115 protein-coding genes and 3 tRNA genes (2 of these 118 cut by a window edge) are annotated in these 112,558 nt (G+C 63.0%); 64 read left to right on the top strand and 54 right to left on the bottom strand.

All coding sequences use genetic code 11. From position 1 onward, the window contains the following. Together rlmN and G405_RS0108075 are read right to left on the bottom strand one after the other, a co-directional pair. Positions 1–423, bottom strand: partial view of a 23S rRNA (adenine(2503)-C(2))-methyltransferase RlmN gene (gene rlmN / locus G405_RS0108080; protein ID WP_040704974.1) — the beginning only. 777 nt of this gene lie to the left of the window's left edge; 423 of the gene's 1,200 nt are visible here — the first part of the coding sequence; its start codon is at positions 421–423; its stop codon lies off the left edge, out of view. Between the two features lie 144 nt (positions 424–567). After that, a complete protein-coding gene (locus tag G405_RS0108075) occupies positions 568–1,362 on the bottom strand; it encodes a sterol desaturase family protein (RefSeq protein WP_022701011.1) in 795 nt (264 codons plus the stop codon). A gap of 94 nt (positions 1,363–1,456) precedes the next feature. Between G405_RS0108075 and G405_RS0108070 the strand changes: the two genes are divergently transcribed. Continuing rightward, positions 1,457–2,326, top strand: coding sequence for a LysR family transcriptional regulator (locus G405_RS0108070; protein WP_022701010.1), 870 nt, complete (start codon positions 1,457–1,459; stop codon positions 2,324–2,326). Here the strand turns inward: G405_RS0108070 and G405_RS0108065 are convergent. Next, complete coding sequence (locus tag G405_RS0108065; protein WP_040705409.1) at positions 2,323–2,832, bottom strand: invasion associated locus B family protein; 510 nt, start codon at positions 2,830–2,832, stop codon at positions 2,323–2,325. The genes G405_RS0108070 and G405_RS0108065 overlap by 4 nt on opposite strands. A 167-nt stretch (positions 2,833–2,999) precedes the next feature. Between G405_RS0108065 and G405_RS0108060 the strand changes: the two genes are divergently transcribed. The 3 genes from G405_RS0108060 to G405_RS0108050 all read left to right on the top strand — a co-directional run bounded on the left by G405_RS0108060 (position 3,000) and on the right by G405_RS0108050 (position 5,714). Further along, positions 3,000–3,581, top strand: a complete 582-nt coding sequence (locus G405_RS0108060; RefSeq protein ID WP_022701008.1) for a sigma-70 family RNA polymerase sigma factor — start codon at positions 3,000–3,002, stop codon at positions 3,579–3,581. Positions 3,582–3,686: 105 nt separating this feature from the next. Continuing rightward, complete coding sequence (locus G405_RS15415; protein WP_022701007.1) at positions 3,687–4,385, top strand: ChrR family anti-sigma-E factor; 699 nt, start codon at positions 3,687–3,689, stop codon at positions 4,383–4,385. Between the two features lie 57 nt (positions 4,386–4,442). Next, positions 4,443–5,714, top strand: a complete 1,272-nt coding sequence (locus tag G405_RS0108050; RefSeq protein WP_022701006.1) for a UbiH/UbiF/VisC/COQ6 family ubiquinone biosynthesis hydroxylase — start codon at positions 4,443–4,445, stop codon at positions 5,712–5,714. 21 nt (positions 5,715–5,735) lie between these two features. Here the strand turns inward: G405_RS0108050 and G405_RS0108045 are convergent, their stop codons facing one another. From G405_RS0108045 to G405_RS0108030, 4 genes are all read right to left on the bottom strand, one after another. Then, positions 5,736–6,257: an RNA methyltransferase gene (locus G405_RS0108045; protein ID WP_022701005.1), complete on the bottom strand. Its 522-nt coding sequence runs from the start codon at positions 6,255–6,257 to the stop codon at positions 5,736–5,738. 106 nt (positions 6,258–6,363) lie between these two features. After that, positions 6,364–6,597, bottom strand: coding sequence for a DUF1150 family protein (locus G405_RS0108040; RefSeq protein ID WP_022701004.1), 234 nt, complete (start codon positions 6,595–6,597; stop codon positions 6,364–6,366). 126 nt (positions 6,598–6,723) lie between these two features. After that, positions 6,724–6,799, bottom strand: a tRNA-Ala gene (locus G405_RS0108035). 125 nt (positions 6,800–6,924) lie between these two features. Beyond that, positions 6,925–7,377: a TIGR02300 family protein gene (locus tag G405_RS0108030; RefSeq protein WP_022701003.1), complete on the bottom strand. Its 453-nt coding sequence runs from the start codon at positions 7,375–7,377 to the stop codon at positions 6,925–6,927. A 118-nt stretch (positions 7,378–7,495) separates the two neighbouring features. Here G405_RS0108030 and aroA point away from each other — a divergent pair, with 118 nt between their 5' ends. From aroA to G405_RS15405, 10 genes are all read left to right on the top strand, one after another. Then, positions 7,496–8,851: a 3-phosphoshikimate 1-carboxyvinyltransferase gene (gene aroA, locus G405_RS0108025; protein ID WP_022701002.1), complete on the top strand. Its 1,356-nt coding sequence runs from the start codon at positions 7,496–7,498 to the stop codon at positions 8,849–8,851. A 330-nt stretch (positions 8,852–9,181) separates the two neighbouring features. Then, the gene (rpsA, locus tag G405_RS0108020) at positions 9,182–10,879 is read left to right on the top strand and encodes a 30S ribosomal protein S1 (protein ID WP_022701001.1); all 1,698 of its coding nucleotides are present in this window, start codon (positions 9,182–9,184) and stop codon (positions 10,877–10,879) included. Positions 10,880–11,028: 149 nt separating this feature from the next. Beyond that, positions 11,029–11,313: an integration host factor subunit beta gene (locus tag G405_RS0108015; protein ID WP_022701000.1), complete on the top strand. Its 285-nt coding sequence runs from the start codon at positions 11,029–11,031 to the stop codon at positions 11,311–11,313. Between the two features lie 76 nt (positions 11,314–11,389). Beyond that, positions 11,390–12,232 (top strand): putative metalloprotease CJM1_0395 family protein, encoded by an 843-nt coding sequence (locus G405_RS15410; RefSeq protein ID WP_022700999.1) that lies wholly within the window; start codon positions 11,390–11,392, stop codon positions 12,230–12,232. Between the two features lie 55 nt (positions 12,233–12,287). Beyond that, entirely contained in the window at positions 12,288–12,938 is a 651-nt protein-coding gene (locus G405_RS0108005) for a phosphoribosylanthranilate isomerase (RefSeq protein ID WP_022700998.1), read from the top strand. Between the two features lie 102 nt (positions 12,939–13,040). Next, positions 13,041–14,252 carry a tryptophan synthase subunit beta gene (gene trpB, locus G405_RS0108000; protein ID WP_022700997.1) on the top strand — a complete coding sequence of 404 codons (1,212 nt, stop codon included), beginning with the start codon at positions 13,041–13,043 and terminating at the stop codon, positions 14,250–14,252. Between the two features lie 4 nt (positions 14,253–14,256). Further along, positions 14,257–15,048 (top strand): tryptophan synthase subunit alpha, encoded by a 792-nt coding sequence (gene trpA / locus G405_RS0107995; protein WP_028284643.1) that lies wholly within the window; start codon positions 14,257–14,259, stop codon positions 15,046–15,048. A 56-nt stretch (positions 15,049–15,104) separates the two neighbouring features. Continuing rightward, on the top strand, positions 15,105–15,983 hold the full coding sequence (locus G405_RS0107990) for an acetyl-CoA carboxylase carboxyltransferase subunit beta (protein ID WP_022700995.1): 879 nt from the start codon (positions 15,105–15,107) through the stop codon (positions 15,981–15,983). A 14-nt stretch (positions 15,984–15,997) separates the two neighbouring features. After that, on the top strand, positions 15,998–17,320 hold the full coding sequence (locus tag G405_RS0107985; protein ID WP_022700994.1) for a bifunctional folylpolyglutamate synthase/dihydrofolate synthase: 1,323 nt from the start codon (positions 15,998–16,000) through the stop codon (positions 17,318–17,320). 103 nt (positions 17,321–17,423) lie between these two features. After that, on the top strand, positions 17,424–17,654 hold the full coding sequence (locus G405_RS15405) for a DUF2061 domain-containing protein (RefSeq protein ID WP_022700993.1): 231 nt from the start codon (positions 17,424–17,426) through the stop codon (positions 17,652–17,654). Here the strand turns inward: G405_RS15405 and G405_RS16955 are convergent. From G405_RS16955 to G405_RS0107965, 3 genes are all read right to left on the bottom strand, one after another. Further along, positions 17,651–18,034, bottom strand: a complete 384-nt coding sequence (locus G405_RS16955) for a thermonuclease family protein (protein WP_169447505.1) — start codon at positions 18,032–18,034, stop codon at positions 17,651–17,653. The genes G405_RS15405 and G405_RS16955 overlap by 4 nt on opposite strands. A gap of 183 nt (positions 18,035–18,217) precedes the next feature. Next, positions 18,218–18,544: a hypothetical protein gene (locus tag G405_RS0107970; protein WP_022700991.1), complete on the bottom strand. Its 327-nt coding sequence runs from the start codon at positions 18,542–18,544 to the stop codon at positions 18,218–18,220. Between the two features lie 51 nt (positions 18,545–18,595). After that, positions 18,596–18,799, bottom strand: coding sequence for a DUF1674 domain-containing protein (locus G405_RS0107965; protein ID WP_022700990.1), 204 nt, complete (start codon positions 18,797–18,799; stop codon positions 18,596–18,598). Positions 18,800–18,875: 76 nt separating this feature from the next. Here G405_RS0107965 and htpX point away from each other — a divergent pair, with 76 nt between their 5' ends. From htpX to G405_RS0107930, 7 genes are all read left to right on the top strand, one after another. After that, the gene (htpX, locus tag G405_RS0107960) at positions 18,876–19,829 is read left to right on the top strand and encodes a zinc metalloprotease HtpX (RefSeq protein ID WP_022700989.1); all 954 of its coding nucleotides are present in this window, start codon (positions 18,876–18,878) and stop codon (positions 19,827–19,829) included. Positions 19,830–19,904: 75 nt separating this feature from the next. Next, on the top strand, positions 19,905–20,237 hold the full coding sequence (locus G405_RS0107955) for a hypothetical protein (protein ID WP_022700988.1): 333 nt from the start codon (positions 19,905–19,907) through the stop codon (positions 20,235–20,237). Further along, positions 20,238–21,698, top strand: coding sequence for a methyl-accepting chemotaxis protein (locus tag G405_RS16505; protein WP_022700987.1), 1,461 nt, complete (start codon positions 20,238–20,240; stop codon positions 21,696–21,698). 124 nt (positions 21,699–21,822) lie between these two features. After that, positions 21,823–22,419 carry a phage tail protein gene (locus G405_RS0107945; protein WP_022700986.1) on the top strand — a complete coding sequence of 199 codons (597 nt, stop codon included), beginning with the start codon at positions 21,823–21,825 and terminating at the stop codon, positions 22,417–22,419. Between the two features lie 81 nt (positions 22,420–22,500). Continuing rightward, complete coding sequence (locus G405_RS16500) at positions 22,501–23,097, top strand: phage tail protein (protein ID WP_022700985.1); 597 nt, start codon at positions 22,501–22,503, stop codon at positions 23,095–23,097. Positions 23,098–23,113: 16 nt separating this feature from the next. Then, positions 23,114–23,392 (top strand): DUF6916 family protein, encoded by a 279-nt coding sequence (locus G405_RS0107935; protein WP_022700984.1) that lies wholly within the window; start codon positions 23,114–23,116, stop codon positions 23,390–23,392. 69 nt (positions 23,393–23,461) lie between these two features. Continuing rightward, positions 23,462–24,031 carry a GNAT family N-acetyltransferase gene (locus tag G405_RS0107930; RefSeq protein WP_022700983.1) on the top strand — a complete coding sequence of 190 codons (570 nt, stop codon included), beginning with the start codon at positions 23,462–23,464 and terminating at the stop codon, positions 24,029–24,031. A gap of 18 nt (positions 24,032–24,049) precedes the next feature. Here the strand turns inward: G405_RS0107930 and G405_RS15385 are convergent, their stop codons facing one another. The 5 genes from G405_RS15385 to G405_RS0107905 form a co-directional block, all read right to left on the bottom strand. Next, positions 24,050–24,541, bottom strand: a complete 492-nt coding sequence (locus G405_RS15385) for a baeRF12 domain-containing protein (RefSeq protein ID WP_022700982.1) — start codon at positions 24,539–24,541, stop codon at positions 24,050–24,052. 84 nt (positions 24,542–24,625) lie between these two features. Beyond that, positions 24,626–25,114 carry a hypothetical protein gene (locus G405_RS0107920; RefSeq protein WP_022700981.1) on the bottom strand — a complete coding sequence of 163 codons (489 nt, stop codon included), beginning with the start codon at positions 25,112–25,114 and terminating at the stop codon, positions 24,626–24,628. An 81-nt stretch (positions 25,115–25,195) separates the two neighbouring features. Then, positions 25,196–26,350, bottom strand: coding sequence for an SO2930 family diheme c-type cytochrome (locus G405_RS0107915; RefSeq protein ID WP_233346010.1), 1,155 nt, complete (start codon positions 26,348–26,350; stop codon positions 25,196–25,198). Then, positions 26,347–27,579, bottom strand: a complete 1,233-nt coding sequence (locus G405_RS0107910; RefSeq protein ID WP_022700979.1) for a parallel beta-helix domain-containing protein — start codon at positions 27,577–27,579, stop codon at positions 26,347–26,349. Before G405_RS0107910 ends, G405_RS0107915 begins: the two co-directional genes overlap by 4 nt. Before the next feature lie 20 nt (positions 27,580–27,599). Next, the gene (locus G405_RS0107905) at positions 27,600–30,023 is read right to left on the bottom strand and encodes a TonB-dependent receptor (protein WP_022700978.1); all 2,424 of its coding nucleotides are present in this window, start codon (positions 30,021–30,023) and stop codon (positions 27,600–27,602) included. Between the two features lie 130 nt (positions 30,024–30,153). On the opposite strand from G405_RS0107905, the gene G405_RS0107900 reads away from it, so the two are divergent. Further along, positions 30,154–30,840: a TetR/AcrR family transcriptional regulator gene (locus tag G405_RS0107900; RefSeq protein WP_156861416.1), complete on the top strand. Its 687-nt coding sequence runs from the start codon at positions 30,154–30,156 to the stop codon at positions 30,838–30,840. Positions 30,841–30,846: 6 nt separating this feature from the next. On the opposite strand, the gene G405_RS0107895 is transcribed toward G405_RS0107900, so the two are convergent. Both G405_RS0107895 and acs read right to left on the bottom strand, forming a co-directional pair. Beyond that, positions 30,847–31,512: a hypothetical protein gene (locus G405_RS0107895; RefSeq protein ID WP_022700976.1), complete on the bottom strand. Its 666-nt coding sequence runs from the start codon at positions 31,510–31,512 to the stop codon at positions 30,847–30,849. A gap of 163 nt (positions 31,513–31,675) precedes the next feature. Continuing rightward, a complete protein-coding gene (gene acs, locus G405_RS0107890; RefSeq protein WP_022700975.1) occupies positions 31,676–33,628 on the bottom strand; it encodes an acetate--CoA ligase in 1,953 nt (650 codons plus the stop codon). 150 nt (positions 33,629–33,778) lie between these two features. Between acs and G405_RS0107885 the strand changes: the two genes are divergently transcribed. Further along, on the top strand, positions 33,779–34,516 hold the full coding sequence (locus G405_RS0107885; protein WP_028284640.1) for a creatininase family protein: 738 nt from the start codon (positions 33,779–33,781) through the stop codon (positions 34,514–34,516). A 15-nt stretch (positions 34,517–34,531) separates the two neighbouring features. On the opposite strand, the gene G405_RS15380 is transcribed toward G405_RS0107885, so the two are convergent. From G405_RS15380 to tsaD, 4 genes are read right to left on the bottom strand one after another with little or no spacing between them, the layout of a single operon-like run. Then, positions 34,532–34,882: a Rieske (2Fe-2S) protein gene (locus G405_RS15380; RefSeq protein ID WP_022700973.1), complete on the bottom strand. Its 351-nt coding sequence runs from the start codon at positions 34,880–34,882 to the stop codon at positions 34,532–34,534. Next, the gene (locus G405_RS0107875) at positions 34,883–35,173 is read right to left on the bottom strand and encodes a YciI family protein (protein WP_022700972.1); all 291 of its coding nucleotides are present in this window, start codon (positions 35,171–35,173) and stop codon (positions 34,883–34,885) included. It lies immediately after the preceding gene. A gap of 14 nt (positions 35,174–35,187) precedes the next feature. Next, entirely contained in the window at positions 35,188–36,189 is a 1,002-nt protein-coding gene (locus G405_RS0107870; RefSeq protein ID WP_022700971.1) for an NAD(P)H-dependent glycerol-3-phosphate dehydrogenase, read from the bottom strand. A gap of 23 nt (positions 36,190–36,212) precedes the next feature. Beyond that, entirely contained in the window at positions 36,213–37,364 is a 1,152-nt protein-coding gene (tsaD, locus tag G405_RS0107865) for a tRNA (adenosine(37)-N6)-threonylcarbamoyltransferase complex transferase subunit TsaD (protein ID WP_051143376.1), read from the bottom strand. 87 nt (positions 37,365–37,451) lie between these two features. On the opposite strand from tsaD, the gene hemC reads away from it, so the two are divergent. The 6 genes from hemC to G405_RS0107835 all read left to right on the top strand — a co-directional run bounded on the left by hemC (position 37,452) and on the right by G405_RS0107835 (position 42,807). Then, positions 37,452–38,414, top strand: a complete 963-nt coding sequence (gene hemC, locus G405_RS0107860; RefSeq protein WP_022700969.1) for a hydroxymethylbilane synthase — start codon at positions 37,452–37,454, stop codon at positions 38,412–38,414. Between the two features lie 2 nt (positions 38,415–38,416). Further along, the gene (locus G405_RS0107855) at positions 38,417–39,142 is read left to right on the top strand and encodes a uroporphyrinogen-III synthase (protein WP_040704970.1); all 726 of its coding nucleotides are present in this window, start codon (positions 38,417–38,419) and stop codon (positions 39,140–39,142) included. 73 nt (positions 39,143–39,215) lie between these two features. Next, entirely contained in the window at positions 39,216–40,481 is a 1,266-nt protein-coding gene (locus G405_RS0107850) for a hypothetical protein (protein WP_022700967.1), read from the top strand. A 3-nt stretch (positions 40,482–40,484) separates the two neighbouring features. After that, on the top strand, positions 40,485–41,948 hold the full coding sequence (locus G405_RS0107845; RefSeq protein WP_022700966.1) for a heme biosynthesis protein HemY: 1,464 nt from the start codon (positions 40,485–40,487) through the stop codon (positions 41,946–41,948). 15 nt (positions 41,949–41,963) lie between these two features. Beyond that, positions 41,964–42,635, top strand: a complete 672-nt coding sequence (gene udk, locus G405_RS0107840) for a uridine kinase (protein ID WP_022700965.1) — start codon at positions 41,964–41,966, stop codon at positions 42,633–42,635. A 96-nt stretch (positions 42,636–42,731) separates the two neighbouring features. Then, positions 42,732–42,807 (top strand) — tRNA-Thr (locus G405_RS0107835). Positions 42,808–43,072: 265 nt separating this feature from the next. Here the strand turns inward: G405_RS0107835 and G405_RS16495 are convergent. After that, the gene (locus G405_RS16495) at positions 43,073–45,127 is read right to left on the bottom strand and encodes a hybrid sensor histidine kinase/response regulator (protein ID WP_022700964.1); all 2,055 of its coding nucleotides are present in this window, start codon (positions 45,125–45,127) and stop codon (positions 43,073–43,075) included. Positions 45,128–45,353: 226 nt separating this feature from the next. On the opposite strand from G405_RS16495, the gene G405_RS0107825 reads away from it, so the two are divergent. The 6 genes from G405_RS0107825 (at position 45,354) to G405_RS0107800 (ending at position 50,891) form a co-directional block, all read left to right on the top strand. After that, positions 45,354–46,115 (top strand): cysteine hydrolase, encoded by a 762-nt coding sequence (locus G405_RS0107825; RefSeq protein ID WP_022700963.1) that lies wholly within the window; start codon positions 45,354–45,356, stop codon positions 46,113–46,115. Positions 46,116–46,236: 121 nt separating this feature from the next. After that, complete coding sequence (locus tag G405_RS0107820; protein WP_022700962.1) at positions 46,237–46,647, top strand: nuclear transport factor 2 family protein; 411 nt, start codon at positions 46,237–46,239, stop codon at positions 46,645–46,647. 31 nt (positions 46,648–46,678) lie between these two features. Beyond that, entirely contained in the window at positions 46,679–47,341 is a 663-nt protein-coding gene (locus G405_RS0107815) for a hypothetical protein (protein ID WP_022700961.1), read from the top strand. Positions 47,342–47,368: 27 nt separating this feature from the next. Beyond that, positions 47,369–48,718 (top strand): dihydrolipoyl dehydrogenase family protein, encoded by a 1,350-nt coding sequence (locus G405_RS0107810; protein WP_022700960.1) that lies wholly within the window; start codon positions 47,369–47,371, stop codon positions 48,716–48,718. A 29-nt stretch (positions 48,719–48,747) separates the two neighbouring features. Next, the gene (locus tag G405_RS0107805) at positions 48,748–50,274 is read left to right on the top strand and encodes a PAS domain-containing sensor histidine kinase (protein WP_022700959.1); all 1,527 of its coding nucleotides are present in this window, start codon (positions 48,748–48,750) and stop codon (positions 50,272–50,274) included. Beyond that, positions 50,271–50,891 carry a response regulator transcription factor gene (locus G405_RS0107800; RefSeq protein WP_022700958.1) on the top strand — a complete coding sequence of 207 codons (621 nt, stop codon included), beginning with the start codon at positions 50,271–50,273 and terminating at the stop codon, positions 50,889–50,891. Before G405_RS0107805 ends, G405_RS0107800 begins: the two co-directional genes overlap by 4 nt. Positions 50,892–50,893: 2 nt before the next feature. Here the strand turns inward: G405_RS0107800 and G405_RS0107795 are convergent, their stop codons facing one another. The 7 genes from G405_RS0107795 to G405_RS0107765 all read right to left on the bottom strand — a co-directional run bounded on the left by G405_RS0107795 (position 50,894) and on the right by G405_RS0107765 (position 55,436). Continuing rightward, complete coding sequence (locus G405_RS0107795; protein WP_022700957.1) at positions 50,894–51,313, bottom strand: DUF1330 domain-containing protein; 420 nt, start codon at positions 51,311–51,313, stop codon at positions 50,894–50,896. Between the two features lie 61 nt (positions 51,314–51,374). Beyond that, positions 51,375–52,130 (bottom strand): SDR family NAD(P)-dependent oxidoreductase, encoded by a 756-nt coding sequence (locus tag G405_RS0107790; protein WP_022700956.1) that lies wholly within the window; start codon positions 52,128–52,130, stop codon positions 51,375–51,377. A 48-nt stretch (positions 52,131–52,178) separates the two neighbouring features. Then, positions 52,179–52,622, bottom strand: a complete 444-nt coding sequence (locus tag G405_RS0107785) for a response regulator (protein ID WP_022700955.1) — start codon at positions 52,620–52,622, stop codon at positions 52,179–52,181. Between the two features lie 50 nt (positions 52,623–52,672). Next, positions 52,673–53,605, bottom strand: a complete 933-nt coding sequence (gene folD / locus G405_RS0107780; RefSeq protein ID WP_022700954.1) for a bifunctional methylenetetrahydrofolate dehydrogenase/methenyltetrahydrofolate cyclohydrolase FolD — start codon at positions 53,603–53,605, stop codon at positions 52,673–52,675. Continuing rightward, entirely contained in the window at positions 53,602–53,955 is a 354-nt protein-coding gene (locus G405_RS0107775) for a DUF167 family protein (protein ID WP_022700953.1), read from the bottom strand. Before G405_RS0107775 ends, folD begins: the two co-directional genes overlap by 4 nt. After that, positions 53,927–54,241, bottom strand: coding sequence for a YggT family protein (locus G405_RS0107770; protein WP_022700952.1), 315 nt, complete (start codon positions 54,239–54,241; stop codon positions 53,927–53,929). Before G405_RS0107770 ends, G405_RS0107775 begins: the two co-directional genes overlap by 29 nt. 88 nt (positions 54,242–54,329) lie before the next feature. After that, a complete protein-coding gene (locus G405_RS0107765; protein WP_084683433.1) occupies positions 54,330–55,436 on the bottom strand; it encodes a sensor histidine kinase in 1,107 nt (368 codons plus the stop codon). A gap of 112 nt (positions 55,437–55,548) precedes the next feature. Between G405_RS0107765 and G405_RS0107760 the strand changes: the two genes are divergently transcribed. After that, a tRNA-Ala gene (locus G405_RS0107760) sits at positions 55,549–55,624 on the top strand. Positions 55,625–55,642: 18 nt separating this feature from the next. Here the strand turns inward: G405_RS0107760 and G405_RS0107755 are convergent. The 4 genes from G405_RS0107755 to G405_RS0107740 all read right to left on the bottom strand — a co-directional run bounded on the left by G405_RS0107755 (position 55,643) and on the right by G405_RS0107740 (position 60,215). Further along, positions 55,643–56,146, bottom strand: coding sequence for an alpha-ketoglutarate-dependent dioxygenase AlkB (locus G405_RS0107755; RefSeq protein WP_233346009.1), 504 nt, complete (start codon positions 56,144–56,146; stop codon positions 55,643–55,645). Positions 56,147–56,213: 67 nt separating this feature from the next. Further along, positions 56,214–56,912, bottom strand: coding sequence for a class I SAM-dependent methyltransferase (locus tag G405_RS16785; protein ID WP_084683432.1), 699 nt, complete (start codon positions 56,910–56,912; stop codon positions 56,214–56,216). Positions 56,913–57,166: 254 nt separating this feature from the next. Beyond that, entirely contained in the window at positions 57,167–59,239 is a 2,073-nt protein-coding gene (locus G405_RS15370; RefSeq protein ID WP_022700948.1) for a [FeFe] hydrogenase, group A, read from the bottom strand. A 157-nt stretch (positions 59,240–59,396) separates the two neighbouring features. Further along, the gene (locus G405_RS0107740) at positions 59,397–60,215 is read right to left on the bottom strand and encodes a MipA/OmpV family protein (RefSeq protein ID WP_022700947.1); all 819 of its coding nucleotides are present in this window, start codon (positions 60,213–60,215) and stop codon (positions 59,397–59,399) included. 102 nt (positions 60,216–60,317) lie between these two features. Here G405_RS0107740 and G405_RS16780 point away from each other — a divergent pair, with 102 nt between their 5' ends. Continuing rightward, the gene (locus G405_RS16780; RefSeq protein WP_022700946.1) at positions 60,318–60,776 is read left to right on the top strand and encodes a hypothetical protein; all 459 of its coding nucleotides are present in this window, start codon (positions 60,318–60,320) and stop codon (positions 60,774–60,776) included. Between the two features lie 17 nt (positions 60,777–60,793). Here the strand turns inward: G405_RS16780 and G405_RS0107730 are convergent, their stop codons facing one another. Continuing rightward, positions 60,794–61,087 carry a 4a-hydroxytetrahydrobiopterin dehydratase gene (locus tag G405_RS0107730; RefSeq protein ID WP_022700945.1) on the bottom strand — a complete coding sequence of 98 codons (294 nt, stop codon included), beginning with the start codon at positions 61,085–61,087 and terminating at the stop codon, positions 60,794–60,796. 135 nt (positions 61,088–61,222) lie between these two features. Between G405_RS0107730 and G405_RS0107725 the strand changes: the two genes are divergently transcribed. Next, positions 61,223–61,495, top strand: coding sequence for a histidine kinase (locus G405_RS0107725; RefSeq protein WP_028284635.1), 273 nt, complete (start codon positions 61,223–61,225; stop codon positions 61,493–61,495). Here G405_RS0107725 and queG read toward each other — a convergent pair. Genes queG through G405_RS0107710 form a run of 3 tightly spaced genes read right to left on the bottom strand, consistent with a single transcriptional unit; the run spans position 61,492 to position 64,302 of the window. Then, complete coding sequence (queG, locus tag G405_RS0107720; protein WP_022700943.1) at positions 61,492–62,610, bottom strand: tRNA epoxyqueuosine(34) reductase QueG; 1,119 nt, start codon at positions 62,608–62,610, stop codon at positions 61,492–61,494. The two genes, G405_RS0107725 and queG, sit on opposite strands and share 4 nt — an antisense overlap. Positions 62,611–62,612: 2 nt before the next feature. Then, a complete protein-coding gene (gene fzlA, locus G405_RS0107715) occupies positions 62,613–63,290 on the bottom strand; it encodes an FtsZ-binding protein FzlA (protein ID WP_022700942.1) in 678 nt (225 codons plus the stop codon). A 31-nt stretch (positions 63,291–63,321) separates the two neighbouring features. Next, positions 63,322–64,302, bottom strand: coding sequence for a cation diffusion facilitator family transporter (locus tag G405_RS0107710; protein WP_022700941.1), 981 nt, complete (start codon positions 64,300–64,302; stop codon positions 63,322–63,324). Between the two features lie 100 nt (positions 64,303–64,402). Between G405_RS0107710 and G405_RS0107705 the strand changes: the two genes are divergently transcribed. Then, positions 64,403–65,203, top strand: coding sequence for an undecaprenyl-diphosphate phosphatase (locus G405_RS0107705; RefSeq protein WP_028284634.1), 801 nt, complete (start codon positions 64,403–64,405; stop codon positions 65,201–65,203). A gap of 3 nt (positions 65,204–65,206) precedes the next feature. Here G405_RS0107705 and G405_RS15365 read toward each other — a convergent pair whose 3' ends face one another. Beyond that, complete coding sequence (locus tag G405_RS15365; RefSeq protein ID WP_022700939.1) at positions 65,207–65,950, bottom strand: LolA family protein; 744 nt, start codon at positions 65,948–65,950, stop codon at positions 65,207–65,209. Positions 65,951–66,098: 148 nt separating this feature from the next. Here G405_RS15365 and G405_RS0107695 point away from each other — a divergent pair, with 148 nt between their 5' ends. The 6 genes from G405_RS0107695 to G405_RS17105 all read left to right on the top strand — a co-directional run bounded on the left by G405_RS0107695 (position 66,099) and on the right by G405_RS17105 (position 69,871). Continuing rightward, positions 66,099–66,887: a thioesterase family protein gene (locus G405_RS0107695; protein ID WP_022700938.1), complete on the top strand. Its 789-nt coding sequence runs from the start codon at positions 66,099–66,101 to the stop codon at positions 66,885–66,887. 33 nt (positions 66,888–66,920) lie between these two features. Beyond that, the gene (locus G405_RS0107690; protein ID WP_233346008.1) at positions 66,921–67,514 is read left to right on the top strand and encodes a DUF2244 domain-containing protein; all 594 of its coding nucleotides are present in this window, start codon (positions 66,921–66,923) and stop codon (positions 67,512–67,514) included. Positions 67,515–67,536: 22 nt separating this feature from the next. Then, entirely contained in the window at positions 67,537–68,409 is an 873-nt protein-coding gene (locus tag G405_RS0107685) for a methylated-DNA--[protein]-cysteine S-methyltransferase (protein ID WP_028284633.1), read from the top strand. Positions 68,410–68,419: 10 nt separating this feature from the next. Then, the gene (locus G405_RS0107680; RefSeq protein WP_022700935.1) at positions 68,420–68,977 is read left to right on the top strand and encodes a hypothetical protein; all 558 of its coding nucleotides are present in this window, start codon (positions 68,420–68,422) and stop codon (positions 68,975–68,977) included. A 20-nt stretch (positions 68,978–68,997) separates the two neighbouring features. After that, positions 68,998–69,462 (top strand): VOC family protein, encoded by a 465-nt coding sequence (locus tag G405_RS0107675; protein ID WP_022700934.1) that lies wholly within the window; start codon positions 68,998–69,000, stop codon positions 69,460–69,462. 103 nt (positions 69,463–69,565) lie between these two features. Beyond that, a complete protein-coding gene (locus G405_RS17105; RefSeq protein ID WP_022700933.1) occupies positions 69,566–69,871 on the top strand; it encodes a hypothetical protein in 306 nt (101 codons plus the stop codon). Between the two features lie 2 nt (positions 69,872–69,873). Here the strand turns inward: G405_RS17105 and G405_RS0107665 are convergent, their stop codons facing one another. From G405_RS0107665 to G405_RS0107635, 6 genes are all read right to left on the bottom strand, one after another. Further along, positions 69,874–70,917, bottom strand: a complete 1,044-nt coding sequence (locus G405_RS0107665) for a hypothetical protein (protein WP_022700932.1) — start codon at positions 70,915–70,917, stop codon at positions 69,874–69,876. After that, positions 70,910–71,728, bottom strand: a complete 819-nt coding sequence (gene dapB / locus G405_RS0107660) for a 4-hydroxy-tetrahydrodipicolinate reductase (RefSeq protein ID WP_022700931.1) — start codon at positions 71,726–71,728, stop codon at positions 70,910–70,912. Before dapB ends, G405_RS0107665 begins: the two co-directional genes overlap by 8 nt. A gap of 75 nt (positions 71,729–71,803) precedes the next feature. Then, a complete protein-coding gene (dnaJ, locus tag G405_RS0107655) occupies positions 71,804–72,991 on the bottom strand; it encodes a molecular chaperone DnaJ (protein ID WP_022700930.1) in 1,188 nt (395 codons plus the stop codon). Positions 72,992–73,082: 91 nt separating this feature from the next. Beyond that, positions 73,083–74,999, bottom strand: coding sequence for a molecular chaperone DnaK (dnaK, locus tag G405_RS0107650; RefSeq protein ID WP_022700929.1), 1,917 nt, complete (start codon positions 74,997–74,999; stop codon positions 73,083–73,085). Between the two features lie 233 nt (positions 75,000–75,232). Continuing rightward, positions 75,233–75,583: a hypothetical protein gene (locus G405_RS0107640; protein ID WP_022700927.1), complete on the bottom strand. Its 351-nt coding sequence runs from the start codon at positions 75,581–75,583 to the stop codon at positions 75,233–75,235. Positions 75,584–75,608: 25 nt separating this feature from the next. After that, a complete protein-coding gene (locus tag G405_RS0107635) occupies positions 75,609–77,108 on the bottom strand; it encodes an FMN-binding glutamate synthase family protein (RefSeq protein ID WP_022700926.1) in 1,500 nt (499 codons plus the stop codon). A 93-nt stretch (positions 77,109–77,201) separates the two neighbouring features. Between G405_RS0107635 and G405_RS0107630 the strand changes: the two genes are divergently transcribed. From G405_RS0107630 to G405_RS0107615, 4 genes are all read left to right on the top strand, one after another. Continuing rightward, a complete protein-coding gene (locus tag G405_RS0107630; RefSeq protein ID WP_028284631.1) occupies positions 77,202–77,819 on the top strand; it encodes an alpha-ketoglutarate-dependent dioxygenase AlkB in 618 nt (205 codons plus the stop codon). Positions 77,820–77,927: 108 nt separating this feature from the next. Continuing rightward, positions 77,928–78,296: a YMGG-like glycine zipper-containing protein gene (locus tag G405_RS0107625; protein WP_022700925.1), complete on the top strand. Its 369-nt coding sequence runs from the start codon at positions 77,928–77,930 to the stop codon at positions 78,294–78,296. 153 nt (positions 78,297–78,449) lie between these two features. Next, positions 78,450–79,175, top strand: coding sequence for a hypothetical protein (locus G405_RS0107620; RefSeq protein WP_156861412.1), 726 nt, complete (start codon positions 78,450–78,452; stop codon positions 79,173–79,175). A gap of 203 nt (positions 79,176–79,378) precedes the next feature. Beyond that, on the top strand, positions 79,379–80,740 hold the full coding sequence (locus G405_RS0107615; protein WP_022700923.1) for a serine hydrolase domain-containing protein: 1,362 nt from the start codon (positions 79,379–79,381) through the stop codon (positions 80,738–80,740). A gap of 8 nt (positions 80,741–80,748) precedes the next feature. On the opposite strand, the gene grpE is transcribed toward G405_RS0107615, so the two are convergent. Together grpE and hrcA are read right to left on the bottom strand one after the other, a co-directional pair. Then, entirely contained in the window at positions 80,749–81,369 is a 621-nt protein-coding gene (grpE, locus tag G405_RS15355) for a nucleotide exchange factor GrpE (protein ID WP_022700922.1), read from the bottom strand. A gap of 62 nt (positions 81,370–81,431) precedes the next feature. Next, positions 81,432–82,499, bottom strand: coding sequence for a heat-inducible transcriptional repressor HrcA (gene hrcA, locus G405_RS0107605; protein WP_022700921.1), 1,068 nt, complete (start codon positions 82,497–82,499; stop codon positions 81,432–81,434). 129 nt (positions 82,500–82,628) lie between these two features. On the opposite strand from hrcA, the gene rph reads away from it, so the two are divergent. Continuing rightward, entirely contained in the window at positions 82,629–83,345 is a 717-nt protein-coding gene (gene rph, locus G405_RS0107600; RefSeq protein WP_022700920.1) for a ribonuclease PH, read from the top strand. A 42-nt stretch (positions 83,346–83,387) separates the two neighbouring features. On the opposite strand, the gene G405_RS0107595 is transcribed toward rph, so the two are convergent. Further along, positions 83,388–83,606, bottom strand: coding sequence for a helix-turn-helix domain-containing protein (locus tag G405_RS0107595; protein ID WP_022700919.1), 219 nt, complete (start codon positions 83,604–83,606; stop codon positions 83,388–83,390). Between the two features lie 16 nt (positions 83,607–83,622). Next, a complete protein-coding gene (locus tag G405_RS0107590) occupies positions 83,623–84,174 on the bottom strand; it encodes a DUF2975 domain-containing protein (protein WP_022700918.1) in 552 nt (183 codons plus the stop codon). Between the two features lie 438 nt (positions 84,175–84,612). On the opposite strand from G405_RS0107590, the gene rdgB reads away from it, so the two are divergent. Both rdgB and hemW read left to right on the top strand, forming a co-directional pair. Continuing rightward, the gene (rdgB, locus tag G405_RS0107580; protein WP_022700916.1) at positions 84,613–85,218 is read left to right on the top strand and encodes an RdgB/HAM1 family non-canonical purine NTP pyrophosphatase; all 606 of its coding nucleotides are present in this window, start codon (positions 84,613–84,615) and stop codon (positions 85,216–85,218) included. Continuing rightward, positions 85,215–86,375: a radical SAM family heme chaperone HemW gene (gene hemW, locus G405_RS0107575; RefSeq protein ID WP_022700915.1), complete on the top strand. Its 1,161-nt coding sequence runs from the start codon at positions 85,215–85,217 to the stop codon at positions 86,373–86,375. The genes rdgB and hemW overlap by 4 nt, the downstream gene beginning before the upstream one ends. Here the strand turns inward: hemW and G405_RS0107570 are convergent. Then, entirely contained in the window at positions 86,372–87,841 is a 1,470-nt protein-coding gene (locus G405_RS0107570) for a penicillin-binding protein activator (protein ID WP_022700914.1), read from the bottom strand. The two genes, hemW and G405_RS0107570, sit on opposite strands and share 4 nt — an antisense overlap. A gap of 111 nt (positions 87,842–87,952) precedes the next feature. On the opposite strand from G405_RS0107570, the gene G405_RS0107565 reads away from it, so the two are divergent. From G405_RS0107565 to G405_RS0107545, 5 genes are all read left to right on the top strand, one after another. Next, positions 87,953–88,339, top strand: a complete 387-nt coding sequence (locus tag G405_RS0107565; RefSeq protein ID WP_028284630.1) for a YraN family protein — start codon at positions 87,953–87,955, stop codon at positions 88,337–88,339. A gap of 97 nt (positions 88,340–88,436) precedes the next feature. Beyond that, on the top strand, positions 88,437–89,045 hold the full coding sequence (locus G405_RS15350) for a BON domain-containing protein (RefSeq protein ID WP_022700912.1): 609 nt from the start codon (positions 88,437–88,439) through the stop codon (positions 89,043–89,045). A gap of 201 nt (positions 89,046–89,246) precedes the next feature. After that, positions 89,247–90,800 (top strand): YifB family Mg chelatase-like AAA ATPase, encoded by a 1,554-nt coding sequence (locus tag G405_RS0107555; RefSeq protein ID WP_022700911.1) that lies wholly within the window; start codon positions 89,247–89,249, stop codon positions 90,798–90,800. Positions 90,801–90,823: 23 nt separating this feature from the next. Then, on the top strand, positions 90,824–92,668 hold the full coding sequence (locus tag G405_RS0107550; RefSeq protein ID WP_022700910.1) for a response regulator: 1,845 nt from the start codon (positions 90,824–90,826) through the stop codon (positions 92,666–92,668). A gap of 19 nt (positions 92,669–92,687) precedes the next feature. Continuing rightward, complete coding sequence (locus tag G405_RS0107545; RefSeq protein WP_022700909.1) at positions 92,688–94,052, top strand: AmpG family muropeptide MFS transporter; 1,365 nt, start codon at positions 92,688–92,690, stop codon at positions 94,050–94,052. Here G405_RS0107545 and G405_RS15345 read toward each other — a convergent pair whose 3' ends face one another. Further along, positions 94,053–96,341, bottom strand: a complete 2,289-nt coding sequence (locus G405_RS15345) for an NADP-dependent malic enzyme (protein WP_022700908.1) — start codon at positions 96,339–96,341, stop codon at positions 94,053–94,055. It abuts the gene before it with no gap. Positions 96,342–96,462: 121 nt separating this feature from the next. On the opposite strand from G405_RS15345, the gene mutS reads away from it, so the two are divergent. From mutS to G405_RS15340, 5 genes are all read left to right on the top strand, one after another. After that, complete coding sequence (mutS, locus tag G405_RS0107535; protein ID WP_022700907.1) at positions 96,463–99,156, top strand: DNA mismatch repair protein MutS; 2,694 nt, start codon at positions 96,463–96,465, stop codon at positions 99,154–99,156. A gap of 32 nt (positions 99,157–99,188) precedes the next feature. After that, positions 99,189–102,005 carry a [protein-PII] uridylyltransferase gene (locus G405_RS0107530; protein ID WP_022700906.1) on the top strand — a complete coding sequence of 939 codons (2,817 nt, stop codon included), beginning with the start codon at positions 99,189–99,191 and terminating at the stop codon, positions 102,003–102,005. A 3-nt stretch (positions 102,006–102,008) separates the two neighbouring features. Further along, a complete protein-coding gene (gene murJ / locus G405_RS0107525; RefSeq protein WP_022700905.1) occupies positions 102,009–103,619 on the top strand; it encodes a murein biosynthesis integral membrane protein MurJ in 1,611 nt (536 codons plus the stop codon). Between the two features lie 64 nt (positions 103,620–103,683). Then, positions 103,684–104,727, top strand: coding sequence for a tryptophan--tRNA ligase (gene trpS / locus G405_RS0107520; protein ID WP_022700904.1), 1,044 nt, complete (start codon positions 103,684–103,686; stop codon positions 104,725–104,727). 107 nt (positions 104,728–104,834) lie between these two features. Further along, entirely contained in the window at positions 104,835–105,386 is a 552-nt protein-coding gene (locus G405_RS15340; RefSeq protein ID WP_022700903.1) for a copper chaperone PCu(A)C, read from the top strand. Between the two features lie 77 nt (positions 105,387–105,463). On the opposite strand, the gene lepA is transcribed toward G405_RS15340, so the two are convergent. Beyond that, the gene (gene lepA, locus G405_RS0107510) at positions 105,464–107,272 is read right to left on the bottom strand and encodes a translation elongation factor 4 (RefSeq protein WP_022700902.1); all 1,809 of its coding nucleotides are present in this window, start codon (positions 107,270–107,272) and stop codon (positions 105,464–105,466) included. A 163-nt stretch (positions 107,273–107,435) separates the two neighbouring features. Here lepA and G405_RS0107505 point away from each other — a divergent pair, with 163 nt between their 5' ends. Next, the gene (locus G405_RS0107505) at positions 107,436–108,068 is read left to right on the top strand and encodes a DUF1134 domain-containing protein (protein ID WP_028284628.1); all 633 of its coding nucleotides are present in this window, start codon (positions 107,436–107,438) and stop codon (positions 108,066–108,068) included. A 103-nt stretch (positions 108,069–108,171) separates the two neighbouring features. Further along, positions 108,172–109,506: a hypothetical protein gene (locus tag G405_RS0107500; RefSeq protein WP_022700900.1), complete on the top strand. Its 1,335-nt coding sequence runs from the start codon at positions 108,172–108,174 to the stop codon at positions 109,504–109,506. Between the two features lie 28 nt (positions 109,507–109,534). Here the strand turns inward: G405_RS0107500 and ftsY are convergent, their stop codons facing one another. From ftsY to dapF, 3 genes are all read right to left on the bottom strand, one after another. Further along, on the bottom strand, positions 109,535–110,848 hold the full coding sequence (ftsY, locus tag G405_RS0107495) for a signal recognition particle-docking protein FtsY (protein ID WP_022700899.1): 1,314 nt from the start codon (positions 110,846–110,848) through the stop codon (positions 109,535–109,537). Further along, complete coding sequence (gene mtaB / locus G405_RS0107490; RefSeq protein WP_051143339.1) at positions 110,845–112,158, bottom strand: tRNA (N(6)-L-threonylcarbamoyladenosine(37)-C(2))-methylthiotransferase MtaB; 1,314 nt, start codon at positions 112,156–112,158, stop codon at positions 110,845–110,847. The genes ftsY and mtaB overlap by 4 nt, the downstream gene beginning before the upstream one ends. A gap of 69 nt (positions 112,159–112,227) precedes the next feature. Further along, positions 112,228–112,558 carry the final stretch of a diaminopimelate epimerase gene (dapF, locus tag G405_RS0107485; RefSeq protein WP_022700897.1) on the bottom strand. Its footprint extends 476 nt past the window's final position, so the window shows 331 of its 807 coding nt (coding positions 477–807); the start codon falls outside the window, past its right edge — the gene reads right to left on this strand; the stop codon is at positions 112,228–112,230.

Genomic DNA, 112,558 nt, shown 5'->3' with positions numbered 1-112,558 from the left:
GGTGCAATTGAGCGTGCAGCCCACCTGAGAGGACACGCACAACGCGCCCGAACGGCCAACACCGGGGATGAAGACGGTCTCCACCTCGATCCCGCTTTCCAGCTTGATGAGGTATTTGCGCGTGCCGTCCACGCTGACCTGGCGTTCGGTGATTTCGGGACGGGCCAGCGTGAACTTCGCCTTGAGCGCCTCGCGCAAGGCCTTGGACACATTGGTCATCTCATCGAAATCGGTGACGCCGTAATGATAGATCCAGCGCCAGAGCTGCTCGGCGCGCATCTTGGCCTTTTTCTCATCCACCAGATCATGCGCGATCAGCACGTCGCGCAATTGCGCGCGGGTCAGACCGGCGAGCGGAACCGGGCCGGACATCTCTGGCCGGTTGGAAAAAGACAGGTCGAGAGTTTTCAAAGGTGCGTTCATAGCGCCGTCGTATACTGGAAAACTGAACAAACTTCGAGAGGCGAGAACGCATGGCGGGCTTGCGCCTGCAGACACGCTTGTTTGTTCGCTGTCCCGAGCCAGGCTCATCCGGACCGATTGTCAGCGTCAGCCGCCGTCTCGCGGCTATTTGCGCACCAGCGGCCAGAGCAGCTCTCGCCCGGCGCTGACCGGCTCCATCCCCTCTATGCCGTAGGTCTCCGGATAGCGGCGGGTGATCTTCGCGGTGCCGAACAGAACGTCCCAGAAAAACAGCAGATTGCCGTAATTGCCTTTGTAATGGGTGACGCCGTCCTCTTTGTGCAGGCCATGATGAGCGCTGTGGGTGGCGGGCGTCGAGATGGTCCGTTCCAGAACCCACATGACCGGCGCCAGCAGCGGGATCCGGTAGAGCGCCGCATCCCAGCGCCAGGATGAATGCGCGCCGAAGATCACCGTCATCTTGACCACCAGATACACCGCATAGACCGGGTAGAACCCCAGATGCACCAGCACGGCGGCGATCCACAGCCCCGGCATGAACAGGTAATAGAAGAGATTGTTGCGATAGGCGGTGCGGATCGACAGATAAGCGCCTGAATGATGCGCCCGATGCAGATTGTAGAGCACGGGGAAGGTGTGGCTGGCGCGATGCCACCAGTATTGGGTCATGTCATCGCCGACGAGCAAGATCGCCACCATCAGATACCAGGGCAGGAACGCCAGCGCGTCTTTCGAGCCGGGCCGGATCGCTTCCACCAGCATGGGCGCCACAGCGAAGATCAGCGGCACGGTGACCAACACGATGGTGAGCGAGGACAAAACCTCGATGATCACATCCCGGCGGGAGCCGCGTTCTTTCTGCAGGAATCGTCCTGTCACCGCTTCCAGCACAATGAAGCCGGCGAAAATTGCGGGTACGAGGATTTTTTCATTGATCATGGCGAACGCCTCCCGGACAGACCCTCGCCGGTTCGAATCATAACTTCCAATACAAATTTTGCATTCTTCCATAACTAATGCTTATGCTTGTAGCATGCTCAGCCTGCGCACCGCCCGCCTGTTTCTCGTCGCCGCCGACGCCGGCACGCTGACCGCAGCCGCGGAGCGCCTGCATGTGAGCCAACCTGCCGCCAGCAAGGCGCTGGCCCAGCTGGAGACCGATCTGGGCGGCGCCTTGTTTGACCGCGCCGGGCGCAAGCTGATCCTGACCGCGCTGGGCGAGGCGCTTTTGCCCCGTGCGCGATCGCTGATCCAGCAGGCTGCAGACCTGAAGGCTGAGGCCGAACGCTGGCGCGCTGGAGAAGACGGCGTGCTGAGCTTGGGGGCTGGGCCGAGCGTCACCTACCGCCTGCTGCCCGAGGCGGTGGCCCGTTTTTATCGCGCCGGGCGTACGGTTCAGCTGACCGTCCGCGCGGGCGCGGCGGGGATGCTGGTCGATCAGGTGCGCCGCGGCGCGCTGGACCTGGTCGCCGCGGATATGGGCGACGCCGTCCTGGATCCGGACCTGGTGGTGCATCCCTTGCCAGAGGAGAGCGTGACGGCGCTGGTGCGCCCCGACCACCCGGCCCTCAAGGGTGAGGCGTATGACCGGTTTCCGCTGGCCACGGCCACGCCGCCCGAACGCCTCAGCCGCCAGCCTCTGCCCTGGGGGCGGCCGCGTCCGGGTCTCGTGTGTGATGATTACACCGTTCTGGCGCTGGCGTGTTCAGCGTCAGACCATATCCTCGCTGCGCCGCGCTCGGTTGTGGACCGGCTGACGGCCGAACACGGCCTGGTCCAGCTGACAGCCTCATCACCGGATCTGGTGGTGCGGCCCGCTCTGATTTATCGCGCCAACGCGCCGCACAGCGCCGCCCGCCAGCTTCTGTTTGAGTGTTTCGAAGCCGTCGCGCGACAGGCCTAGCCGCACAGATCGTCCACTTGCTCCAGCGCCGCAGTCACCCCCAAAAGTGAAAACGTATAGGCGGTGGCGGTGCCGCGAGCGCTGGTGGCCTCGACCCGCATATCAGAGCCCCGTCGCATCGCGCGCACAAGCTGGCTCTCCTCGCCCGGCTCTTCCAGAAACCCTTCCTGCTCGGAAACGAACATCTCAAACCGGTCCGAACCCACTCGCACGCGCGGCGGGCTGTCAGGACGCAGGGCGTACCCGGCCAGGAAGCTGGGCTGGTTCTCCGCGGCGCCGCTGCGCCAGCTCGCCACCAGGAAGAACACCTCGCCATGGTCCACATTGGCGGGCAAAGCCTCTTGCGGGCGGCTGAGCGCATAACAGACCTGACCCTCGGCCGAACCGCGCGTGAACACGCGCCAGTCGCGATGCGCGCCCTGAAACTCAGGTTCTGACGCCTCCTGCGCTTGCACAGGCGACAGTGCGGCGATGGTCAGACACAGGCTGGCAAATAGAACGCGCATGGGGATTTCCATTCAGATATGAGCGGTTTGACGCAAGCAAGATCGGCTGGCGCCGGTCTGTATTCCCGTTTAAAGCGGTCTGAGACGGCGGTTTCAAGGCATGATCTGGCTTGATCGTCATGTGTGCGGATGTGAGAGTGATCTGCAACGAGCTTCAAGGGTGAAACTTGCCTGACGCCCCTTTTTCCACTGGCGCAAAGCCGGATCGTGCGACCCTGAACTCGCTTGTGCTGGCCACCGCACAACGTGATCGGCAGGCGTTCGCGGCGCTGTTCAATTTCTATGCGCCGCGGGTCAAAGCCTATCTGCTGCGCCTGAACGCCCATGACAGCCTGGCTGAAGAGCTGGCGCAAGAGATCATGCTGACGGTCTGGCGCAAGGCCGAACAGTTCGATCCCGATCAGGCCTCCGCCTCCACCTGGATTTTCCGCATCGCGCGCAATCGGCGCATCGACGCGGCGCGCCAGGCCAACAAGCCCGCGCTTGACGGTGAGGATCCCAGCCTTCGCCCGCCGGACATCCAGCCCCCCGACGACGCCGTTCATGAAAATGATCGCGATGACCGGGTGCGTGAAGCCATGCTAGACTTGCCCGACGAACAGGTGGCGCTGCTGCGTCTGGCGTTTTTTGACGGCTTGTCTCACCGCGACATCGCCGATCAGCTCGGCATGCCGCTAGGCACTGTTAAATCAAGGCTCAGGCTGGCTTTCGACAAGCTCAGGCGGGTGCTTGATTCTGAAACCTTGTAAGAAATAATGCACGCATCCGTACTAAAAAACGCCCTGTCACTTGACGTCAGACTGAACTGATCAATATCCGCCACGCTGTACCAGACGCCGACTTAGAAGAAGACCATGACCAACCATCCGCTGGGTGACGAGATTTACGCCGCTTACGCTTCGGGCGCCCTTTCGGGTCCGATGCGCTTGCTGCTGGACGCGCAATCGGCTGTGAACGCCGAGGTCGCACGCGCCCGTCAAACGGTCGAGGCCGCCGCCGGCGTCCTGCTGGAAAGCGAAGCGCCCGCCGAAATGGCGCCGAATGCTCTGGCGACCCTGTTTGACATCATCGACACCGAAGAAGCGGGTCTGGGCGAAGCCGGTCCGGCGCGTTTCAACGCCCGCACCGGGTCTGAAACCTCACGCAACGCCGCCCAGAAGGCCGGCCAGGCGATTGATGAACTGCTGGATCTGCCGGGCTCCGTCCGCGATCTGGCGCTGGAAGCTGGCGGCTGGTCTTTCGCCGGCCCCGGCGTCCGCACCATGCCGCTGATGACCGAAGACGGCGCGAAAGCCGAGCTGATCCGCATCGAACCGGGTCGCGGCGTCCCCCATCACGGCCATGACGGCACGGAATTCACGCTCGTTCTGTCCGGCGGTTTCTCGGACGGGCGCGGCAGCTATGCCCCCGGCGATGTGTGTATGGCCAATCCCGACACGATCCACAAACCGATCGCCGACGAAGGCGAGGTCTGTATCGTGCTCGCTGTCACCGACGGCCCGCTCGCCTTTACCGGCGCCCTGGGCTGGATTCAGCGCGCACTGAGCCGCTAAGCGCCCTGCGGCGCCGCGCCGCTTTCTTTCGGCGGGGGCGTTGTTATCTTAACGTCCATGAGCAAACCGATCTTTTCTGGCGATGTGGTGATTTCCGGCGGCGGGCTCGCCGGTCTGACCCTGGCGCTGGCCCTGCATAAAGCCGGGCTGGCAGTGGCGGTCATTGATGCGATGGCGCTGTCTGAGCACGTAACGCCGGAGCATGACGGGCGCGCCTCGGCGCTGGCTTACACCTCCTATCGCATGCTGAACGCGGTCGGCGCCGGCCAGCATCTGAAAGACCATGTCCAGCCTATTGAAGACATCTTGGTCGTGGATGGCCGTCCCTATGACGGGCTCAAGCGCGGCGGCCCCGGCCCTGACCAGCTGCATTTTGACCGTCGCGAAATCTCACCCGAGGATGACGGCGAAGCTCTGGGCTATATGGCCGAGAACCGCTGGACGCGCGTGGCGCTCGCCAAAGCCGCCGAAGAGGCTGGTCTCACCGTGTTTGCGCCCGCCCGCGCCAGTCATATGGAGCCGGACGTCACTCCGGGACGCAATCGCCTGGTGTTGGAAAGCGGCGAGGTGCTCGAAGCGCCCCTCATTGTCGGCTGTGACGGCAAGTTTTCCGGTCTGCGCGCTCAGGCGGGCGTGCGAACCACAGATTACGCCTACAATCAAAAGGCTGTGGTGCTGACCGTCGAGCACGAACACAGCCATGAGGGTGTGGCGTATGAATGCTTCATGCCCACAGGCCCGTTCGCCATCCTGCCGCTGCCGGGCAATCGCTCGAGCCTGGTCTGGTGTGAAAAGCCAAAGGCGGCGGACGCCCTGAAAGACATGGATGACGCGGGCTTCCAGGAAGCGCTGGAGGCGCGCTTTGGCGATTTCCTCGGCTGGGTGAAACCCGCCAGCCCGCGCTGGACCTATCCGCTGACGCTGAAATTCGCGGAACGCTTCACCGATGACCGGCTGGCGCTGGTGGGCGACGCCGCCCGCGGCATTCACCCCATCGCCGGACAAGGCTTTAATCTGGGCATCCGCGATGCGGCGGTTCTGGCCGATGTGCTGGTGGACGCCAAGCGCGCCGGGCTTGATCTGGGCGCCCCTGCGACCTTGCAGCGCTATGAGCGCTGGCGGCGAACGGATTCTGTCGCGGTCGGGCTGGGCGCGCACCTGTTCACCTGGCTGTTCTCCAATGATCACAGCACGATAAGGGCTGCCCGAGGGCTGGGTCTGTCCATCGTGGATCAGATCCCCGTCGCCCGACGCTTTTTCATGCGTACGGCAGGTGGCGAAGTGGGCGATCTGCCGGCGCTGCTGCGCGGCGACAGCCTGCACCTCTAGACGCCATCAAACCCTGAGCGGTCAGGTGCGTTTCTTCGGCGCGCCCCAGATGTGCTGCTTGTCTTCCATCGGGCCGCCCGGCATGACCGGGCGCTCCGGGTAACCGCCCAGGCATAGCGTGCGATCATACAGCGCAATGGCCGCGGCCACGGACAGATTCACGCAGAATTTGGTGGGGATTTTCACCACATGCGAGCATCGCTCGAGCATGGCGGGGCTGAGATCGCCACGTTCCTTGCCCAGGACATAGGCGGCCATGCGCGGATGGCGGAAGCTTGGCAGCTCCACCGCGTCATCAGTCAGCTCCACACCAACGATCTGGCAACCGCGCGGCAGCGCCATGTCATCCACGCTCTCCCAGTCGTAATAGGGCAGGTTCTGGGTGGTCTTGGCGGTGTCGGTCTGAAACATCTCGCGCGCGCGGTTGGCCGCGCCCACGGTGAACACGAAGCTGCCGCCAAAGGCGTGTGCGGTGCGCATGACTGCGCCCAGATTGCGCGCCTTGGAGATTCCCTCAACGCCGACTGCGAAATAGCCTCTCATGAAAAAGGGTTTAGCCGCGACCTCTTGCGGAGGCAAACCGCTCTTTACACACAAAAACGCCCCCTGCACGAGCAGAGGGCGTTCTGTTCAAAAGATAGACCGAGCCTTAGTGAACGCTGACCGGTTCCGCGCCATGATCACGGGCCGCCGCAAAGGCCGCCTCGCGGTCAGAGAACACCGCCATGCGCTGGCCGTTCTCATCGTGAATGGCGTACAGCGTGGCGTCAGAGTCCAGTTTGACCCCGGCGTTCGCCGCTTGCTCCATGACTTCAGACGCGTCGATCGTGCGTACATACACCGTCGGCGTCGTATCCAGTGTCAGATCTGTTTCCATGTCCATCCAACGCCTCATGCATTGTTATCTTGGACAATGACATGGGTTTTCTTGTCAAAACGTTCAAGGCGTGCGTCTGCGCTGCAATCGCGACAAAGAAAAACCCCCGCGCAGAGCGCAGGGGTTCTTTTTTGGTGGAGCCAGACGGAATCGAACCGACGACCTCTTGCATGCCATGCAAGCGCTCTCCCAACTGAGCTATGGCCCCGAAACGCTTTGCGAAGCGGGCGGGATTGGGGCCCCGCCGTTTCGAGAGCGCGGACGTTATCCGCGCCTTTCACTGCAATCAAGCCTGTTTTCAGCACTTGTCGCAGTCAATGGCAGTGACCCGGATCAGACGTCGTCGTCATCCTTGAGTGCGATGTCGTCATCCAGATCATCGTCGTCATCGCCGAGGAGAACGCTGTCGTCGTCATCATCATCCAGGTCAGCTTCGTCATCGGAGAAGCCGTCCAGATCATCATCGGCGGGCGCGGCTCGCTTGGCGACCGGCGCTTCGTCCTCATCCTCATCGCCACCCAGATCAATGGGCTCTTCATCGAGCTCAGGCGCGTCGTCATCTTCCTCTTCATCAGAGGAATCATCCGTTTCCGCCTCAGCCTCTTTCTCTTCTTCCGGTTCGGGCTTGGGAGCCTTCTTCGTCAGGGTTGCGGAGACTTCCTCGTAGTAGGAAAGCGGATATTCCATGCCCGTGAACGGCGACACAATCGGGTCTTTGTTCAGGTCGTAGAATTTTTTTCCGGTTTCCGGACAAACGCGCTTGGTGCCAAGTTCAGCTTTCGCCACGAGTCCAAATCCTTTCACAGAGAAGGGCGATCAAATCGGCGCGCCAGTTGCCATGTTCTGGAGCGGCTGTCAAAACCCGATTGAAGCCTTCCCACATCTGCACACCTGCGGAGTCCGCATGACACACGCCACGCCTTCCCCGTCCTCGACCGCAAACGGGCCAAAAACCGCCCGGCCTGTCAATGCCCTGAAAGGACGTCTTCAGGCGGCCGCGGACAAGTCATGCTCGCATCGCGCACTGATATTTTCTGCGCTGGCGGACGGAGAAAGTCGAATTGAGGGCCTTCTGGAGAGCGAGGACGTGCTGGCGACCGCCGGCGCCGTCGCCGCCCTGGGCGCAACGGTCGAGCGTGAAGGGCCCGGCGCCTGGCGCGTTATCGGGCAAGGCCGCTGGACCAGCCCGGCCCAACCTCTGGATCTGGGCAATTCGGGCACAGGCGTGCGCTTGCTGATGGGCGCTGCGAGCCGGTTCGAGCTCAAGGCGGAGTTTGTCGGCGATGAAAGCCTGTCCTCGCGCCCGATGGCGCGGGTGCTTGATCCGCTGGCGCGCATGGGCGTCAAAAGCCAGTCCAGCGATGGCGGCCGCTTGCCGGTGACCCTGCGCGGCTCAAATCATCTCGATCCGATTGACTACACGCCGCCCGTCGCCTCCGCCCAGGTGAAAAGCGCCATTCTTCTGGCGGGGCTGGGCGCGCAAGGCGAAACAATCGTGCGCGAGCCGCGCGCCACCCGCGATCACACGGAAATCATGGCGCCTGTCTATGGCGCGGACCTCAGCGTGGAGCGTGAGGGGGAGGGGCTGATTGCGCGCGTGCGCGGCGGCAAGACGCTGACCCCGGCGAACGTCTCCATCCCCGGCGACCCGTCATCCGCCGCCTTCCCCCTGGCCGCCGCCCTCGTCACGTCAGGCAGCGAGGTCACGATCACCGGCGTCATGACCAACCCCGCACGCTTCGGCCTGTACCAGGTGCTCAAGATGATGGGCGCCGACATCCATTTGACCCCGGCGGGCGAGCGCTGCGGCGAGCAGCTTGTGGACATCACGGTGAAATCGGGCGCGCTGAAAGGCGTGGAGGTTCCCGCCGCCCTCGCCCCGTCCATGATCGACGAATACCCCATCCTGTCCGTCATCGCCGCCTTTGCGGACGGCGTGACGGTGATGAAGGGGCTGGAGGAATTACGCGCCAAGGAGAGTGATCGCCTTGCGGCCAGCGCCGCCCTGCTGGAAACCAATGGCGTCAAGGTCGAGCTGGGCGAGGACAGCCTTGTCGTTCATGGCTGCGGCAGAGACGGCGTTCCGGGTGGCGGAAGCGTTAAAACCCATCATGATCATCGCCTTGCCATGAGCGCCCTGATCATGGGCTGCGGCGCGCAAGCGCCGGTGAGCGTCGATGATGTGAGCATGATCGCCACCAGCTATCCGGACTTTTTCGATCACATGGCCGTTCTGGGCGCTGAGATCGGCGCCGATTGAGTCAGCTTCAAAGGGCTGCACGCCTTGCCCTGACAGCGAATTTGCGGTAAGTCCGCGCGCGATTGTCTTGCTGCGCTCACCCTGCGTCAGCAAGCCGGTCGTTCGCCGGGCGGGCGATGTTCCGCGGCCAGGCGTGCGCATCCTTCATGTTTGTCGGTTCAGACCCACGGCACGATGTGCGCCGCCCTGTCGTTTCGCTCCGCTCATTTTGAAAGCGTATTCCGGCCGTTCGCGGCTGCTTTGGAGATTTCCAGCCGCTGCGCGCGGCAAGACCGCCGGAACCAACCGGCCGGCCGGAAACGACGATAACCCCTGGAGCCATCCTCTAATATGTCTGACACCCAAACCTCGGCCCCGAGCCGCGATGATTTCGCGTCAATGCTGGAAGCGAGCCTTGCTGGCCGCGACCTGATGGAAGGCGCTGTCGTGCGCGGCACCGTCACCGCCGTGCTGCACGACACCGTCGTCATCGACGTCGGTCTGAAAACCGAAGGCCGCGTGGCCCTGCGCGAATTCACCGGTCCCGGCTCGGAAGCGCCGAAACTGGGCGAACAGGTCGACATCTACCTTGAGCGCATCGAAAACGCGCTCGGTGAAGCTGTCCTGTCGCGCGACAAAGCCCGTCGCGAAGAAGCCTGGGACCGTCTGGAGAAGACGTTCGAATCCAAAGAGCCGGTCAACGGCGCCATCGTGGGCCGCGTCAAGGGCGGCTTCACCGTGGATCTGGGCGGCGCTTCGGCCTTCCTGCCGGGCTCTCAGGTGGACATCCGTCCGGTGCGCGACGTCGCGCCTCTGATGAACAAGGAACAGCCGTTCGCGATCCTGAAAATGGACCGTCCGCGCGGCAATATCGTGGTGTCACGCCGCGCTGTTCTGGAAGAATCCCGCGCCGAGCAGCGTGCCGAGCTCGTCGGTCAGCTGGCCGAAGGCGAAGTGCGCGAAGGCGTCGTCAAGAACATCACCGATTACGGTGCGTTCGTGGATCTGGGCGGCATTGACGGCCTGCTGCACGTCACCGACATGAGCTGGTCGCGTGTGGGCCATCCGAGCGAAGTGGTCGAAGTCGGTCAGACCGTTCAGGTGCAGATCATCAAGATCAACAAAGACACCCAGCGCATCTCGCTCGGCATGAAGCAGCTGCAGTCCGACCCGTGGGACGGCGTGGCGCTGAAATACCCGAACGGCGCTGTGTTCAAAGGCCGCGTGACGAACATCGCCGAATACGGCGCGTTCGTGGAGCTGGAGCCGGGCGTCGAAGGCCTGGTGCACGTCTCCGAGATGAGCTGGACCAAGAAGAACGTCCATCCGGGCAAAATCGTCTCCACCTCCCAGGAAGTGGACGTGATGGTGCTCGACGTGGATCCGGACAAGCGCCGCGTTTCTCTGGGCATCAAGCAGACCCAGCGCAATCCGTGGGAAGTGTTCGCGGAAGCGCACCCGGTCGGCTCTGAAGTCGAAGGCGAAGTCAAGAACATCACCGAATTCGGTCTGTTCATCGGCGTCGACGACGAAATCGACGGCATGGTTCACCTGTCCGATCTCGACTGGGATCGTTCGGGCGAAGACGCCATCCAGGACTATAAGAAAGGCGACTCCGTGCGCGCCAAGGTTCTGGACGTGGATGTCGAGAAAGAACGTGTCTCCCTGGGCGTCAAGCAGCTCGGCGGCGACCCGATGGACGAAGGCGGCTTCAAGCGCGGCGAGACCGTGACCTGCACCGTCACCGAAATCACCACCGGCGGCGTGGAAGTCAGCCTGGGCCCGGACAACCTGGTCAAGGCGTTCATCCGCAAGTCCGACATCTCGCGCGATCGCGCCGAGCAACGTCCCGAGCGCTTTGCGGTCGGCGACAAGGTCGACGCACGCGTCACCAATATCGACAAGGCGTCTCGCCGCGTTTCCGTGTCCATCAAGGCGCTGGAAATGGCGGAAGAGAAAGAAGCCGTCGAACAGTACGGGTCTTCTGACTCCGGCGCGTCTCTGGGCGATATCCTGGGCGCCGCACTGAAAGGTCAGGACGAGGACTAGTCCTCTGACCGGCTGAACCTCCCCGTCTGAGGGAGCTGGAACCCCCAATGCCCTGCATTGGGGGTTCTTTTTTGCCTGCAACCCCGGCTTGCCGATTGACGGCGCTCTCGTGGTGTTCCTACACTGATGGTCTGCAAGGGGACTGCACCATGATCAAATCCGAACTCATCGAGAAGCTCGCCGAAGACAATCCGCACCTCTACCAGAAGGATCTGGAGCGGGTGGTCAACACGGTGCTGGAAGAGATCACCCAAGCGCTTGAGCGCGGCGATCGTGTGGAATTGCGCGGCTTTGGCGCCTTTTCCGTCCGCAATCGCCCGCCGCGCCAGGGTCGCAACCCGCGGACAGGCGACCCGGTGTCGGTGAAGGAAAAGCACGTGCCGTTCTTCAAGACCGGAAAAGAGCTGCGCGAACGCGTGGACGGCAAGGCCTAAGCCTTAACCCGCATTACCAAAGCTTTAAGGGTTGTCCTTCATTCTCTCCGGCAGGTTGTATCTGTCGGGATGATCCATGGCGCTTTCGCCCGTTAGTCTGGGCAGCGCTGATCCGGCTTTCATGGCCGGGCCGGGCGCTGCCTTCCCAACGCGTGAGCTGACCGCTCAAGCGAACCGGCTGACTCCATCTTCTGATCGCTCCGCCGCTGCAACCTCAACCCGCACGGCGATCAATGACCCGGTCTCCCTGTCCGCCGCCGCGCAGAAGCTCAGCGACCCGGCGTCAGTCGCGCCGCAAGCCAGCAGCGCCAAGGCCTCTCAGCCCGGCGAACAGCTTTCGGACGCCGAGCAAAAACAGGTCGCCGAGCTGAAAAAGCGCGACCGCGAAGTGCGTCAGCACGAACAGGCGCACCAGGCGGCGGGCGGGCAATACGCCAGCGCGCCGTCTTACAGCTTCCAGCAAGGCCCGGACGGCAAGCAATACGCGGTCGGCGGCGAGGTGCAGATCGACGCCAGCCCCATTCCCGGCGATCCCGCCGCCACCATTGAGAAAATGCGCGTGGTCAAGGCCGCCGCCCTGGCGCCGGCTGAACCCTCAGGTCAGGACCGCAAGGTGGCCGCCGCTGCTGACGCCGCCGCCCAACAAGCCCGCGCCGAACAGGCGGCTCAGGACCGCGAAGAGCGCGAAGCGGTCGCGCGCGGGGACGCGCCGTCCGATCCAACACAGCCTTCGACAGGCCCGCAATCGCCAGATAGCCAAAGTCCGTTCGCAGAGCCAGGCGCCGAACAGGCGGAGGCGCAAGCCGCGCCGTTCGGGTTCAGCGGCGCCCAGCCCGCCCAGATCAACCAGGCCAATGGCGCCTATGCCGCTGCGACGCGCGCGCAATCCATCAGCCAGCTTGTGGGGATGGTCGCCTAACCGCCATACACAGTCCTGACTTGGCGGGGCGAGACTTCAGCGCTACATCCGGCGCATGACACAGACGCGCTCCCCCCTGATCAAGATTTGCGGCCTCAATTCCGCCAACGCGGTGGACGCCGCAGTCAACGCCGGCGCGGATTATCTGGGCTTCATTCATTTTCCCAAAAGCCCGCGCCACCTCTCGCTGGAGCAAATGGGCGCGCTCGCCGCACGAAAAGGCGACGCCAAGTCTGTCGCCGTCCTGGTGGATCCCGATGAAATGCTGATGGGCGAAGTACTGCGCCATATGCGGCCCGACTTTATCCAGCTTCATGGGGGGGAAAGCCCGATGCGGTGCCTCGATGCGCGCCATTACGCCGAAATCGGCGTGTGGAAGGCCTTGGGCGTCTCCACGTCAGACGACCTTCGAAAAGCGCTGACCTACAAAGACCATGTGGACGGCTTCGTATTTGACGCCAAGCCGCCCAAGGACGCGGACCGGCCCGGCGGGCTCGGGCAAGCGTGGGACTATGGCGTTCTCAAGGATTTTGACCCCGGCCAGCCCTGGCTGCTGGCGGGCGGACTGACGGTTGAGACCGTCCCCGACGCCATCTGCCAATCCGGCGCGCCGGGCGTGGATGTCGTGTCAGGCGTCGAAGCCGAGCCGGGCGTCAAAAGTCTAGACAAAATCAAGGCGTTCATCACTGCAGTCAAAGCGCGCTGACGCCTTGCGCCGCCTTGCTTTACCGGCTTCTCTGAGGCTGACCTTTAGAACCTGTCAGGGCTGCGCGTCTCGCAGCTCTGAGCGTCGTGAAAGACCGCTGTCATGACCCAACCCAACGCCTTCTCCCAACAGCCTGATGCTGAGGGCCGTTTCGGACAGTTTGGCGGCCGCTATGTGGCCGAGACTCTGATGCCGAACATTCTGGCGCTGCAGGAAGCGTATGAGCACTACAAGACCGACCCTGATTTCATCGCCGAGTTTGACGAGTTCAGCCGTGATTTCATCGGTCGTCCCAGCCCGCTCTATTTCGCCGAGCGTCTGACTGAAGAGTTTGGCGGGGCGAAGATCTGGTTCAAGCGCGACGAGCTCAACCATACCGGCGCGCACAAGATCAATAACTGCCTGGGTCAGGTGCTGCTGGCGAAACGCATGGGCAAGACCCGCATCATCGCTGAAACCGGCGCCGGTCAGCACGGCGTGGCGACCGCCACCGTGGCGGCCCGCTTTGGCCTGCCGTGTGAAGTGTTCATGGGCGCGACCGATGTGAAGCGCCAGAAGCCGAATGTCTTCCGCATGAATTTGCTGGGCGCGAAAATCCACGCCGTCACCTCGGGACGCGGCACGCTGAAAGACGCCATGAACGAGGCGCTGCGCGACTGGGTGACCTATCCCGATGAGACCTTCTACGTCATCGGCACAGTAGCGGGTCCCCACCCCTATCCGGCCATGGTGCGTGATTTTCAGTCCGTCATTGGCCGTGAAGCGCGCGAACAGATGCTCGACCGCATCGGACGCCTGCCCGACGCAGCGGTCGCCTGCATTGGCGGCGGCTCAAACGCGATGGGCTTGTTCCATCCCTTCCTGGAAGATGAAAGCGTCCGCCTGATCGGCGTCGAAGCTGCGGGCAAGGGCCTTGATACGCCCGATCACGCCGCCAGCCTTAACGGCGGTCGTCCCGGCATCCTCCATGGCAACAAGACCTACCTTTTGCAGGATGCTGACGGTCAGATCACCGAGGGCCATTCGATTTCTGCGGGTCTTGATTACCCAGGTATCGGCCCAGAGCACGCCTTCCTACATGACGTGGGACGGGCGGAATACCGATCGGCCACCGATGCCGAGGCGCTTGAGATGTTCCAGCTCTGCTCACAGAAAGAGGGCATTATTCCCGCCCTTGAACCCGCCCACGCCCTCGCGCGCGTGCGCGATCTCGCGAAAGAACTGGGCAAGGACGGCGTCATCTTGATGAATATGTGCGGCCGCGGCGACAAGGATGTCTTCTCCGTCGCCGATGCGCTCGGTGTGGAGCTTTAAGATCATGACCCGCCTCGCCCCCACCTTCGCCGCTTTGAAATCAGACAACCGCGCCGGGTTTGTCGCCTATGTCATGGCGGGTGATCCCGATGCGAACACGACGCTTGAGATGATGAAAGGCCTCGCCGATAAGGGCGCGGACGTTATCGAGCTGGGCGTGCCTTTCACCGATCCCATGGCGGACGGGCCGACCATCCAGCGCGCCGCGATCCGCGCGCTGGAAGGCGGCATGACACTTCGCGGCGTGCTTGGCATCGTCAAACGCTTCCGCGAAACCCATGCCGACACGCCTGTCGTGCTCATGGGCTACGCCAATCCGTTCTTCTCTTACGGCTACGCCCAATTCGCGACGGACGCCGCGGCGGCGGGCGCGGACGGGGTGATCTGCGTGGACATTCCGCCTGAGGAAGACACCGAGTTTCGCGGCGCCCTGGACGCCAACGGCCTCTCCTTTGTGCGCCTGGCCGCCCCCACCACCGACGACAAGCGCCTGCCGCAAGTGGTCGCGCACACGTCCGGATTTGTTTATTACGTATCCACAACGGGCGTGACCGGCGCTGGATCGGGCGCGACCGGGGATATTTCGGCGGCTGTGGCGCGGGTGCGCGCCGCGTCGGGTTTGCCGGTGGCTGTGGGCTTTGGCGTCAAGACGCCCGAGCGCGCCGCCGATATCGGCAAGGTTGCGGACGCGGTCGTGGTCGGTTCGGCGATTGTCGAGGAACTGGCGCAAAACGGCGTGGACCAGGCCTTGCATCTCGCCGGAACCCTGGCGGACGCCGCCCATTCCGCACGTTAGCGGGGCACATGTTCGGCCCGGTGCGATACAAAGTGTTTGAAGAGGTGTGACGCGATATGAGCTGGCTTCAGAAACTGACCCCGCCGGGCGTCCAGAAGATGTTTGAAAAACGCGACACCCCGGAAAATCTCTGGGTGAAGTGTCCGATTTCGGGCGAGATGGTCTTCAACAAGGACCTGGAAGCCTCCCAGCACGTCACCCCCGCCGGCCACCATATGCGCATCGGCCCGGCCCTGCGCTTCAAATACACGTTTGACGGCGATTACACCGAGGTGGACCTGCCTGAGGTCGCCAAGGACCCGCTGAAGTTCAAGGACGACAAGCCCTATACCAGCCGCCTCGCCGCCGCCCGCAAGAAGACCGGGCGCGAGGACGCGATGGCGATCGGCGTCGGCTCGATCAAGTCCATTGAAACCACGGTTCTGGTTCAGGACTTCTCCTTCATGGGCGGGTCTCTGGGCATGGGCGCAGGCGAGGGCTTCCTCAAGGCCTGCGAAACCGCCGTCGAGCGCCGCACCCCGCTGGTGGTGTTCACCGCCGCAGGCGGCGCGCGCATGCAGGAAGGCGCGCTGTCGCTGATGCAGATGCCGCGCACCACGCTGGGCGTTCAAATGCTCAAAGACGCCAAGCTGCCCTATCTCGTGGTCCTGACTGACCCGACCACGGGCGGCGTCACCGCGTCTTACGCCATGCTGGGCGATGTGCAGATCGCGGAACCGGGCGCCCTGATCGGCTTCGCCGGTCCGCGCGTGATCGAGCAGACCATTCGCGAGAAACTGCCCGAAGGCTTCCAGCGGGCGGAATACCTTCTGGACAAGGGCATGGTGGACAAGGTCGTGCATCGTCATGAGCTGCGCACTGTGCTGGGCAATCTGATGCGGACCCTCCTGAAACGTCCCGCCGCCGCGGACAACACCCCGGCGCGAACTGAATAAGCGGAGAGAGCATTTTGGCGACCGCTGAAACCATTGAGGCGGCGCTGCAACGCCTCTCGCGCCTGCATCCCAAGAAAATCGACCTGTCGCTGGGCCGGATTGAACGCCTGCTTGATGCGCTGGGCCGCCCGCAGGATCGTCTGCCGCCCGTCATCCATGTGGCCGGAACCAATGGCAAAGGGTCGACCTGCGCCTTTCTGAAGGCGATTTCAGAGGCCGCCGGCGAGCGCTGCCATGTCTACACCTCACCGCATCTGGTGCGCTTTAACGAGCGGATCGTGCTGGCGGGCGAGATCGTCGATGACGCCCGGCTTGAAGACGCGTTTGCGCGCTGCGAGGCCGCCAATGGCGATCATGAGATCACTTTTTTCGAAATCACCACGGCGGCGGCCTTCTTGCTGTTTTCCGAAACGCCCGCCGAACGCCTAATCCTTGAGACCGGCCTTGGGGGCCGGGTGGACGCCACAAACGTGCTGGCCAAACCCCAATGCACGGTGATCACCCCGGTCAGCCTCGATCATCAGGACTTTCTGGGCGACACGATCTCAGACATCGCCGCCGAGAAAGCCGGGATCATCAAGCCAGGCGTGACGGTGATCGTCGGACCTCAAACGCCTGACGCCGAGGCTGTGATCCGCCGGGCCGCCGAGCGCCTCAAGGCCCCGCTCTCGATCTGGGAACAGGATTTCCGCGCTTACACCGAACATGGACGACTGGTGTTTGAGGCTGAAGACGAGCTGTGGGATCTCAACCCGCCCAGCCTCGCCGGGTCGCACCAGATCATCAATGCGGGCGTCGCCGCCGCCACGGCGCGCGCCTGCGGCTACAGCCCTGAAGCGGTCAGCACAGGGCTTGAAACCGCGCGCTGGCCCGCGCGCCTGCAGCGACTGACCGAGGGTCAGCTGGCCGAGATCGTGTCTGAGGGCGAAGGCGCGCTCTGGCTTGATGGCGGGCATAATCTCTCGGCCGCGGAATCTCTCGCCTCCAGCCTGGGGGAGATGGAAGCCGGGCGCGAGCGTCCGCTGGTGCTGATCTGCGCCTTCTCCAAAAACAAGGACGCGACCGGCTTTCTGGCGTATTTCGAAGGCCTCGCCGCCCGCGTCATCGCCATAGATTTCCAGGGCGGGCGCGACGGCGCGCAGAGCCCCGGCGCTGTGGCGGAGGCCGCTCGCACTGCGGGTCTTCCCGCCCAGACCGCGTCTGACCTCACCGAAGCGGTGCGCGACGCCATCAGCGATTATCCCGGCGCGCGCGTGGTGATCTGCGGCTCGCTCTATCTCGCCGGTCAGGTGCTGGCCCTCAGCGAGGGCGGATCGGTGCAGTCTACGCCAGGATAGTCATAGAACTTTTCGATCCATAGGATCAGAAGCATTCATATGACAAATGGAATCCGACTTCCTATCCTCCTTCTTGCGAATAGTTCGCATAAGGAAGCCCGTGATGACCGAGATCCTGCAATCCATTCCCCGCACCCCCCTGCCGTTTGACCTGCCTGTGCGGGCGCTCAAACCGGTGACCTATGGCGTCATGCACCTGATCGTCGCGATCAGCGTGGCCTATGCGTTGACACAAAACTGGAAAGCGGCGCTGGCGATCGGCCTGATCGAACCAGCGGTGCAAACATTTGCCTACGCGTTTCACGAACGCGCCTGGAGCCGGTCAGGCGTCTAGCGCGGGCGCGATTGCACTGGCCCACTCGTCGGGGCCGAGCTGCACCAGGGGCCGTCTTCGCCATAGGGCACGGCCAAATCCGCCGCCAGCAAGGCGTCCGACAATCCCGCAGGCTCTGCCCCCGTCGGCGCCTGTGCGCGCAGGTCGGCAATCACCCGGCCAGCGAAACTGCCCAAACGCACATTATGCAAGCTGATGTCCGGATGAGCGACCAGCCAGGCGCGCGTAAAGGCGGTCGCCTCATGACCCGCCGTGCGTTCGGCCTCGCACTCCGGTCGTCGGGTCTCTGGCGTATCAACGCCATCCAGCCGGACTCGCGTCTCCACGATATGCCCCGGCCAGATATGTGCGCGCACAGCGATCGTGTCGCCATCGATCACCTCGACCACATCCGCAGCGACTGGCCCGGCGATGCGATCTGCCCCTGAAGGTGTATTGATGCGTACATGCTCGCAGTAAGGGCGATAAATCCGATCATATCGCCATTATAGGAAAATTATCTGAGTCGGAAAAGCGACACTGCCGCCTTCGGTGAGAGCAGCCCCTCAAACACTCAGGGCGCTCTAGTACGCGCGGCGCTCGGTCCAGTGATGGCGGTGATGGGTGCGCACTACGATGATCCGGGACGGAGCTTGCTCGACGCCGCCGGTCAGCGGACCATAAAAGAACCCTGCGTCCAGCCGGATCGGGTCACCGGCTTTCACACGATCAACGGCGTCATCAGGCGCTGTCACGGCGCGCGTCTGACGCCCATAGGCTGAAGACTGATAGGTGTAAGCGCGCTCATGATGTTCCTGAACGACGCGGGTATGAACGCGCGCCTCCTCGGGTCCGCCCAGCAAGGGCGCGGAATCGCTGACGATCAGGGCGAGGGCGAGAAGACAGCTCATTGTCTCAATATAGCACACAGGGCGCAGCGATGAAGCGGCCAGATCGGCGCCTCAGAAATCGTAGGTGATGCCTTTTTTCTCCCAATCGCCAAAGCGGGTGGGTTCAGGGCCCTTGGGTCCGCCAAGTTCTTTGGCGCGTTCGGCCTCCGCCTCCGCCTCGCGGCGACGCTCCTCGGCTTCGGCCAGGGCGCGTTTGGCCGCCTCGCTCAACGGCTTGCGGGGGGCCTCTTCTTCAGGCGTTTCTGCATCGCTCATCTCTTGCAGTCCTTCTTGTCTACGCCCAATTACCTAAGTCGCGGGGGCCGCTCCGCCAAGACAGGTGACGCCATCAATGACCGCTAACACGCTTCGCACTTTCGTTCTGCTCGCCGCGCTGAGCGCCTTGTTCATGGGCGTGGGGTATCTGATCGGCGGGGCGGCCGGCGCAATGATCGCTCTGGTGCTGGCCGGCGCGATGAATGTGTTCGCCTATTGGAATGCGGACAAGATGGTGCTGCGGATGCATGGCGCGCGCGAGATCACGCCTGATGAACGCGATCCGGTCCTGCGCCAGTTCGCGTCTGATACGGTGGGCATGGCCGATCGCGCCGGCCTGCCCTATCCCCGCGTTTATGTGATCGACTCCGATCAACCCAACGCGTTCGCAACAGGGCGAGACCCGCAAAACGCGGCGGTCGCGGCGACGACGGGCTTACTGGCGACGCTGAACCGGCAGGAAGTGATGGGCGTCATGGCCCATGAGCTGGCTCATGTGCGCAATCGCGACACCCTGACCATGACCGTCACTGCGACGCTGGCGGGCGCCATCGGTTTTCTGGCCAATTTCGCGCTGTTTTTCGGCGGCGGTCGTGACCGTGGCGGCTTTATCGGTGCGCTCGCTCTGGCGATCCTGGCGCCCATGGCGGCAGGCCTCGTGCAAATGGCGATTTCGCGAGCGCGTGAATATGACGCAGACAAGGGCGGCGCCGAGATTTGCGGCGATCCGCTCTGGCTGGCCTCGGCGCTTGAGAAGATCGAACGCGGAGCGCGTCAGACCATGAATGTGGCCGCCGAGCGCAACCCGGCCACCGCCCATATGTTCATCATCAACCCCTTGAACGGACAGGGCGCTGACAACCTGTTCTCAACCCACCCGGCCACGGCGAATCGCATCTCGCGGCTGCGCCGGATGGGCGGCGCGGCGCCGCGCTCCACCAGCGGCCCCTGGGGTGATTTCGGCGCCTGGAGCGACGCGGGAACAGACAAACCCTCTTCTGGCGGGAAGTATGGCGGTCCCTGGGGTTGAATCGGACAAGTCCTCAACCAGTGCTTAATAAAATTGGCGCAAGCCTGAATGAAATCATTCAGGGAATCCGTCCATATGGCGAAACGCCTGCCTCAAATCTGTCTGGGCCTGATGGTCGCGCTGATCACGACTGTACCTGTGACTGGCGCCATTATGGACGCCCCGGATCAAGGCCAGGCTGCTGTCTTCCTGGATCCGCGCCTGAGCCGGGCTGAACAGCTGCTGCGCATCGCGGACGCGGGCGCTGAACTGGTTCGATTCGGCGCAGCGCCCGGCGCCCTGATTGTCAATATCACCGATACGTCCAGCCCCGAGGCGCTCCGCGCCGCAGGGGCGTGGATCATTGCAGATCCGATCATTCTTGGCGGATGTTCCGTCAGCGGATCTCAAACTGGGGGACTGACCTAAATGACTCGTCTTGAAGCTCTGCAATCAAAGGCGATGATGGCGCTCGTCGGCATTCAGGTCGCCGCCATTCCGATCTATCTGGGCACAGCGTTATTCATGGATATGGGCAAGGCGTTGTTCGGCGCAATCTTGCTCTCCCTGATCGCTGGCCTCTCCGCCTTCGTCTGGAAAACGACCCCGCGTGAAACGTCCAGCCGCATGGTGGTAGGAGCGGGCATGGTCGGCCTGCCCGCGGCACTCACCTATTTGATGGGCGGAGAAGCGTGGCAGATTGACATGCACATGACCTTCTTTGCTGCGCTGGCGATGGTCACCTTGCTATGCGACTGGCGCGCGCTGGTCGCCGCCGCCGGCGTCACCGCCGTGCACCACCTTGGTCTGAATTTCATCCTGCCGTCCGCGCTTTTCCCCGGCGGCGGCGACGTGCTGCGCGTCATCTTTCACGCGGTCGTAGTGGTGGGTGAAACCGCCGTTCTGATCTGGCTGGCGCACGCCGTGTCGAAAGCGCTCACCGACGCCGACCAGGCCATCACCGAAGCTGAGGCCGCCAATATCCAGGCTCGTCAACTGTTCGAAGCGGACAAGGAACGCCAGGCGCAAAGCGAGCAATCGCGCGAAAATATTTCGCGCGTCGCCAACACGTTTGAGCAGACTGTCGGCCATGTTCTCGATCGCCTGCAGACCGCCTCAGGTGAGTTGAGCGAACTGGCAGGGCAATTGCGCACCGATTCAGGCGCCACGGCGAGCAGCGCCGGTTCCGCGTCAGATCAGGCCCACCAGACCAGCGGGCATGTGGAAGCTGTGGCGTCAGCCGCCCAGGAGCTGGCCGCGTCCATTGCAGAAGTGACGCGCACCCTTGAAACCTCTGATGAGATTTCTGTCCGCGCCGAGTCTGAAGCGGGTCGGGCGGACGGCTCGATGCAGGAGCTGCATACCGCCGCACGCGAAATCGAAGACATCGCCAAGCTGGTGAGCGACATCGCCGAGCAGACCAATCTGTTGGCGCTGAACGCCACCATTGAAGCGGCCCGCGCCGGTGAAGCGGGCAAGGGCTTTGCGGTCGTGGCCAGCGAAGTGAAGGAACTGGCTGACCAGACTGGCAAGGCCACCGAGGACATCCACAAAAAGATCAACGCCATGCGCAGCGCGGCGGAATCGGCCAGCTCTGCGCTCAACCAGATTGGTTCGACCATCGGCGATATCCGCGACGCCTCTTCCAGTGCGCGAGACGCGTTCAGCCAGCAAGCCAGCGCCACTGACGAGATCGCGCGACTGGCGGCGGACGCCGCCCAGTCCACCGGACGGGTCAGCGATGAGGTCACAGCCGTGTCCGGAGCCGCTGAGCGCGCCAACCAGGCGGCGGGTCAGTTTGATGAGGCTGCGGAAGGTTTGCGGTCTGCGGCCCAGCACTTGTCAGAAGAGCTTGGCAAGTTCCGCACGGATCTCGATTCAGCGGCCTGATCCAGACCCGATCGGGACACCCTTATGAATAGATGCAGTGTTGAAAAAATCCCCAAATAAGGGAATTTTTAGTTGCAGTGAGGCGTCCGTCTGTCACTCTCCCTAAATTAAAAGGGAGGGACGTATGGACGCCTACATTTCAATGATCACCCCGTTCGGATGCAATTTCATCATCCGCAATTGGGGCGCCTGCGCCGGCGGCATTATCGCCATCAGTCAGAATAACGCGTTGTTTTCACTGATCAGTGATTTCTATGGTGGCGATGCGCGCACGACTTTTGGCCTGCCGGACTTGCGCGGGCGCGCGCCTGTAAATTTCGGGACCGGCCCCGGCTTGAATCCTGTCAGTCTCGGGCAAAGGGGTGGTCTGGAATATACAAGCATCGGCACTGTTAATCTGCCGCCGCACAATCACGCATTCAACGCTACGGGCGCTACGGGTGGCGCTGTGACCACCTTGCCTGTTTCGGCAGATCCTGCGTTCAGCACCGACCCGAACGGCAACTATCTGGGCATGACCACCTCAAGCACCCGGATTTACGCCACCACACTCTCTTCACCCCCTGGTGAGATGGGTCCGATCGATATCCCGCCCCAGTCTGTTTCCGTGTCCGGCACCACGTTCAATACCGGACTCGGAGACGATCTTTATGTGCGGTCCCCGTATCAGGGCGTGAACTTCCAGATTTGCATGTTTGGCATCTACCCCTCGCGCAGCTAGCGCTCACCCGTTCCGTCAGCCTTTCTGACGGGGCTCAATAGCGCCTGACAGCAAGGCGAACTCCTGTGAAGGGAGACTTCCATGAACACATTCATTTCGATGATCTCGGCGTTCGGCTGCGGGTTCATCATCCGCAACTGGGGCTATTGCGGCGGCGGCCTGCTCGCAATCGCACAAAACTCCACACTCTATTCGCTGATCGGCACACAGTTTGGCGGTAATGGCCAAGTCTCTTTCGGGCTCCCGGATCTCAGAGGGCGCGAGCCCGTCAATCACGGCTCGGCGCCGCCGCTGAATCCAGTCTTCATGGGACAAAGGGGCGGGATTGAAGACACCCAACTGACTCAACTGGACATGCCCCCTCACGCCCATAGCTTCCAAGCAACCGGGCAGACGACAGGCGTTTCAACGACGATGCCTGTCTCCAGCGACCCTGCCTTCGGCACGTCGCCTGACAACGCCTATCTGGGCGTTACGTCATCGAGCTCCCGGATCTACGCAACGACCATGTCCGACCCAGCCGGAACAATGGGCCCCATTTCCGTCCCTCCCCAGCAATTTAATGTGAACAACATCACGGGGACGACTGGCGATGGAGATCCGCTCTATGTCCGCTCGCCCTATCAGGGCGTGAACTTCCAGATCTGCATGTACGGCCTCTATCCGTCGCGCAGCTAATCAAGAAAGACCTGATATGACCACGATCGAAAAGCTGACAGCAGACATTTTCAAACCGCTTGTGGGTGAAACCTTTGACATGGAAGGCCGCAGCCTGACGCTGAAGACCGTCTCCGAAGGCAAGGCGCCGACGCCGTCCCTGCCGACGCCGTTCACGCTGGAATTCAGCGGACCGGAAGACTTCCACCCCATGAGCGCTTATGCGCTGAGCCATGATGCGATCGGCTCGCACGATCTGCTGATCCATAGGGTCGGACCAAGCGACGAACCGCTGTTCCAAATCATCTTCGGTTAAGTCGGTGCATTACGGGGATTGCGCCGGACCATGGCGCAATCCCAACGCCCTGAGCTACACAGGATTCCCATGTCTGCGCCCCAAACCTCACGACCGGATGTCAATCCGCTCGACATTCACTTGCGCCCCGCTCAGGCCCGGGACGAAGCCTTTTTACGCCAGGTGCATGATGCGGGCCGGGCCTGGGAGTTTGAAATGTTGCGCGGGCAGGTGGACGACCATTTGCTCGCAACCGTCTACAAACAGCAATACGGCGCGCAACATGACGCCTATTTCAACGCCTTCACGCTGGCCAAATACGCTGTGATCGAATGGTGCAGCGCCCCGGTCGGGCGCGTATACGCCGACTTTCGTGATCACGAAATCCGTCTGCTCGACATCAACGTCCTGCCCGCCTATCGCGGTCGCGGGATTGGTGAAATCGTCATTCGCGGGCTCTGCGGCGCCGCTTCTCAACAACGCGTGCCGCTGACCTTGCAAGTCAATCCGCTCAACCCGGCGCGTGCGCTTTACGTCAGGCTGGGCTTCATCTCTCAGGGGCTCGCCGGCGAGGGGTCTCCCGGCGCCGGGGCCTTTATCGAAATGGCCTGGCGCGACCCGCTGACGACGCCTGATCAGGCTGAAGCCAGCCCAGGCTGACGCTTTGCGTCGGGCTGCTCAATCGGGAAACAGGATCGCGCCGACCCGCTCGGCGATCACAGAACTGGATTCGCGGACCACATCCTTGGGCTCTTGCGCGATAATCCGATCGGTCAGCGCCGGCTCCATCACGGGACGAGCGACACCCAATGCGCGCGGCGCAGCCAGAATGATCAGCTCCCCAAAACGCTCCGCCTCAGCCTCAGCGTTTAAATGACGAATAAAGTCACTGACGAACTCGGTCTCGGCGAGATCATGGGCGTTGGCATGCTCGACGCTGGACGCGCCGACCGCCACGCCCTTTGGCAGCCCGGCTCCGCCGCTGCGCCCGGCGCCGTCCGCGAGACGTCCCGGCGCGTCACTGACCTGATCGCGGTCTGGCGGATTGTCGATCTCAAACTCTGCCCGCAACGCCAACTCTGGCGCCGTGCGAGGGCCGGTGTTTTCAAAGATCATCGCCTTGCCGCCATCGAAAGCGGCCACCCAGAGCGGCTCTTTGTGCAAAGGCATCTGTGTATCCTCCCTGTCAGGATGGGAATACCAGTGTATCGAAAGCAGGCCTCTCGCCCAGCGGGCGAAAAGTCGCGGGGCCGATCAGCTGGATGAAGCAACCGGCGCAAACGTCTGAAGGCAAGCGTCTGAGAGACGCCAGCCGTCTGGCCCGTCCTGATACCGGCAGGCGATATGATCAAGTCCCGGCCGACCGCGCTCCAGCCCCTCAAGGTCAGGATTCTGCAAGGCCTGGAACCGCGCTTGCGGGAACACATAGCTGATCCGCTCGCCATTGCTTTCAGGCCCGTCCACAACGCAGAGCGGCGGCTGCATCAGCACGGTGCGCACGGCGGCATCGCCCATGCGAACGCCGAAAATCTGCGCTTCCACGCGAGGGTCGAGAGACCGCACCCGATCCGCCCCAGGGCCTTGCGCCATCATTTGCGCCAGACGCGCTTCGTCATGAGCGACCAGGGCGCCGAAGACGGCCCGTTCACTCATCTCCGCCGGGCGACACACCGGTTCGGAGGTGGCGCAGGCGGTCAGGGCGAGGCCGGACGCGGCGCACAGGACAAGCGAACGGATGATCATGGGCGGCTCCGGAGCAGGCGGTGAAACTTCAGCCACTCTGCCCAATGCCGCCTCGCCCGCCAAGCCCTAAACCCTGAGCGCTTAGCTACAACCGCCGCTCATCGCGTCAATCCAGGCCGCGATAAGCGCAACGCCTTCGTCATGGCTGAGGGCGCGGCCGAGCTCGGGCATCATCACATCAGACTGCACGCTCGCCAGACGATAGGAGAGGATGGAGTCCTCTGAGGATCCCGGCACGATGTCATAGCGCCGGTCGCCCGTGCCGCGTCCCGCCGCGATCGGCAATTTGCAAATGCCAAGATGCGGTCCCACGGGTTCAGACGCCTCCAGATACAGACCGGACGTATCGCCCGGTCCCGTCCGGGAATGGCAATGGGCGCAATTGATGTCGAGATAGGCGCGGGCTGCGTCATCCAGCGCGACGCCCGCCAGCGGCAATTCGCCGTTCCACGACGCATTGCGCGGCGCGTCTTCTGACGCCGGCGCATCCGCCAGCAAGCCCAGCTCGGACCAATGGTCGATCTGGTTCGCCACACCGTCAAAATACTCAAAATCGGTGTTCATATGCCGCGCTCGAGGTCCGATGGGACGCGCGCCGACGCCGTCAGTGGTATCGGTCTCATGGCACCCTGCGCACTGGTTCACATTCGGCACCAGATAGCCCAGAGCCTGCTCGCCCGCCTCAGACACCAGGGTCAGGTCGACAAACGCCCCGGCGCGCGACAGGCGCGCCTCGGTCTGCTCGTCATTCCAGACATAGGGCAAAGTCTCCCAGCCCGTCTCCCGATGCACCAGCACCCGGGTCTCGATCAGGCGCACGGCGTCCAGATCCAGCTGGCGATCCGTATAATGCGCCATGCCTGATTCCGCCTTGAGAACACGGTCAAATCCGCCTGCCGCGCGCGGATAGTAAAAGGTCTTGGTGATGACTGTGCCCACGGGGAAGTCAAACGCGACGTCCGGATCATATCCGGCCGGGCCCGCGCTGGCGGGAATCCACACCGTGCGCAATTTCTGGGCGTAATCAGTAAAGAGTCCCGTGGCGAGCGTATACGGCGTCACCTGGTCGCCCAGCACCAGCACACCGCCGCCCACGGCGAGTTGACCCCAGTCCGACAGCGTTTCAGGGCGTCCCTCGGCGATAAAGCTTGGTTGAGGCGGCGCGGGCGGCGCCTCCTGCGCGCAAGCGGCCAGCAGGACGCTCACGCACAGGCTCATGACGATGCGTCTGATCACAGATCAAGCTCCACTGCGGGGCGCGGATCATGGCTGCAGTCAAACAAGGCGGCGTCCGCCATCTGCGGGCTGGAGAAACCGTTCGGCGCGTCCGCATTGAGCACCTCTGCGTCTCTCACGCACAGGCGCAGATCGTCCGGCAGCGAGCCGTCCACCATCTTGTCCTGATCCACATAGCCGTCCCACAGCACGCCGGGCATGCGACCGGTCGGGCCAAACAAGGCGATGCGCAGGGCCTGCAGCTCCAGGCCGTCAGGATTGCCGCCGCCGCCTTCATACGAATTGGAATGGATGTGGATGGTCTCTGGGTAGGGGTCAAAGCCTTCGGTGACGCCCAGATCTTCATAGCCAGAGGTATAAAGCGAAGAGATGATCACATGGGCGGTGCGATTGTCGCGCAGCCGATTGTTGAAAATCTCCACATCATCGTTGGAGTTGATCAAGATTCCCGAACCGGCCGGAACGCTGGCCACCGGCGTGCCGGCATGGCCGAAATTGGCGGTGTTGTTCTCATAAACGTCATTGTCAAACACCCGCGTGCCGGCGCCCGGACGCGGCAGGTTGGGCATGTTGAAGATCAGGATGCCGCCGGTGTTGTTCGTCGCCACATTGCCGTAGACATCGGCATTGTTGCAGTTCTCGATCTCGATGCCGGCGACATTGTATTCGGCGCGCGAATTGCGAACGATGACGTTTTCAGACTGGCCCACATAGATGCCCGCATCCGACGCTCCGATCGCCACCGCGCCATCGATCAGCACATTGGTCGACTGGACGGGATACAGGCCATACGCGCCATTGTCCGTAGACGGACCATTAGTCCATTCCACGCGCACACTGCGGATCACCACATCTGAGGAGTCAGAAATCTTCACGGAATCCCCGACCGTGTCCTCAAAGGCGAGATTTTCCAGCGTGAACCCGTCCACGCCAGACACCAGTAGGCCTTCAGCCCCCTGGCGCTGCTCGGCGAAGGACAGCACCGTCTCGTCCATGCCCGCGCCGCGCAAAGTCACATTGTCCACGGTCAGCGACAGACCGCGCTCGATGATGAATTCGCCCGCCGGAATGTCGATGACGTCGCCAGGCTGGGCGTCCAGAAGCGCGTTCATCAAGACGCTCTGATACTCGCGATCAAAGCCTGTGACATCGCGGCTTTCCTCCGGGCCGCCGCACGCCGCAAGGGTGAGAACGCTCGTCGCGATCAGGACTGCTTTGAAATGTTTCATGGTCTCATCCTTTAAAAGGTCTAGTAGCGGATCCGCAGATCCACGCCCCACATGCGCGGCGGAGTGATCTGGGCGTGCGTCGTGCCGAAGGTGTCCGCGGTCAGACTGCCCACGCCGTCGAGATATTGCTCATCAAAGACGTTGTTGACGTAGGCGCCAAGCTGGAACCGATCGGCGCTGTCACGCCAATAGGCCCGCAGATCGAGCCGGTGTTGGGCTTCGCCATTCTGAATGCCGGCGATCACCGCGCAGCCAAGCTGCTGGCGCGCTTCCTCATTGCAGCGGTTCTCGCTGGTGTAGGCGTAAGCGCCCAGGACTTCGAACTCTGAGCCGTTCGGCAGCGCCCAGGTTTGGCTGGCCCCTGTCGAGAGTGACCATTCCGGCGTGCCGGTCGGCTGTCCGGACAGATCAAGGCCCGATCGGGTGATCCGCTCGTCAAAGGTGACGTCGATATATTGCAGGTTCAGATAGGCCTCAAAGCCCGCAAGCGGCGCCCAGTCGATCTGGAAGTCCACGCCGGTTCCCGTCTCATCGCTGGTCTCCACCACATATTGCGGCACGCCGGATCCGCCCACATTGGCGACCAGCCGTACAGCCTGTTTGTCCTTGTACAGATAATGGAAGATCGAGGCGGCGATACGCATGGAGCGATCCGGCGCCGTCCATTTCAGACCCGCTTCGAAATTGTCTACATCTTCATTTTCAAAGCGCGAGCCGACCTCGACGCTGTTATAGCCGCCCGCCTTGTAGCCTTGAGTGTAGGAGGCAAAGAGCAGCAGATTGTCCATGGCGTTGAAGTTCGCCACCAGACGCGGGCTGATATCATCCCAGCTGTCAGACCGTTCGCACAGAACCCCTTCAGCCACGGTCACGCCGTTGTCACAGGCAAGGCCCGCCACGCCGGACAGATCAAACACGATGTCAAACCCGAAATCGGCCGGGCTGACGCCCGCCAGTCCGAGCACGCCCAAGGCGTCCAGCTCGGCCAGCGCCTGATCCAGATCCGGCGCCATTCGCGGCCCGTTGAGCCAGGAGAAGGTCTTTTCATCGCGCGTATAGCGCGCGCCGCCAATCAGCGAGAATCGGTCGGTCAGTCGCCACTCCACATCCGCAAAAGCGGCGAAGGCCGAGAAATCACCGCGATTGTACATGGACTCGGTCCATTCATGGCCCAGCAGGCGCTGCTGCAGACCAAACGGGATCAACAAGCCGTTCTCAAGATCACTGAACGGCGTGCCGACCCCCAGATTGAACAAGGCGGTTTCGATCGAATTGGTGAACGCGCCGGTTTCGCTGATCTGGGTGGCGTTTTCATCATAATAGCTGACGCCCGCGACCCAGTCGAAACGGTCATTCGCGCCGGACAGGCGGAACTCCTGATACCAGCTCTGGTTCTGCTCGATATTGTTGGTGTCAAAATAGAGCTCGATCCGGTTGGTGCCGTCCTCGTCCTGACGGTTGGAGGTCTCGAAATACCGGAAGGCGGAGATGGATTGCAGGGTGAAGGCCCCGAAATCATGGGTCACATGCAAGGAGGCTTCATCCAGATCGCGCTGTTCGATATTGCCCCGCACATCATTGGTGATGGGGGTGTCGAACGGGTTGAGAAGCGCGGTGACATCCACCGGCACCGGCGGACGTCCGGGCGCCGCTGGCAAGGGCGTGATGCCGATGGCGGCGCGGCCGTCTTCATCGAGCTTTTCACGGGTGAAGCGGAACACCACATCGGTCATCTCGCCCGGCGTCCAGCCGACCGCCGCGCGCACCGCCCAATTGTCCTGACGGTCATAGTCTTCGCCAGTCACGGCGTCGGTCAGAAGGCCGTCGCGCTTGTTGACCACCATGTTCATGCGCAGGGCGAAATCCTCGGCGAAGGGGATGTTCACCAGCCCTTCAAAGCGCCGCAGCTTGTTCTCGCCCATCCGCAAGGCCAGCTCGGCCTCCACGTCCTCCGAAGGCGCATTTGAGGTGATCGAAATAGCGCCGGCCGCCGAGTTGCGACCAAACAAGGTCCCCTGCGGTCCCTTGATCACCTCGACCCGGCTGACATCGTTGAACGCCAGCAGGGACGCGCCGGAGCGCGCCGCATAAATGCCGTCCACATAGACGCCGACTGCCGGATCCGTGCCGACGCCGAAATCAGATGTGGAGACGCCGCGAATGGCGAAGCGCGGCTGGGTCGGACTGCCGCCGCCCACATTCAGCCCGGGAACGAACTGATCCAGATCGCTGAGATTGGTTGCGGCGATGGCGTCGATATTTTCCGCCGTCACCACCTCGATGGCCAGCGGAACGTCCTGAATGTCCTGGGTGCGTCGCTGGGCCGTGACGGTGATCGTGTCCACGCCTGTATTGGACACGCCCTCCTGAGCCAGAGCCGGCGCCAGAGGCGTCGACAAAGCGAGCACACTGGCGGATACGCTGAAAAAGAGCGCATGTTTCATGAGTATTCCTCCCCCTTGAAACCAACGGGGCTTCGCCCTCTGTCCGGTTTCGGAAACAGAATACTATTCTCATTTTGCAAAACGGATCAAGCCACACTAGTTACTGGCGTTGGACAGCAAGGATCATCTCGTGCCCGGAACACCCGCCAATGACGCAGCGCCGCGACAAACCCGGTTGCGCGACAAACCCCAGCAGCGCCGTGCGCGCCAGCGGCTTGACGCCATACTGACCGCCGCTGAAGCGCTGGTGGAAGAGATGGAGGCGGAGGCGATCACCACAAATCTGATCGCCGATCGCGCCGGCGTACCCGTCAGCTCGGTGTATCGCTATTTCAAGAATGTCTCGGCGGTCTTCGCCTATCTGTTTGAAGACCTGAACGAGGAAATCATCGCCGTCATCGAGGACGCCCTCGCCAAGTCACAACCGGGATGGGATGACTGGCGCGAGGTGACCGGGTCGATCATCACACGGCTGCATGGCTTCCTGGTGGACAATCCCAGTTATTGGAAACTCTTGCTGGTGATGCAATCCAGCCAGCAATTGCGCGACGCCAAGGCCGCCATGATCGACCAGGTCGCCGGCATGCTGAGTGATCGCTGGGCGCAGGGAATGGACGGATTTTCCGGCGGAGATCCCAAACTCGTCGGCCGGTTCACCGTCGAGATCTTCATGTCCATCGAGACGCGGTGCGCCCAGATGCGCGATCCATCAGGCGTCGATGAAATGTTCGTCGAGCTGGTGAAGGCGCTCGAGGCGTATCTGTCGCTCTACCTCAACAAGGTTCCGCCGGGGCCTGACGGGCGCCCGGCGGACTAGCCTCGCCTAGCCGGACGCCAGCACGAGCAGCACATAAAACACAAACGGCAGGGCCAGGAGCGCAGGGATCACCAGCACGGTGAAACCGAACACCGCCACCAGAACCCCCAACAAAAGCGCCAGGTTCAGCATAAGAAGCGGCACGCCGCGATGGGGATCGCGCCCCGCTTCGCGCAATAAACCACCCAGAACCGGAACATGAAGCAACAGACGGGCAAAGCCCGACACAGCTGCATCAAGCCACTCGGCAGGCCGGACATGCAGCACCGCTGAGCGCGTGGGACGGCGCGCCGCAACCATCACGCCCGCCATCACAAGACCGCCCAGACCCACGGCCAGCGCCGTGATCCAGCCTTCACCCGCCTGCCGGAGAAAGGCGACCGCCAGCACAGACAGCACCACCGTCAGCGGCGCCATGGCCCGCTGCACCCAGCGCGCCGGGCCCCAGACCGGCAGGACCTCCCCTGCGCGTCCGCCCATGGAGTTGGCCACAAAGCCCAAACCGGCAATGTAGTGAAACAGCACCAACGGCACGGACACCGCCACCAGAGACACGGTCAGCGGCGCATCGGTGATGCCGGGTTTGTCGCCGGGAAAGGCCATGAAAAGACCGGCCCAGAGCACGAAGGGCAGCAGCATGAAGCCGCCAGCCCAATAGGGGAGATATCGCATGAGGTCGTCCGTTCTTATGGTTTTGATGCGCTGTATCTAAACGCAGGACGACCGCGGCGGGATGCGACCCCGGCGCGCTTACAAAAAGTGGGGTTATGGGGCAATGAACCCGCCCCATAACCCCACAAACCATAACCTCCAGATGAGGCGTCGCGACCGCATTCTAGGACTGACCGGTCGAAATCTTGTGACCTTCGATCAGATCGTCGACCACGCCCGGATCAGCCAGGGTCGAGGTGTCTCCCAGCTTGTCGTACTCGCCCTCGGCGATCTTGCGCAGAATCCGGCGCATGATCTTGCCCGACCGGGTCTTGGGCAGGCCGGGCGAGAACTGGATCACATCGGGCGTGGCCACCGGCCCGATCTCCTGACGCACATGGGCCTTGAGCGTTTTCTCGGTCTCACTCGTCGGCTCCAGCCCCGCCACCAGCGTGACATAGCAATATATCCCCTGGCCTTTGACGTCGTGGGGATAGCCGACCACCGCCGCTTCGGCGACCAGGTCATGGGCCACCAGCGCGCTTTCGATCTCGGCGGTGCCCAGGCGATGACCCGACACGTTCAGAACATCATCCACCCGGCCGGTGATCCACCAGTATCCATCCGCGTCCCGGCGCGCGCCGTCGCCGGTGAAATACATGTTCTCATAGGTGGAGAAATAGGTCTCGACGAAGCGCTGATGGTCGCCATAGACCGTACGCATCTGGCCCGGCCAGCTGCCCAGCAGCACCAGATTGCCTTCCTGTGCGCCCTCGTCAGGCAGAAGATTGCCTTCCGTGTCCACCAAAGCCGGCTGCACGCCGAACATGGGGAAACTTGCAGAGCCCGGCTTGAGCGCATGCGCGCCCGGCAGCGGCGTGATCAGATGCCCGCCGGTCTCGGTCTGCCACCAGGTGTCGACGATCGGGCAGCGCTTGTCGCCCACCACCTCATAGTACCAGCGCCAGGCCTCTGGGTTGATCGGCTCGCCGACCGAACCGAGCAGCCGCAAGGTTGAGCGGTCATGCTTCTTCACCGGCTCGTCGCCTTCGCGCATCAGGGCGCGAATGGCTGTGGGCGCGGTGTAGATGGTGGTGACCTTGTGCTTGGCCACGATCCGCCAGCACCGATCAGGCCCCGGCCAGGTGGGCACGCCCTCATACATCAAGGATGTCGCGCCATTGGCGAGCGGGCCGTACACGATATAGGTGTGCCCAGTCACCCACCCCACATCGGCGGTGCACCAGAACACGTCGTCCTCGCGATGATCAAACGTGTATTCATGGGTCATCGAGGCCCAGACGAGATAGCCGCCCGTGGTGTGCAGCACGCCCTTGGGTTTGCCGGTGGAGCCCGAGGTGTAGAGGATGAAAAGCGGGTCTTCCGCCTTCATGGGTTCAGGCTCGCACTTGGCGTCCACTTCCAGCGCCAGATCATGGTGCCAGAAATCGCGGCCTTCGACCCACGGCACCTGGGCGCCGGTATGGCGTATGCAAAGCACCGCCTTGACGCCCGGCGCCTGCTCGAGCGCCTTGTCCACATTGGCTTTCAGCGGCACGCCCTTGTTTCCGCGCACGCCCTGATCGGCGGTGACGACGAACTCTGACTGGCAGTCATTGATCCGGCCCGCCAGCGCATCGGGGCTGAACCCGCCAAACACCACCGAGTGCACCGCGCCGATGCGCGCGCACGCCAGCATGGCGTAGGCGGCCTCGGGGATCATCGGCATGTACAGCGTGACCCGGTCGCCTTTCTTGACGCCGATCTTTTTCAGCTCGTTGGCGAAGCGGCACACATGGTTGTGCAGCTGGGCGTAGGTGATCGAATGATGAAAGGCCGGATTATCACCTTCCCAGATCAGCGCGACCTTGTTGGCGCGTTTGGGCAGATGCCGGTCAATACAATTATAGCTGACATTCAGGACCCCGTCCTCAAACCAGCGGATATGCAGGCTGTCCTTGGCGAAGGAGACGTCCGAGATTTTCGTGGGCTCCGTGTACCAGTCCAGTCGCTTGGCTTCGTCCGCCCAGAACGCGTCAGGGTCGTTGATCGAGCGCGCGTACATGTCGGCATAACGCTCAGCATTGATCTTGGCGTCCGCAAAGCTTTGCGGCACTCCAATGACGGTCTCGGACATGGTCTGCTCCTCCCTCGGGCTTATTATTTTGCCTAGATGTGCGCCACGCGCCGCGTCCTCGCAAGACAGACGAACGTGTTACGCGCGCTTGTGAACGGACGGCGTCTGGTATCCAGTCCTGTGATCGTCGTCTTGTCCGGAGCCTGCTTCATGTTGTTGCACACCGCCGCCTGGCCTGAAATCGAAGCCTATCTGAAAACCAGCACCGGCATCATCATTCCCATCGGCTCCACAGAACAGCATGGTCCGAACGGGCTGATCGGCACGGATGCGATTTGCCCGGAGGTGATTGCGCGCGAAGCCGGCGACGAGGCTGGCGTCCTGGTGGGCCCCACCTTCAATGTGGGCGTCGCCCAGCATCATCTGGGCTTTCCCGGCTCGATGACCTTGCGGCCGACCACCATGATCGCCGCGCTCAACGACTGGATCGACTCTCTCGCCCGGCACGGCTTTGAGAAGATCTATTTCCTCAATGGCCATGGCGGCAATATCGCAACCATCGGCGCAGCGTTTGCAGAAAGCTATTCCAATTGGTCGTTTGACGGTGAAGCCTGCCCCTATGAGCTGATGCAGCGCAATTGGTGGGATCTGCCCGGCGTCATGGATGTGTGCCGCTCGCTGTTTCCGGTGGGCGAGGGCAGTCACGCCACTGCGTCTGAAGTGTCGGTGACGTATTACGCCTATCCCGAACACGTCAAAGACGTGGTGATGAGCCCGAAGATCGCCCCTAACGGGCGCTTCACCGATGCGGATAATTACCGCAAGACCTTCCCCGACGGCCGGATCGGCTCAGACCCCGCCCAGGCGACGCCTGAGAAGGGCGCGACCATCGTTCAGGCGGCGCGCAAGGCGGTGATCCAGGATGTGACGGCGTTCTTCAGCCGCTAACCGCAGCTGGCGCGTTCACGCCGCCACCACCTGACCATCCACCACTGTCACCGCAACCGGCTTCAGGACGGACTTGCCCGCGGGCCCGCCGACGCAGGCGCCGGTCGCCACGTCAAAGCTCGCGCCATGAAACGGGCAGACGAGATACCGGCCTTCGCTGACCAAAGTCTTGCCCGAAGGCAACGAAAACGGACGGCCCGCATGCGGGCAGACATTGAGATACGCCGTGACCGTTTCACCCGTGCGCAGGATGACGATCGGCGTCGGTTCGAAATCCGCTGGCAACCCGCCCGGATCGGGAATCTCGCTCAGCGTTTTGAGCACCGTGCCCGGTTCCGGGAGAACTGTTTCGGTCTCGTCGGACATCTAAAGTCCCTCCGGCGCCTTCACGGTCCATTTGAACGGAATCCAGAACACGTCTGAAAACAGATCCGCCTTGGCGTAGGGGTCGGTCGCCAGAATATCGCGCAACGCCGCTTCGTCTTCGGCCTCGACGATCAGAAGCGAGCCGACTGGATCCCCCTCCGCGCTCAGCAAAGGCCCCGCCATCTTGACGGGGGAGTCCTCCGCAGAGGCCCAGAGCAAATGCTCGGAGCGGTGTTTCAGACGCATATCAAGTGCGCCCAGTCGGTCGGTGCAAGTGACGGCAAACAGCATAAGTCTTTCCCTGATCAGTCAGTTTCAGGCCCGAACGGGCGATTGAGCAGCGCCTGTATCGCGTCATCGACGCTGATGCGGCCCGCCAGCACCGCGTCTACGGCGGCGCATATGGGCATGTCGACGCCTTGGGTCTTCGCCAGCGCCACCACGGCGGGCGCCGTCGCGACGCCTTCAGTGACCGCCTTGCGCGCGCCCAGAACGCTTTCGAGCGTCTGGCCCTGCCCGAGCGCCAGTCCGCACGACATGTTGCGCGATTGCGGCGAAGAACAGGTCAGCACCAGATCCCCAAGGCCGCACAAGCCGGTCAAGGTTTCGCGTTTCGCCCCCAGAGCCAGCCCAAGGCGGGTCATTTCTGCAAAGCCGCGGGCGATCAGCGCCGCATGGGCGGATTTGCCCAAGGCCCGGCCTTCCACGATGCCGGCGGCGATGGCGAGCACGTTCTTGACCGAACCCCCGACTTCCGCGCCCACAAGGTCGCCCGACCAATAGGGGCGGAAGGTTTGCGACCCCACAGCCTCCATCAGCGCTTCACCCGTGTCGCGATCCTCGCACGCCAAAGTCACCGCCGTCGGCAGGCCTTTCGCCACATCAATCGCAAAGCTGGGACCAGACAACACGGCGGGAATTGCGTGCGGGACGGTCTCTCGCAAGACATCCGTCATCAAAGCCAGGCTTTCGCGCTCAAATCCCTTGGCGCACAGCAAAACCGGCGCGCCTTGAGCAATGTGCGGGGCAAACCGCGTGAGGATGCCGCGCGCGTGCTGGGCGGGGGCGACCATCAAAAAGGCGTCGCAGTCAGACAGGTCTGACGGATCGGAACTGGCGGTGATGGCGGGATTGAGCGGCGCGCCGGGCAGGAAGACCGTGTTTTCATGCGCGGTGTTGATCGCCTCGACCACCTCCGCCTCATACGCCCAGATCTTCACAGAGCGGCCCGCCTGCGCCGCGGACTGGGCGAGCGCGGTGCCCCAGGCGCCCGCGCCGATCACGCCGATGGTTTGATAACTCGCCATGTCCGTCCCCTTCATTCGCGCGCTTACGCTTTTGGCCCTTTTCGGCCCGACCCGCTGGCGGGATCGTGTGCGGCGGCGTCCTGATCCAGCGGCCAGCGTGGCCGCGCGGCGGCGTCGAGCCCGTCTGTCAGACCTAACGCCAGTCGCTCAGCGCCCGCCAGCGCGATCATCGCCGCGTTATCGGTGCAGTATTTCAGCGGCGGCGCAATCAGCTCGAACCCATGGCGCTGCGCTTCGGCCTGAAGCGCCTCACGCACGGCGGTGTTGGACGCCACACCGCCCGCCGCAACCAGCGGCAGTGGGCTATCCAGAGCCTCAAAGCGGGACTTGAAAATGCTCATCGCCCGACCCGCCCGCTGCGCCAGATGACGCGCGATTGCGGCCTGCATGGACGCGGCGAGGTCGGCGCGGTCCTGATCATTGGGCGCATCCAGCCCGTCCCAGTGTCGACGCGCCGCAGTCTTCAGGCCCGCGAACGAAAAATTGCACGATGCGTCCCGCGCCAGCATCATCGGCAGGGGAAAGCGGTCCGGCGCTTCGGCGTCTTGCGCAAAACGCTCAACCGCCGGGCCGCCTGGAAATCCCAAGCCCATGACCTTGGCAGTCTTGTCGAACGCTTCGCCCGCCGCATCATCAAGGGTGGAGCCGAGCCGCGTCATCCGGCCCACGCCTTCCACGATCACCAGCTGGGTATGCCCGCCCGAGACCAGAAGCAGAAGATAGGGAAAGGCCAGAGCGTGGGTCAGCCGCGGCGACAGGGCGTGACCTTCAAGATGGTTCACCGCCAGCAAAGGCAGACTTGCGCCCAGTGCAATGCCCTTGGCGGTCATCAGCGCGGCCATCACCCCGCCGATCAGCCCCGGCCCGGCGGTCGCCGCGACGCCATCGAGATCAAACGGGCTCAGCCCCGCCTCGTTCAGCACGCCTGCAGCCAGACCGTCCATACGCTCGGCATGGGCGCGGGCGGCGATCTCGGGCACCACGCCGCCAAATGGCGCATGGGCGCTGTTTTGTCCCACCACCGCTTCGGCCAGAACCTCGATGCGGCCATCGCCATGACGGCGCAGCACGGCGGCTGCGGTATCATCGCAGCTCGATTCAAGACCGAGCACGGTTAAAGCGCCCTGCGGCGCCGCGCCCGGTTGCGGGTGGACTTGATCATGGGATAACGCCATGACCTTGCAGTACCCTCGCTGGCGTTTCGGCGCAATCATCAGCCTCTGCTGGCGAGATCTTGAAGCGCGTGAAGGAGTGCGTCTGTCGTGAACCTGTTCAATATGCCGATTGCGACCCGCACCTCGCCCCTGGCTCTGGCGCAAACCCGCGATGTTCAGGCCCGGCTCGCCCGCGCCCATGGCGAAAAAGAGCCCGAAGAGAGCTTCCCGATTCTGGGGCTGACCACCACGGGCGACAAGATTACCGACCGCGCATTGCTGCTGGCGGGCGGCAAAGGCCTGTTCACCAAGGAGCTTGAGCGCGCCTTGCTGGACGGCAAGGCGCGTTTCGCCGTGCACTCCATGAAAGACGTGCCGACCACCCTGCCCGAAGGCCTTGAGATCGCTTGTGTGCTGGAGCGCGAGGATCCGCGCGACGTGCTTTTGACCCGCGACGGGATCAGCCGGATCGAAGACCTGCCTGAAGGCGCGACGCTGGGCACCGCCTCGATCCGGCGGCAATCGCAAGCGCTGGCGCTACGCCCGGACCTGAACATCGTGCTGCTTCGCGGCAATGTGGACACCCGGCTTGAAAAGCTGCGCTCGGGCGAGATGGACGCCACTTTCCTGGCGCGCGCCGGATTGCGGCGCCTCGGTCGTGAACAGGGCGAGCTGCCGCCGCTGGAGCTGTCAGCCGTCATCCCGGCCCCGGCGCAAGGCGCGGTCGGAATCGAGATCTGTTCAGACGACGACGAGGCGCGGCGCGCGCTGGAGCCGCTCAATCATCTAACCACCCAGATCTGCATCGCGGCTGAACGCGGTTTCCTGCAGGCGCTGGACGGGTCGTGCCGCACTCCCATCGCCGCCCATGCCACGCTCGACGACCTGGAAATTCATTTGCGTGGCGAAGCGCTAACCCCGGACGGCTCCAAACGCTGGGCCAATGAAACCCGCACGCAACTGCCTGAGCTTGATCCCGGCGCGGCGCGCTTGCTGGGCTATGAGCTGGGTCTTGAGGTGAAACGCGCGGGCGGGGATGCGCTGGCGCGGATCGTCGCCGAGACGGGCTGATCATGAGCGCGGCGTCCAGACCCTGTGTGCTCGTCACCCGCGCAGAACCCGGCGCGGCGCGCACCTGCGCGGCGCTGAGCGAGCGCGGTTTTGAGGCGATCAACGCCGCCACCGCCCATCTGACGGCGCACCCTGTCACGCTGGACCTTGAAGGCGTTGGCCTGATCGCGATCACCAGCCCGTTTGGCGCAACCTGTCTGGCGAACGCCACATCTGATCGCAGCACGCCCGTGATCGCTGTCGGCGACGTAACGGCGGCGCGTCTGTCAGACGCTGGCTTTGAGCACGTCACAAACGCAAGTGGCGACGCTCGCGACCTGCTGGCGATGATCCGCAAGCATCCGCCGCAAGGCGAGGTCCTGCATGTGCGCGGGTTCGATCAGACCGGTGATCTGAGCACTGAGCTTAACGCGCACGGCCTGAGCGCCCGCTCTGAAATCCTCTACGCCGCCGAGCCTGTAGCCGCGCTGCCGGACACGGTCTGGAACGCTCTTGAAACCCGGGCGTGCTTGCTGATCCATTCCGCAAAAGGCGCGGAACGGTTCTGGTCGCTGGCGCAGACAGCGGGCCAAATAGACACGCTGCGCGCTGCGCCTGTCATCGCGATCTCAGAGGCCGCGGCTGAACCTTTACGCCGTCACGGCGTTTCAAGGTTGAGCATCGCCGCGCGCCCCGATGAAAGCGCGCTGTTTGACGCGCTGGAAAAGCAGTGCGGCGAAACGCGGTGATGGTGGCGTCACGACACGACGCAGCCTAGACTTGCCGACACGTAACAAGTGGCCCCGCGCCCCCGAGGACATCATGAGCGCCGACACTCCCCGCCCAGACGCTGCAGAACCGGTCGACGCCGAGTTCGAGCCCGCGCCGGATAGCGGCGGCTCACGCGGAAAATCCAAGACCAAAAAGCCAAAAGCCGCCAAGTCGGGCGGCGGCAAAACGCCTGTCCTCGCTTTTCTCGGCCTGACCGTGCTGGCTGCGGGCATAGGGGGCGGCGCAGGCTGGGTTCTGGGCCGGTATCTGCCAGCGCCCGGTGAAGGCGCCACTGACCCTGCCCTGATCAGCCGGATCGAAACGCTGGAAGCTCAGACCGCTTCAGCGGACCAGCTCGCTGCGTTTCAAAACCGACTGGAAACCATCGAGGAAGAGACCGCCGGCGCACCGCTGCGCACCGACGCTTTTGAGCAGCTGATCCGCGACGTGGCGGCCCTGCGCACCGACCTTGAAGCGCTCGAGCCGAGCGCCGAGGGCGGCGCGGGTCTCAGCGATCAGATCAATACGCGTCTGGAGAGCCTTGAACGCCAGCTCAACACCACCGCTGACGACGCGCAGACGGCGCTCGCCGCCGCCCAGACCGCGCAATCGGCCCTGCAACAAGCGCTCGCTCAACCTGATGACCGGGCGGCGCCCCAGACAACCGGTGTTTCCTCGGACGCCCTGTCCGCGCTCCGTTTTGATCTTGCAGCCCTTCAAAGCGCTGTGCGCGACCTGCAAGCCGGAGCGGGCGATACGCAGGCTTTGTCGGCGCGGATGGATGCGCTGGAAAGCCTGATTGAAGGGCTTGAAACGCAAACCGGCCAGACCCAGACCGCCTCGGTCTCTCTGGCGCGACAGGCGCTGGCCTTTTCAGACCTTGCCGAAGCGGCGGCCCAGGCCCAGCCCTTCGCCATGGAATACGCCATGCTGAGCCAGATCTGGCCCAATCGCGCCCATCTGATCGCGCTGACAGAGCCTGCGCGCACCGGCGCGCCCACTCTGGACGATCTCACCGACAGCTTCCCGGCCCAAGCGGTGCGTGAAGCCCTGGGCCAGACCCAGCGCTTTTGGGGCGTGATCGAAGTGCGCCGCGCTGGCGATGATCACGGCGCCGCCGACCGGATTGTGAGCCTGCTGGAGCAAGGCGCGCTGAGCCAGGCGATCCGGGAGACCGAAGCGCTTGACGCCGAGGCGGCGCAAGTCCCGCTGGAGAGCTGGCTGACCGAGGCGCGCAAACGCGAAGCCCTGAACGCTGTGCTGGATGATATGCGCGCCGCCCTGAACCGGCAGGCCGAGCAAGACGGAGCGCGATAAGCCATGATCCGCCTGATCCTAACCGTCATCCTGTGCGTGCTGACCGCCATGCTGGCGGTCTTCCTGACGCTCAATCCCGGCGTGGTGACCATCGACTTTCTGGGCATGAACGCCCAGGCGCCCTTCGCGCTCGCTCTGGGCGCGCTGCTGGTCGCGACGTTCCTGCTGGTTGTCGCCTGGTGGGTCATCGCCAAGCTTTGGGCTGCGCCCGACGCCTGGAAACGCTTCTCCCTGCGCCGACGCCGCGATCAGGGCTTTGACGCGCTTGAACGCGCGCTGATCGCCTCCGCCGCCGGTCAGGGCGATCTGGCCGTCCGGCAAGCCTCTCGCGCCGAAGCGCTGTTGGACCGACCCGCCCTGTCACGCCTCTTGGCGGCCCGCGCCGCAGAAGCCGCTGGCGATCTGGAAAGCGCGCAAATTCATTACGAAGCCATGCTCAGCGACGCCAAAACCCGGCTGGTCGCCCAGCGCGGGCTGGTGGGCATCGCCCAGAGCCGGTCTGATTCTCAAGCCCTGCTCACACACGCTGCGGACGCGTTCGATCAGGCCGGGCAGGCCCGCTGGGCGTTTGACGCCTTGTTTGAAGCCCAGGTGAACGCCGCCCAATGGGCGAAGGCGGAAACTACGCTGAGCGAAGGCGAACGCCGCGGCCATGTTGATCGCACTGAAGCCGCCCGGATGCGCGCGGTGCTTTTGACCGCCGAAGCGCGCCGGATCGAAGCCACGGACCCTGAGCTGGCCGCAAAACTCGCGGATCGCGCCGCGACGGCTTCGCCGGGCTTTGCGCCCGCCGCCGAGCTGGCAGGCCGATTGCTCGCCGAACAACGACGCCACCGCCGGGCCGCAGATCTTCTGGAAACCGCCTGGGAGCATGCGCCGCACCCCGCGCTGGCGCGGGCCTTCGCCAATCTCAGACGCTCTGACACCAAGGCCAAACGCGCTGAACGCCTGCGTGAGCTGGCGGCGCGCAATCCTGATCATCGCGAGAGCCAGTTGCTGCTGCTGGAGACCGCGCTTGATCAGGGCAATCGCGAAGCCGCGCACGCCGCTCTGACGCCCGTGCTGGAAACCGGGCCGGTTTCAGCCCGCGCCTGCGCCCTCGCCGCACGCCTCGCAAAGCTCGAAGATCAAGATGCGGAGGCCCAGCGCTGGATGGCGCGCGCCTCCCATGCGCCCGCTGAAGCCGACTGGTCCGACATTAACGAGGATGGTCAGGCGTTTCTTTATACTGACGCCGACTGGAAGCGGATGGTGGACAGCTGGGGCCGTCACGCCGTGCTGATCCATCCGCGTCATGAGCGCTATGAAATCGCCGCTGCGGCCGCGCCTGAAGCCATGCTGATCGAAGCACGCCCCACTGCAAACGATGCAAGCAAGCGCAGTGCGGGCGAGGACAAATCCGGTCCGAGCTTCTATGTACCCGGTCCCGCGCCGGACGATCCCGGCGCATCCGATGGCGACATCTAGGGTTTCTCAACGCTCATGACCGCATCTGCTTCAGCTCGCCCGCGCCTGATCATCGGCGTGACCGGAGGCTCAGCCTCAGGCAAGACCGAAATCGCGCGCTCCGCCGCCCGTGCTGCAAACCCGCTGAGCGCTCTGGTCCTGTCAGAAGATGATTATTACGCCGATCACGGCTCGAAGCCCGATTTTGACCCCTCAGACTTCAATTTCGACCATCCTCAGGCGCGTGACCATGCTTTGCTGGCCAAGCATCTGGCCGCGCTGAAAACCGGCAAGAGCATCAAGGGTCCGATCTACGACTTCACCATTCACCGCCGCCGCAGCGACACACGCACCATCGCGCCAGCGGATGTGATCATCGTGGAAGGCATCCATCTGTTCTGCGATGAAGCCGTACGCGATTGCCTGGATTTGAAGGTCTATGTGTCAGCGCCCGACGATATCCGCCTGGCTCGCCGCCTCCTGCGTGATGTGAACGAGCGGGGACGCACCTCGCATTCTGTCGTCCACCAGTATTTGCGCACCGTTCGGCCCATGCATCATGAATGGACGTCGCCCAACAAGGAATACGCCGATATCCTGATCCGCAATGACGCGGCGGCCGCCCGGCCGGCCGATCATCTGAGCAGTTTTTTCGACACCCTGGCCGCGCCCATCGTCGACAAGGTCAAAGACTTCGGCAAAGCCTGAGCCAGACTCATTCCAGCTGGCAAAACCGTCTTGCCCCCATCGCCGTTCAAGGCTAGTTTCCGCGCCCTCCGAGGCAGGCTTTCGCCTGGTTCCGGCGCCGCATTAGCTCAGTTGGTAGAGCACATCATTCGTAATGATGGGGTCAGGTGTTCGAGTCACCTATGCGGCACCACTTCTTACTTATTCTCCCTCGCCTCCGCTCGGTCGATCCTCGCTAAAGCTGCGGGCGGCCGTTGGCCTTGCGAACCTGAAGGTTCTGGCGCGACGCCTGTTCTCCCTCGCCTCCGCTCGGTCGATCCTCGCTGAAGCTGCGGGCGGCCGTTGGCCTTGCGAACCTGAAGGTTCTGGCGCGACGCCTGCTCTCCCTCGCCTCCCCTCGGTCGATCCTCGCTGAAGCTGCGGGCGGCCGTTGGCCTTGCGAACCTGAAGGTTCGCGGTCAGGCGGGGTGTGACTGTTTCAGGCAACGCTCACAGGCGGCGATCAGCTCATCCTCGACAATGGGTTTGGGGATGTAATCATCCATGCCCATGGCGAGAAACCGCTCACGCTCGCCCTGTCCCGCATGGGCCGTCAACGCGATGACGGGCACCTGCGCCCCCGCCTCGTTCATGGCGCGCAAACGGCTGAGCGTTTCTTCTCCCGACATGACCGGCATGCTGGCGTCGAGCAGCACCAGATCATAGGGCTCGTCTGAGAACAAACGCAGCGCAGCAGCCCCGGAAGCGGCTTCGGTGACTTCAGCGCCTGTCGGCTCCACCATATAACGGGCAACCATACGGTTGATGTCATTGTCATCCACCAACAGGATGCGCGCCCCTGCAAGCGTGGCCGCACCAGGATGGGATGCGTCGGCATGCGACGCGATGATCGGTTCATCTGCGTGCATGCCAGCCATCAAGGTCAGCGTGAAACACGCCCCGTCGCCAGGCTGGCTCTCAATCGTCACATCGCCGCCCATCCGCCGCGCCAGCTCGCGGGTGATCACCAGACCCAGGCCTGATCCCACGCTCTTTGACGAACCCGCATCCCCGTCGCCCTGCTCGAACCGGTTAAACAGCTTGTTCACCTCAGCCGGTTCAAGACCGGGACCTGTATCCTTAACCGAGACGGTGATGCGGCACTGGCCCTGAGACACAGGCTGGGCATAGGCATGCAAGCTGACGCCGCCTGTTTGCGTGAATTTGATCGCGTTGGATAAAAGATTGAATACACACTGGCGAAAGCGCGTCTGATCCAGCTCCACGCTGGCGGGCAAAGCGAGGATCTCTTCGTCCAGGGTGAGGCCCTTCTCCTCAGCGCTCGGCCGGAACAGCATGCTGACCTCTTTCAGCAAGCGTGTCGGGTCCATGGCCTCGGGTTCAAGCTGAAACCGGCCCGCCTCCAGACGCGACAGATCCAGGAGATCATTGAGAACTCGCAAGAGCTGGTCGCCCGTCACTTGAAGCAGCTCGACTTTGTCATGCAGACCGGGCTCAAGCTCCGCTTCCGACAGAACCCGCACCAGCCCCAGCATGCCGTTCAGTGGCGTGCGTAATTCATGGCTGACATTGGCGACGAACTCGGTTTTCGCCTCGCTGGCCCGCTCCGCAGCGCTTTGCGCATCTCGAGCGCTCCGCGTCAAAGTGCGGGCGTTGAGCACCAGTTCGGCAACGACGATGTAATTGGCGAGCGCATAGATCAGCGCCTGTTCTTCAGGCGTCCACTCATGGCGCTCGCCCTTCTTGCAAATGCTCAAAACGCCGCTGACGCTGTGTTCTTGCAAGATAGGGGCGGCGAGCACAGCGCCTTTTGAGACATTGTGGAGCGCCTGGCCCAATGATCGGGCGTCCTCGTGAGCGGCGCTGATCTCGACCGCATCGATATAGGCGCCCTGGCTGGCGAACCGAAAGGCCTCAGGCGCCTTATGCTCGGTCAGTCGGGGCGCATTGAAAATTTCACCCTCAGTCGGGCTCCAGACGCAATGAGGGCGCAAGGCGCTGTGATCCTCTGAAAACAGCCACAAACCTGCTTCATCCACATCCAGAGCGACAGCGAGCCTCTGAACCACCTGGCGCGTCATATGGTCGTAATCCCACCCCTTGTTGAGATGGTCCTGCGCGAGTTCGCGTTTGAGCTGGTTCATTTCGCGCGAGCGATCCAGAGTTCGCTGCAGGCTCTTCTCGGCTTCCATGCGCGCAGAGATCTCGGTGTCGATCCGGCGCAAGAGCGGCAGCCACCGGAAAAAACCGACGCTGATGAGAAACAACCCCAGAGCGTCGCAGATATAAGACACGCCCTCGATCCAGTCGTGCACCGGTTCAAGCTGGCCTGGCGAATACGGCACGAAACCGTTTGAGGAATCAATGAGGGCCGAAACGCCGATCACCAGCAATCCGCCAACGATGAGCTGACTGCCCCGCCTCAGTCGCGCCATGTGACGCAGATTCAAAAACAGGATCGCACCCGCCGACAGGCTGGTTATGGCGATCAGGATTTCAAATAGACCGCTCACGCGTCCCCTCCGTAATACGGGTATTCGAGCAAATCGAGGTAAAGATCGGGTTGTCGATCTCTCCTGAAAGCACAGCAAGACGCGCCATCCTGCATCAGGTCTAGGGAATTCCCCTTACGCACAAAAACGAATTATGCGAGCGGCGTCAGCTGCGTATCTCTTGTCCCAGAGCAATCATCCTCCTCCCCCCGGAGACTTCCTTGCTCACAGACAAAGGATACGGACCATGCGTGCTTATAAAACCTTCTCCCGCACCGTGCTGACTGGCGCCGCCGCCGGCGTCGCGCTTTTCACCGGCCAGGCGCTCGCGCAACTGCCCGATCCGGGCATGCAGATCGAGCGCGGCGTCACCGCCCTGGTCGTCACCGACCCGCAGAATGACTTTCTCAGCCCGGACGGCGTTACCTGGGGCGTCGTGGGTCAGAACGTCACCGAGAACGGCACGGTGGAGAATATCGGCCGCCTGTTCGAGACCGCCCACGAGGTCGGCATGCCGGTCTTCGTCTCACCGCACTATTACTACGAACATGACCATGAATGGCGCTTTGAAGGCGCTCTGGAAGCGCTGATGCATTCGATCGGCATGTTCGATCGCGCCGGCCCGCTTGACCTTGAAGGCTTTGAAGGCTCGGGCGCTGACTGGCTGGAAGAGTATCGCCCGCATATCGAGCATGACCACACCGTGGTGACCTCGCCGCACAAGGTCTATGGCCCGGAAACCAACGATCTGGTCCTGCAATTGCGCAAGCAGAACGTGGACCGCGTCATCCTGGCGGGCATGTCCGCCAACCTGTGCACCGAATCCCATATGCGCGAGCTGATCGAGCAAGGCTTTGAAGTGCTGGTCGTCACCGACGCCACCGCCGCCGCCCAGGTGCCAGGCTATGACGGCTACGCCGCAGCCGTGACCAATTTCCGCATGATCGCCAACCATGTGGGCGACACCGATGAAACGGTCAGCGCCATCACTGCGGCCTACAGCCGCTAACCCGATCCCCGTCCTGAATGTCTGCCCCTCCACGAGGGACGGGTCCTAAGAGGGTCCGGCGGTCGTCCCCATCTCCGCCGGACCCTCGTTTTGGCTCTAATACACAAGAACAGATAAGAAAATGGCCACCCAACTTCTCCCCCCGTTCACCGAAGAGACCGCTCGCGCCAAAGTGCAATTTGCTGAAGACGCCTGGAACAGCCGCGACCCTGAACGCGTCGCGCTGGCCTATTCTGAAGACTCCGAATGGCGCAATCGCGATCAATTCTTCAAGGGACGCGCCGCCATCAAGGCCTTCCTGCGCGAAAAATGGTCCGCTGAGGATCATTACAAACTCAAAAAAGAACTGTGGGCCTTCACCGGCAACCGCATCTCTGTCGCGTTCTTTTACGAGTGGAAACAGGTCGAGACCGGCCAATGGTTCCGCTCGCACGGCAATGAACAATGGGAATTCGACACGGACGGCCTGATGCGCCGCCGCGAATCCAGCGTCAACGATATTGCGATCAAGGAGGAAGAGCGGCGGCTCTAGCCCCCGCCTCCCCCGTTTCCGGGAGTAGATCATGACCCGCCCCGCCCGCCCGTCAGACACTGAGTTCGAGCGCACCTATCGGCGCTGGATGCTGATGCACGGTCTGACCCTGCCTGTCTCAGGCGCGCTGTACGCCCTTGTGCTGGTCGCGCTGTACGCTCTGGGCGTCGAGATACGCGCCGCTGTCCTGAGCGCTGCGGGCGTTGGAGCTCTGGGACTGGCTCTGGCGGAAGGCGCGGTCTGGCTTGAGACCCATAACGGGCTCGACCGGTTGTTTCGCCGGGTGAACATGCGCGCCTCCATCGCGGCGGAGCGCCTGGCCCGGGATGAAGATCAATATGTCATCGAAGGCGTTCAGGACGTGGTGTTTGAATGGCGTCATGTGGAAGTGATCCAGCGTGACCGGGATTGGGCAGGCCTGTCTCTGGCCGCCCTCAACCTGTTCAGCCTGGCCGCCGGACTGGCGCTAAGCGCCGGCCTGATCCGGGTCTGGGGCTGGGTGAATATCGCGCCCTTCTGCCTTCTGACCCTGGCGTCCGCGGGCGCGGGCTTCGCGCTGGCGCGCAGCGTGATGCGCTACCACTGCTTCACCGACCGGAACTTCGACCCCACCGACATTTTGCAAACCCGGCTTCTGGATCTGCTGTCCGAAGTCAAAGCCCTGCGTCGCGCCGGCGTGCGCAGCTCGGCCTGACCCCCACACACATTGCGAGACTGACCCATGACCCATCACTCAGACCTTCTGGTTCTCGGCACTGGAAACGCCGGCATGGCCGCCGCCGGAATCGCACATCGCGAAGGCAAGTCCGTCACCTTGGTTGAATCGCGCGATGTGGGCGGCACCTGCGCCATTCGCGGCTGCGTCCCCAAGAAAGTGCTGGTCGCCGCCGCCGCCAGTCTGGATGTCATCGCCCGCGCTGGCGAGCACGCGATCACCACTGGCGAGGTTCAGCTCGACTGGCCCGCCCTGATCCGCCGTGAACGCACCTTCGTGGACGGCGTGCCCGACATGTTCAAATCCTCGATCCTCAATCGCGGCATGACGCTGGTCACGGGCCAGGCGGTGTTCATCGGCCCGAACGCCGTCGAAGTGGACAGCGAAACCTATACGGCTGACAAGATCGTCATCGCCACCGGATCCGAACCCGCAACCCTGCCGATCAAAGGCTGGTCGCATACACGGACCAGTGACGATCTTCTGACCCTTGAGACCCTGCCGGACGAAGTCGTCTTTATCGGCGGCGGCGTGATCGCGCTTGAATTCGCCCATGTCCTGATCCGCGCCGGCGCACGGGTGACAATCCTGGAAGCCGCGCCGCGCGTACTGCCGCGCCTCGATCCGGACATGGTGGACACGCTGGTGGACTATACGCGCAGCTTGGGCGTGAAAATCCATACCGGCGTCAGCGTCCAGTCCATCTCCCGAGAAGAGGACTCCTTTACGGTCGATGTCGTCATCGGCGATGAGATCATGTCCCTGAGCGCGGATCTGGTGGTCAATGGCGCCGGGCGTCGTCCCGCGGTCGAGGCGCTCGACCTGGAAGCTGGCGGCATTACTTCAGACCGCGGCCAGATCAAAGTGGACGCCAATTTGTGCAGCCTCTCGAACCCTTCCGTCTATGTGGCGGGCGATGCGCTGGCCACATCGCCGCAGCTCAGCCCGGTCGCCAGCTATGAAGGCCGCATCGCAGGCGAGAACGCCATTCTGGGCGCAGGCTCCACACCAGATTACACCACCATCCCGTCAGCTGTTTACACGGTCCCCGCCATCGCCAGCGTCGGTCTGGATGAAACCGCCGCCAAGGCGGCGGGCTTTGATCCGGTCATAAAAGTCAACGATTTGCGCGACTGGCGTTCCGCCAAGACCTACGCCGAAGCCGTCGCCTTCGCCAAAGTACTGATTGATCCGGAGACCGATCTGGTCCTGGGCGCGCATCTGGCCGGACATGGCGCGGAAGAGGTGATCCATGTGTTCACGCTCGCCATGAAGACCGGGATGACCGCCTCGGAGCTGGCGACGATGACCTATGCGTACCCAACCTTCTCGTCAGACCTGAAGTTTCTGGTCTAGAACTGTCGACTGAGGGGAAAGGATCGCGCATGTCAGACACAGACCCGAGCAAAGGCGAGAATCCGGCTGACCTGTTCCGGCGCCAGCGCGATCTGATCCTGATGGCGTCAGGTGATGGCATTTACGGCATTGACGACCGAGGGATCTCAACCTTTGTGAACCCCGCGGCGGCGCGCATGTCAGGCTATTCGGTGGAAGAGATGCTGGGGCGGAACCTGCATGAGCTGGTTCACCATTCTCATGCCGACGGACGGCACTTCCCCAGCGTGGAATGTCCCATTCATGAAGCCACGCGCGACGGCAAGATACACCGGATCTATGACGATGTGTTCTGGCGCAAGGACGGCACGTCTTTCCCGGTAGAGTATGTCAGCACGCCCATCTGGGATGACGGTCGGATCGCGGGGGCTGTGGTGTCCTTCCGCGACATCACCGAGCGCAAACGCGCCGAGCAGGAATTGCGCGACAGCGAGCAGCGCTATCGGGCCATGTTCGACGGTTCGAACGCTGCTGGTTTCCTGATTGACGCCGAAACGTGTTTCGTTCTCGACGAGAACAAGCGCACCTGCGAGCTGTTCGGCTATAGCGAGGCGCAATTACGCCTGTTGCGCGCGGAAGACCTCTTTGTCGGCGCCCCCGGTGAAATCCCGGCGTTCTGGCGAAAGGTGCAACGCGAGGGCGCGGCGGAAACAGAAACGCCCTTCGCTGTCACCGCCGAGGGCGAGCGCATTCCGGTGCGCCTGTCCGCCAGCCGCATCCGCTACGCCAATCGCACCGGTCTGCTGGTGCTGGCCACTGATCTGAGCGTGCGTCGTGAAATTGAAGCGCGAGCGCGGGCCCTGCAAAGCGAGCTCCACCATGTCTCCCGCGTCAGCGCCATGGGGGAGATGGCCTCGGCGATGGCGCATGAGCTGAACCAGCCTTTGTCCGCTGTGATGAACTATCTCGCTGCAGCCCGCCGGCTTTCCAGGACAGAGTTTGATGGCGAGTCCCGCACCATTCAAATGGTCGAGAAGGCGATCTCGCAGGCGTCCCGAGCCGGTGAAATCATCCGCTCCTTGCGCACCTTCCTCGACAAGGGGGAATCAGAAACCGAGTTCGCCAGCCCCTATGACGTGATCCATGACACGCTGCCGCTGATCGAGCCGGCGGTCGCCGCGGCCGGTTTGTCCTTGTCTTGCGAGCTGGATCCGGATGCGCCGCACACCTTGTTGCAGCGGGTCAACATCCAACAGGTATTGCTTAATCTCATCCGCAACGCCGCGGAAGCCATGGGCGAACAAGCGCAGGGCGTCATCAATGTGGCGTGCTGGAGCAGTAATGATCAGATCTGGGTCGAAGTCGCCGACCAGGGCCCCGGCCTGTCGCAAGCCCAGCAGGCGAAACTGTTTCAGCCCTTCAACACCAGTAAATCCGATGGCATGGGCGTGGGTCTGTCGATCTGCCATTCCATCATTTCAGACCATGACGGCGAGATCTGCGCAGAGAACCGCCCCGATGGCGGTGCGGTCTTTCGCTTCTGCCTGCCCGTCATTACGCCAGGAGACAGAGCATGACCGACATAGCCCCCCTCGTGTACGTCGTTGATGATGACGCCGCCGCCCGCGAATCCTTGGAGGCGCTGTTGCTCTCAGCCGGTCATGAGGTGAAGACCTTTGACAGCGGCGAAGCCTTTCTGGCCGAATATGCGCCAGACTGGGCGGGCTGCGCGGTGCTGGATGTGCGAATGCCGGGGCTGTCCGGGCTGCAAGTTCAGGAGGAGCTGAGCACCCGCAACGCGACCCTGCCTGTCATCATCGTGACCGGTCATGGCGATTTGCCCATGGCGGTCCGCGCCATGCAGGCTGGCGCGCTCGATTTCATCGAGAAACCCTATGAAGAAGAACGCCTGTTTGAAAGCGTCGAGCTGGCGTTGCAGGCCGGTCAGCAACAGGCTGAGGCCAGCCAGGCGCTGACGTCTCTGAGGGAACGGTTTGAAAACCTGACCCCGCGTGAACGCGAAGTGCTGGTTGAAGTGGCCGCAGGTCACCCCAACAAGGTCGTCGCGCACAAGCTGGGCATCAGCGCCCGCACAGTGGAAATCCACCGCGCCCGGGTGGTCGAAAAGATGCAGGCGCGCAGCCTGTCCCATCTGGTGCGGATGGCGATGCAGCTCAATTTGCTGTCAGAATAAACTCAGCTGAATTCCGAGGTCAGCTCCAGCGGCGCATGGCGCACAAGACGGCTATCCAGCACAGCGGCCTGCCGATGCGGCACGGCCTCGCTCTGGTATACCGGGTCCGTGACCATCTCCAGAAAGGCGGCGGCGCTGGGGTAGGCTGCGACAAAAGACAAATGCCAACTCTCCTCAGCCGGACCGATCAAGGTGAGTTGCGGCGCGCCACGCCAGACGATCGACCCGCCCACGCGACGGAAAATCGGCCCGGACGTCTTGCCATACGTTTTGTATGCTTCGAAGCCGCTCACGTCTCGACCATCGGGGTAGGCCGCTTTTTCTCGCAAGCGCAGAAGGTTGAGCATCTGGATCGGCTGGTCTCGCGGCAAATCCTTGAACAGCGCGAACGCATCTCGCGCAGGATCGATATGGCCGGTCATGATGTCCTCCTTGAAGTCAGCTTCAGGTAGGAAAACCTCTCCGGCTAAAAAGCTCAAGTGCTTAAGGGTCTATAATCTTACCGGCCCAGTCAAAAACGCAGCCTGACTGGTCCGCTGTCACCTGATCCACAACGTCCAACAAGCGCGCCGCGCTATAGTCGGGCGTAAACAGCTTGCCGTCGGGCACATTGCCCTGAAACGGGCTGGAGAGGGCTGTGTCCACGGTTCCAGGATGCAGCCCCATACAGACAGCATGAGGGCGTTTGCGCGCCAACTCGATGGCGCAGGTTTTGAGGATCTGATTCAACGCCGCCTTGGAGGCCCGATAACTATGCCAACCGCCCAGCCGGTTGTCTGAAATCGAGCCGACGCGCGCAGACAGGGCCGCGAACACAGCCTTTTGCGGCGCGTCTTTCTGACCTCTCGCCAGCTTGTCCAGAGCCGAGCGCGCCACCAGAGCCGGGCCGATCGTGTTGACCTTGAAAACCTCAGTCATGTACCCGGCGTCAATCTGTCGCCAGGACTTTTCCGGTCCACGCCCTTCGCCATCCACCAAAACCCCGCTGGCGACGATCACCAGATGAAGCGGGCCCGCTTCAGCGGCGGCCTCGACCGCAGCCTCGACTGACTGGGGATCGTCAAAGTCCAGGGACAAGGCCTGGGCGCCGGAGACAGCTTTGGCAGAGCGGCTGGCTGCGTGAACCTGTGCACATCGAGGGTGATCCACAAGCTGGGTGGTCAAGGCCTCGCCGACGCCGCCGGAGGCGCCCACGATCAAGGCCCGAAACCCGTCTGGAAACGTCGCTAAATCAGTCATGAACCCGCAGATAGGCTGCGCGCCTTCTGCGTCCAGCTCACCTTCAGGTTAGATTTCGTAGGTTCCTGATGAATCATCAAGAACAACGCCTTCGCCTTGGCCCTGCGCCGTGCTTTTGACCCAGAACAGCAATTCCTGGCTTTTCTCGTCCAGGTTCTTGTTCAGGAAATCATTCTTATCGAGAAACTTCACCTGATCGCCGGTGCGGTGGGAGTCCACACCCGCTGACCCGCTCAGCACCAGAATCGGCGTGCCCCGAGCCTGCTGCTCGAGCAAACTGACCGTCTCATTGGGCTGAGTGGAGTCAGGCAGGCGCAAATCAGCGATGATCAGGTCATAAGAATTGCGAGACAGCTTGAAACGCGCATCCCGCAATGTTCGGACGACCTGAAGCTCCATGTCATAGCCGCCCGCATCGCATAGCGCGTGCTGGAGCAACATCGCATCAGCGAAGTCATCTTCGACATGAAGAACCGACAAGGGCTGCGGCATCACTCTCTCCTGCTAGGCGCTAAACTACTGGATGCATGCTTAAGCAGGTTTTAACCCGGCAAAACATCCTTGACGCTGTCTGGCACAGATACGTTAGCCCGTCTGGCTGCAGCGGCGACTGTGTTCGCAAGCAGCATGGCGATGGTCATCGGCCCCACTCCGCCAGGAACAGGCGTAATGAAACCTGCAGTTTCAATAGCCTGGTCAAAATCCACATCCCCGACAAGGCGGGATTTCCCGGACTCTCCTTCGACGCGATTGATACCCACATCAATGACGCAAGCGCCAGGCTTTATCCAATCGCCTTTAACAAGATTGGGACGCCCGACCGCGGCGATTACAATGTCGGCCTGACGGCAGACTGCGGGCAGGTCCTGCGTGCGTGAATGGGCCAGAGTGACTGTGCAGTTTTCCGCCAGAAACAACAGCGCAGCCGGTTTTCCCACCAGGATCGATCGACCGATCACCACCACGGACTTGCCCGTCAGATCACCGAGCGCTTGTTTGGCGAGGAACACGCTGCCGGACGGCGTGCAGGGCCGCATGCCAGGCGCCCCCAGAACCAGGGCTCCGGCGCTTTGCGCCGTCAGTCCATCTACATCCTTGTCCGGACGGATGGTCTGGACGACTTCGGTTTCATCAAGACCTTCGGGCAATGGGAGCTGGACCAGAATTCCGTCCACGCCATCATCCGCGTTCAGCGTCTGCACCAAGGCCACTACATCGCTCTGCCTGGCGTCAGCGGGCAGACGATGCTCCACCGAGCGCATGCCGGCGGCTTCGGTTCGGCGGCCCTTATTGCGCACATAGACCTGGCTGGCGGGGTCATCGCCCACAAGCACAACGGCCAGGCAGGGCGGTCGGCCCAGGGCAGCTTCGAGCTGACGCGCGCCCTCAGCAGCGGCGGCGTCAACGGCGGCGGCGGCGGCCTTGCCGTCAATCAGCTTGGCGGTCGCGCGGGAGGACGTGATGATCTCGGTCATGGGGCGGGGTCATGGAGCAAGGCCGTGACGGCGTCAAGCAGGCCCTGGACGTCATCGGAGACGACCCACAGGGTTTTCTCGCGCTGGGTCGCGCCACTGATCACGCTGACCGTGGACTTGGGCGCCCCCAGAGCTCTGGCGACCAACGCGCAGAGTTCTGTATTGGCGGCGCCCTTGTCAGGCGCGGCGCGCACTTTCGCGGTCAGACGCACCCGCCCGTCAGCGCCCGTGCGCACACCGCCTATGCCGGCGCGCGAGGCTTTGGGCTGGACCCTGACGAACAACCGCAGACCGCCATCGGCGGCCTGCGCGGGCAGGACGTTAGCCGAGACGGGGGAAGATTTGTCCAAGGATCAGCCAGTTGCGCACGAACATGATCAACAAGAGCAATACCAGCGGCGACAGGTCCAGACCGCCCAGAGGCGGCAGGAAATTGCGCAGCGGGCGCAGCAGAGGCTCGGTGATCGTGCTGGTCAGGCGCCAGATCGTGCTGACGAGCTGGTTGTGCGCATTGACGACATTAAACGAGATGAGCCAACTCAGGATGACCCCCACAAAAATGACATAGACCAGCAATTGCAGCGGGATCAGCAGGAACAGGTAAACCAGGACCTGCGCCAGAGACATGTGTTCCATGGGTATCAGCGCTCTCGTTCAGAATTCACTTCACTGCGTGCTGGTCTAGCCCTCACCGACGGGCGCTGACAAGCAGCTTCGGTCGCAATCACGGCGCAGCGGGCAGGGTGAAGACGAAACGCGCCCCGGCGTCATACTCAACGTCGTGCCAGATTCGGCCCCCCGCAGCCTCAATAATCTGCCGACACAAGGCCAGGCCCAGCCCGACGCCTTCTACCGGACCTGTCGACATGCGAAACAGAACGTCGAACACCATTTCGCTCTGGCGCGGGTCGATACCGGGGCCTTCATCCTCGACGACGATCTCCACCCATCCCGCCTTGGCCTCCCGCGCATAAAGCCTGAGGACAGGCGGGTCCTTGGCGAACTTCAGCGCATTGTCGATCAGATGATGAAGAACGAGAGCCACGAGCGTGTCATCCGCCCAGACGGCCGGCATGGGCGCAATCTCGATCACCGCGTTCTGACTTTCGATTTCAACCGCCAGATCCTTGCGGACCCCAGCGAGCACATCGCGGAGTTCCAGTCGCGTCGGCTCGTGCATCATGCTGATGGCGCGCACATATTCTACAAGAGCCTCAGTCAGGTCCTGCATCCGCGCCACTGAGGTGTTCAACCGGCCCAGATAGTCACGGCCGGCATGGCTCAGCTGATCGCCTTCCTCACGCTCGATCAGTCCGGCGAAGACCGAGATATGGCGCAAGGGCGCTCTGAGATCATGCGACGCAGCCGTCGCGAAACGCTGCAGACCCGCATGGGTATTGTCGAGCTTGGCTTGCAAAGCCTGATAATCGGATCGGCTGACCATGTTGACCGGGGTCAATCGGCGTTCCTGGGCCAGCGCCAGCATTTGCGGCAGCCAGTACCAAAGCAGAATGGCGCCGCACAAACCAAACGCTGCGCTGAGCAGATGAACCACAGCGTCAAGACGCGGATGCGGCATGCCCACTGACAGAAGGCCCGCCAGGTGCGCCAGCCCGGCCAGAGACGCCAGAACGATAACGATACGCACCATTTTCAGGCGCAGCAGCTTCTTGTTCCGCTGCATTTGCCAGATCAGCGTTCCTGCAATCAGCGCATAGGCGCTGAAAACCAGGGCGTGAGTCAGCATGTGGAAGATAAACGGCTCCGCGCCATCTCCCATACCGAACTGGTGAAGCGGCGCTTCACCGGCAATTCCTGTCCCCTCACCCATGACGCATGTTTTATAACGAAGTTCCGTTTACGCAAACGTCAATCATCCGCGACCTTTGTCGCAATCCTTGACAACTTCAGTCGAGCTTCTTACGTCAGCCATCCTCTGGAACGGGGCCGTAGCTCAGTTGGGAGAGCGCGTCGTTCGCAATGACGAGGTCAGGGGTTCGATTCCCCTCGGCTCCACCATTTCCATAACCCACGAGCCTAAAGGGTCACTGTCCGCAAGGTCAGCGACACGCGGCGAGTTCTGGGCTGGCGCACGCCCTTGATCACATCGGATTTACGCGCCGGAATTTCGTGGCTCCAGTCATAGCGCGCCTCACCAGACAGGATCAGGAGGTTTGCGGGCTCAAGTATGACGCTGTGGCATTCGCCAGTTGAGCGCTTTTTGAAGACCATCTCGACCTCGCCTCCAAGGCTGAGCGAGGCGATCGCCGGCCCAAAGCACGGTTCGCAATCGACATGCGCGGATATGCCCTGACCTGGAAGATACTCGTTCACGATCACCTGATCGGGTCGCCGATTAAACTCCGGCAGGTCTCCAACAGCCTCGGCGGCGGGAAGAAGCCAGTCCGGCAGCGGGCCAAGCCGCATCTCTTCCGTCACGCGCCGCTCGCGATAGTCGTACCGCCAGCCGTAATGCTGCACGCGTCGTTTCAGATCTGCACGCCAGTCCGTTGCGTCAATCGCCGCGAGCAGGCGTCCCACGGCTTGCTCCGACACGAAGTCGCGAATGAGGCATGCGCCGGGCGGTAAGCTCACCGTGTCCGTCATCCTATCGCCTCACCGGTTTAAAAAGCCAGGTACTACAAGACCGGTATTTCGACAAAGCGCTCTCGCTCGCATCGTTGGTGTTGACGTGACCATAGCCCGACCAGGCAGACCGATAAAATGGAAGCACCTCCACTACTTCGCAGCCCGCCCATTCCGCCGCCGAAGGCGGATCAAATACGCCCAGATGATGCGGGCTATTTACAAGCGTAACTGCGATCCGACCGGTCAACTTAAGTCGCGAGGCCGCCGCCCGGAGGAACCGGCGCAACAGAATATGATTTTCTGTACGACCGTGGACCGACCTTCGCGTGCCCGTGTTCGGGAACTGAAACGCGATCAGCTCCGCCATTGCTGGCAAGTTTCGATCATCTAGGTGTCGGGCGTCGACGCCGTGTAAAACCTTGGCGCCTAGATCGCTCAGTGATCGGGCGTTTCTCCTTCCCGCCGGACAAACGCTGCGCTCAGCTTCAAAGGTTGTCGCTATGATATGCCCAGCGCAGCTTTTCGCGTCGCGCGCCAAAGCACGTGCGAAGCTCAGATCGCCTTCACCTACAAAAACGCATTTACCAATTCGAGTCATAGCCGCGAAATCGAACGGTCGCCGCTTCTGCTCGAGAAGGACGACAAGGCGCTCAAAGGCGGCTTCCGCGTCTTCCGTAGCATTAAGTTGACGATTTTCAACGGTTGGCAAAGCAGCCATATTCGACCTCGCGTGAATGCAAACGAAGTCGGCATTTTCCCTCGGGAAGCAGTGGGGGCGGATTTCTTTGCGGCGAATCCGCCGGCGGCACAGTCATCAGTTGGGATCACACTCCAAGGCCTTTTTTATAGTCCCATCATTTTCGCGGCCGGCCGATCCGGTGAGCACTTCCTCCATCTCCTCCAGCACCTCAATCAGCGCTTCGGGGTTCGAGAACCATCCCCTTAAGTCCGCCACATTTATCCCAAACACTCTTATTCGACGCGCCGCACCAGCGACTTGATCAACGTCGTGTCTTGTCCCTCCCGTTGGGCCGTCTCAAGCGCGATTTCAAACCGGCAGCGTTGACCATCCGGCAGAATGACCGTGAGGTCATCGCCATCCGCCGCTGAGGCCATCTGATGGCGCACAAACGCCGGACCGTGTTTACGCGGCGGCAACTGCGTGCTGACAAGCGCTTCAATACGCTCAGCGCCCTGAACATCACCGAAGTGAGACGCTGTGGACCAAACCCCGTCGGGATGAAAAAGCGCCGCCGCCGCGCGTCCGTCCCGCCGGTCGACGCAGTCCAGAAACTGCATCAAAAGCGCCCGGTTTGAGCGTCGTCCGGCATACCGGGTGTGGAGCAGGGCATGGGCTGCAGCTGAATTTGGGCGCCCCAGCTCGGATGCATACAGCGCCTGGACGTCAGGGTTTTCGAAAGACCGGCGACGCGGCGCCGCTCCATCCACCGCATAGACCGCCTCCGCGCGCTTTTTGAGTACGTCCGGGTCCATGGATTTTGGCTCGCCGCCGCCGCCCAGGCAGCCGCCGACGCACGCCATCACCTCAATCGCCACATAGTGTGTCCGCCAGTCCTGTGTTTGCAGCATGCGCTGCGCGGCGGCGATGCCGTTGCAGACGGCGACAGCGCCGACGCCGGGAACTTGGGTGGTCTTCACGCCGGCGTTCACGCCGCGCAGCGCCCGCCATTCCAGTGTTGGCGCACCGTCTGGATCCACAAGATGCGCAGCCGTGCGCGCCATCGCCTCCATCACACCGCCTGAAGCGCCGAAGATTTGCGCAGCGCCAGTGCTCTCACCCAGCGGGTTGTCGAACACGCCGTCCTCGTCCAGGGCGCCGAAGGCGATGCCGCGCGAGCGGATCATCCGGGCCAGCTCGCGCGTGGTCAGCACATGATCCACATCTTCAGACTGACCGGGTCGAGCCGCTTCGTCTTTCTTGGCCGTGCAGGGCATGACGCTGACCACATAGGGCTCTTTGGCGCCCTCAGCGTATTCGGGGCCTAAAGACCGCGCGAACCGGCTGCGCTTGGACAGGGCGCCATGCATCTGCTGCGGCGATTTCGTGGTGCTCAGATGCGGCAGCAAGTCTGGCCGGTGCAATTCCACCCAGTTCACCCAGCCCGGACAGCACGACGTGAATAATGGCAGGTCCGTCTCGGCCTTCACCCTGGCCAGAAGCTCTGAACCCTCTTCCATGATCGTCAGATCCGCCGCGAAATTGGTGTCAAAGACATAGTCAAATCCCAATTGCCGCAAAGCGTTGATCAGGCGGCCGGTGCTGACTGTCCCCGGCTTGAAGCCAAACTCTTCGCTGATCGCGATCCGCGTCGCGGGCGCCACCTGAACCACAGACACCTGATGTCGGGAATCAAGCCGACTGAGCACCTCATGCCATTGCGGCGCCTCGATCAGCGCCCCGACCGGGCATACAAGCGTGCACTGACCGCACGAAATGCAATCGGTCTCGCTTAAAGGCTGATCAAAAACGGTGACCGGGCGACGGTCCTCACCCCGATCGGCGAACCCGATCACATTCAGTTGCTGCCCCGGTTCGCCGCACGCCTCCGCGCACAGACCGCACTCAATACATTTGGACACATCGCGCCAGATGCTCGGCGAGGTGTGGTCGGTCAGGTCTGGATCATGCGCGTCAGGCGCCCGGCCAGAAGATTCAGGCCAATGCGTTTCCCATTCATGCTCGCGCACCAGACGCTGGAACTGGCAACCGCCGTTCACCTCGCAATGCAGGCAGTCATTAGGATGGCGCGCCAACAACCATTCGGCATTGGTCTGACGAAATACGCGCAAGGCGTCCGTTTCTGTTTCGATGCTGTCGCCGTCTTTCACCACAGTCGCGCACGCGGGCTGTGGCCTGGGATCGCCGTTGATTTCAACTAGACACATGCGGCAGACGGCATGGGCGGGCAAGCCTGGATACCAACACAGCGTCGGGACTGAAACACCCGCCGCATGCGCCGCTTCAAGCACAGTCGCGCCCGCTTCAAGTTCAACGGCACGTCCATTAATGGTCAGTCGGATCATAAGGGTCCCGGGACGGCGTGATAAAACCCTTTTCAGTGTACGGGATTGTGGCCCGCTGCACCATGCCCGTCTCTGATAGACGCCCAATCATTCGACAAACGAAAACGCCCCCGCAGATGAATCTGCAGGGGCGTGTCAGACTGTCTGAAGCCTGTTTCTAGAACCGTCGTCCCAGCGCCAGGCCGAGGAAGACCTGATCTTCGCTGCCGCGTTCAGTGACGATAGGGCTGTCGGCGTAATCGCCCAGGAGCCTCGAATAGCCTGCAACGCCCGTCACAGACCAGTTGCGGGAGACCGAGACGTCCACAATCGCGGTCAGACCCACATCACGCACGCCGCCTTCGGCTGAATACAAAGACAGGCCAGTCGCAGCCGCGTCCACTGCATCCACCGAGAACAGGGTGTCGGCGTAATCATCGGAGAAACCGCTGGCGGACAGCGACAGAGCTGCAAACACGCCGCGAGACACCATGACGCCGTAATCGGCCGAGGCGCTCCAGGCGAGGCCGTCAAAATTGCCCAGCGCGTCTACACCCAGATCCACGCCGAGGCCAAACCGGTCCCGTTCGGTCAGAACGCCTTCCGCCACGGTGAGGCGCGCATAGCCGCCTGCAATCAGGGAGGAGTCCACATCGCGCATGCGGTCGACGATTTCGTCTTCCACATCATCGCGGCCGCCCGACCAGCGCACATAGGCGCCAAATTCCCAAGGTCCGGTCTCATAAAGATTCGCCGCCAGACCCGGCCCCTGCGTGCGGAAAGAAATCCCGCCCAGTTCAAACCGCGCCGCGCCAAAGGGGATGACGCGATAATCGTCAGAGCCAGCGTAATCAGGCAGCATCGCTGCACCGGCGGCGATATAATTGGTCGGCACAGGGCTGGCTTGCGAGCCTTCCGCAATCTGAGCCTGAGCCGCGCTCGTTCCGGCCAGTGCCAGCGCGCCCAGAACCAGCGCTGATGAGATATTTTTTTTCATTCCATTCCCCCTCAGGGCGTGAGCGCACACAACTCGGACGGCATGCCACGCCAACTCATACAACCATACTGTTTCTTTACCTCGATATGTCATTACGAAGCCATGAAAGCTCTGGATCATATCCTGCGTCTGTTTGCTGTGTGCGCCCTGCTCTGCGCTGCGCCCGCCCATGCCCTGGGCGGCGCTCCTGCAGCGCCTGCCCCAGAGGCGGCGCCCGAGCAAGCGCTCGGCCGCTCGCTCAGCCATGCGAACAGCTATGTGCGAATCGAGCCGATCCGGGCTTCGGTGCAAGCCGATTATCGCATGCGTGGCCTGTTGCAGGTCGGCCTGGCGCTCGATGCGCCGCACAGCCGCACACGTCAAACCATCGCCGAACGTCAGCTCTGGCTGCGCGACGCGTATTCGCAAGCCATGCTGATGTATTCAGGCCGCATGTATCGCTGGGGCGACATTCCCGACGCAGACGCCATCGCCCGCCTGCTGCAAGCGGAAACCGACCGCCTGATCGGGCCGGGACAGGCGACTGTCGTGCTCGACACCGTGATCATTCACGCCAACTGATCGCCTGGGCGTCAGTCTCAGGCGTTCAGGATCGCCGCGCGCTCTTCGATAAACCGCGCCAGCTCCACATCCAGTTCGGTGACGCCATCGGCGTCATGCGTGGACAGCGTTACATCCACAGTGTTGTAGACATTGAACCATTCTGGATGATGGTCCATCTGCTCGGCCTTCATCGCGACCTGGGTCATCAGCGCAAAAGCGCTTTTAAAGTCTGAAAACTTGAAGACCTTGCGCACGGCGTCGCGATCGTCCACCGCCGTCCAGCCGTCAAACTGTCTGAGAAAAGCGTCTGCGCCGATCTTGTCCGCCATGATGTCCTCCTAAACTGTTGAGGGGCAAGCTGGCCGCAATTGCTCCGCGCTTCAAGGGCCAGACCCTGCGTTTACGAAAAATGAGGGGGTCAGGGCGTAAACTTAACCTCCTGATTGCAATTCACGGAGGCGGACATGACGCGCTATCTGGTGTCGCACGAAAATCCGACCGGTCGAAAGCTGGAAGACATCCTGATGGAGTTGCGGGCGGACGTTCTCATTCGCTGCACCAAGATCTCCAGCGATGAACGCCCCGAAGCCCTCCACGTTCTGGCCAATAATGTGAAAGTGCTGGAGCACCTCACTGAAGCCATCGAACTGGCGCAGGATTCAACCCAGCTTCTGAACCGCGCCTTTGGTCCCAGCGAAGCAGACAAGGGCGGCCCGCCGCGCATCGGCGAAGTCTAGACCTGCATCCATTCCGCGGCGACGCGCGGATCCGTCTCCGCATCGCTGCGCTGCGCCTTCTCAGTCGCGAAGCGTTCGGCGTCCAATCGCCCCAGCGCCCAGATCGCCGCGCCGCGCACCAGCTCTGACGGATCGTCGAGCAAGACAGCGGCCCGCTCAGCCAGCGCTGGATCGCCCGAGTTCCCAAGTGCGATCAAAACGTTGCGAACAAATCGATCCCGGCCGATCCGCTTGATCGGCGACCCTCTGAAGAATTCCCGAAACCCGGGATCATCAAGCTGAACCAGCTCTGCGAGCTTGGGGCCGGTCAGGGCCTCGCGCGGATGAAACGCGGCCTCGGAACTGGCCTGCGCGAACTTGTTCCACGGACAGACCGCCAGACAATCGTCACAGCCATAGATCCGGTTGCCCAGGGCGGCGCGAAACTCTTTAGGGATCGGGTCTTTGTGCTCGATCGTGAGATAGGAGATGCAGCGCCGCGCATCGATCTGATAGGGCGCGGGAAAGGCCTTCGTCGGGCAGACATCGAGACACGCCCGGCACGAACCGCAATGATCGGTTTCCGGCTCATCGGGCGTCAGCTCGGCGGCGGTCAGCATGACCCCCAGAAACAGCCAGCTGCCATGAGTACGGCTCACGAGGTTGGTGTGTTTACCCTGCCAGCCGAGCCCGGATTTTTGCGCCAGCGGTTTTTCCATCAAGGGCGCGGTGTCCACAAACACCTTCACCTCCGCCGCGGTTTCGCGGTGAAACGCGCCGGCGAACCGCTTAAGGCGCTTTTTCAGGACGTCGTGATAATCCTTGTTCTGCGCATAAACGCTGATCGCGGCTTCATCCGTGCGCTCAAGGATCTCCAGCGGATCATGCTCGGGCCCGTAATCAAGCCCGACGACGACCGCCGATTTTGCACCCGGCCACATGGCCGTGGGATGGCTGCGCCGCTCCAGCGTGTCTTCCATCCACGCCATCTCGCCATGGCGCCCGTCCTCGACGAATTCGCGCAAGCGCGCGCCCGCCTCCCAGGGTTCGTCGGCGCGGGTGACGCGCACGACCGAGAAGCCCGCCTCCAGCGCCAGCGCCTTGACCCGCTCGGCCTGATCTTCAGGCGCCGACATCTCTAGAAATCCAGATCCTGATAGCCGTCCACCGGCGGACAGCCGGGCAGGCGATCCGCCAGAATGGCGCGAAAAGCGGGGCGGCACTTGATGCGCTGATACCAGGCCTTGGCGGCGGGAAAATCATCCCACGGCACATCGCCCAGATAATCCACGCAGGACAGATGCGCCGCAGCGACGAGATCGGCCAGCGTGTAGCGCGGCCCGGCCAGACCGTCGCGCTGGTCCAGCAGCCCGCACATATAGTCCAGGTGCCAGCGCAGGGCGTCCCGCCCGATGCGGATCGCCTCCATATCCGGCGCGCCGAGCGACTGCACCCGCTTTTCGAGCTTTTCGTGCAGCAGATAGGCGTTCACCTCAGCGGAGAACTTCACATCAAACCACGCCGCGAGCCGCCGCGCCTCGGCGCGGTCCGCAGGGCCGCCCGGCAAGAGCGGCGGCTCGGGATGGGTTTCTTCCAGATATTCCAGGATCGCCCGGCTCTCGCATAGGGCGGTGCGGCCCTTCTCGGTCTCTTCGACCAGAACGGGCGGCAGGCCTGTGGGGTTGAGCGCCAGCAAGTCGTCCGGCGCATCCCAGAAACGTTGGTACTCGGTCTCGAAATCGAGCTTCTTCTCCGCCAGCGCGAGGCGGACCTGTCGGGACCAGGGGTCGAGGGGCCAATGGTGCAAAATACGCATGACGCCACCCTAACGCGGTTCGCGATATGGCTTAAGCCGGTTCATCGGCTGGACCTGCACTCGGCTGATCGGCGTCATCAAAATAAGCGTTTCCATGGGGAGCGGCGCGGCCCTTGGGATCTGGATGGATCAACACGTCCGCCGCCGGATAGGCGACCATCACCCGCGCTTCCGCCGCCACCAGAATCGCATGCGCCTGAGTGAGGGTGAGATCGGGGTCGAGCTCCATATGCATCTGGATATGGATGAAGGGGCCGGACGCGCGGGTGCGCAGATTGTGCACGCCCAGAACCCGGGCGTCATCGCCGGCGAGCGCGATGATGTGCTCGCGCTCTTCATCAGGCAATTCATGGTCCATCAGGGAGCCGATCGCATCGCGACCGACCTCATAGGCGGTCCAGAACAACCACAGCACGACGATGAACCCCATGATCGGGTCCGCCCGCTCCCAGCCCGCCAGCGCCAGTCCAAGGCCGCCAATGACCACCACGTTCGAGCCCAGATCGGCGAAATAGTGCGCGCGGTCGCCCGACACGGCCAAGGAGCCGGTCTGCTTGACGGCGCGGGTCTGCATGTAGACCAGACCCAGCGTGAGCACGATGGACAGCCCCATCACCCCCAGCGCCAAGGGCCCCGCCTCAATCGGCTGAGGGTCCTGGAAACGGTTCCACGACTCATGGATCAGATAGCCCGCTGACAACGCCACCAGGAGCGCTTGCAGCAAGCTGGCGAGGGCTTCAGCCTTGCCATGACCATAGCGATGTTCCTTGTCCGCCGGACTCGCCGCATAGCGCACGGCGAAAAAGGTCGTCAGGGACGCCACCAGGTCGAGACCTGAATCCGCCAGTGAGGCCAGCATCGCCACCGAGCCAGACGCGATCCAGGCGATCAGCTTGGCGATCACCAGCGTCGCCGCCACCATCACTGATAGCCGCGTGACCTGACCGGTGATCTTCCGGGCCTCGGCGGGCGCCATCTTGCCCGGGCCTGCATCCAGCGCGTCATGCGCCATGGCGGTCTGTCCTTATCTGTTTTCCAAGAGGAATTTGCTCTTGGCGATCTGTTCAATCGCGCGCACTCTGCCCCGCAAAGACCGAGGGGAAAGACACGCGATGGGCCTTCTACATCTCATTATTCTGGCGATCGTCCAAGGGATCACCGAGTTTCTCCCCATCTCATCCTCAGCCCATCTGATCCTGGCGCCCCAGGTGCTCGGCGACGCTGATCAGGGCCCGCTGATCGACGTGATGGCACATCTGGGCACGCTGTTCGCTGTGCTGGTGTACTTCCGCTACGATGTGGCGAACGTAGTCACTGGAAAGATGGCCTTGCTGCAAGGCCGTATGACCCCCGGCGGCAAGCTGGCCTTGCTCATCGCCATCGCCACACCCCCCGTGCTGATCGCGGGCGGCGGTCTTTATGTCTCCGGCATGGCGGATGCTTTGCGTTCGCCACTGGTGATCGCCTGGGCGACGCTGATTCTGGCGCTGCCGCTCTGGCTGGCCGATCATTTCGGCAAACAGACCGTGACGACGGAAACCCTGAGCTGGCGCGGCGCCATCCTGATCGGGCTGGCGCAGATGTTCGCCCTGATTCCCGGCTCCAGCCGCTCGGGCGTGACCATGACAGCGGCTCGCGCCCTGGGCATGACCCGCAGCGAGGCGGCGCGCTTTTCCATGTTGATGGCGGTGCCGGTGATCGCCGCATTCGGCCTGCTTGCTGTGATCGAGCTGGCGCGCGGGGCGGACACCGCCCACTCGCTGAGCGATGGCCTGATCGTGGCCGTTCTGTCCTTCTTCGCCGCGCTCGCGTCTATCGCGGTGCTGATGCGGGTGGTGGACCGGTTGGGTTTCCTGCCGTTCGTGATCTACCGGCTGGGACTGGCGGCCTTGCTGTTCTGGTGGGCGCTTTAGCGCCTAGCGGCCCCGTCGGCGGCGATCCCCGCCCATCACGTCTTCATCATCAAGGATGAACTGGCGCGGGCTGATGCGTACGCCGGTTTCGATCTCGCTGAGGCGCACTTCGGTCATGCCGCCCATGGCGTCAACCGTGTACCAGCCCGCCAGCATCATCGCGTTGGGGGCGGCGTCCGGGTCTGCATCCTCAAACACCAAAGTCAAACGGCCCTGAATCTCGCCATTTGGGTCTTCCAGCGTCACATAGAGCCGCCCATCATAACGGCCCGCGTCCTGAACAACGCCGGAGCCAGCAAGATCAAGGCTCTCTTCGAGCAGAAACCGCAAAGGCGTCGCACCGATGGGCGCGCGATCAATGGTTTCAAGATCAAAATCAGCAATCGCCACCGTCGACCCGTCCGCGACCACAAGGATCGGATTGGGATCGTCGTAATCAAACCGGGCGCGGCCGGGTCGGTCGATCTCAAGCACGCCAGAGGTTTCAGAATTGTCCGCTGCGATCTGGTCAAACCGGGCGCGCAGGGTGTCGAGCCCTTCCAGCCAGGCCTGAGCGCGCGCGGCGCCCGCTGCAGAGCTGATCTGGCCCGGCGCGGCCTCGACCGCTTGCGGTTCGGGTAGCGCCTCTTCAACGGCGACGGGCGCATCCGTTGGCGCGTCTGCAGCAGCGTCGACAGGGGCTTCGGTCGCTTGAGCGCCTGTGAACAGGCTCAGCGCGGCGGAGAGGAGAAGTGCGGTCGTGTTCATACCCTTTGTCTAGACCCTGAATTAGGCGTGAGAAAGGCCGGAGCGTTCAGATTCACGTCAGACATCAGCGGCCTGCTTGCACGCCCTGACGGAACCCGGTCTTATGCCGCCCCGATTGAACGGCGTTCACGACGACAGGATCCCGCCCATGTCCCTTGCTGAAATGATGACCGCGGCCCGCCCCACCAAGGCCGGGTTCAAGCTGGACGTGCCTGACAGCTGGAAGCAGGGGCGCACGGTCTATGGCGGGATGTCCGCAGCGCTCTGTCTTCACGGGGCGCTGTCCCATGCGGGCGAACGCCCGCTGCGCAGCGCGCAGATCAGCTTTGTCGGCCCCAGTGAGGGCGAAGTGGAAGTGACGGCGGAGAAATTGCGCGAAGGCCGTACGGCGTGTTCGGTGCGCAGCCGGCTCACCAGCCAGGCGGGGATCGGGCTTGAAACCGTCTTCACCTTCTGTGGCGAACGCGAGTCTGCGCTGTCGTTCGACCCGGCGCCCATGCCCGAGCGCGCCACAGCGCCGACCGAGGCCAGCGAACTTCTGACGTTCCCCAATGGCGCGCCCGGCTTTACCCGCAATTTTGATTTCATCTGGGCGGGTGGCGGCGTGCCGTTCCTGAACTCGGGCAAGGCGGTGGTGCGCATGTGGGCGCGCCATAAAGACAGCGCGTCCCGCGATCATCCGCTGAGCCTGATGTGCATCGGCGACGTGCTGCCGCCCGCATTGACCCCGATGCTCAACAAACCCACCCCGCTGTCGTCAATGACCTGGATGATGGATGTTCTGACCGATGCGCCTGAGACCCGCGATGGCTGGTGGCTTCTGGAATGCCGCGCCGATCATGTGCGCGGCGGGCTGTCGAGCCAGGACATGACGATCTGGAACACGGACGGGGCGTGCGTCGCCAAAGGTCGGCAGATGGTCACGGTGTTTGCCTGAGTTTTGGCTCTCTTCGCCACCAACTGGCCAAGGGTGACCCCGCGCCCTATTTTGCCGGGTATGGAACGTCGCCGGATCTATGAAACCTGGCCTGCAGACCCTTCAGCCCCGCCGCTGGCTGAAGACGAAGCGCTATTTATGGATGCGCAGGTCCGGCCCAACCGGTCCTTGCCCAATCCCGGTTTCATCGCGCTGATGATCGCCATGGGGGTGATCAGCTTTTCCGCCGGCATCGGCTTCATGCTGATGGGCGCCTGGCCTGTCCTGGGCTTTTTCGGTCTCGATGTCTTTCTGATCTGGCTGGGCTTCAGGCTTTCCTATCGCGACGGGCGACGCCTGGAGACGATCAAGATCACGCGCCGTGAAATCCGCATCACACGGCGCTATCCCACCGGCCACCACACCCAGTTCGTGCTGCCCAGCGCCTGGACCCGAGTGAGCGTGGAAGGCGAGGGCGAGCCCGATGTACAGGCGCGGTTGAGCGCCATGGGAAAAAGCCTGATCATTGGCAGCTGGTTGTCGCCCAAGGAGCGCGAGAGCCTGGCGGACGCGGTTCGCACCGCTCTGGACGACGCGCGTCGCGCACGCGGCCCGCAGCTGGCGCAAGAATCAGGTGGCGGCGCCTGAACGCGCCCGGCACTGTGCGCTCATGACGACTGATTTGACCCTTCCCGCCGATCTCGACAGCCTTCAGACCCGCGCAGCGGATTATGAGCGTGTCACCGCGGCGCTTGAGTTTCTGTCCACGCACTGGCGTGATCAGCCCGACCTCGCCGCCGCCGCCCGCGCCGCAGGTCTATCGCCACATCATTTCCAGCGCGTTTTCACGCGATGGACCGGCGCCAGTCCCAAGAAACTGGTGCAGGCCCTCACCCACGCCAGCGCCCGCAAATTGCTGGTGGACGGGGCGAGCGTTCTGGACGCAGCGCTGGAGACCGGCCTGTCAGGCCCGTCTCGCCTGCACGACATCTTCATCGCCGAGGAAGCCGCCAGCCCTGGCGAGGTGAAAACCGGAGGGTCCGGGCTTGATTTCATCTATGGCTTCGCGCCCTCACCCTTTGGAGTCGCGGTGTTCCTGATCGCGCCGCGCGGCCTGTCCGGTCTCGCCTTCTGCAATCGCGGAGAAGAAGCGGCTGCGTTTGACGATCTCGCCCAGCGCTTTCCCGAAGCGCGCTTTCTGCGTGATGACGCGATAGCGCGCGACTGGGCGGGCCGTATATTTGACGCCGCAGCCGGTGAAGCCCGTCTGCCGCTGGCGCTCTATGGCGCGCCGTTCCGTCGGCAGGTCTGGCGGGCGCTGTTGAATATCCCGCCTGCCCGCACGGTCAGCTATGGCGATATCGCCCGCGCAACCGGGCGCGACAAGGCGGCGAGAGCCGCCGGCGCAGCGGTCGGCGCGAACCCGATCAGCTGGTTGATCCCTTGTCACCGGGTTCTGGCGACGGACGGCCGGTTGACCGGTTACCATTGGGGACTCGATCGTAAGCGCGCAATGCTCGCCTATGAGACCGCAACCAGTTAAAACCCGTCCCATGTTTGATCTGTCGCTATACATTCTCGGGGGCGTTTTCGTCCTTTTCATCCTCGCCAGCCTCAGCCGCTGGGCGATCGCCGTGCGCGGACTGACCCAGGAAGCGACAGAGGAATACCAGACCCGCTGCGCGGAAAAGCCCGCCAGCGTGCGCGGCGTGAGCCAGGACGAATTCGTTCGCCTGTTCGTCACGAGCTTTCAACCGCGCTGGACGCTGTACGCCGCCGCCGCGGCTGCGACCGCCATCGTGGTCAGCCCCGCAGCACTTCTGGCTGTGCCGGCGCTCTATGATGTGATCTGGCGCGCCAATGGGGCGCCGGACTGGGGCGGACGCACAGGCTATGTCTTCATGTTCTCGCTCTTCTTCGGCGTGGTGTTCATCTGGGCGGCGCTGGCGGCCTTCATCGCCCGCCTGCATCATCTGCGAGCGCCGGAACCGTTCAACCACGCCCTGGCGCGGGCGCGCGGCGAACCGATTGAAGACACCGGATGGCGTCCGCGACCCAAATGGGCGCGCAAGATCAAGATCGACACCACCGATACAGAGACCGATAGCTAAGCCTCTCAAAGGAGCCTTAAATGCACTTTCTGCATTCCATGGTGCGCGTCACCGATATTGACGCCTCACTGAAATTCTATTGCGACGGCCTGGGTCTCAAGGAAGTGCGCCGAAGCGAGAACGAAGCGGGCCGTTTCACCCTCGTCTTTCTGGCCAGCCCCGACGATATCGCCAAATCCGGCGTCAACGCAGACTCAAAGCTTCTGCCCAAAGGCGCGCCGATGATCGAGCTGACCTATAACTGGGACCCTGAACCCTATTCCGGCGGCCGCAATTTCGGCCATCTGGCCTATGAAGTGAAAGACATCTACGCCCTGTGCGCACGCCTCGCCGCCATGGGTTATGTGATCCACCGCCCGCCGCGGGACGGCCGTATGGCGTTTGTCAAAAGCCCGGACGGCATTTCGGTGGAGCTGCTGCAGCAAGGCGAGGCACTGGAAGCCTCAGAGCCCTGGGCCAGCATGGAAAACACCGGCAGCTGGTAAGATTGTCAGCGCTCAAAGGCCCGCCCGCAAGGCGGGCCTTTTTGCAGCCCTCTTGACGTTCCAGGATGTTCCGCTTATGTTCTACTCTATAAGGAGTGGAACAATGGCCTATGCAACCAAGTCCGCAGGGTATGCCCGCAACGCCGGCAAGCGCTGGCGCGGCGAGGATGTGAAATTGCTCAAGGCGCTTGCGCGCCAGGGCGCCAGCCTGCGTCTGATCAGCCTGAAACTGGGCCGCCCCGACAGCGCCATACGCGCCAAGGCCGTCGCGCTTGGCCTGACGCTCAAATCCCCCGCACCCATGGTGGCGCCGCCGCCCAGCCGAACACTGACCCGCCTGAGGCGACCGTCGCAGCGTCTGGACTTTGAAACCCTGACGCGCCAGCCGGATTTGTTCGGTCACGCCTGAATTCAGGAGAAGCGGTTGAGAACAAGTTCAGCCGCCGCCGAGCCGAACCAGGCCAACACCGGAATGAAACCATAGAGCGCCAGACGCCGGGTCACAGGCGCGGAGATCGGCCAAACGGGCAGTTTCTCCAGCCAGGCTTCATAAGCGATCAGCTCTGACACAGGCGACGCTTCGTCCGATCTCTCACCCATCATGGCGCTGGCGCGGGCCTGAATGCGCTCGCGCACCGCTTTTAGCGTTTCATCGCGCACGTCAGAGCATTTTCGCACCACAGGCCCTATCGTGCTCGCGAAGGCGTAAACCGCTGCCAACAGCGCAAACCCTAACGCCGTCGCTGAAATCAGAGCGGGCGTCGATTCCACAAAAAACAGCAAGATGACTGCTGTCATCACCAGCCAGGCCAACGCCCCGCGCAGGGCCAGCCGCCCAAACACCTGATTGCGCTCCAGATGCGCCAGATCAACCTGAAGATGGTTTTCCACCAGGCGCTTCATCTCGCGGTCTTCATACCGCACCATATAACCGCCCCGCGCTGCGAGCCCGAACACAACCGTGTTCATGATGGCGAAGAATGGCGATATGGACGTCCAGTAGTCTCGCCACGGCATGTTGGGCGGGTTCAAAAGCCAGATATTGACCAACAAACCGACAATCGCCCCGATCACGAAGGCCAATAGAGACGTCCGCGACTGACGCCGTGTCGGCCCAATGGCGATCTGTTCAGCTTTACCCTGCCCCTCGGCGTCCAGAACCGTGTGCAACTGAGGCAAGGAGGCGCGCCATTGCGCTTGCGTAATCGCCGGCATGGTTGTGGCCACGCCAAAGATCAAACAGACGACAAGCGCCGCCCAGGCCGCCGGGTTAAACCGCACGCCCTGAGCCGCAGGCTCGATGATCGGCTGGCCCACTTGCATAGAGAGCAACAGATACAAGCCATACAGACAGGCGCTCACCAACACCCCGTTCAGCACGGGCGGAAAAGGCGACATCTGGTGCAGTCGGACCTCGAGATAGGGTCCGCGCAGCGTGTCAGCCGTCTCAGTCACCCAGAACGTCCTGCATGGAATAAAGCCCCGGCGCCTTGCCCTTTATCCAGCGCGCCGCCTCCAGCGCGCCCTGGGCGAAGATGAACCGGTCATAGGCCTTGTGAGAAATGCTGACTTCCTCAAACGCCGAGAGGAAGCGCGCTTCATGCTCGCCCACGACGCCGCCGCCGCGAATGGCGGAGAAACCGATGGCGCCCATCGGGCGATGCCCGTCATGGCGCGGCCTGTTGAACTGGGCGACGTCCTCAAGCGCCACGCCGCGCGCATTGGCCGCCGTTTCACCCAGACTCAACGCCGTCCCCGAAGGCGCATCGGCCTTGCGTTTGTGATGCGCTTCGATGATCTCGATATCAAAATGTTCAGCCGTCAGCGCTTTCGCGGCCTGTGCGAGCAGACGTTCGACCAGCGCCACGCCGAGAGAGAAATTGCTCGCCTGAAGGACAGGGATGACCTCGGCGGCCTGATGCAGAGCCGCCTGCTGCTCGTCATCCAGCCCAGTCACGCCGGTGACCAGGGCGCGATGGCCCATGGACGCCAGTCGCGGCGCAATCGCACTTGTCACCTTGGGCAAAGACGCGTCGATCAGGACATCGGCCTGATCCGCAGCCTGTTCCAAAGAGACGACAGCGTCGATCCCCATGAAGCCAGACGCGCACATCTCCCCCAGATCGGCGCCCAGATTGGGAGAGTCCGAGCTGACCATGCCGCCCACCAGCGACAGATCGTTGGCGCGGATCACTTCTGTCGCGATGGCGCGGCCCAATCGACCTGAAATGCCGGTGACGGCGATATGAATGCTGGATCCTGACATGACGCCCCTCACAACCTGACGATTGGTCATCGCGCGTTTGCGTGAAGAAAGCGTAACGCCCCAACAGCTGAAAGATTACGCCTCGGGGCGCTGGCCGTGCTCGTCCTCGCCGTTCAGATCGTCCCAGAAACGCCGAACCTTGTTAAAAAACCCGTCGCTCTCAGGATTGCAGCCATCGCCGGAAATCTCGCAAAACTCACGCAGGATTTCTTTTTGCCGCTCAGTCATTTTGCGCGGGGTCTCCACAAACAGCTCCACATACATGTCGCCGCGAGCGCCGCCACCATTGAGCTTGACCATGCCCTTGTTGCGCAAGCGCATGCGTTCGCCGGTCTGGGCGCCTTCGGGGATGCGGATCTTGACCTTGCCGCCATCAATGGTCGGCGCGTCAATCTCGCCGCCCAGCGCAGCGGTCACCATGGACACGGGCGCGCGGCAATACAGATTGGGGCCGTCCCGCTCGAACAAGTCATGCGCGCCGACAGAGACGAAGATGTACAGATCGCCCTTGGGGCCGCCGCGGGCGCCCGCTTCGCCTTCTCCCGCCAGACGAATGCGCATGCCGTCTTCAACACCCGCCGGAATCTGGACGCGCAGATCGCGGGTTTTGCGTACCCGGCCCGCCCCGTCGCATTCCTGACACGGCGTTTCGACGTACGAACCACGCCCGCCGCAGGTGGGACAGCTCTGCTCCATGGTGAAAAAGCCCTGGGTGCGGCGGATCCGGCCCGCGCCCCCACAGGTTTCACACGTGGTGACGCCCGTACCCTGCTCGGCGCCATCGCCTTCGCAACGTTCACAGGTCACGGTGGTGGGCACGCGGATATTGGCGTCCTTGCCGTGATAGGCTTCTTCCAGGCTGATCTGCATGTCATAGCGCAGATCCGAGCCGCGGGCGGGACCAGACCGGCGTCCGCCGCCACCGCGGCGTCCGCCGCCCATGCCAAAGGCGTCGCCAAACACCTGTTCGAAAATATCGGCGAAGTCCGCCGATCCGGCGCCGCCGCCGAACGGATGGCCGCCGCCTGCGCCGCCTTGCTGAAACGCCGCGTGGCCCATGCGGTCATAGGCGGCGCGCTTGTCCGCATCCGACAGGATGGCGTAAGCCTCGCCCACTTCCTTGAACTTGGCTTCGGCTTCGGCGTCATCCGGGTTCTGGTCGGGATGGTATTTCATCGCCAGCTTGCGATAAGCCGACTTGATCGCTTTCGCGTCCGCGTCCTTGGCGACGCCCAGAACCTCGTAATAATCGCGTTTGCTCATGCGTAGGGTCCGCTTGCTTGACGTTTAGACAGAAGCAGCGCGGCCCCGCCCCGGGTGCGGGACGGGGCCGCGCGCCGCGTCTGGATCAGACTTAGGCGCTCTTCTTGTCGTCGTCGTCGTCTTTCACCTCGGTGAATTCAGCGTCGACCACGCCTTCTTCGGCATCGGAATCCGCTTTCGCAGCCGCTTCGCCGCCATCGGCCTGTTGGGGCGCATACATGGCTTCGCCCAACTTCATGGCCGCTTGCATCAGGGCCTGCGTCTTCTGCTGGATGGCTTCAGGATCTTCACCGTCCTTGACGCCTTCAAGCTCCTTGATCGCGTCCTCGATCGCGGCCTTGTCCTCTGCGGACACCTTGTCGCCGAATTCCTCGACCTGCTTCTGCGTCTGGTGGATCAGCGCTTCAGCGTTGTTTTTCGCGTCCACGAGCTCACGGCGTTTCTTGTCCGCGTCCGCATTGGCTTCGGCGTCTTTCACCATCTGGTCAATGTCGCTATCGGACAGACCGCCAGAGGCCTGGATGCGGATCGCCTGTTCCTTGCCGGTGGCCTGGTCTTTCGCCGACACGTTCACCAGACCATTGGCGTCAATGTCGAAGGTGACTTCGATCTGCGGCATGCCACGCGGCGACGGCGGAATGCCCACCAGATCAAACTGACCCAGCAGCTTGTTGTCCGCCGCCATTTCACGCTCGCCCTGGAAGACCCGGATGGTCACAGCGGTCTGATTGTCATCCGCAGTGGAGAAGGTCTGGGACTTCTTGGTCGGAATGGTGGTGTTGCGGTCGATGAGACGGGTGAACACGCCGCCCAGAGTCTCGATGCCCAGAGACAGCGGAGTCACGTCCAGCAGCAGAACGTCTTTGACATCGCCCTGCAGCACGCCCGCCTGGATCGCGGCGCCCATGGCGACCACTTCATCCGGGTTCACGCCCTTGTGCGGCTCGCGGCCGAAGAAGCCTTTCACCGCTTCTTGCACCTTGGGCATACGGGTCATGCCGCCGACCAGAACCACGTCGTCGATCTCGGAGGTGGAAACACCGGCGTCTTTCATCGCAGCCTTGCATGGCTCGATGGTGCGCTTGATCAGGTCTTCAACAAGGCTTTCCAGCTTGGCGCGGGACAGCTTCATGTTGAGGTGTTTCGGGCCAGACGCATCGGCGGTGATGAAGGGCAGGTTCACTTCGTACGAAGAAGCGGACGACAGCTCTTTCTTCGCTTTTTCAGCCTCTTCCTTCAGACGTTGCAGGGCCAGCTTGTCCTGGCGCAGGTCGATGGAAGTCTCTTTTTTGAACTCGTCAGCGAGGTAGGAGACGATGCGCATGTCAAAGTCTTCGCCGCCCAGGAAGGTGTCGCCATTGGTGGCTTTCACCTCAAAGACGCCGTCGCCGATTTCCAGCACGGACACGTCAAAGGTGCCGCCGCCCAGGTCGTAAACGACGATGGTGCGGTTGTCGCCCTTGTCGAGACCATAGGCGAGCGCCGCAGCGGTCGGCTCGTTGATGATGCGCAGCACTTCAAGACCGGCGATCTTGCCGGCGTCCTTGGTGGCCTGGCGCTGGGCGTCGTTGAAGTAAGCCGGCACGGTGATGACGGCCTTCTCGACGGTCGCGCCCAGATAGCTCTCGGCGGTTTCTTTCATCTTCTGCAGGATGAAAGCGGAAATCTCGCTCGGTGCGTACTTCTTGTCGCGCCCCTGAACCCAGGCGTCGCCATTGGCGCCTTCCACGATGCCGTACGGCACCATGTCAGCGTCCTTCTTCACGGTCGGATCGTTCATGGTCCGGCCGATCAGGCGCTTGATGGCGAAGAAAGTGTGATCCGGGTTGGTCACAGCCTGACGCTTGGCCGGCTGGCCGATCAGGCGCTCGCCATCCTCGGTGAAGGCGACCACGGACGGGGTGGTGCGCATGCCTTCGGCGTTTTCGATCACCTTGGCCTGATCACCGTCCATGACGGCGACGCAGGAGTTGGTGGTCCCAAGGTCAATCCCGATAACTTTGCTCATCGCGTGCGTCTCTCCTGTTTAGCGGCGGGGCGGGGCGGGGTGGTGAGAAGCCCGAAGCGCTTCCCTCTCGCCGGAGCCGCCCCCCTATTTGCTCGCGTTCAAATTTTCAACAACTTGGTCCTCAAGCGACTGCTCTTGGACCGCTTTGATGGTCTTCACTGTCACGGCTTTGTGAAAAGCCATGCGTGTCATGGGGCGATTTAGGAAGGCGGGCGCGGGGGCGCAAGGGCTGCTTACGCATTCAGGCGGTTATGTCGCCCTATCCGATACAGCGCCAGTCCGGCGCCGAGGAGGAAAATGGGTGTGAAGATCCAGGGCGTATTGCGCGCCACCGCTTCAGGCAGAAACAGAAGGTCCCGGCTCCACACGCCCTCCGGCGTGTCCGTCAGGGCGCGGGCCCAGCTTTGAAAGACGCATTCGCCATCGTTCAGGATCAGGCCCAGTCCGATCAGGATCGGCCCGCCCAGCGTGACAATCAACAGCTTGCGCGCCCGCCCGGTCAGCGCAAACACCCACACGCCGATGATGCACAGCACCACCAGCACATAGATCAGGGAATGCGCAAGCTGGATCAGAACAATCATCGCGGGCGCTCCCTTTCAGCAAACCTCAGGATCTCGGCTCCACCTCTGGATAGGGCATGATCTCATCAAGCGGCCGGGTCGTCCCGTCCGCGCCCACCACACGCACATGCTTGCGTTTGAGGGCGCGCGGCTCGGGCACGCCGCATGAATGGGCGATCATCTCCACATCCTTGATCATCGCCTTGGCGTATTCCGCCGCCTTCACCGATTTTTGCTTGGGCTGAAGCCCGCGCTGAAGCGATTTCTTGTGCGTGGTCACACCGGTCGGGCAGGTATTCTTGTCGCATTTGAGCGACTGGATGCAGCCGATCGAGAACATGAAACCGCGCGCGGAGACCACCGCATCCGCCCCCACCGCCAGGGCCCAGGCGACCCCGGACGGGGTGATCATCTTGCCGGAGACCACAATTCGGATCCGGTCCTTGAGCCCTTTGCGGATGAGGATGTCGCAGACCAGCGGCAAGGCTTCACGCACGGTCAGCCCCACATTGTCCATCAGCGGCATGGGCGCTGCGCCAGTGCCGCCATCGCCTGAATCAATGGTGATGAAATCGGGCGCGCTCTCAATCCCGCGCTCCCAGATCAGATCACACAGCTCCTCCAGCCATCCATAGGCGCCGATCACCGTCTTTATGCCTGTCGGTTTGCCGGTGACGCTGCGCACATGGGCGATGAAATCGAGCAGCGAGCCATTATCGAAGATTTCAGGATGACGATTGGGCGAGACGGAATCCTTGAACGGTTCGATGCCACGGATCTTCGCAATTTCTTTGTTGACCTTCTCGCCGGGCAACAGGCCGCCCTTGCCCGGCTTGGCGCCCTGCGCGAGCTTGACCTCAAACATCCGCACGGTGTCGTGGGCGGCGATCTCGCGCAGCTTGTCGTCCGACATCAGCCCATCCTTGTCGCGCACGCCGTATTTGGCCGTGCCGATCTGGAAAACGATGTCGCCCCCGCCTTCCAGATGCATGGGACTGAGCCCGCCTTCGCCGGTATTCATCCAGATTCCGGCCTTAGCCGCGCCCAGCGACAGCGCGCGCACCGCAGGTTTTGACAAAGCGCCATAGCTCATGCCGGATATATTGAAGACAGAGGGCGCCCGATAAGGCGTGTCAGCGTAGGGGCCGAACTCGCAGGGCTGGGTTTGCGCCACATCCTGTTCCAGCACGGGATAAGCACAATTGACGAACAGCACCGTACCTACAGGCGTCAGCAATTTGGTCGAGCCGAACGGGATGATATTGCCATGCCCCTGGCTCATCCGGTTCACCGCTTCACGTTCGGCGCGGTTGAAGGGCAATTCCTCACGGTCGAGCGCAAACATATAGGTTCGGAAAAACTCGCCCAGCCGGATGAACAGCGAACGGAACCGGCCCACAACCGGATAATTGCGGCGCACCGCGTCGGCGCGTTGATTGGAATCAATAAGCCAGAACAATACGATCAGAGCAGCCACGGCCCCGACCAGAACGATGAAGAGCTGCGCCATCACCCCCAGAACATCCAGCACCCAGGACGGTATCATGTCTTCCCCCGCAATAAAGCTGATCCAGCCTAGACCGGCGGGCCGCAAAGCTGAACCATGCTGGCGGAGTCGTGACAGGGACGTGATCACGCCATGATCGAGACATCAGACGGTTTCGCCCTTCACACGGGCTGGTTTGATCGCGACGCGCAAGACGCGCTGGCGCTTGAGATTTTAGAGCGTGTCGCGCGCTCACCGCTGTATCAGCCCGCCATGCCGCGCACCGGCAAGCCCTTGAGCGTGAAAATGACCAATCTGGGTCCGCTGGGCTGGATGACCGACAAGCAGGGCGGTTATCGCTATCAGAGCCGTCATCCGGTCACAGATCAGCCCTGGCCCGACATTCCCGAAACACTGCTCGCCTTGTGGGACGCCGTTTCAGGCTGGCCCGATCCGCCCCAGGCCTGTCTGGTGAACTGGTATGGGCCCGATGCGCGCATGGGCCTTCATGTGGATGCGGATGAAGACGCGAAGACCGCGCCGGTGGTGTCGGTATCCTTGGGAGATTCGGCCCGTTTTCGTCTTGGAGGGCCGACCCGCAAGGGGGCGACGCGCTCGCTGCGCCTCAATTCCGGTGATGTGGTGGTGCTTGGCGGGGAAAGCCGCCGCTTTCATCATGGCGTGGACCGGATTTATGCAGGCAGCTCGACGGTGCTGCCGCCAGACTGGCGGCCGGGACGGCTCAATCTGACCCTGCGCCGAGTGACCTGAAAATTTCAACAAACAGACACGTCCGGGCCTTGTTTCCGCCCAGCTTGTCCTGACATGATCGACACGAGCGTCCGGCTGGGAATGGGCGCGAGCAAAGGAGTTTGCGCCATGACTAAAGGTCTTATCGCTATCATGATCGCTGCGCCTCTGGCGCTGACCGCTTGTGCGACCAACCAGGGCGTTCGCGGCGCTGGTGTGGGCGCAGGCGTCGGGGCTGTCGCTGGCGCGATCATCGGCAACAATGTGGGGTCAGGCAACGCGGAAACCGGCGCGCTGATCGGCGCAGGCGTCGGCGCTGCAGCTGGCGCGGCCTATGGGTGCACCCGTCCGGGCGGCTGCGGCCACAACCCCAACAATCCCAATCATTCAGAACTGATCTACGATCAGTATTCGGGACGCTCCTATTACACCGATTACCGCACGGGCGACACGTTCTGGGCGAATGGCGAGCCGCGCACCCGCGCCCCGCGCCGCTAGGCCTTCAAACAACTTAATGCAAAAGGGCGGCTCGATGAGCCGCCCTTTTTTCTCGTCCAAACTCAAACCCGCGCCTGAAAGCGGGTACTATTATTATTCACATTCCCCCATGGGTTGATATGGTGAGGCCATCAACCAGCTCTGGGGGCGTTCATGATCAGAATTCTTTTCAGTCTTGCTGCTGGGGCTTGTCTGACAGGCTGCAGCTCGTTCAGCGATGCGGTTGACGGGATGCCGCAATGGCGACCCTTGACGCTCTCTGCTGAAACAGCGCGCAGCCTGCAGATCAACCATACCGGCGACGAACCGCTGGAGGCGTCGGCTGTGCTGGCCGCCCGCGCCAGCGCGCCGCGCAACGATCGTCTGGACCGCGCCACAGCCATGCTGCTGATTTCGGAATCCGACCGGCAGTGTGACGAGTATTTCGCTTCCATCACCACCACCGCGAACACCACACGCGCCTCGCTCAGCCTGGTGGCGCTGGGAACCTCAACGGCGGCGGGCCTATCCGCGCCGCAACGCAGCGCCAACTTGTTGGCGGGCATCTCCACCTTCTTCACCGGCGCGCAAAGCACGCTGGAAGACACCATTCTGGAAAGCCAGTCGACGCGGACGCTGCAAAGCGCCGTACGCTCGCGCCGCACCGAGATGCGCACTGAACTCAGCCAGCGCATCCTCGCCAGCGACGGAGAGGGCGCGTTGACACTGATTTCAGGCCATATCCAGGATTATCATGCGCGCTGCGGCCTGGCGTACGGTCTCGACGCAGTGTCTGAAGTGGTCACGGAATCCGTCAACACCGCCGAGGATCGCGGTCGGGAAGCCGCGGACGTGGCTGAAGAGAACGTCAGGAACTTGCGGGACGAAGCATCGCGCTAATCCCTTCACGCCAAGAAAAGGGCGGCTCTCTGAGCCGCCGTTTTGCTGTTACGCCATGGTCCATGCCAAGACTTGTGAACAATCCCAATGGTCAGGAAAGTCTCACGCACTAATGATGACAAAACCCTCATGACATGAAGTTCACTTGTTCGTCCTACGGTTACTTATAGCGTTCTGTTGAAAATAAATTTTCAGAGGACGTTATGTTTTCCACGATCCTGACCAGCCTGGCGCTGGCTTCAACCACGCTCTCGCAGTCAGACGCTTCAGACATTTCAGATGCCTTGAGAACTGAAATCGAAACCATGAGAGCGGCATATGGCGTCTCGGGTCTCGCCGTCAGCGTCGTCAGTGGAGACGATGTCATTCTGTCCGAGGGCTTCGGGTCTTTCGAAAACGGCCCGGTGGCGGCTCAGTCGCAATGCGGGCTTTATTCAGCCACCAAGGCCTTGACCGCTTTCACACTCGCCTCGCTGATCGAAGATGGCGACGTCAATCTGAACGCCCGTGTGGGGGAGCTGCTGACAGATAGCCCTGAGGGATGGCGCGATATCCCGCTCTGGCGTCTTTACAACCATACCAGCGGACTCGCCATGATCGTCACGCAGGAGGCGTTCAGCGGCATCGCGGAGGATCCCGAGGCCGGCAACACCGCCATCTATGAAATCGTGCGCGAGTTGCCGCTAGATTTTGAACCCGGCGCACATTCCCGCTACCAGCAAAGCGGATACGCGGTCTCCGAAATGATCGCCGAGGCAAGATTGGGACAGCCCTGGCCTGCGCTCGTCGAACAGCACCTCACCGGCCCGGCGCAATCAAATGACACGGTCTATGGCCAGATCACTGACGGATCGAAGTCAGTGCCCATGATCAGCTCGGCCGGCGGTTATGTCACAACGGCGTCTGACATGGCGCGGATCTTTGAGGCCCTTAACGCAGGTCTAATCGCAAATCGCGACTTCCTGGCGGACCTACTGACGGACCCGGCCTATATGCAAGACAATTATGGGCTCGGCGTCATCCTTGAAGATGTAGCTGGAGAAACGACGATCGGCCATCGCGGCGGAGGCGCACGGGCCAATCTGCGCTACGCGCCGCAAGCCGGCGTTGGAGTGATGGCCTGCACCGACCAGGTCGGCAATCGGGAACTGACTATTCATGTTGGCGAGATGGTGATGCGTGCGCTGTTGTCAGGCGAGGCTCCGCGTCCTCACATCGCCAGCCTTCTGTACGGATCAGAAGACGCGTCTGCGCAAACGCTGGTTACCCTATTCGAGCGTGAGTGGAACAATTCCGACACACGCTATGGCTTTGAAGGCTCAGAAGCTGTGCTCAATGCGCTCGGCTATGACCGCCTGGAAGAGGCCCCCGCCGAGGCCCAGACCTTGTTCGCGCTCAATACGCGCCTCTATCCAGACTCTGCCAATGTCTGGGATTCTCTGGCGGACGCGCAGCTGGCGCTTGGGGAAGGCGCCGCCGCGCTCCACAGCATGCGGCGCGCGCTCGACCTGCAACCCGGAAATCCATATTTCCAGCGTCGGGTGGTCGAGCACACACCGAATTAAAGCTGCAATCAGGCGCTGACGTCGACGCCGCCTTCGTTCTCTCCGCCTGCAGGCGGGGTGGCGGGGCCGGCGCTGACCACCACCATGGCGGCGCGCAGGGTGCGATCACCGATCTTGTAACCGGGCTGCATCACATGGGCGATGGCGCCCTTGGGCTGATCGGCCGGGATCTGGGCGGCGGCCTGGTGCATGTTCGGATCGAGCGCATCGCCGGGGGCGGGCTCCACCTTCTTCACGCCATGGCGCTCCAGTGACGACAGAAGACGACGCTCGGTCATCTCCACGCCTTCCAGCAGGGTTTTCAGCGCTTCGCCGGCTTCGGACTTGGCCTCGTCGCTGATCGACTGCAAAGCGCGCGACAGATTGTCGGCCACGTCCAGCATGTCGCGGGCGAAACCGGTCACGGCGTAAGCGCGCGTGTCTTTCACTTCGCGCTCGGCGCGCTTCTTGGTGTTCTCCATCTCCGCCAGCGCGCGCAGCAGCTGGTCCTTGAGATTGGAGATTTCCTCAGCCGGATCGGGTTCTTCAGACGCGGGCGCTTCTTGTTCGGCGTCGGCGGCGTGTGCAGCGTCAGCTTCAGCGTTCAGTTCGGCGTCTTCAGTTTCAGGTGTCTGGTTTTCGTTGCTCATACGTGCGGTCATTCAAGGCTAGAGGGGTGATCGTCAACCCAAAGGTTCACCAGGACGGGCGATTATCGCGGCCCGGACAGAAGCCGGCCGACCATTTGGGCGGTGTAATCAACAATGGGGATGACACGGGCATAGTTCAAACGCGTGGGACCGATCACGCCGATCGCGCCGATGATCTGGTTCTCGCGATTTCTGTAGGGCGCGACGATCACCGACGATCCTGACAGCGAAAACAACGGGTTCTCGGACCCGATGAACAGGCGGACGCCCTGCGCTTGCCGCGCTTCGTCCAGCAGCGACAACAGACCTTCCTGACGTTCGATATCATCAAACAGAAGCCGGATGCGCTCCAGATCCTCCGCCGCCTCGACGCTTTCCAGCAGCCGCGACTGGCCGCGCACGATCAGGGTGCGCTGCTCAGGCCCCGCCCAGTCGGCGAGACCGGCCTCCACCAGCGCGGACGCCGCGCCGTCAAGCTGGGCCTGCTTGGCGGAGATCTCTTCGCGAATGGCGCTCAGCGCTTCGGCCAGGGTGCGGCCCCTGAGCCGGGCGGAGAGATAATTGCCCGCTTCGATCAACGCCGCGGGCGGCAGGCCGGGCGGCGGACGCATCAGCCGGTTTTCGACATTACCGTCTTCGGTCACCAGAACCGCGAGCACTTCTGTGGGCGACAGGTTCACGAACTCCACATGGCGCAAGGGCGCATCATGGGCGGGGCTGGCCACCAGACCTGCGCCGCCGGCCAGGCCGGACAGAAGGTTTGAGACTTCTGATAGAACATCTTCCGGACGGCGCCCAACGGCAGAGACGCGGGTGTCGATCGCGGTGCGGTCATCCGCCTCCAGATCTCCCACCTGCAGCAAACCGTCCACAAACAGGCGCAAACCGGCATGCGTCGGCATCCGCCCGGCGGACACGTGCGGCGAGGCCAGCAATCCTGCCGAGGTCAGATCCGCTAGCGTATTGCGGATGGAAGCGGGCGACAGATTCAGCCCGGAGGTCTTGGACAGGGTGCGCGAACCCACCGGCTCGCCGGTATCAAGATAAGTCTCCACCAGATCGCGGAAGATCGAGCGCGAGCGCTCATCAAGCGCCATCAGGCCGGAGGAAGAAGACGTTGGATGGGTCATCACGCTTTCAGAGTTAGTGTCGCTCCCCGTTCGGCGCAATCACCAAGATTGCACGCAAAGCGCTTTGCGCCTTCGCGTCCGCTCGGTTAACACGAGAGCCACAGACACACGAACACCCGGAGATGACACATGCGCCCTGAAGGCCGCCAACCCGACGCCTTGCGCCCGCTCAGTTTTGAAATGGGCTGGTCGCCTTACGCCGAAGGCTCCTGCCTGATCAGTTTCGGCAACACCAAAGTGTTGTGCACGGCGTCGGTGGAAGAAAACGTGCCGCCCTGGCTGCGCGGCCAGGGCAAGGGCTGGGTGACAGGCGAATACGCCATGCTGCCCCGCGCCACACACCAGCGCAATCGCCGTGAAGTGCAATCGGGAAAACCCTCTGGCCGGACGCAGGAAATTCAGCGCCTGATTGGCCGTTCGCTGCGCGCGGCGGTCGATCTCAAAGCCCTGGGAGAACGTCAGATCGTCGTCGATTGCGATGTCCTGCAGGCCGATGGCGGCACTCGCACCGCGGCGATCACCGGCGCCTGGCTCGCCCTGAAAGCGGCCGTCGCTTACCTGATGGAAGAAGGCGTTCTGAAAACCGATCCGGTCATCGCTCAGATCGCTGCGGTCTCTGCGGGCGTCGTGAACGGCGACTGCGTGCTGGATCTGGAATATGAGGAAGACCGGGTGGCGGAAACCGACGCCAATTTCGTGCTGACGTCCAGTGGCGGCGTGATCGAAGTGCAGGCCACGGCGGAAGACACGCCGATGACCCAAAGCCAGTTTGACCAGATCTTCGCCCTCGCGCGCCGGGGCGTGACCGATCTGTGCGCGGCCCAGCTCAAGGCACTCGGCCAGTAAACAGGCCTGAAAGCAGGCGGGCGGCTATGCGCTGTCCGCCTCTTACTCTTCTTCGTCCTCGTCCTCAAAAACGAGAAGATCAGCGGGCTGGCAATCCAGCTCACGGCACAAGGCTTCCAGCGTGGAGAAGCGTACGGCCTTGGCCTTGCCGGTTTTCAGGATCGACAAATTGGCCATGGTGATGCCGACGCGATCGCACAGCTCGGTCAGTGACATGCGGCGATCCAGCAGCATACGGTCCAGGGTGACGCGAATGGGCATGTGTGTTCCGCGCTCCCTAAATCGTCAGTTTCTGCTCTTCACGCATGCGGGTGCCTTCGCGGAAAATTTCCGCCAACACAAGCATGGCGAGCACAGCAAACCAGGCGCCGAGATTCAGGCTGAATTCGGGAACAACGCGAGCGCCGCCTTCAACGGGGCGGCCCAACAGGGTGATCATCAGCGACAGGACGCCGTGCGCCCCATAGTGCAAGAGCTGATAGACGGCGATGCCGATGGCGATCGCGCGCAAATGATTGGAGTTTTCTTCAACGAACGGGTCGCCGGCGATCAAAGTCGCCATGATCCGGCGCAACCGGTCCACCACGAAGGTCACCGCTGCGAGCGCCGCAATAGCGAGCGGCAGGGCGAGCACCACATCCATCGCCAGAAACTGGCGGATGCTGAGCGGCAGATCGGAGCCAAAACCCAAAAGGCGGGAGATCCCGCCAAACACAATGAGAACGATAATGAGACTGGCGAGCCCCAATACCGCCCAAAGCAGATAATAGACGATGTCGAGGAGGATCTTCAGCAGTGAAGCCAGCGATCCCTGACCCAGCGTCTTCATGCATCCCCCAAGGGCTTGTTAGCTGGATCGTCGACCGGGCGGCGAGACATCTTCCGCGAGGGGAGGAACGGCGTGTCTCGTCTCACCCGGCCTTCGATCCGGACATTCATTAACCGACCAGCGAGCTGACTGCGGCGGCCATGCCGGCGAAAACGCCCGCCACCAGAGCCAGATTGATCACCATTGCGATTGCGCTGTGACCGGCATTGTTTTTGGACCTGACCATCTCATACTCTCCTAAGTCTCTTGTTCGACCAACCAGTTTCCGAAGCCGTTCCGATCCTTTATCGCCGGGGGTCTTCGGTGTGGTCCGGGGTGTTTCCCCCTCGCCACGAGTATCTATGTAGACCACGTCCTATCGCTTCGCAACAAAAAAATATCGAAAATCGATATGAATTTTTCGAAAGGCGATATGTACGGATGAAAGGACGCCCTTCCATGACCCTTTTCTCGACGGCTCCCAAATGGGCGATCGCCAGCCATAACAAAGGCAAAATCAAAGAGATAGCCGATCTGATCGCCCCCTATGGACTGGTTGCGGAAGGGGCGGATTCGCTGGGTTTGCCCGAGCCTGAAGAGACTGAAAAAACTTTCACCGGCAATGCGCTTCTCAAAGCCAGGGCGGGCGCGGTGGCCTGCGGACTGGTGTCTCTGGCCGACGATTCAGGGCTGGAAGTCACTGCGCTGGACGGTGCGCCCGGCATTTATTCCGCCCGCTGGGCCGGAGAGCCGCGCGATTTTGGCGCCGCGATGGACAAAGTCCGCACAGAGCTTGAGGCTCGCCAGGCCACAGATTACAGCGCCCGCTTTGTGTGCGCGCTGGCGCTGGCGCACCCGGATGGCGAGACCCGCGTCTATGAAGGTGAGGTGCGCGGCCATCTCTCCTTCCCCCCACGAGGCGACAAGGGATTTGGCTACGATCCGATCTTCGTTCCCAACGGTCATGAGCTGACCTTCGCCGAGATGGATCCGGCGATCAAACACGCCATGAGCCATCGCGCCCACGCTTTCCGCCTGCTGGTTGAGGATGTGTTCGGCGCATGAGTCCCGCTCCTGCACGCCTGGGTCTTTATGTGCACTGGCCCTATTGCGCGCGCATCTGCCCGTATTGCGACTTCAACGTCTACAAGGCCGCCCACGCGCAACCTGAGGCGCTGCTGGCCGCCATGCTCGACGATCTGGCGCACTGGCGCGACAGGCTGGGGCCGCGCACGATCCACAGCGTGCACTTTGGCGGCGGCACGCCCTCTTTGATGGAGCCGGCGGCCATCGCTGCGATCCTGGAGCAGGCCGACGCCCTGTTCGGGCTTGAAGACGGCTGTGAAATCGGGCTGGAAGCCAATCCGATGGAGCATGAGCGTTTCGCCGGCATCGCCTCCGCCGGGGTGGAGCGGATGTCGCTGGGCGTTCAGGCGCTGGATGACGCCAGCCTCAAACGTCTGGGCCGCGATCATGATGCGCGCACGGGGCTTCAGGCGCTTGAGAGCGCGCAAAGCCTCTTTCAGCGGGTGTCGCTCGATCTGATTTATGCCCGTGAGCAACAGACGCCAGAGGACTGGCGCACCGAGCTGGAGACAGCGCTCAGCTTCGGGACCGGTCACATGTCGCTCTATCAGCTGACCATCGAGCCGGGCACCGCCTTCGAGCGCAAACTGAAACGCGGTTCGCTCACGCCGCCCACAGATGACGCCGCTGCGGACATGTACGCCCTAACGCAATCTGTCTGCGCGGCGGCAGGCCTGCCGTCCTATGAGATTTCCAATCACGCCCGGAGCCGGAGCGATCAGTCGGTGCATAATCGGCTCTATTGGGAAGGCGAAGACTGGATCGGAATCGGGCCGGGCGCGCATTCACGCACGGGCGGGTTCGATGGCGGCGGACGAGAAGGCGCAGCGGCCCGACTGCGCCCGGACGCCTATATCACGGGCGTCGCCGAGGGAGACGCTCATGAGCGCGAGCAGCTGAACGCCGAGGCGGAGCTGACTGAACGTTTGCTGATGGGCATCCGGCTCACCGAGGATGGTCTGGACCTTGATCGCCTGTTCGCGCGCACCGGGCTGAGACCTGACCCTAACGGGCTTGAGCGCATGACAGCCCAGTCGCTGATCAGGCAAACCGGATCAAGGCTCGTCCTGACAGAGTCCGGGCGCGCATTCGCCGATCATGTCGCCGAAGCGCTGATCCCCGATTTCGACGCCTAGAAAGCCGGGTCTGTGACAGGCTTATCCATCGTGTCCGCGCCAGACATGTCATCATCAGACATGTCGGCCGGACCAAAGCGTTCCGGCGCAGGGTCGAGAACCCGGAAGCCCCCGCCACGGACTGTATACACGGCGAGCCCCCGCTCGATCGTGCCGTCTTCACGGAAGCGGAACAATCCGTCCACGCCGACAAACCCGTCCGCCCCGGTCAGGCGATCTGCGCCATAACCGCCCTCGGCCAGCAAGGCCGCCAGCGAAGCGGCGTCATAACTAAGCCCCGCCAGACGAGACGGCGTTGCGCCATAATACTCTTCAAAGACCTGTTCAAAGCGAGTGCGGGCCTCAGGATCAGGTCCGGCGAAATAGCCATGCGCCAGCGCTGGTTCTCGCGCCAGGGAGTCATCAAGCCATTGGCCGGTGCCGACAAACTTCACCAGAAGCGGGTCAATATCCTGATACAAGAGCACCGGCGCCAGCATACGCAGTTGATCGCCGCCCTCGGGCAGCAGCACCACCTGGAAAGCTGACCCGGGAGAGGGCGCCCAATTCGCGCCGCTCATCATCGCCGCCTGGGCGGGATCAAGTTCTTCGACGCCCACAGTCGCCAGACGGGCCGCAGCCTCCGTCATCGCCGACACGCCGCCATCATAGAACTGGCTGGCGACCAGGCCCGTGTCGAATGTGCGTTCAACCAGGATCGTCTCTGCGTCTTCCTCATCAGACACCGGTTCTTCCAGCATCACCGTTTCAGGCAGCGGGAACTCACCGAGCAGGTCTTCAATGGTTTCTGCGTAGGCGGCCTGGGTCACCTGGCCATACGCCGAAGCCGGGCCAATGAAAGCGAAACGGGTCGCGCCCAGCGCGCCCACATACTCGGTCACCCGCCGCACCTCTTCATCGGGCGGGAAGCTCAGCTGATACACCCCGTCACCGGCCACGGCGCTGGAGGAGGACAGGCTGAGCATCGGCACGTCCGCGTCGCGTGCAGCACGGCCTGCGGCTGCGACTGCGTCCTGAAACAGGGGACCAATGATCAGATCAGCGCCGTCTGAAATGGCGGATTCGGCCGCCGTACGGGCCGTTGCTGGATCTCCGGCCGTATCTTTTGGCAAAAGCACCAGATTGGTCCCGCCGCGTTCAAAGATCGCCAGCTCTGCGGCGCGCAGCAATTGCGCCGCTTCGTTTCGCGCTGCGGAAGAAGACGCGCTGAATGGCAGCAAGAGCGCGACCCTCACCAGATCCGGCTCACCCTCCAGAAAGGCGGGCGTGTATCCACGATCAGCCAGTTCGACCGGCAGTGTCGCTGGCGGCGGCGGCGCGCCCACGACCGGGCGATCCGGCACGGTCTGGATCGGTGCGCTGGGCGTAGAGGCCGTACAAGCGCTCAGCAGAAGCGCGGCGCCCAGCGCCGCCAGAGCTGAGCCGACTCGCGCCTTGCCCGCTATAGGTGTAAAGCTTTCAACCATGACGGCCACCTCTTCCCCCCGACCGGCGCAGTGCGGCGCCGCCTTTGTCCGCGCCGAAGCTAACCCCCGGCTGCGTCAGGGGCAAGCATGCGCGCAGCGGGTGACGCGGTCATGACACAAGCCCGACGCAACGCGGAACGTCGAGGTCGGCGCAGCGAAGCGCTCAGTGCGCTCTGGCTGCAGCTCAGAGGGTGGCGCATCCTAGATCAGCGGGCGCGAACCGGGGTCGGCGAGCTTGATCTGGTCGCGCGCCGCGGACCGGTTCTGGCCTTTATCGAGGTCAAACATCGGGTCAGTCTTGACGATGCGCTGACCGCCGTCACAACCTCTCAGAAACGCCGGCTGATCCGCGCCGCCGCCCTGTGGCGCAGCCGTCATGACGCTCTGGCGGCCCTGCAGCCGCGTTTTGACGTCATCGCCTGGCCCGAACACGGTTGGCCGCGCCATATAAAAGGCGCCTTCATGATCGAGACTGAGGATCTGGTCGGACTGATCTGATCGGGACAAAAGCTGAAGCGGTAACGCTCGGTTAACCCAATTCTCACGTCCCGGGGATAAATTGACCGTCTCCGTCTCCCACAGAAAGACAAATCTCATGACCGTGATCCGAATTGTCCTTCTTGTTCTTGCGACTGTGGTCCTGACCAGCTGTGCGGCGTTTCAACCCGGGCGTTCGGTGGGACGGCAGGTTGATGATTTCAACGCCTCCGTGTCGCTCAAATCGGCCATGCTGCGCGCCGAGGGCTATGCGCTCAACGGCGTGGACGTGGAGATCACTGAAGGCGTCGCGTTATTGACCGGACGCGCACCGCGCGCTGAAGACCGGGTGTATGCTGAATGCCTCGCCTGGTCCGTTCAGAGCGTCCGCTCGGTCTCCAATCAGATCGAACTGGGCGGGCGACGCGGCCTTACAAACGCCACACGAGACGGCTGGATCACCCAGCAAGTGCGCTCGCGACTCGCGTCCGACAGCGCCATTCGCAGCCTCAACTTCAATATCGAAACTCACTCCGGCGTCGTCTATCTGCTGGGCTTCGCGCGCAGCTCTGCGGAAAGTGATCGCGCCGCCGCCCACGCTGCGCTGGTGGAGGGTGTTGAGCGTGTGGTGGTTCTCACACGGGCCCCCGACGTCACGCCCAACTTGCCTGCGCGCGGCGCGCAACAGGCGCAGGCCTGTGATCTGTCTGCTGATCCCGAGGCTTGAGCGGGCCTGGAAGTGATTAAGGTTTGGGTTGCAAAGCCAGCCTGAAACGCGTCACATAGAAAAAAATTCTCCTATAGGTTGACCCCTAATCGTCACTTATTCTATTAATGTTCCTGTTTTGAACATCTCTGTTCCGCGTATTGTGGATAACTCGCGTTAACCGTGTTGTTTGAGTAATCAGATTCATTGAATGAGGGCGCCATGGGCATTCGCACATACTCCGCCGCTTTCGACGGCGCCCAGGCGCGGCTGGTGGACGTTCAGGTCCAGATAGCCGGCGGCATGCCCAACTTCATGATCGTAGGCTTGGCCGACAAGGCGGTCGCAGAAAGCCGTGAACGGGTTCGCGCCGCATTCGCCGCCGTCGGTTTGTCGCTGCCGTCCAAGCGCCTGATCGTCAATCTCGCCCCCGCCGACCGCCCCAAAGAAGGCGCCCATTACGACCTGCCGATCGCGTTGGGCCTGATGGCCGCCATGGGCGTGTTGCCCGTGGATATGCTGGCCGAGCATCTGGTGATGGGCGAGCTGGGGCTCGATGGCGGATTGTCGCCCTCGCCGGGCGCACTCCCCGCCGCCATGCTGGCGCAAGAAAAGGATCTGGGTTTCATATGCCCTGAAAGCTGCGGGCCGGAAGCCGCCTGGGCCGGCGGCGAGCTGCCTATCCTGGCGCCCGCCTCGCTCATCCAGCTGGTCAATCATTTCAAGGGCGGACAGGTGCTGTCCCGGCCAGCGCCCGGTGATCTGATCGAAGCTGATCCGTGCCGGGATCTCCGTGAAGTTCGCGGACAGGAAACCGCCAAGCGCGCGCTGGAAGTCGCTGCGGCGGGCGGGCACAATCTTCTCATGGTCGGCCCGCCCGGCGCTGGCAAATCCATGCTGGCCTCCCGCGCGCCCGGCCTTCTGCCACCGCTCACCTCGTCAGAACTGCTGGAAGTGTCGATGGTGCAATCGGTGGCGGGCCTGCTTGATCGGGGGCGCCTGTCGCGTAATCGCCCGTTTCGCGCGCCGCATCATTCCGCCTCCATGGCGGCGATGGTGGGCGGCGGCACGCGCATCCGGCCTGGCGAAGCGTCCCTGGCGCATCACGGCGTTCTGTTCCTGGACGAATTGCCCGAATTTCACCCTCAGGTGCTCGACAGCCTGCGCCAACCTCTGGAAACCGGCGAAATCGCCGTGGCGCGCGCCAACGCCCGCATCACCTATCCCGCCCGTTTCCAACTGATCGCAGCGATGAATCCCTGCCGCTGCGGCTGGGCGGGCGAAAACGGGCAGGCCTGCGCCCGCGGCCCCAAATGCGCCCAAGGCTATCAGGCCCGCGTATCTGGCCCGATGATGGACCGGATCGACCTGCAGATCGACATTCCGCCCGTGACGCCGGCGGATCTAGCTTTGCCCCCCGCCCCTGAAGGCACGGCGGAGGCTGCGGCGCGCGTGGCCGCAGCCCGCGCCATCCAGAACGAACGCGGCGCGCTGAACGCTCATCTCAGCGGCGAAGCCTTTGACCGGCACACCAGCCCTGACGAACCGGGGCGCGCGCTCCTGTTACGCGCGTGCGAGGCGATGGGGCTGACCGCCCGCGGCTATCACCGTGTTTTGCGGGTGGCGCGCACCCTGGCGGACCTGGATCAATCCGAACAGGTGCGGCGCATCCATGTGGCCGAAGCGCTGAGCGCCCGCCGCGCCGCTTCGCAAGGGCAGGCGGTCTCCACTCCCGCCGCCATGAAAGGATCGGCGTCGCTTTCGACGCTTCGTTAACGCGCGGCGCGTACACAAGGTTCATGACGCGTGAATGGGACCCCGCCGCCGAAGATACGACCGCTCAGCGCAGTCTTCTGGACGCGATGGCGGAGCTCGTGCTTGCCCGGGACGCCTCGGGACGTGTGACCGAGGTCAACACCGCCTTTCTCAATGCGTTTGGCGGCACGCGTTCGGACTGGATCGGGCGCTGGTTCGCCGTGGCCCCCGCGCTCAGCTCGTCAGGCCAGGCCCGGCGGTATGACGCCGCGATGCGCACACGGGCCGGAGCGGCCTGGATTGAATGGTCGGAAACCACGCTTGAGACTGGCGGCACCGTCGCCATTGGACGCGATGTCAGCGACGAACGCCGCGAACGCGCCGAGGCCAGCGAAGCCGCGGCGGGCAAGTCCGTGTTCTTCGCCTCGGTCACCCATGAATTGCGCACGCCCCTATCGGGCGCGCTGGGCGCCGCAGCGCTTTTGAAAGACAGCGGCCTTCATCCCGACCAGGCCGCTTACCTGGAAGCGGTGCGCTCGAGCGCCCAGCATGCGCTGAACCTGATCGACGATATTCTGGACCTGTCACGGCTGGAGGCGGGACGCCTCACCTTGCGGGCCGAACCGGTCGATTTGCGCAGCCTGATCGAAGATGCGTGCGAAATCCTCTCGACCCGCGCGGCGGAAAAAGGGCTGGCGCTCGCCCACGCCATCAGCGCTGACGTGCCCGCTGAAATTCGCGCCGACCCCGCCCGCTTGCGGCAGATCCTGTTCAATCTGGGCGGCAACGCCGTGAAGTTCACCGAAACCGGAGGCGTTCTGGTGCAGGCGAGCTATCATGGAGGCGAGCTGAGCCTCGCGTTCAAGGATACCGGCCCCGGCATAGCCAAGAACGATCAATCCAGCCTGTTCAAGCATTTCGAGCGCGGCGCGGCGGAGCATAACGCCACCCCTGGCGCCGGGCTGGGCCTGGCCATGGTCAAGCGCCTGACCGAGGCCATGGAAGGCGATGTGGGGGTCAGTTCCGAACCCGGCCAGGGCGCGGTGTTCTGGACGCGCTTTCCGGCCCCCGCCGTGTCGCCGCCGCCGACCGAACGCCCGCTGGCGGACCGCACCATCATCATCGCCTCGCCCTCCGACATTCGCCGCGAAGCGCTGTCCTTGAAAGCGCAGGCCCTGGGCGGACAGGCGCTTGAGACAGCATCGGTCTACGCCATTTCCGATCTGGTGACCCAGACCGAGGACGCCGCCACCTTGATCCTGGATGCGGACTGGGCCGACCAGGCCCCCGCGCTCAAGTCGCTGGCGCCGGATCTGCGCATTCTGGTGCTGGCCGAACCGCGCACCAAGGACCGCTTCACCCACAAGGACGGTCCGCCCGGCATTGATGGCTGGCTGGTCTCGCCGGTCCGGCTCAGCTCGCTGGCCGCTTACGCCCAAGGGCTTGAGATCGAACCCGAAGAACCTCCCGCTCCCAGCGTGCCCGATCGCGCGCTGGATGGGCTCAATATTCTGGTGGCCGAAGACGACCCGGTGAACGCCATGATCGCGCGTACGGTTCTGACCCGTCTGGGCGCGGTGGTCGCGGTGGTCGATACGGGCCGCGCCGCATTGGAAGCCGTCGCGGGTGGCCAGTTTGACGCCGCGCTCCTCGATATGCGCATGCCTGAAATGGGCGGGCTGGACGCCGCCGCCGCCATTCGCAGTCTCAAGAGCCCGGTCGCGGCGCTGCCCTTGATCGCGCTGACCGCGAACGCCACAGAAGACGACCGCGAAGCCTGTCTGACCGCCGGCATGGACGCGTTCCTGACTAAGCCCTTGCAGCCCCAGGCCCTGATCGAGATCCTCACCGGCTTGTGCGCCCCGCAAAACCGGGCCAGTTTCGGTTAGCACCAGACGAGGGATCATCATGACCGTGCAAACAGACCCGCCCGCGCGCAGCTGGGCGCAAACCGTGCGGGTGTATTTCACCCCGGTCATGCTCTCGATGATCGTGCTGGGCTTCGCCTCCGGCCTGCCGCTCTACATGGTGTTCCAGAAGCTGTCCTACTGGCTGCGCGACGCCGGGATCGAACGCTCCACCATCGGGTTTTTCTACTGGGTGACGCTGTCCTACACCCTCAAATTCCTCTGGGCTCCGATCATTGACCGGGTGCAGATTCCATTCCTCGCCAAACTTCTGGGGCCGCGCCGATCCTGGATCGTCACCGCCATTTCCGGCACGGTCATCGCTCTGGTGATCATCTCCCAGACCGATCCGACACAAGGCCTCGCGCCCGTGGCGATCGCGGCCTTCCTGCTCGCCTATTCCAGCGCCACGCTGGATGTAGCCATCGACGCCTGGCGCATTGAAAGCGCGCCCAATGACATGCAGGCCAATATGGCCGCCGCCTATTCGCTGGGCTACCGCGTCGCCTACATGACCTCGGGGCTCGGGCTCGCGATCTCCGAATGGGCGGACTGGGACTGGTCCTTCCTGGCCATGGCCGCAGCCATGGCGCTGTCTGCGGGCCTGGTCTTCTTGATGAAAGAACCCGCGACGGGGACGTACAAGCATGCCCTGACCGGGTCCCTGCCAACGAAAATCGTCAAGGCGGTGGTCGACCCGTTCAAACAATTCATGGGGCGGCTCGGCTGGTGGCTTTTGCCGGTGTTGTTGCTGGTGACGCTTTATCGGATCAGTGATTTCACCATGGGGGTGATGGCGGCGCCGCTCTATTCCGATCTGGGTTTCGCACGTGACGCCGTAGGCGGCATTCAAGGCGGGCCGGGCCTGATCGCTACCATGACAGGCTTGTTCCTCGGCGGTCTGGCCAGCCTGCGCTTCGGCATGATGCGGGCGCTGGTGATCGGTCTGGTGATCACCCTGATCACCAATGGCGCCTATGCGTGGTTGGCGGCCACTGCGGGGCCTGACGATCTGGGCAAGCTGACGATTGCGGTGGTCGGCGACAACCTGGCGGGCGGGTTCGTCACGACGGTGTTCATCGCCTACCTTTCGAGCCTTGTGGACCCGGAGAACGCCGCCACCCAGTACGCGCTCCTGAGTTCCTTTTACGCCCTCTTGCCCAAATTCATGGCGGGCTTTTCCGGCGTGCTCGCTGATCAGGTGGGCTGGGTGTGGTTCTTCATCCTGACCGCGGGCTGGACCGTGCCCGCCGCCGTATTGCTGGGACTGGTGCTGGGATGGGGGCCGACGGCGGCGAAGGGACAGTTCAAATTCGCCGAACGCCGCACCGCCGACAACGCCGCCGAGGGCGAAAAGGCGGAGTAATCACTCCGCCGCCTTCTCCGCCCGCTCGTCTGAGAGGTCATGCGCGGCCAACGCCGCGAGGGTGAGAATGTCGTTCACACTGGCGCCCAGACGCGCGATCTGCACCGGTTTTTCCAGCCCAACCAGCATCGGCCCCAAAACGGTGGCGCCGCCTGCGGCGCGCATCATCTTGGTGGCGATGGAGGCGGAGTGAATGGCGGGCATGACCAGCACGTTCGCCGGGCCGGTGAGGCGCGAGAACGGGTAGAGCCTGCGATGGTCAGGATCCAGCGCCACATCGGCGTTCATCTCACCCTCGTATTCAAAATCCACGCCCCGCTCATCAAGATAGCTGACCGCTTTCTGGATGGCGTCGGCCCGGTCGCCGGACGGATTGCCGAAGGTCGAGTACGACAGGAAGGCCACGCGCGGGGTGACGCCGAAGCGTTTCGCCGCCGCCGCCGTCTCCACCGCAATGTCCGCCAGCGCTTCAGGGCTCGGGAATTCAGTGACGTTGGTATCGGCGATAAACAGCGTGCGTCCGCGTGACAGCACCAGGCTCATCCCCATGACGCGCTCATTTTCAGCCGTGTCGAGCACCAGTTTCACATCACCCAGCGCCTGAGCGTAGTTGCGCGTGACGCCAGTGACCATGCCGTGCGCATCGCCCAGCGCCAGCATGCAGGCGGCGAAGACGTTTCGGTCATTGTTCACAAGGCGCTGCACGTCGCGGCGCAGATAACCCTGACGCTGCAGGCGATGGAACAGGAAGTCGGCATAGTCGGCGTTCTTGTCAGACAGGCGCGCATTGACGATCCGAATGGCGTCGGACTGAACCCCCAGAAGCCGCATATTGGCGTGAACCGTCTCTTCCCGGCCGATCAGGATCGCATCCCCAAGGCCCTGGTTCTGGAAGGCGTAGGCGGCGCGGATGACGGAGGGTTCCTCGCCTTCAGCGAAGACGATCGTCTTGCGCTCGCCCGCCCGTACATCATCCTGAATGGATTGCAGGATCGCCGCCGTGGGATCGAGCCGGCGCGCCAGAGCCGCCTTGTATTGCTCCATATCCGAGATCGGCTTGCGCGCCACGCCGGACTCCATCGCCGCCTGCGCCACATAGGGCGGCACATGGCTGATCAGGCGTGGATCAAACGGGGCGGGGATGATGTATTCCTTGCCGAAAGTCGGGCGCGCGCCGTGATAGGCGGCGGCGACCTCGTCCGGCACGTCTTCGCGCGCCAGCTCGGCCAGCGCCTTGGCGGCGGCGATCTTCATCTCTTCATTGATGGTGCGCGCGCGAACATCGAGCGCGCCGCGGAAGATATAGGGAAAGCCCAGCACATTGTTGACCTGATTGGGATAATCAGACCGGCCCGTGGCCATGATCGCGTCCGAACGCGCCTCGCGCACTTCTTCGGGCGTGATTTCGGGATCGGGGTTCGCCATGGCGAAAATGATCGGATCAGCGGCCATGGAGCGCACCATCTCCTTGGTCACCGCGCCTTTGACCGACAGGCCGATGAAGCAGTCCGCCCCGTTCATCGCCTCATCCAGCGTCCGCGCATCGGTGTCAGCGGCATGGGCGGATTTCCACTGGTTCATGCCGTGGTCGCGGCCCTTGAAGATGACGCCCTTGGAATCGCACAGGATCGCGTTGTCGTGCTGCACGCCCATGGCCTTGAGCAATTCGAGCACGGCGATGCCGGCGGCGCCGGCGCCGTTCACGACGACTTTCAGCGCCTTGATATCCTTACCCGACAGCTCGCATGCATTGATGATCCCGGCGGCGGAGATGATCGCCGTGCCGTGCTGGTCATCATGAAAGACCGGGATATCGAGAAGCTCGCGCAGCTTCTCTTCAATGATGAAGCAATCGGGACCCTTGATGTCTTCCAGATTGATGCCGCCAAAGCTGGCGCCGAACCGGCGCACGCATTCGATGAAGGCTTCGGGATCGTTTTCATCCACCTCGATATCGATGGAATCCACATCCGCAAAGCGCTTGAAGAGCACCGACTTGCCCTCCATCACCGGCTTGGACGCCATCGCGCCCAGATCGCCGAGGCCCAAAATGGCGGTGCCGTTGGAGATCACGGCGACCATATTGCCCTTGGAGGTGTAATCGTAGGCGAGGTCAGGATCCTCGGCGATCGCCTTGACCGGCGCAGCCACGCCCGGACTGTAGGCCAGCGACAGATCACGCTGGGTCGCCATGGGCTTGGTGGCGGTCATCGCCAGTTTTCCGGGCTTCGGGAAACGGTGGAAGTTCAGGGCTTCTTCGTCATCGACACGGGAGCGGCGGTCAGTCATGGCGGATCCGGAAAAAAGGGCGGTGGACAGGTGTGGACCTGCACACTAGCCGCTTCGCGGCGTACAGCAAATCACGCGCTGTCACACTTGCGGCGGGCGGCGGCGCGGTTACCTTGCGCCCATGACGTCACACGCCGATCCGATCGCCCTGAACGCCCGCGCTTTCCCGACCCCTGAGGGCGGGACGCCGATGATGGTGCAGTTTTTGGAGCTGCGCGCCGAAGCGCCGCTGGACGCCTTGCTCTTTTACCGCATGGGCGATTTCTACGAGCTGTTCTTTGACGACGCCGTGCGCGCCTCCGAAGCGCTCGACATTGCGCTGACCAAGCGCGGCGAGCACCAGGGCGAACCCGTCCCCATGTGCGGCGTGCCCGTTCACAATGCCCCCGTCTATCTGTCGCGTCTGATCAAGGCGGGCTTCAAGGTCGCCGTCGGCGAGCAGATGGAAGACCCCGCCGAAGCCAAGAAGCGCGGCGCGAAATCGGTGGTGAAACGCGGCATCACCCGCATCGTCACCCCTGGCACGCTGACCGAAGATGATCTGCTTGAGGCCCGCGCCGCCAACCGCATCGCCGCCATCGCGCGCCTGGCGACGGGCGAGTGCGCCCTGTCCTGGGCGGATGTGTCAGACGGTGAGTTCGCCAGCATGCGCGTCGGCAATGAGGGGTTGGAGGCGGAACTGGCCGCGCTCAACCCGTCTGAAGTCCTGTGCTCTGACGAGGACGCCAAGCTGGCGTCAGAGCTGGCGCCTCATGCGGTGATCACACCGCGCGCTCGGGCCAAGTTTGACTCAGCCGCCGGCGAGCGTCGTCTCAAGCAGCGCTTTAATGTCCAAAGCCTTGATGGATTTGGCGCCTTTTCGAAGGCTGAATTGTCTGCGCTCGGCGCGCTTCTGGATTATCTCGAACTGTCGCAGGCAGGCGCGCCTGCGCGCCTGCGCCCGCCGCTCAGCCTGCCGTCCGGCGCCGCGATGGTGATTGATCCTGCAGCCCGGATGAGCCTTGAGATCGATCGCACGCTGCAGGGGTCGCGCAAAGGGTCTTTGATCGACGCCATCGACCGCACCCTGACGGCGCCTGGCGCGCGTCTGCTGGCGGACCGGCTGTCGCGACCGTCGATGAACTTGCCAGAGATTCAGGACCGGCTGGACGCGGCGCACTTCTTTTTGGAGAACCGAAGCTTGCGCGAACAAACGCGCGAACGACTGAAAGCGGCGGGCGATCCGGCGCGGTGTCTGTCGCGTTTGCTTCTGGGACGCGGCGGGCCACGGGATCTGGCGCAATTGAGCCGGGCGCTGAAAGAAGGCGAAAAGCTGATCGCGGGCTTCGCCAAGGACCCGCTGAACGCCCCGCCCGCGCCGATCAACCAGGCGCTCGACGCCCTGTCGCTGGCGCAAAATCCTGAATTGGCGCGCCTGGTGCAGGAGACACAACAAGCTCTCGTCGCTGAACCGCCGCTTCTGGCGCGTGATGGCGGGTTCGTCGCGCCGGGCTGGACCCCGGCGCTCGATGAAGCGCGCGGACTGAGGGATGAATCGCGCCGCGTGGTGGCGGGTCTGCAAGCGACCTACGCCCAGCAGTCCGGCGTCAGCGCGCTGAAAGTCAAACACAACAATGTGCTGGGCTATTTCATTGAGGTCAGCGCCAAGAACGCCGACGCCCTGATGGGCGACACCGCCTTTATCCACCGCCAGACCATGGCGAACGCCGTGCGCTTCTCCACGCCAGAGCTGGGCGAGCTGGAGGCGAAAATCGCCCAAGCGGGCGAGCGCGCCCTGGCGATGGAGCTTGAAATCTTTGACGCCTTCCGCGCCCGCATCGAAACGCTGGATGCGTCCATCCGACGCGCGGCCGAAGCCCTGGCGGGGCTGGATGTGGCCGCCGCAACCGCTCATTGGGCTGAGGAAACTGGCGCCGAGCGCCCACAGGTGGATGACAGCCTCGCTTTTGATATCGAGGGCGGCAAACACCCCGTCGTCGAACGCGCGCTGGAACGATCCGGCGAGGGTCGCTTCACGCCCAATGGCTGCCATCTGAACGGCGCGGGTGGGGATCATCCGCGCCTGGTGCTGGTCACCGGACCGAACATGGCGGGCAAGTCAACGTTCCTGCGCCAGAACGCGCTGATGGCGATTTTGGCTCAGGCGGGTCTGTATGTGCCCGCAAAATCCGCCCGCATCGGGTTGGTGGATCGGCTGTTCTCCCGCGTCGGGGCCGCCGATGATCTGTCCCGCGGACGCTCGACCTTCATGGCGGAGATGATCGAGACCGCTGCCATCCTCAACCAGGCCGGGCCGCGCGCTTTGGTGATCCTGGATGAAATCGGGCGCGGCACCGCGACCTTTGACGGCCTGTCCATCGCCTGGGCGGCGGTCGAACACCTGCATGAGATCAATCAGAGCCGGGCGCTGTTCGCCACCCACTACCACGAGCTGACCCGTCTGGCCGACGAGCTGGACGCGGCGGGCAATTGCTCGCTCAAGGCCAAGGAATGGAAAGGCGATCTGATCTTCCTGCACGAGGTCCAGCAGGGCCCTGCGGATCGCTCCTACGGGGTGGAAGTCGCCAAGCGCGCCGGCCTGCCCAAAGCAGCTGTGAAGCGCGCGACGGAGATTCTCAAAAGGCTGGAAAGCGATGACGCGCCCGCGGCGGCATTGGCGGATCTGCCGCTCTTCTCAAGCCTCGCCCCGGAACCGGAATTCCGGCCCAGCGCCAGCGATGAGCGCCTGAAAGACATCGATCCTGACAGTCTGACGCCGCGCGAAGCGCTGGACGTGCTGTATGCGCTTAAAGCCTTGAGCCAAAACTCTGGCTGACGCGCCGGTCGCCCTCGCGTAGAATCAACGCCATGAGACCCACAACCCTCCCCGCCAGTCTTGATGGGCTGCGCTTGCGCGCCGAGCTGTCCGCCGCCACCCGCGACGGCTGGGACAAGCCCGCCAATCGCCAGCTGGCGATGAGCCGACTCAAACGCTATCTCGAGAAAGGCCGGGCCCTGGCCCAGACGCGCCTCAATGGCGCGGAAGGCGGGCTGGAGGCGGCGCGCACCTGGTCGGGCGTGATGAACGCGGCCCTACGCGCTCTGTTTGATTCCATCACCTCTGATTACACCGACGATCCGCTGGACGGCCTCGCCCTGTGTGCGCTGGGCGGCTATGGCGCGGGCGAATTGGCGCCGCAATCTGACATCGACCTGGTATTTCTGACCTCGAGCACCCCGCCGGACTTCGCTCAGGCGATTATCGAGCAAACCCAGTATGCGATCTGGGATAGCGGCCTGCAAATCGGCGGCGGCGCGGTACGTACGCTGGATGAAGCCATCGCGCTCGCTCAAGACGATCTGTCAGAACGCACGGCTTTGCTCGATCTGCGATCGATCTCCGGCGATATCCGCCTGGTGCGCCAGATGCATACGCGCTTTGATGAAGACATACGCATCAAGAACGACGCCGAATTCGCCGCCGCCAAGCTGGCTGAACGCGATGAGCGCGTGGATCGACAGGGCGACAGCCGCTATGCGGTCGAGCCCAATATCAAGGACGGCAAGGGCGCGCTGCGCGACTTGCAGACCCTGCGCTGGCTCGCGCAAATCCTCTATGGCGACGATGCGCTGGAACGCTGGGTGGTGGCCGGCCTGTTCTCCATCGACGATGTGAAACGCTATCTCAGCGCGGCGGATTTCTTCTGGACCCTACGCTTTCACCTGCACACCCTGGCCGGCCGCAAGGATGACCGGCTTACCTTTGACCTGCAGCCTGAAATCGCCCGCCGCATGGGGTTCGAGGACACCGACGACCAGCTGGGCGTGGAAGCCTTCATGCGCAGCTATTTCCTCAAGGCGATCGATGTGGGGGCGCTGACCCGACTGGTCTGCGCCAAGCTGGAAGCCGAAGAGCTCAAAGACCCGCCCGGCGGGCGCTTCCTGCCCGCGGACGGCAGCGCGAACGAAACCGAGCTGGCTGAACGCGGCTTCACCTTGCATGCCGGGCGGCTCGATTTCGCGGATCCGCAAGCGCCAGAAACCGATCCGGTGATGATGCTGCGCCTGTTTGAAAAGGCCGCCGCGCGTCATCTGGATCTGCACCCTGACGCCGTCGCCGCCATCAGTCGCGGCCTGCGCCAGATTGATGACCGGTTTCGAACGGATCCGCGCGCCGCGCGCAGCTTTTTTGCTGTGCTGTTGGATGCTGACGATCCGCGCATCATCCTGCGCGCTATGACCGAGGCGGGGCTGCTGGGCGCGTATATCCCTGAGTTCGGCGACATTGTCGCTCGCACCCAGTTCAACATGTATCACCGCTTCACGGTGGACGAGCACACACTGAACGCGCTGGGGCTGTTACGGCTTCTCGAACAGGGCAAGCTCAACGCCGACCATCCGCTGGCCAGCAAGCTGGCGCCGGAAATCCTGCATCGCCGGGCGCTTCATCTGGCCGTGCTGCTGCACGACACCGGCAAGGGCAAGGGCGATCAATGCGTTGAGGGCGGCGAGAACGCCCGCCAGGTCTGTCCGCGTCTGGGGCTCGATGATCACGAGACCGATCTCGTCGCCTGGCTGATCGAGAACCATCTGGAAATGAGCGACGTCGCCCAGCGCCGCGATCTCTCCGATCCACGCACCGTGCTCGATTTCGCCGAGAAGGTCGGCACCATGGACCGGTTGAACCTTCTGACGATCCTGACAGTGGTGGATATTCGCGCGGTGGGCCCGGGCGTGTGGAATGGCTGGAAGGCCCAGCTGCTGCGCGATCTGTATCAGGCCACCGCCGCTGTGCTCAAGGGCGGAGACCGGCGCGACGAGGCCGAGGCTCGCGCCCGCCTCGCCGAGCGCGCCGCGCTGGCCCGCAATCATTTCCACGAAGCGCTGTCGCGCATCGATCCGGAGTTCACCCGCATCTGGACCGAAGTGCTCGATCATTCCTACTGGCTGGCCTTTGGCGAGGATGACCGTTTCCGTCACGCCGCCTTCGCCCGCGCCGCCTTTGAACGCGGCCAGGCGACCAGCGTCGGCGTACGCACCGACAAGCGCCGCTCGGCCACCGAAGTCATGGTGCTGACGCCAGACAGGCATGGTCTCTTTGCCGACATTGCCGGGGCCCTGTCGCGCGAAGGCGCCAATGTTGTCGGCGCGCAAGTGACCACCACCTCGGACGGACGCGCCTTTGACGTCTTCTACGTGCAGGAGCAGGGCGGCAAGCCGTTTGGCTGGTCAGACAGCTATATCCAGGACCGTTTGCGCGACAGCGTCCAGCACGCAGCCGAGCACGGTCTGTCCGGCGATGACGCCCGGCCCATGCTCAAACCCCTGCGACGCCGCGAAGCCGCCTTCACCGTGACGCCCTCGGTCAATCTTGATCTTGAGGCGTCCGATGACGCGCTAGTGATCGAGGCGACGGGACGCGACCGGCCGGGCCTTCTTCATGCGCTGGCCAAAACCCTGTCTGACATCGGATTGTCGCTGGAGGCGGCGCGCATTGACGGCTATGGAGAACGCGCCGTCGACACCTTCTACGTCACCGAAAAAGGCGGCAAACCCTCTGGCGACGCCCGGCTTGTGGGCATCAAGGTGCAATTGATGAACGTTCTCTCCGACGCTGAAGACGCCGTCGCCGTGCACCGCGCCAAACAGGGCCTGGTCGCCACTCCCGCCAGCGCAGGACGCTAGCGGATGCGGTTATTGCGCTCCTCTGCTGTTGTGGGTGGGTTCACACTGCTGAGCCGGTTTTTCGGCGTAGCGCGGGACATCCTTCTCGCTGCGCGTCTGGGCGCCGGCCCATTAACGGACGCCTTTTTCGTCGCCCTGACATTCCCGAACCTCTTTCGCAGGATCTTCGCCGAAGGCGCGTTCAACTCCGCCTTCATCCCGCTCTACGCCCGACGGCTAGAGGGCGAGGGCGCCGAGGAAGCGGACCGGTTCGCCAGTGAAGTCTTGTCAGTCCTGACGCTATCAGTGCTGGGCATCGTCATCATCGCGCAAATCCTAATGCCCTGGCTGATGTACCTTCTGGGGCCGGGTTTCATCAGTGATCCAGGTCTGTTCGGTTTTGCCGTGCTGATGACCCAGATCACCATGCCGTACCTGTTGTGCATGTCGATGGCGGCGATGATTTCCGGCGCTTTGAACACCCATGCCCGGTTCGCCACTGCGGCGGCGGCGCCCATCCTTCTCAACGTCGTTCTGATCTCGATCCTTCTGGCCGCGCCAGGCGAGCGTAATGATCTGGCGCTATATCTAGCCGCAGGCGTCACAGTGTCAGGCGTGTTACAGACCGCATGGCTCTATTGGGCCGCACGGCGAGCAGGGATCAGGCTGGCGTTTAAGGCGCCGCGCCTGACTTCGGGGGTCAAACGCCTGATTGTGCTGGGCGTCCCAGGCGCAGCGGCGGCGGGGGTAACCCATATCAACCAGCTGGTGTCGGGCTCCATTGCGACGCTTCAGGAAGGCGCGCGGTCCTGGATCTATTATGCTGAGCGCTTGTATCAGTTGCCATTGGGCGTAATCGGCATCGCGATGGGCGTTGCACTATTGCCCGCCCTGTCCAAACGCTTGCGGGCGGGCGACGATAGCGGCGCCATGGGCGGTCAGAATCGAGCGATCGAAATTTCCATGGCGCTGACCCTGCCCGCCGCAGCCGCTCTTATGGTGATCCCGGACGCCGTGGTGGCAGGCCTTTTCCAGCGCGGGGCGTTTGAAGCCTCCGACACAGATCGCACAGCGCTGGCGCTTGCGATCTATGCTGCAGGACTGCCAGCCTTTGTGCTGATCAAGGTCTTTTCACCGGGCTTTTTCGCGCGCGAAGACACATTGACGCCGATGAAGTTCGCCGCCGCCTCGATGGCCCTGAACATGATCGCCGGCATCGCCTTGTTTTTTGGACCTCTGGGATATGCGGGTCTGGCCCTCGCCACCACTCTGGCGGGCTGGCTGAACGCTGGGCTTTTGGGCGTCACGCTGATCCGGCGGCGGCAATTCACACCAGACACCCGGCTCATGCACCGCCTGCCCCGCATCCTGTTCGCCTGCCTGTTGATGATGGGGGCGCTGTGGGCGCTCGTTGCATTCGGGGAGGCGCCAATTCTCGCCGCGATGCAAACCCTGCTTCCTACAACGCTGATCGCCTTGGTCTGGATGGGACTCCTGGTTCTCTGCGGTCTTGCGGTGTTTGGCGTCAGCACCTTGGCGCTGGGCGGGTTGAGACCTCAGGAATTGTTAGGCGCGCTTAAACGGGACCCGGCTCCCTCCATCAAGGATCAGGCCGAAGACGGCGCCGACGCTTGAGGCCCGGCCCCTCGCCCTTTAAGACACAGCCTCCCTTATTCTCCATTCTTTAGCGGAAACTCCCATGACTGACGCGACGCCCGTCTATTCCGGCCCCGAACGCATTCTGTCCGGCATGCAGCCCACTGGCCGCCTGCATCTGGGCAATTATCTGGGCGCGCTGAAGAACTGGGTGCCCATGCAGGACAGCGGCAAGGAATGCTTTTTCTGCGCCGTGGACATGCACGCCATGACGATCGAGTACGATCCCGCCGTACTGCCCGACCGGGTGCGCGGCGTGGCGGCCGCCTATATCGCCGCAGGCGTCGACCCCAAGCGCAGCGCGATTTTCGCGCAGTCCGCCGTGCCTCAGCACGCCGAGCTCAACTGGGTCCTGCAATGCGTGGCCCGCATGGGCTGGATGGAACGCATGACCCAGTTCAAGGACAAGGCAGGCTCCGGCAAGGACGCCGAACGCGCCAGCGTCGGCCTGTTCACCTATCCCGTAATGATGGCGGCGGACATTCTGGTCTACAAGACAACCCATGTCCCTGTCGGCGAAGACCAGAAACAGCATCTGGAGCTGTCGCGCGACATCGCAGCCCGCTTCAACCGCGACTTTGGCGGCGGCCAGATCATCCTGCCTCTGCCAGAACCGGTCATCATGCCGACGGGCGCCCGGATCATGTCGCTCAAGGACGGCACGAAGAAAATGTCCAAGTCCGATCCCAGCGATAACGCCCGGATCAACCTGCATGACGATGCGGACACGATCGCGCGCAAGATCAAGAAGGCCAAGACTGATCCCGAGCCCCTGCCTGAAACCGCAGAGGGCCTTGATGATCGCCCGGAAGCGAAGAACCTTGTGGGGCTTTACGCCGCGCTGACCGGCAAATCGGTAGCGGACGTTCTGGCAGAGTTCGGCGGCGAAGGCTTCGGGACTTTCAAACCCAAGCTCGCCGAGGCGGCGGTGGAGTATATCTCCCCCGTCAGCGAGGAATATGCGCGCCTGCTTGATGACAAAGCCGAAATCGACGCGGTGCTGAAAGACGGCGCCGAGCGCGCTCGCGCCGCGGCCCAGCCGGTCATGGCGGAAGTGAAGAAACTGATCGGCTATTGGGGCGCGTAAACGCCGCAGGCTGCGCGCTTGCGCGAATGCGCGCCACGCGCCAAATCTGAATACGACCGGTTTCGGGCGGCGCCATTGGCGTCGCCCGTCTCATATGGAGAGATGACATGCTCAAACGCGCCCTCTACGCCCTCGCCCCCTTAAGCGTTCTCAGCCTCGCCGCCTGCTCGCCGGCGGAAGACGCCCCCGCCAGTGCTGAGCCCGCCGACTACGCCGTGATCGAAGGCTGGGTGCGCGCGCCTCTGGGCGGACGAGACGTCACCGCAGGCTTCGTCACCCTCACCGCTGGCGCGCCGGGCGGTCAGCTGGTGAGCGCGACGACCGAGGAAGCGGACGCCATCGAGCTGCACACCATGGCCATGGATGGCGCAGTGATGCGCATGCGCCATGTGGACGCCATCGACATCCCGGCGGGCGGCGCAGCGAGCCTTGCGCCCGGCGGCGACCATCTTATGATATTCGGCGTGAACCCGGCTGAGCTCGAGGATGGCGAGATGACCCTGACGCTGGAATTCGCCGACGGCGAAACCCTCGCCGTCACCCTCCCCGTCCGCGACACCGCCCCCGAGCTTGATCCCGACATGGGCGCGATGAGCCATGAGGGTCATGAAATGGCCGATGACGGTGAAACCGAGGCGTCAGAGGGTGACGGTCAGTAGCGACGATATCATGCGCTGAATGCAAAAAGCCCCGGCCATCGGCCGGGGCTTTTTCGTGTCGTCAGAGCGCTTGAGGCTTAATCGTCGTCCATTTTCAGCGCAGCGATAAAGGCTTCCTGCGGGATTTCGACATTGCCGTACTGGCGCATCTTCTTCTTGCCGGCCTTTTGCTTGTCCAGAAGCTTGCGTTTCCGGGTGGCGTCGCCGCCATAGCATTTGGCGGTCACGTCCTTGCGCATGGCCGACAGGGTTTCGCGCGCGATCACGCGGCCGCCGATGGCGGCCTGGATCGGGATCTTGAACATGTGCCGCGGGATCAGCTCCTTGAGCTTCTCGCACATGGCGCGGCCGCGCATGTCGGCGCGCGAGCGGTGCACGATCATCGACAGGGCGTCCACCGGCTCTTCATTCACGAGGATCGACATTTTCACGAGGTCTTCCTCGCGATGCTCGATGAACTGGTAGTCAAAGCTGGCGTATCCCTTGGAGACCGATTTCAGCCGGTCATAGAAGTCAAACACCACCTCGTTGAGCGGCAGCTCATAGACCAGCATGGCGCGCGAACCAGCATAGGTCAGCTCCAGCTGGATGCCGCGCCGGTCCTGACACAGCTTGAGCACGCCGCCGAGATATTCGTCCGGCACCAGGATCGTCGCCTTGATCCAGGGCTCAGAAATGCTGTCGATCTTCACCGGATCGGGCATGTCGGCGGGATTGTGCATATCCAGCTCGGACCCGTCGGTCATCTTGATCTTGTAGACCACCGACGGCGCGGTGGTGATGAGATCCACATTGTATTCGCGCTCGAGCCGCTCGCGAATGACCTCAAGGTGAAGAAGCCCCAGGAAGCCGCAGCGGAAGCCAAAGCCCAGCGCGGCGGAGGTCTCCATCTCATAGCTGAAGGACGCGTCGTTGAGCGCCAGCCTCTCAACAGCGTCGCGCAGGTCTTCAAAATCGGCCGCATCCACCGGGAACAGGCCGCAGAACACCACCGGCACCGCCGGCTCAAAGCCCGGCAGCATGGAATCCGTGGGACGTTTTTCCTCCGTGATGGTGTCGCCGACGCGCGCATCGCGCACCTGCTTGATCGAGGCGTTCAGGAAGCCGATCTCGCCCGGGCCGAGCGTATCGCGGTTTTCCTTGGCGGGGGTGAACACGCCCACCCCGTCCACGCCATAGCTGGCCTCAGCGCCCATCAGGCGCACGCGCATGCCCTTTTTCAGCGTGCCTTCGATGATCCGCACCAGACAGATGACGCCCAGATAGGGGTCATACCAGCTGTCCACCAGCAGCGCCTTCAGGGGCGCGGTCGGATCGCCGGCCTTTGGCGCGGGCAGGCGGGTGACGATGGCTTCCAGCACATCCTCGATCCCAAGGCCGGTCTTCGCGGAAATCTCGATGGCGTCGGACGCGTCAATGCCGATCACATCCTCGATCTGGGCTTTCACCCGCTCAGGCTCGGCGGCGGGAAGGTCGATCTTGTTGAGGACCGGCACGATCTCGAGATCGACATCGATGGCGGCGTAGACGTTCGCCAACGTCTGGGCCTCAACGCCCTGGGCGGCGTCCACCACCAGAAGCGCGCCCTCGCAGGCGTACAGCGAGCGGCTGACTTCATAGGCGAAGTCCACGTGGCCGGGCGTGTCGATCAGGTTCAGCGCGTAGGTCTGGCCATCCTTGGCGGTATAGCTCAGACGCACGGTCTGCGCCTTGATGGTGATGCCGCGTTCGCGCTCGAGCTCCATATTGTCGAGCACCTGTTCCTTCATCTCGCGGTTGGTCAAACCGCCAGTGTGCTGGATCAGGCGATCGGCCAGGGTGGATTTACCGTGGTCGATGTGCGCAACGATGGAGAAATTTCGGATCAGGGACGGATCTGTGCTCATGCCGCGGGAGTTAGCACTGGCAAGCCTCTGCGCCAAGCTTATTGGCAGTGAAGCCCGCCTTTGGGGCGGGTGTTTACGCAGTGTTTACCCTTTCGCCTCACCGAGGCCCTAATTGACGTTCAGCGTCCGGCGCATCAAACCGGTCAGACAAGGCAGGCGCACCATGATCACACGATCCATCCTTTCCATGATCACGACCACCGCCCTGACGCTGGCGCTCGGCGCCTGTGCGAGCACGGGCGGTGCGCAACCCGCCACCCGTGCGGACGACCCTGATTACGGTCAGCCGAGCGAGTACCAGTCCAATATCGACACCTATTCGCGTGAAGAGCTGGTGGAAGTCACGGCCGACTTCTTTGGCGTCACAGCCGAAGCCGCCGCCTCCGCACTGGAACGCGTCTTCTCGGATCTGGGACGTCCCGTCGGCTATATCGCCGGCGAGGAGGTCTCCGGCGCGGCGGGCATCGGACTGCGCTATGGCGAGGGCTATCTGAGCCTGAAAGGCAGCCCCGACCAGCAAAAGGTCTACTGGCAGGGCCCCAGCATCGGGTTCGACGCCGGGGGCAACGCCAGCCGGGTCTTCACTCTGGTCTATCGCCTCAACGACACCGACCGGCTCTATCAGCGCTTTCCCGGCGTGGAAGGCTCGGCCTATTTCGTGGCGGGTCTGGGCGTGAATTATCAACGCGCCGACGGCATCACCCTGGCGCCGATCCGGTCCGGCGTCGGCCTGCGCGCGGGGGCCAATGTGGGCTATCTGGCCTATTCGCGTCAGCGCAACTGGATCCCGTTCTAAGGGTAAATGCGGATTAACCAATCCTCGCATCCGTCATGAATTGCGGCTAGACTCCCCACGAGCCTCAGCTTTCAGAACCGGGGTTCAGAGGGGGGCCTCGAACATGGACGGATTGATGACTGTCACAGGGTTTGCCGCCGGGCTGGCGGCGGGATTGTTTCTGGCGCTGTTGGTGTTTGGCTTGCGCCGCTACGCCTCCCGGCTGGGCGCAGGGCTCTTGCGCGGCCTCTCCTTTCCTTTCCGTCTGTTGCTGCGGCTCGTGGGACTCGGCCGAAAGGCGAGCCCGAACACCGCCAGTGAAATGGGGCCCGGCGCCTGGGCGGCGGCGGTATCAGGCCACAAGACCCTGCTGGAAGGCGCGCTGGGCGAGGATTTCGACCATGAAGAGAGCTTCATTTCGCGTCAGGGCCTGATCTTCAAATGGATGATGGTGCGCGTGGGCTTCATGCGCATGCCCGAAGAGATGACCGACGCGCTGGCGAAAGACTATGCCGAGCTCGCCGACCGCTTCCTGGGCGCTCCGGTGCCGATCGCGTCGGATCCGCGCGCCCTGTTCGAAGACGTGGAAGGCGCGGTGATCGCAGGCCAGTTCGCCGATAGCGAACATGGCCTTCTCTATATGCTAAATGAGACCCGCAAGCTGATGAACGCCAATGTACGGCGTTTGTCGATCTGGCTGTCCTCCATCCTGACCCTGGTATTGGTCGCGAACATTGTGCTGAACGCTGTGGGCGTAGTGGATGCGTTCGGCCCGCTGCATGGCGATCTGTTCGGAGAGAACACCGCCGGCGCGCTCAATTCGCTGATGTTCGGGGCGGGGTCCTGCGTGCTGGCGGCGCTGGTGATGTGGGCGCTCTATTACACCGAATACTCCCCCTATCAGCGCAACACAGCGCGCGAAATGGCGAATTTCCTGACCCGATATTGCGCGCGATTGAACGATCATTACCGCACCGCCATCGGTCGGGCGAAGTCCGTCACCGTCGGCGAAGAGCGCGATTCCAAACAGCTCTCCGCCGAGGCGCGCCTGTGGACGCTGAATATCAACTGGATCGCCCTGCGCGTGTTCTTCATCGAGAGCTATGTGCGCAATGTGGTGTTCCAGATCACGAGAAACTCGAGCTATTACCTGCTCTTCGTGCCGGCGGCCTTCATCCTGGCGGTGACGGCGCTGTTCGGACTCGCCGCGGCGCTCGACCTGTTCAACCCCTTCGCCACCATTGTCGCGCTGGGCTGGGTCTTTCCGGTGCTCTTCATCCTGATCGCCATGCTCTACGCCTTCTTCCTCAGCAACTCGATGAAGGCGCTCGAAGAGATCGATCAGGGCGAGTGGATCAGCTTTCACACCCTCAAGCTCAACCAGGTGCTGGGCGAGGTCGTCGGCAAATACGCCGAGGATGTGGGCTATTGGAAGAACCGCGTCGGCGGGGGTCTTTAGTGTCTCCGGCCCAGGACCATGAAGCCCGCTAGGCTTCAAGCCCCGCCAGGGCCCGCGCGAACTCTTTCGCCTTGAAGGCCTGCAAATCCGCCTCGCCTTCGCCCACGCCGATAAAGTGAATGGGCAATTTGAAGCGTTCGGCGACCTGCACCAAAGCGCCGCCTTTGGCGGTGCCGTCAAGCTTGGTCATGATGACGCCGGTGACGTGGGAGGCTTCCATGAAGGCCTCGGCCTGAGAGATGGCGTTCGAGCCCACGGTGCCGTCGAGCACCAGCAGCACATGATGCGGGGCGGTTTCGTCCATCTTCTTGATGACCCGGACGATCTTGCGCAGCTCGTCCATCAGCTCGGCCTTGTTCTGAAGACGGCCTGCCGTGTCGATCAGCACCGCGTCCGCCTGATCGGTCCGGCCTTGCTGGATGGCGTCATAGGCGAGGCCGGCCGCATCCGCGCCCAGATCGCGCGACATGAAGGTCGCGCCAGCGCGGTCTGACCAGACCTGAAGCTGTTCGACCGCCGCGGCGCGGAACGTGTCGCCCGCCGCCGTGATCACACCCGCGCCTTCACGCGTCATCTTCACCGCGATCTTGCCAAGCGTCGTGGTCTTGCCTGAGCCGTTGACGCCGACGAACAGCACCACGCGCGGGGCGTCTCCGGTCATGTCGAGCGGCTGCTCATAGGGTTGAAGCGTTTCAGCGACCACGTCTGCGAGCGCTTCGCGGATCTCGATGTCAGAGACATCCTTGTCAAACCGGTCCTTCGCCAGGCGATCAATCACCTTGGCCGCCGTCGCTGCGCCAATATCGGCTGCGATCAGCAATTCTTCCAGCTCATCCAGCGCCGCCTGATCGAGCTTGCGCTGGGTGAACATCGCGCTGAGACCATCGCTGAGACGCGAAGAGGATTTTTTCAGGCCCGCCGCGAGCCGTGCGAAAAAGCCCTTCTTCTCCTCTTCCGGCGCCGGCTGAGGCTCAGGTGCTGGCGGCGCTTCTTCCGTCACCGGGTCAACAGTCTCAGGCTGCGCCAGTGTTTCCGCCAGATCCTCGATCCCGCTCGCCTGGGCTGGGGTTTCAGCGATGTCTTCCGGGCTCGGGGCATTGTCATCAATGACGGCCTCGGCGCGCGCTTCCAACACATCATCTGCATCCGCGGAAGCGGGCGCCGGCTCGGCGGGACGCGCTTCATCCAGGGCTTCTGGCGCCGCGTCGACCGCCGCAATGACCGGGGCTTCAGCAGGCGCTTCGGGTTCAGCCGCAGGCTCTGGCGCATCAAGCGCCGGAACCTCGGACGGGGCCTCGTCCTTTTGTTTTTTCTTGCCGAAACCGAATTTGAACCAGCTCACAGGGCAGCCTCCAGCGGGGTTGCGGTCAGGGCTTTCTCGTCATGGCCCGTAATCATCGCGCGGACGAGCGCTCCGGGCCGTGCCGAGGACTCCATACGCACGGGCGTGAAGTCATCGGCGCGGGCGAAGCCGGGCTTTTCCACCAGCACCGTCATCTCCTGCCCAACGCGCGAGGCGAGATGGCGTTGCAGCGCCTCGTGTGATTTCGCGCGCAGGCGAGCGGCGCGCTCTTTAACAACCTCGCGGTCCACCTGCGGCATGCGCGCGGCGGGCGTGCCGGGACGAGGCGAGTAGGGGAAGACATGGACAAAGGCGAGATCGCACTCATCCACCAGCCGAAGCGAGTTTTCAAACATCTCCTCGGTCTCGGTGGGGAAGCCCGCGATGAGATCCGCGCCAAACGCAATGTCCGGGCGCACGGCGCGCAGGCGCTTTGCGAGGGCGATCGCGTCATCGCGGGAATGGCGGCGCTTCATGCGTTTGAGGATCATGTCATCGCCCGCTTGAAGCGAGAGGTGCATATAGGGGCAGAGCCGGTCTTCCTCGGCGATGGCGCGGAACAGGTCTTCGTCGATCTCGATGGCATCGATCGAGGACAGGCGCAGGCGCTGCAAGTCAGGGACCTGCTTGAGGATGGCGCGCACCAGACGGCCCAGCTTGGGCGTCCCCGGCAAGTCTTGGCCCCAGCTCGTCATATCGACGCCGGTCAGAACCACTTCGGAATGACCTGTTTCCACCAGGCGTTTGACCTGTTCGACCACCTCGCCCGCCGGGGCGGAGCGGGCATTGCCGCGGCCATAGGGAATGATGCAGAAAGTGCAGCGGTGATCGCAGCCTGTCTGCACCTGCACATAGGCGCGGGCGCGACCGTCAAGGCCATCCACAAGATGATTGGCGATCTCGCTGACCGCCATGATGTCATCGACCTTCACCTTGTCGCCGCCTGCAATGACGGTGGATTTGAAGGTTTCCGGACGCAGCTTTTCAGCATTGCCAAGCACCTGATCCACCTCAGCCATTTTAGCGAACTGCTCGGGGTCGATCTGGGCGGCGCAGCCGGTGACGATCATCTTCGCGTCGGGCCGCTCGCGCTTCATCCGGCGAATGGTCTGGCGCGCCTGACGCACGGCTTCGTTAGTCACCGCGCAGGTATTGATGATCACAGCGTCAGACAGGCCGCCCGCACGCGCATGATCGCGCATCACCTCTGACTCCCAGGCGTTCAGCCGGCAGCCAAAAGTGACGATCTCCACATCGCGCCCCTCTGAGGCCTCATGGGACGGGGCAGGGTTTTCCACAGGTGTGCTCATTGGCGCGCAAAGTGGGGTTGAGACGGGTTTGGGTCAAGCGGGGAAGGGAGTCTGCAAGGCGGCTATGCGTCAAACGCCGCGCAAATCCAGCTCACGCTCCAGCACAACCGGGCCGGACAGGTGCACATGGCCCTCGCTGTCCCAGCGCACAGGCAGCTTGCCGCCATCGGCCTCGATCACCGCTTCACGATCCACCAAGCCCTGACGATGAAGCGCGACCAACGCCGCGCCAGCGCCCGTCCCGCAGGCGAGCGTCAGGCCCGCGCCGCGTTCGAACACTTTCAGGCGGACATCATCACGGTCGCGCACCTGAGCGAAACCCGTATTCACCCGCTCCGGAAACAGCGGATCATGCTCGATCGTCGGCCCGATCTCGGTGATGGGCAGGCTCTCGAGATCG

Origin of the sequence: Oceanicaulis alexandrii DSM 11625 (genome assembly GCF_000420265.1) — a bacterium.
Classification (GTDB): domain Bacteria; phylum Pseudomonadota; class Alphaproteobacteria; order Caulobacterales; family Maricaulaceae; genus Oceanicaulis; species Oceanicaulis alexandrii.
The sequence above is the reverse complement of the archived record's forward strand: the minus strand, read 5'-3'. Positions and strand labels throughout refer to the sequence as shown.

Bases quoted from the DNA above. Each gene is read 5' to 3' on its own strand.
- G405_RS0107730 (WP_022700945.1), bottom strand. From the start codon at position 61,087: ATGGCGGACAAGATCGGCGCAGACGCTTTTCTCAGACAGTTTGACGGC.
- rpsA (WP_022701001.1), top strand. From the start codon at position 9,182: ATGTCTGACACCCAAACCTCGGCCCCGAGCCGCGATGATTTCGCGTCA.
- fzlA (WP_022700942.1), bottom strand. From the start codon at position 63,290: ATGCGTATTTTGCACCATTGGCCCCTCGACCCCTGGTCCCGACAGGTC.
- hrcA (WP_022700921.1), bottom strand. From the start codon at position 82,499: ATGACCCATCCAACGTCTTCTTCCTCCGGCCTGATGGCGCTTGATGAG.
- trpA (WP_028284643.1), top strand. From the start codon at position 14,257: ATGACCCGCCTCGCCCCCACCTTCGCCGCTTTGAAATCAGACAACCGC.
- G405_RS0107530 (WP_022700906.1), top strand. From the start codon at position 99,189: ATGAGACCCACAACCCTCCCCGCCAGTCTTGATGGGCTGCGCTTGCGC.
- G405_RS0107590 (WP_022700918.1), bottom strand. From the start codon at position 84,174: ATGAAGACGCTGGGTCAGGGATCGCTGGCTTCACTGCTGAAGATCCTC.
- dnaK (WP_022700929.1), bottom strand. From the start codon at position 74,999: ATGAGCAAAGTTATCGGGATTGACCTTGGGACCACCAACTCCTGCGTC.
- G405_RS0107875 (WP_022700972.1), bottom strand. From the start codon at position 35,173: ATGCTGTTTGCCGTCACTTGCACCGACCGACTGGGCGCACTTGATATG.
- G405_RS15405 (WP_022700993.1), top strand. From the start codon at position 17,424: ATGACCGAGATCCTGCAATCCATTCCCCGCACCCCCCTGCCGTTTGAC.
- G405_RS15410 (WP_022700999.1), top strand. From the start codon at position 11,390: ATGGCGCTTTCGCCCGTTAGTCTGGGCAGCGCTGATCCGGCTTTCATG.
- dapB (WP_022700931.1), bottom strand. From the start codon at position 71,728: ATGTCAGGATCCAGCATTCATATCGCCGTCACCGGCATTTCAGGTCGA.
- G405_RS0107800 (WP_022700958.1), top strand. From the start codon at position 50,271: ATGACCGACATAGCCCCCCTCGTGTACGTCGTTGATGATGACGCCGCC.
- G405_RS0107905 (WP_022700978.1), bottom strand. From the start codon at position 30,023: ATGAAACATGCGCTCTTTTTCAGCGTATCCGCCAGTGTGCTCGCTTTG.
- G405_RS0107785 (WP_022700955.1), bottom strand. From the start codon at position 52,622: ATGCCGCAGCCCTTGTCGGTTCTTCATGTCGAAGATGACTTCGCTGAT.
- queG (WP_022700943.1), bottom strand. From the start codon at position 62,610: ATGTCGGCGCCTGAAGATCAGGCCGAGCGGGTCAAGGCGCTGGCGCTG.
- G405_RS0107740 (WP_022700947.1), bottom strand. From the start codon at position 60,215: ATGAAAAAAAATATCTCATCAGCGCTGGTTCTGGGCGCGCTGGCACTG.
- G405_RS0107790 (WP_022700956.1), bottom strand. From the start codon at position 52,130: ATGACTGATTTAGCGACGTTTCCAGACGGGTTTCGGGCCTTGATCGTG.
- G405_RS0108050 (WP_022701006.1), top strand. From the start codon at position 4,443: ATGAGCAAACCGATCTTTTCTGGCGATGTGGTGATTTCCGGCGGCGGG.
- htpX (WP_022700989.1), top strand. From the start codon at position 18,876: ATGACCGCTAACACGCTTCGCACTTTCGTTCTGCTCGCCGCGCTGAGC.
- G405_RS15385 (WP_022700982.1), bottom strand. From the start codon at position 24,541: ATGCCTTTGCACAAAGAGCCGCTCTGGGTGGCCGCTTTCGATGGCGGC.
- dnaJ (WP_022700930.1), bottom strand. From the start codon at position 72,991: ATGAGCAAACGCGATTATTACGAGGTTCTGGGCGTCGCCAAGGACGCG.
- hemW (WP_022700915.1), top strand. From the start codon at position 85,215: ATGAGTCCCGCTCCTGCACGCCTGGGTCTTTATGTGCACTGGCCCTAT.
- G405_RS16505 (WP_022700987.1), top strand. From the start codon at position 20,238: ATGACTCGTCTTGAAGCTCTGCAATCAAAGGCGATGATGGCGCTCGTC.
- G405_RS0107885 (WP_028284640.1), top strand. From the start codon at position 33,779: ATGTTGTTGCACACCGCCGCCTGGCCTGAAATCGAAGCCTATCTGAAA.
- G405_RS0108075 (WP_022701011.1), bottom strand. From the start codon at position 1,362: ATGATCAATGAAAAAATCCTCGTACCCGCAATTTTCGCCGGCTTCATT.
- acs (WP_022700975.1), bottom strand. From the start codon at position 33,628: ATGTCCGAGACCGTCATTGGAGTGCCGCAAAGCTTTGCGGACGCCAAG.
- G405_RS0107615 (WP_022700923.1), top strand. From the start codon at position 79,379: ATGTTTTCCACGATCCTGACCAGCCTGGCGCTGGCTTCAACCACGCTC.
- G405_RS0107930 (WP_022700983.1), top strand. From the start codon at position 23,462: ATGTCTGCGCCCCAAACCTCACGACCGGATGTCAATCCGCTCGACATT.
- G405_RS0107990 (WP_022700995.1), top strand. From the start codon at position 15,105: ATGAGCTGGCTTCAGAAACTGACCCCGCCGGGCGTCCAGAAGATGTTT.
- folD (WP_022700954.1), bottom strand. From the start codon at position 53,605: ATGACCGAGATCATCACGTCCTCCCGCGCGACCGCCAAGCTGATTGAC.
- G405_RS0107825 (WP_022700963.1), top strand. From the start codon at position 45,354: ATGCGTGCTTATAAAACCTTCTCCCGCACCGTGCTGACTGGCGCCGCC.
- G405_RS0107570 (WP_022700914.1), bottom strand. From the start codon at position 87,841: ATGGTTGAAAGCTTTACACCTATAGCGGGCAAGGCGCGAGTCGGCTCA.
- G405_RS0107795 (WP_022700957.1), bottom strand. From the start codon at position 51,313: ATGACCGGCCATATCGATCCTGCGCGAGATGCGTTCGCGCTGTTCAAG.
- trpB (WP_022700997.1), top strand. From the start codon at position 13,041: ATGACCCAACCCAACGCCTTCTCCCAACAGCCTGATGCTGAGGGCCGT.
- murJ (WP_022700905.1), top strand. From the start codon at position 102,009: ATGCGGTTATTGCGCTCCTCTGCTGTTGTGGGTGGGTTCACACTGCTG.
- G405_RS0108045 (WP_022701005.1), bottom strand. From the start codon at position 6,257: ATGAGAGGCTATTTCGCAGTCGGCGTTGAGGGAATCTCCAAGGCGCGC.
- G405_RS0107845 (WP_022700966.1), top strand. From the start codon at position 40,485: ATGATCCGCCTGATCCTAACCGTCATCCTGTGCGTGCTGACCGCCATG.
- G405_RS0107910 (WP_022700979.1), bottom strand. From the start codon at position 27,579: ATGAAACATTTCAAAGCAGTCCTGATCGCGACGAGCGTTCTCACCCTT.
- G405_RS0107965 (WP_022700990.1), bottom strand. From the start codon at position 18,799: ATGAGCGATGCAGAAACGCCTGAAGAAGAGGCCCCCCGCAAGCCGTTG.
- G405_RS0107595 (WP_022700919.1), bottom strand. From the start codon at position 83,606: ATGCCCATTCGCGTCACCCTGGACCGTATGCTGCTGGATCGCCGCATG.
- G405_RS0107565 (WP_028284630.1), top strand. From the start codon at position 87,953: ATGACACAAGCCCGACGCAACGCGGAACGTCGAGGTCGGCGCAGCGAA.
- lepA (WP_022700902.1), bottom strand. From the start codon at position 107,272: ATGAGCACAGATCCGTCCCTGATCCGAAATTTCTCCATCGTTGCGCAC.
- G405_RS0107855 (WP_040704970.1), top strand. From the start codon at position 38,417: ATGAGCGCGGCGTCCAGACCCTGTGTGCTCGTCACCCGCGCAGAACCC.
- G405_RS0108070 (WP_022701010.1), top strand. From the start codon at position 1,457: ATGCTCAGCCTGCGCACCGCCCGCCTGTTTCTCGTCGCCGCCGACGCC.
- G405_RS15340 (WP_022700903.1), top strand. From the start codon at position 104,835: ATGCTCAAACGCGCCCTCTACGCCCTCGCCCCCTTAAGCGTTCTCAGC.
- G405_RS0107820 (WP_022700962.1), top strand. From the start codon at position 46,237: ATGGCCACCCAACTTCTCCCCCCGTTCACCGAAGAGACCGCTCGCGCC.
- G405_RS0108005 (WP_022700998.1), top strand. From the start codon at position 12,288: ATGACACAGACGCGCTCCCCCCTGATCAAGATTTGCGGCCTCAATTCC.
- G405_RS0107505 (WP_028284628.1), top strand. From the start codon at position 107,436: ATGATCACACGATCCATCCTTTCCATGATCACGACCACCGCCCTGACG.
- G405_RS0107850 (WP_022700967.1), top strand. From the start codon at position 39,216: ATGAGCGCCGACACTCCCCGCCCAGACGCTGCAGAACCGGTCGACGCC.
- G405_RS15345 (WP_022700908.1), bottom strand. From the start codon at position 96,341: ATGACTGACCGCCGCTCCCGTGTCGATGACGAAGAAGCCCTGAACTTC.
- G405_RS0107550 (WP_022700910.1), top strand. From the start codon at position 90,824: ATGACGCGTGAATGGGACCCCGCCGCCGAAGATACGACCGCTCAGCGC.
- G405_RS0107920 (WP_022700981.1), bottom strand. From the start codon at position 25,114: ATGATCATCCGTTCGCTTGTCCTGTGCGCCGCGTCCGGCCTCGCCCTG.
- G405_RS0107970 (WP_022700991.1), bottom strand. From the start codon at position 18,544: ATGAGCTGTCTTCTCGCCCTCGCCCTGATCGTCAGCGATTCCGCGCCC.
- G405_RS0107685 (WP_028284633.1), top strand. From the start codon at position 67,537: ATGACGACTGATTTGACCCTTCCCGCCGATCTCGACAGCCTTCAGACC.
- mutS (WP_022700907.1), top strand. From the start codon at position 96,463: ATGACGTCACACGCCGATCCGATCGCCCTGAACGCCCGCGCTTTCCCG.
- udk (WP_022700965.1), top strand. From the start codon at position 41,964: ATGACCGCATCTGCTTCAGCTCGCCCGCGCCTGATCATCGGCGTGACC.
- mtaB (WP_051143339.1), bottom strand. From the start codon at position 112,158: ATGAGCACACCTGTGGAAAACCCTGCCCCGTCCCATGAGGCCTCAGAG.
- G405_RS15350 (WP_022700912.1), top strand. From the start codon at position 88,437: ATGACCGTGATCCGAATTGTCCTTCTTGTTCTTGCGACTGTGGTCCTG.
- rdgB (WP_022700916.1), top strand. From the start codon at position 84,613: ATGACCCTTTTCTCGACGGCTCCCAAATGGGCGATCGCCAGCCATAAC.
- G405_RS0107895 (WP_022700976.1), bottom strand. From the start codon at position 31,512: ATGCGATATCTCCCCTATTGGGCTGGCGGCTTCATGCTGCTGCCCTTC.
- G405_RS0108040 (WP_022701004.1), bottom strand. From the start codon at position 6,597: ATGGACATGGAAACAGATCTGACACTGGATACGACGCCGACGGTGTAT.
- G405_RS0107805 (WP_022700959.1), top strand. From the start codon at position 48,748: ATGTCAGACACAGACCCGAGCAAAGGCGAGAATCCGGCTGACCTGTTC.
- G405_RS0107620 (WP_156861412.1), top strand. From the start codon at position 78,450: ATGATCAGAATTCTTTTCAGTCTTGCTGCTGGGGCTTGTCTGACAGGC.
- G405_RS0107945 (WP_022700986.1), top strand. From the start codon at position 21,823: ATGGACGCCTACATTTCAATGATCACCCCGTTCGGATGCAATTTCATC.
- G405_RS0107810 (WP_022700960.1), top strand. From the start codon at position 47,369: ATGACCCATCACTCAGACCTTCTGGTTCTCGGCACTGGAAACGCCGGC.
- G405_RS15415 (WP_022701007.1), top strand. From the start codon at position 3,687: ATGACCAACCATCCGCTGGGTGACGAGATTTACGCCGCTTACGCTTCG.
- G405_RS16780 (WP_022700946.1), top strand. From the start codon at position 60,318: ATGAAAGCTCTGGATCATATCCTGCGTCTGTTTGCTGTGTGCGCCCTG.
- G405_RS0107640 (WP_022700927.1), bottom strand. From the start codon at position 75,583: ATGATTGTTCTGATCCAGCTTGCGCATTCCCTGATCTATGTGCTGGTG.
- G405_RS17105 (WP_022700933.1), top strand. From the start codon at position 69,566: ATGGCCTATGCAACCAAGTCCGCAGGGTATGCCCGCAACGCCGGCAAG.
- G405_RS0107635 (WP_022700926.1), bottom strand. From the start codon at position 77,108: ATGATACCGTCCTGGGTGCTGGATGTTCTGGGGGTGATGGCGCAGCTC.
- G405_RS15370 (WP_022700948.1), bottom strand. From the start codon at position 59,239: ATGATCCGACTGACCATTAATGGACGTGCCGTTGAACTTGAAGCGGGC.
- G405_RS0108065 (WP_040705409.1), bottom strand. From the start codon at position 2,832: ATGCGCGTTCTATTTGCCAGCCTGTGTCTGACCATCGCCGCACTGTCG.
- G405_RS0107630 (WP_028284631.1), top strand. From the start codon at position 77,202: ATGATCGAGACATCAGACGGTTTCGCCCTTCACACGGGCTGGTTTGAT.
- G405_RS0107625 (WP_022700925.1), top strand. From the start codon at position 77,928: ATGACTAAAGGTCTTATCGCTATCATGATCGCTGCGCCTCTGGCGCTG.
- G405_RS0107710 (WP_022700941.1), bottom strand. From the start codon at position 64,302: ATGGCGCATGACGCGCTGGATGCAGGCCCGGGCAAGATGGCGCCCGCC.
- G405_RS0107555 (WP_022700911.1), top strand. From the start codon at position 89,247: ATGGGCATTCGCACATACTCCGCCGCTTTCGACGGCGCCCAGGCGCGG.
- G405_RS0107870 (WP_022700971.1), bottom strand. From the start codon at position 36,189: ATGGCGAGTTATCAAACCATCGGCGTGATCGGCGCGGGCGCCTGGGGC.
- G405_RS0107705 (WP_028284634.1), top strand. From the start codon at position 64,403: ATGGGCCTTCTACATCTCATTATTCTGGCGATCGTCCAAGGGATCACC.
- G405_RS0107935 (WP_022700984.1), top strand. From the start codon at position 23,114: ATGACCACGATCGAAAAGCTGACAGCAGACATTTTCAAACCGCTTGTG.
- G405_RS15365 (WP_022700939.1), bottom strand. From the start codon at position 65,950: ATGAACACGACCGCACTTCTCCTCTCCGCCGCGCTGAGCCTGTTCACA.
- grpE (WP_022700922.1), bottom strand. From the start codon at position 81,369: ATGAGCAACGAAAACCAGACACCTGAAACTGAAGACGCCGAACTGAAC.
- G405_RS0107770 (WP_022700952.1), bottom strand. From the start codon at position 54,241: ATGGAACACATGTCTCTGGCGCAGGTCCTGGTTTACCTGTTCCTGCTG.
- rph (WP_022700920.1), top strand. From the start codon at position 82,629: ATGCGCCCTGAAGGCCGCCAACCCGACGCCTTGCGCCCGCTCAGTTTT.
- aroA (WP_022701002.1), top strand. From the start codon at position 7,496: ATGACACACGCCACGCCTTCCCCGTCCTCGACCGCAAACGGGCCAAAA.
- G405_RS0107675 (WP_022700934.1), top strand. From the start codon at position 68,998: ATGCACTTTCTGCATTCCATGGTGCGCGTCACCGATATTGACGCCTCA.
- G405_RS0107815 (WP_022700961.1), top strand. From the start codon at position 46,679: ATGACCCGCCCCGCCCGCCCGTCAGACACTGAGTTCGAGCGCACCTAT.
- G405_RS0107545 (WP_022700909.1), top strand. From the start codon at position 92,688: ATGACCGTGCAAACAGACCCGCCCGCGCGCAGCTGGGCGCAAACCGTG.
- tsaD (WP_051143376.1), bottom strand. From the start codon at position 37,364: ATGGCGTTATCCCATGATCAAGTCCACCCGCAACCGGGCGCGGCGCCG.
- G405_RS16785 (WP_084683432.1), bottom strand. From the start codon at position 56,912: ATGGCTGCTTTGCCAACCGTTGAAAATCGTCAACTTAATGCTACGGAA.
- G405_RS0107725 (WP_028284635.1), top strand. From the start codon at position 61,223: ATGACGCGCTATCTGGTGTCGCACGAAAATCCGACCGGTCGAAAGCTG.
- G405_RS0107955 (WP_022700988.1), top strand. From the start codon at position 19,905: ATGGCGAAACGCCTGCCTCAAATCTGTCTGGGCCTGATGGTCGCGCTG.
- G405_RS15380 (WP_022700973.1), bottom strand. From the start codon at position 34,882: ATGTCCGACGAGACCGAAACAGTTCTCCCGGAACCGGGCACGGTGCTC.
- G405_RS0107765 (WP_084683433.1), bottom strand. From the start codon at position 55,436: ATGGGTGAGGGGACAGGAATTGCCGGTGAAGCGCCGCTTCACCAGTTC.
- G405_RS0107680 (WP_022700935.1), top strand. From the start codon at position 68,420: ATGTTTGATCTGTCGCTATACATTCTCGGGGGCGTTTTCGTCCTTTTC.
- G405_RS0107695 (WP_022700938.1), top strand. From the start codon at position 66,099: ATGTCCCTTGCTGAAATGATGACCGCGGCCCGCCCCACCAAGGCCGGG.
- trpS (WP_022700904.1), top strand. From the start codon at position 103,684: ATGACTGACGCGACGCCCGTCTATTCCGGCCCCGAACGCATTCTGTCC.
- G405_RS0108015 (WP_022701000.1), top strand. From the start codon at position 11,029: ATGATCAAATCCGAACTCATCGAGAAGCTCGCCGAAGACAATCCGCAC.
- G405_RS0107500 (WP_022700900.1), top strand. From the start codon at position 108,172: ATGGACGGATTGATGACTGTCACAGGGTTTGCCGCCGGGCTGGCGGCG.
- G405_RS16500 (WP_022700985.1), top strand. From the start codon at position 22,501: ATGAACACATTCATTTCGATGATCTCGGCGTTCGGCTGCGGGTTCATC.